Source organism: Nocardia sp. NPDC023733 (assembly GCF_040639775.1).
Taxonomy (GTDB): domain Bacteria; phylum Actinomycetota; class Actinomycetes; order Mycobacteriales; family Mycobacteriaceae; genus Nocardia; species Nocardia rosealba.
Map to the genome: position 1 here is coordinate 1 of NZ_JBFAAN010000007.1, position 113,495 is coordinate 113,495.

General features: G+C 68.8%; 108 protein-coding genes, 1 tRNA gene and 1 pseudogene (1 of these 110 running past the window's edge). 55 read left to right on the forward strand and 55 right to left on the reverse strand.

The window, feature by feature from the left end; translation table 11 throughout:
- Positions 1-175 precede the first annotated feature (175 nt).
- Positions 176-1,783 carry an AMP-binding protein gene (locus AB0F86_RS23885; RefSeq protein WP_356986022.1) on the reverse strand — a complete coding sequence of 536 codons (1,608 nt, stop codon included), beginning with the start codon at positions 1,781-1,783 and terminating at the stop codon, positions 176-178.
- Positions 1,784-1,934: 151 nt separating this feature from the next.
- On the opposite strand from AB0F86_RS23885, the gene AB0F86_RS23890 reads away from it, so the two are divergent.
- From AB0F86_RS23890 to AB0F86_RS23900, 3 genes are all read left to right on the forward strand, one after another.
- Entirely contained in the window at positions 1,935-5,567 is a 3,633-nt protein-coding gene (locus AB0F86_RS23890) for an amino acid adenylation domain-containing protein (RefSeq protein ID WP_356986021.1), read from the forward strand.
- 54 nt (positions 5,568-5,621) lie between these two features.
- Positions 5,622-6,485: an oxidoreductase gene (locus AB0F86_RS23895; protein WP_356986020.1), complete on the forward strand. Its 864-nt coding sequence runs from the start codon at positions 5,622-5,624 to the stop codon at positions 6,483-6,485.
- 79 nt (positions 6,486-6,564) lie between these two features.
- Positions 6,565-7,035 (forward strand): carboxymuconolactone decarboxylase family protein, encoded by a 471-nt coding sequence (locus tag AB0F86_RS23900; RefSeq protein ID WP_181701122.1) that lies wholly within the window; start codon positions 6,565-6,567, stop codon positions 7,033-7,035.
- Between the two features lie 14 nt (positions 7,036-7,049).
- Here AB0F86_RS23900 and AB0F86_RS23905 read toward each other — a convergent pair whose 3' ends face one another.
- Positions 7,050-7,853: an NmrA family NAD(P)-binding protein gene (locus AB0F86_RS23905; protein WP_356986019.1), complete on the reverse strand. Its 804-nt coding sequence runs from the start codon at positions 7,851-7,853 to the stop codon at positions 7,050-7,052.
- 297 nt (positions 7,854-8,150) lie between these two features.
- Between AB0F86_RS23905 and AB0F86_RS23910 the strand changes: the two genes are divergently transcribed.
- Positions 8,151-9,239 carry a 3-deoxy-7-phosphoheptulonate synthase gene (locus tag AB0F86_RS23910; protein ID WP_356986018.1) on the forward strand — a complete coding sequence of 363 codons (1,089 nt, stop codon included), beginning with the start codon at positions 8,151-8,153 and terminating at the stop codon, positions 9,237-9,239.
- A 47-nt stretch (positions 9,240-9,286) separates the two neighbouring features.
- On the opposite strand, the gene AB0F86_RS23915 is transcribed toward AB0F86_RS23910, so the two are convergent.
- Positions 9,287-9,904, reverse strand: coding sequence for a LysE family translocator (locus AB0F86_RS23915; protein WP_356986017.1), 618 nt, complete (start codon positions 9,902-9,904; stop codon positions 9,287-9,289).
- Positions 9,905-9,991: 87 nt separating this feature from the next.
- Here AB0F86_RS23915 and AB0F86_RS23920 point away from each other — a divergent pair, with 87 nt between their 5' ends.
- Positions 9,992-12,847: an ATP-dependent helicase C-terminal domain-containing protein gene (locus AB0F86_RS23920; protein ID WP_356986016.1), complete on the forward strand. Its 2,856-nt coding sequence runs from the start codon at positions 9,992-9,994 to the stop codon at positions 12,845-12,847.
- Between the two features lie 54 nt (positions 12,848-12,901).
- On the opposite strand, the gene AB0F86_RS23925 is transcribed toward AB0F86_RS23920, so the two are convergent.
- Positions 12,902-13,444 carry a class I SAM-dependent methyltransferase gene (locus AB0F86_RS23925; RefSeq protein WP_356986015.1) on the reverse strand — a complete coding sequence of 181 codons (543 nt, stop codon included), beginning with the start codon at positions 13,442-13,444 and terminating at the stop codon, positions 12,902-12,904.
- A gap of 48 nt (positions 13,445-13,492) precedes the next feature.
- Positions 13,493-14,077, reverse strand: a complete 585-nt coding sequence (locus AB0F86_RS23930) for a GNAT family N-acetyltransferase (protein ID WP_225281927.1) — start codon at positions 14,075-14,077, stop codon at positions 13,493-13,495.
- Positions 14,078-14,189: 112 nt separating this feature from the next.
- Between AB0F86_RS23930 and AB0F86_RS23935 the strand changes: the two genes are divergently transcribed.
- Positions 14,190-15,086, forward strand: a complete 897-nt coding sequence (locus tag AB0F86_RS23935; RefSeq protein WP_356986014.1) for a sigma-70 family RNA polymerase sigma factor — start codon at positions 14,190-14,192, stop codon at positions 15,084-15,086.
- Between the two features lie 40 nt (positions 15,087-15,126).
- Here AB0F86_RS23935 and AB0F86_RS23940 read toward each other — a convergent pair whose 3' ends face one another.
- Entirely contained in the window at positions 15,127-15,342 is a 216-nt protein-coding gene (locus AB0F86_RS23940) for a hypothetical protein (protein ID WP_356986013.1), read from the reverse strand.
- Positions 15,343-15,515: 173 nt separating this feature from the next.
- Between AB0F86_RS23940 and AB0F86_RS23945 the strand changes: the two genes are divergently transcribed.
- On the forward strand, positions 15,516-16,694 hold the full coding sequence (locus tag AB0F86_RS23945; RefSeq protein ID WP_356986012.1) for a pyridoxal phosphate-dependent aminotransferase: 1,179 nt from the start codon (positions 15,516-15,518) through the stop codon (positions 16,692-16,694).
- A gap of 16 nt (positions 16,695-16,710) precedes the next feature.
- Here the strand turns inward: AB0F86_RS23945 and AB0F86_RS23950 are convergent, their stop codons facing one another.
- Positions 16,711-17,388 carry a trimeric intracellular cation channel family protein gene (locus tag AB0F86_RS23950; RefSeq protein WP_166655758.1) on the reverse strand — a complete coding sequence of 226 codons (678 nt, stop codon included), beginning with the start codon at positions 17,386-17,388 and terminating at the stop codon, positions 16,711-16,713.
- 111 nt (positions 17,389-17,499) lie between these two features.
- Positions 17,500-18,144 carry a LysE family translocator gene (locus AB0F86_RS23955; protein WP_356986011.1) on the reverse strand — a complete coding sequence of 215 codons (645 nt, stop codon included), beginning with the start codon at positions 18,142-18,144 and terminating at the stop codon, positions 17,500-17,502.
- Positions 18,145-18,557: 413 nt separating this feature from the next.
- On the opposite strand from AB0F86_RS23955, the gene AB0F86_RS23960 reads away from it, so the two are divergent.
- The 3 genes from AB0F86_RS23960 (at position 18,558) to AB0F86_RS23970 (ending at position 22,439) form a co-directional block, all read left to right on the forward strand.
- On the forward strand, positions 18,558-20,228 hold the full coding sequence (locus tag AB0F86_RS23960) for a DNA repair helicase XPB (protein ID WP_356986010.1): 1,671 nt from the start codon (positions 18,558-18,560) through the stop codon (positions 20,226-20,228).
- Positions 20,229-20,323: 95 nt separating this feature from the next.
- Positions 20,324-20,989, forward strand: coding sequence for a DUF3239 domain-containing protein (locus AB0F86_RS23965; protein ID WP_225281744.1), 666 nt, complete (start codon positions 20,324-20,326; stop codon positions 20,987-20,989).
- Positions 20,990-21,047: 58 nt separating this feature from the next.
- Positions 21,048-22,439 carry a M1 family metallopeptidase gene (locus AB0F86_RS23970; RefSeq protein WP_356986009.1) on the forward strand — a complete coding sequence of 464 codons (1,392 nt, stop codon included), beginning with the start codon at positions 21,048-21,050 and terminating at the stop codon, positions 22,437-22,439.
- A 2-nt stretch (positions 22,440-22,441) separates the two neighbouring features.
- Here AB0F86_RS23970 and AB0F86_RS23975 read toward each other — a convergent pair whose 3' ends face one another.
- Positions 22,442-23,293, reverse strand: a complete 852-nt coding sequence (locus AB0F86_RS23975; protein WP_356986008.1) for a hypothetical protein — start codon at positions 23,291-23,293, stop codon at positions 22,442-22,444.
- 99 nt (positions 23,294-23,392) lie between these two features.
- Here AB0F86_RS23975 and AB0F86_RS23980 point away from each other — a divergent pair, with 99 nt between their 5' ends.
- Complete coding sequence (locus AB0F86_RS23980) at positions 23,393-23,899, forward strand: hypothetical protein (protein ID WP_133733952.1); 507 nt, start codon at positions 23,393-23,395, stop codon at positions 23,897-23,899.
- 3 nt (positions 23,900-23,902) lie between these two features.
- Here AB0F86_RS23980 and AB0F86_RS23985 read toward each other — a convergent pair whose 3' ends face one another.
- Positions 23,903-26,203: a helicase-associated domain-containing protein gene (locus AB0F86_RS23985; protein ID WP_356986007.1), complete on the reverse strand. Its 2,301-nt coding sequence runs from the start codon at positions 26,201-26,203 to the stop codon at positions 23,903-23,905.
- A 39-nt stretch (positions 26,204-26,242) separates the two neighbouring features.
- On the opposite strand from AB0F86_RS23985, the gene AB0F86_RS23990 reads away from it, so the two are divergent.
- Positions 26,243-26,434 carry a hypothetical protein gene (locus tag AB0F86_RS23990; protein ID WP_225281749.1) on the forward strand — a complete coding sequence of 64 codons (192 nt, stop codon included), beginning with the start codon at positions 26,243-26,245 and terminating at the stop codon, positions 26,432-26,434.
- Positions 26,435-26,498: 64 nt separating this feature from the next.
- Here the strand turns inward: AB0F86_RS23990 and AB0F86_RS23995 are convergent, their stop codons facing one another.
- Together AB0F86_RS23995 and AB0F86_RS24000 are read right to left on the reverse strand one after the other, a co-directional pair.
- Positions 26,499-27,107 carry a transglycosylase family protein gene (locus AB0F86_RS23995; RefSeq protein WP_225281750.1) on the reverse strand — a complete coding sequence of 203 codons (609 nt, stop codon included), beginning with the start codon at positions 27,105-27,107 and terminating at the stop codon, positions 26,499-26,501.
- 368 nt (positions 27,108-27,475) lie between these two features.
- Positions 27,476-27,703: a hypothetical protein gene (locus AB0F86_RS24000; RefSeq protein WP_225281751.1), complete on the reverse strand. Its 228-nt coding sequence runs from the start codon at positions 27,701-27,703 to the stop codon at positions 27,476-27,478.
- A 162-nt stretch (positions 27,704-27,865) separates the two neighbouring features.
- On the opposite strand from AB0F86_RS24000, the gene AB0F86_RS24005 reads away from it, so the two are divergent.
- Positions 27,866-28,288, forward strand: a complete 423-nt coding sequence (locus tag AB0F86_RS24005; protein WP_174550347.1) for a cold-shock protein — start codon at positions 27,866-27,868, stop codon at positions 28,286-28,288.
- 186 nt (positions 28,289-28,474) lie between these two features.
- Here the strand turns inward: AB0F86_RS24005 and AB0F86_RS24010 are convergent, their stop codons facing one another.
- The 3 genes from AB0F86_RS24010 to AB0F86_RS24020 form a co-directional block, all read right to left on the reverse strand.
- Positions 28,475-28,993 carry a DUF2771 family protein gene (locus AB0F86_RS24010; protein ID WP_225281752.1) on the reverse strand — a complete coding sequence of 173 codons (519 nt, stop codon included), beginning with the start codon at positions 28,991-28,993 and terminating at the stop codon, positions 28,475-28,477.
- Positions 28,990-30,837 (reverse strand): MFS transporter, encoded by a 1,848-nt coding sequence (locus AB0F86_RS24015; RefSeq protein WP_356986006.1) that lies wholly within the window; start codon positions 30,835-30,837, stop codon positions 28,990-28,992. Before AB0F86_RS24015 ends, AB0F86_RS24010 begins: the two co-directional genes overlap by 4 nt.
- 112 nt (positions 30,838-30,949) lie before the next feature.
- Entirely contained in the window at positions 30,950-31,726 is a 777-nt protein-coding gene (locus AB0F86_RS24020; RefSeq protein WP_356986005.1) for a glutaminyl-peptide cyclotransferase, read from the reverse strand.
- Positions 31,727-31,734: 8 nt separating this feature from the next.
- Here AB0F86_RS24020 and AB0F86_RS24025 point away from each other — a divergent pair.
- Both AB0F86_RS24025 and AB0F86_RS24030 read left to right on the forward strand, forming a co-directional pair.
- Positions 31,735-32,499, forward strand: a pseudogene (locus AB0F86_RS24025) (DUF3027 domain-containing protein); the annotation flags it as partial.
- A gap of 620 nt (positions 32,500-33,119) precedes the next feature.
- Positions 33,120-36,272 (forward strand): ATP-binding protein, encoded by a 3,153-nt coding sequence (locus AB0F86_RS24030; RefSeq protein WP_356986030.1) that lies wholly within the window; start codon positions 33,120-33,122, stop codon positions 36,270-36,272.
- On the opposite strand, the gene AB0F86_RS24035 is transcribed toward AB0F86_RS24030, so the two are convergent.
- Positions 36,269-36,895: a TetR family transcriptional regulator gene (locus AB0F86_RS24035; RefSeq protein ID WP_225281756.1), complete on the reverse strand. Its 627-nt coding sequence runs from the start codon at positions 36,893-36,895 to the stop codon at positions 36,269-36,271. The genes AB0F86_RS24030 and AB0F86_RS24035 overlap by 4 nt on opposite strands.
- A 119-nt stretch (positions 36,896-37,014) precedes the next feature.
- Between AB0F86_RS24035 and AB0F86_RS24040 the strand changes: the two genes are divergently transcribed.
- Positions 37,015-39,048, forward strand: a complete 2,034-nt coding sequence (locus AB0F86_RS24040; RefSeq protein WP_356986004.1) for a neutral/alkaline non-lysosomal ceramidase N-terminal domain-containing protein — start codon at positions 37,015-37,017, stop codon at positions 39,046-39,048.
- Here the strand turns inward: AB0F86_RS24040 and AB0F86_RS24045 are convergent.
- Positions 39,045-39,305: a DUF2530 domain-containing protein gene (locus tag AB0F86_RS24045; protein ID WP_225281758.1), complete on the reverse strand. Its 261-nt coding sequence runs from the start codon at positions 39,303-39,305 to the stop codon at positions 39,045-39,047. The genes AB0F86_RS24040 and AB0F86_RS24045 overlap by 4 nt on opposite strands.
- Positions 39,306-39,373: 68 nt before the next feature.
- Between AB0F86_RS24045 and AB0F86_RS24050 the strand changes: the two genes are divergently transcribed.
- Complete coding sequence (locus AB0F86_RS24050) at positions 39,374-39,805, forward strand: MarR family transcriptional regulator (RefSeq protein ID WP_067492414.1); 432 nt, start codon at positions 39,374-39,376, stop codon at positions 39,803-39,805.
- Here the strand turns inward: AB0F86_RS24050 and AB0F86_RS24055 are convergent, their stop codons facing one another.
- Positions 39,806-40,192 (reverse strand): YccF domain-containing protein, encoded by a 387-nt coding sequence (locus tag AB0F86_RS24055; protein WP_225281759.1) that lies wholly within the window; start codon positions 40,190-40,192, stop codon positions 39,806-39,808.
- Positions 40,193-40,217: 25 nt separating this feature from the next.
- Here AB0F86_RS24055 and AB0F86_RS24060 point away from each other — a divergent pair, with 25 nt between their 5' ends.
- Positions 40,218-41,021 carry an RNA methyltransferase gene (locus AB0F86_RS24060; protein WP_356986003.1) on the forward strand — a complete coding sequence of 268 codons (804 nt, stop codon included), beginning with the start codon at positions 40,218-40,220 and terminating at the stop codon, positions 41,019-41,021.
- Entirely contained in the window at positions 41,018-41,314 is a 297-nt protein-coding gene (locus AB0F86_RS24065) for a DUF2537 domain-containing protein (RefSeq protein ID WP_225281761.1), read from the forward strand. The genes AB0F86_RS24060 and AB0F86_RS24065 overlap by 4 nt, the downstream gene beginning before the upstream one ends.
- Here the strand turns inward: AB0F86_RS24065 and AB0F86_RS24070 are convergent.
- The 3 genes from AB0F86_RS24070 to serC all read right to left on the reverse strand — a co-directional run bounded on the left by AB0F86_RS24070 (position 41,288) and on the right by serC (position 44,736).
- The gene (locus AB0F86_RS24070) at positions 41,288-42,004 is read right to left on the reverse strand and encodes a hypothetical protein (RefSeq protein WP_356986002.1); all 717 of its coding nucleotides are present in this window, start codon (positions 42,002-42,004) and stop codon (positions 41,288-41,290) included. The two genes, AB0F86_RS24065 and AB0F86_RS24070, sit on opposite strands and share 27 nt — an antisense overlap.
- 135 nt (positions 42,005-42,139) lie before the next feature.
- Positions 42,140-43,192 carry a septation protein SepH gene (gene sepH / locus AB0F86_RS24075; RefSeq protein ID WP_356986001.1) on the reverse strand — a complete coding sequence of 351 codons (1,053 nt, stop codon included), beginning with the start codon at positions 43,190-43,192 and terminating at the stop codon, positions 42,140-42,142.
- 422 nt (positions 43,193-43,614) lie between these two features.
- On the reverse strand, positions 43,615-44,736 hold the full coding sequence (serC, locus tag AB0F86_RS24080; RefSeq protein ID WP_067492426.1) for a phosphoserine transaminase: 1,122 nt from the start codon (positions 44,734-44,736) through the stop codon (positions 43,615-43,617).
- Positions 44,737-45,028: 292 nt separating this feature from the next.
- Between serC and AB0F86_RS24085 the strand changes: the two genes are divergently transcribed.
- Together AB0F86_RS24085 and AB0F86_RS24090 are read left to right on the forward strand one after the other, a co-directional pair.
- Positions 45,029-45,664, forward strand: coding sequence for a hypothetical protein (locus tag AB0F86_RS24085; protein ID WP_225281764.1), 636 nt, complete (start codon positions 45,029-45,031; stop codon positions 45,662-45,664).
- A 177-nt stretch (positions 45,665-45,841) separates the two neighbouring features.
- Positions 45,842-46,054, forward strand: coding sequence for a hypothetical protein (locus AB0F86_RS24090; protein WP_225281765.1), 213 nt, complete (start codon positions 45,842-45,844; stop codon positions 46,052-46,054).
- A 429-nt stretch (positions 46,055-46,483) separates the two neighbouring features.
- Here AB0F86_RS24090 and AB0F86_RS24095 read toward each other — a convergent pair whose 3' ends face one another.
- Positions 46,484-47,605, reverse strand: coding sequence for a citrate synthase 2 (locus tag AB0F86_RS24095; RefSeq protein WP_225281766.1), 1,122 nt, complete (start codon positions 47,603-47,605; stop codon positions 46,484-46,486).
- 76 nt (positions 47,606-47,681) lie between these two features.
- Here AB0F86_RS24095 and pdxH point away from each other — a divergent pair, with 76 nt between their 5' ends.
- The 4 genes from pdxH to AB0F86_RS24115 all read left to right on the forward strand — a co-directional run bounded on the left by pdxH (position 47,682) and on the right by AB0F86_RS24115 (position 51,799).
- On the forward strand, positions 47,682-48,443 hold the full coding sequence (pdxH, locus tag AB0F86_RS24100) for a pyridoxamine 5'-phosphate oxidase (protein ID WP_225281767.1): 762 nt from the start codon (positions 47,682-47,684) through the stop codon (positions 48,441-48,443).
- A 64-nt stretch (positions 48,444-48,507) separates the two neighbouring features.
- Positions 48,508-49,791, forward strand: coding sequence for an MFS transporter (locus AB0F86_RS24105; protein WP_225281768.1), 1,284 nt, complete (start codon positions 48,508-48,510; stop codon positions 49,789-49,791).
- 294 nt (positions 49,792-50,085) lie between these two features.
- On the forward strand, positions 50,086-51,399 hold the full coding sequence (locus tag AB0F86_RS24110) for a citrate synthase (RefSeq protein ID WP_225281769.1): 1,314 nt from the start codon (positions 50,086-50,088) through the stop codon (positions 51,397-51,399).
- Positions 51,400-51,439: 40 nt separating this feature from the next.
- Positions 51,440-51,799 carry an FKBP-type peptidyl-prolyl cis-trans isomerase gene (locus AB0F86_RS24115; protein ID WP_067492438.1) on the forward strand — a complete coding sequence of 120 codons (360 nt, stop codon included), beginning with the start codon at positions 51,440-51,442 and terminating at the stop codon, positions 51,797-51,799.
- 54 nt (positions 51,800-51,853) lie between these two features.
- Here the strand turns inward: AB0F86_RS24115 and AB0F86_RS24120 are convergent, their stop codons facing one another.
- Positions 51,854-52,414 carry a hypothetical protein gene (locus AB0F86_RS24120; protein WP_225281770.1) on the reverse strand — a complete coding sequence of 187 codons (561 nt, stop codon included), beginning with the start codon at positions 52,412-52,414 and terminating at the stop codon, positions 51,854-51,856.
- A 204-nt stretch (positions 52,415-52,618) separates the two neighbouring features.
- On the opposite strand from AB0F86_RS24120, the gene AB0F86_RS24125 reads away from it, so the two are divergent.
- On the forward strand, positions 52,619-53,242 hold the full coding sequence (locus AB0F86_RS24125) for a hypothetical protein (protein WP_225281771.1): 624 nt from the start codon (positions 52,619-52,621) through the stop codon (positions 53,240-53,242).
- 67 nt (positions 53,243-53,309) lie between these two features.
- Here AB0F86_RS24125 and AB0F86_RS24130 read toward each other — a convergent pair whose 3' ends face one another.
- Complete coding sequence (locus AB0F86_RS24130) at positions 53,310-54,470, reverse strand: hypothetical protein (RefSeq protein WP_225281772.1); 1,161 nt, start codon at positions 54,468-54,470, stop codon at positions 53,310-53,312.
- Positions 54,471-54,709: 239 nt separating this feature from the next.
- Between AB0F86_RS24130 and AB0F86_RS24135 the strand changes: the two genes are divergently transcribed.
- Positions 54,710-55,363 carry a hypothetical protein gene (locus tag AB0F86_RS24135; RefSeq protein ID WP_225281773.1) on the forward strand — a complete coding sequence of 218 codons (654 nt, stop codon included), beginning with the start codon at positions 54,710-54,712 and terminating at the stop codon, positions 55,361-55,363.
- A gap of 84 nt (positions 55,364-55,447) precedes the next feature.
- Here the strand turns inward: AB0F86_RS24135 and AB0F86_RS24140 are convergent, their stop codons facing one another.
- The 12 genes from AB0F86_RS24140 to AB0F86_RS24195 all read right to left on the reverse strand — a co-directional run bounded on the left by AB0F86_RS24140 (position 55,448) and on the right by AB0F86_RS24195 (position 63,855).
- On the reverse strand, positions 55,448-56,023 hold the full coding sequence (locus tag AB0F86_RS24140; RefSeq protein ID WP_356986000.1) for an alkaline shock response membrane anchor protein AmaP: 576 nt from the start codon (positions 56,021-56,023) through the stop codon (positions 55,448-55,450).
- On the reverse strand, positions 56,020-56,556 hold the full coding sequence (locus AB0F86_RS24145; protein ID WP_356985999.1) for a DUF6286 domain-containing protein: 537 nt from the start codon (positions 56,554-56,556) through the stop codon (positions 56,020-56,022). The genes AB0F86_RS24140 and AB0F86_RS24145 overlap by 4 nt, the downstream gene beginning before the upstream one ends.
- On the reverse strand, positions 56,553-56,906 hold the full coding sequence (locus AB0F86_RS24150) for an Asp23/Gls24 family envelope stress response protein (protein ID WP_356985998.1): 354 nt from the start codon (positions 56,904-56,906) through the stop codon (positions 56,553-56,555). The genes AB0F86_RS24145 and AB0F86_RS24150 overlap by 4 nt, the downstream gene beginning before the upstream one ends.
- The gene (locus AB0F86_RS24155; RefSeq protein WP_067492453.1) at positions 56,903-57,091 is read right to left on the reverse strand and encodes a hypothetical protein; all 189 of its coding nucleotides are present in this window, start codon (positions 57,089-57,091) and stop codon (positions 56,903-56,905) included. Before AB0F86_RS24155 ends, AB0F86_RS24150 begins: the two co-directional genes overlap by 4 nt.
- Position 57,092: 1 nt before the next feature.
- On the reverse strand, positions 57,093-57,563 hold the full coding sequence (locus tag AB0F86_RS24160; RefSeq protein ID WP_356985997.1) for an Asp23/Gls24 family envelope stress response protein: 471 nt from the start codon (positions 57,561-57,563) through the stop codon (positions 57,093-57,095).
- A gap of 73 nt (positions 57,564-57,636) precedes the next feature.
- Positions 57,637-57,972: a hypothetical protein gene (locus AB0F86_RS24165; protein ID WP_225281777.1), complete on the reverse strand. Its 336-nt coding sequence runs from the start codon at positions 57,970-57,972 to the stop codon at positions 57,637-57,639.
- Positions 57,969-58,337, reverse strand: a complete 369-nt coding sequence (locus tag AB0F86_RS24170) for an Asp23/Gls24 family envelope stress response protein (protein ID WP_356986029.1) — start codon at positions 58,335-58,337, stop codon at positions 57,969-57,971. The genes AB0F86_RS24165 and AB0F86_RS24170 overlap by 4 nt, the downstream gene beginning before the upstream one ends.
- Positions 58,338-58,342: 5 nt before the next feature.
- Positions 58,343-58,915, reverse strand: a complete 573-nt coding sequence (locus AB0F86_RS24175) for an Asp23/Gls24 family envelope stress response protein (RefSeq protein WP_356985996.1) — start codon at positions 58,913-58,915, stop codon at positions 58,343-58,345.
- Positions 58,906-59,469 carry a sigma-70 family RNA polymerase sigma factor gene (locus AB0F86_RS24180; protein WP_356985995.1) on the reverse strand — a complete coding sequence of 188 codons (564 nt, stop codon included), beginning with the start codon at positions 59,467-59,469 and terminating at the stop codon, positions 58,906-58,908. Before AB0F86_RS24180 ends, AB0F86_RS24175 begins: the two co-directional genes overlap by 10 nt.
- A 119-nt stretch (positions 59,470-59,588) precedes the next feature.
- Positions 59,589-60,911, reverse strand: coding sequence for a HAMP domain-containing sensor histidine kinase (locus tag AB0F86_RS24185; protein WP_308017162.1), 1,323 nt, complete (start codon positions 60,909-60,911; stop codon positions 59,589-59,591).
- Between the two features lie 41 nt (positions 60,912-60,952).
- Positions 60,953-61,663: a response regulator transcription factor gene (locus tag AB0F86_RS24190; RefSeq protein WP_356985994.1), complete on the reverse strand. Its 711-nt coding sequence runs from the start codon at positions 61,661-61,663 to the stop codon at positions 60,953-60,955.
- Between the two features lie 161 nt (positions 61,664-61,824).
- Positions 61,825-63,855: an AMP-binding protein gene (locus tag AB0F86_RS24195; RefSeq protein ID WP_356985993.1), complete on the reverse strand. Its 2,031-nt coding sequence runs from the start codon at positions 63,853-63,855 to the stop codon at positions 61,825-61,827.
- A gap of 316 nt (positions 63,856-64,171) precedes the next feature.
- Between AB0F86_RS24195 and AB0F86_RS24200 the strand changes: the two genes are divergently transcribed.
- Genes AB0F86_RS24200 through AB0F86_RS24215 form a run of 4 tightly spaced genes read left to right on the forward strand, consistent with a single transcriptional unit; the run spans position 64,172 to position 69,227 of the window.
- Positions 64,172-67,852, forward strand: coding sequence for an ATP-binding protein (locus AB0F86_RS24200; protein WP_356985992.1), 3,681 nt, complete (start codon positions 64,172-64,174; stop codon positions 67,850-67,852).
- Complete coding sequence (locus tag AB0F86_RS24205) at positions 67,849-68,262, forward strand: roadblock/LC7 domain-containing protein (RefSeq protein ID WP_011207200.1); 414 nt, start codon at positions 67,849-67,851, stop codon at positions 68,260-68,262. Before AB0F86_RS24200 ends, AB0F86_RS24205 begins: the two co-directional genes overlap by 4 nt.
- Positions 68,263-68,269: 7 nt before the next feature.
- A complete protein-coding gene (locus AB0F86_RS24210; protein ID WP_067492470.1) occupies positions 68,270-68,644 on the forward strand; it encodes a DUF742 domain-containing protein in 375 nt (124 codons plus the stop codon).
- A complete protein-coding gene (locus AB0F86_RS24215) occupies positions 68,625-69,227 on the forward strand; it encodes an ATP/GTP-binding protein (protein ID WP_174550224.1) in 603 nt (200 codons plus the stop codon). The genes AB0F86_RS24210 and AB0F86_RS24215 overlap by 20 nt, the downstream gene beginning before the upstream one ends.
- Positions 69,228-69,276: 49 nt before the next feature.
- Here the strand turns inward: AB0F86_RS24215 and AB0F86_RS24220 are convergent, their stop codons facing one another.
- Both AB0F86_RS24220 and AB0F86_RS24225 read right to left on the reverse strand, forming a co-directional pair.
- Entirely contained in the window at positions 69,277-69,819 is a 543-nt protein-coding gene (locus AB0F86_RS24220) for a hypothetical protein (protein ID WP_356985991.1), read from the reverse strand.
- Positions 69,816-70,091 carry a helix-turn-helix transcriptional regulator gene (locus AB0F86_RS24225; protein WP_067640988.1) on the reverse strand — a complete coding sequence of 92 codons (276 nt, stop codon included), beginning with the start codon at positions 70,089-70,091 and terminating at the stop codon, positions 69,816-69,818. Before AB0F86_RS24225 ends, AB0F86_RS24220 begins: the two co-directional genes overlap by 4 nt.
- 77 nt (positions 70,092-70,168) lie before the next feature.
- Here AB0F86_RS24225 and AB0F86_RS24230 point away from each other — a divergent pair, with 77 nt between their 5' ends.
- Both AB0F86_RS24230 and AB0F86_RS24235 read left to right on the forward strand, forming a co-directional pair.
- Positions 70,169-71,671, forward strand: coding sequence for a carboxyl transferase domain-containing protein (locus tag AB0F86_RS24230; RefSeq protein ID WP_356985990.1), 1,503 nt, complete (start codon positions 70,169-70,171; stop codon positions 71,669-71,671).
- A 93-nt stretch (positions 71,672-71,764) separates the two neighbouring features.
- Positions 71,765-72,619, forward strand: coding sequence for an aldo/keto reductase (locus tag AB0F86_RS24235; protein ID WP_356985989.1), 855 nt, complete (start codon positions 71,765-71,767; stop codon positions 72,617-72,619).
- Here AB0F86_RS24235 and AB0F86_RS24240 read toward each other — a convergent pair.
- The gene (locus tag AB0F86_RS24240) at positions 72,600-73,718 is read right to left on the reverse strand and encodes an NAD(P)-binding domain-containing protein (RefSeq protein ID WP_356985988.1); all 1,119 of its coding nucleotides are present in this window, start codon (positions 73,716-73,718) and stop codon (positions 72,600-72,602) included. The genes AB0F86_RS24235 and AB0F86_RS24240 overlap by 20 nt on opposite strands.
- 91 nt (positions 73,719-73,809) lie before the next feature.
- Between AB0F86_RS24240 and AB0F86_RS24245 the strand changes: the two genes are divergently transcribed.
- From AB0F86_RS24245 to AB0F86_RS24265, 5 genes are all read left to right on the forward strand, one after another.
- A complete protein-coding gene (locus AB0F86_RS24245; RefSeq protein WP_356985987.1) occupies positions 73,810-74,538 on the forward strand; it encodes an enoyl-CoA hydratase in 729 nt (242 codons plus the stop codon).
- Positions 74,538-75,671: an MBL fold metallo-hydrolase gene (locus AB0F86_RS24250; RefSeq protein ID WP_225281790.1), complete on the forward strand. Its 1,134-nt coding sequence runs from the start codon at positions 74,538-74,540 to the stop codon at positions 75,669-75,671. The genes AB0F86_RS24245 and AB0F86_RS24250 overlap by 1 nt, the downstream gene beginning before the upstream one ends.
- Positions 75,672-75,731: 60 nt before the next feature.
- A complete protein-coding gene (locus AB0F86_RS24255; RefSeq protein WP_067492586.1) occupies positions 75,732-75,980 on the forward strand; it encodes an antitoxin in 249 nt (82 codons plus the stop codon).
- 51 nt (positions 75,981-76,031) lie between these two features.
- Positions 76,032-78,299, forward strand: a complete 2,268-nt coding sequence (locus AB0F86_RS24260; protein ID WP_356985986.1) for an ATP-dependent DNA ligase — start codon at positions 76,032-76,034, stop codon at positions 78,297-78,299.
- A 74-nt stretch (positions 78,300-78,373) separates the two neighbouring features.
- Positions 78,374-78,553 (forward strand): antitoxin, encoded by a 180-nt coding sequence (locus tag AB0F86_RS24265; RefSeq protein ID WP_356985985.1) that lies wholly within the window; start codon positions 78,374-78,376, stop codon positions 78,551-78,553.
- Positions 78,554-78,632: 79 nt separating this feature from the next.
- Here AB0F86_RS24265 and AB0F86_RS24270 read toward each other — a convergent pair whose 3' ends face one another.
- From AB0F86_RS24270 to AB0F86_RS24285, 4 genes are all read right to left on the reverse strand, one after another.
- On the reverse strand, positions 78,633-79,268 hold the full coding sequence (locus AB0F86_RS24270; protein WP_356985984.1) for an ammonium transporter: 636 nt from the start codon (positions 79,266-79,268) through the stop codon (positions 78,633-78,635).
- 211 nt (positions 79,269-79,479) lie between these two features.
- The gene (locus tag AB0F86_RS24275) at positions 79,480-80,220 is read right to left on the reverse strand and encodes an energy-coupling factor transporter transmembrane protein EcfT (protein ID WP_356985983.1); all 741 of its coding nucleotides are present in this window, start codon (positions 80,218-80,220) and stop codon (positions 79,480-79,482) included.
- The gene (locus AB0F86_RS24280; protein WP_356985982.1) at positions 80,217-82,310 is read right to left on the reverse strand and encodes an ATP-binding cassette domain-containing protein; all 2,094 of its coding nucleotides are present in this window, start codon (positions 82,308-82,310) and stop codon (positions 80,217-80,219) included. Before AB0F86_RS24280 ends, AB0F86_RS24275 begins: the two co-directional genes overlap by 4 nt.
- Positions 82,311-82,411: 101 nt before the next feature.
- A complete protein-coding gene (locus AB0F86_RS24285; protein WP_225281796.1) occupies positions 82,412-83,191 on the reverse strand; it encodes a metallophosphoesterase in 780 nt (259 codons plus the stop codon).
- Between the two features lie 275 nt (positions 83,192-83,466).
- Here AB0F86_RS24285 and AB0F86_RS24290 point away from each other — a divergent pair, with 275 nt between their 5' ends.
- On the forward strand, positions 83,467-84,009 hold the full coding sequence (locus tag AB0F86_RS24290) for a DUF4333 domain-containing protein (protein WP_356985981.1): 543 nt from the start codon (positions 83,467-83,469) through the stop codon (positions 84,007-84,009).
- A gap of 1 nt (position 84,010) precedes the next feature.
- On the opposite strand, the gene AB0F86_RS24295 is transcribed toward AB0F86_RS24290, so the two are convergent.
- Together AB0F86_RS24295 and AB0F86_RS24300 are read right to left on the reverse strand one after the other, a co-directional pair.
- Positions 84,011-84,772, reverse strand: coding sequence for an RNA pseudouridine synthase (locus AB0F86_RS24295; RefSeq protein ID WP_356986028.1), 762 nt, complete (start codon positions 84,770-84,772; stop codon positions 84,011-84,013).
- 64 nt (positions 84,773-84,836) lie between these two features.
- A complete protein-coding gene (locus AB0F86_RS24300; protein ID WP_356985980.1) occupies positions 84,837-85,823 on the reverse strand; it encodes an adenylate/guanylate cyclase domain-containing protein in 987 nt (328 codons plus the stop codon).
- Positions 85,824-86,016: 193 nt separating this feature from the next.
- On the opposite strand from AB0F86_RS24300, the gene AB0F86_RS24305 reads away from it, so the two are divergent.
- Positions 86,017-86,907 (forward strand): NAD(P)-binding domain-containing protein, encoded by an 891-nt coding sequence (locus AB0F86_RS24305; protein WP_356985979.1) that lies wholly within the window; start codon positions 86,017-86,019, stop codon positions 86,905-86,907.
- On the opposite strand, the gene AB0F86_RS24310 is transcribed toward AB0F86_RS24305, so the two are convergent.
- Complete coding sequence (locus tag AB0F86_RS24310) at positions 86,877-87,605, reverse strand: MerR family transcriptional regulator (RefSeq protein WP_356985978.1); 729 nt, start codon at positions 87,603-87,605, stop codon at positions 86,877-86,879. The two genes, AB0F86_RS24305 and AB0F86_RS24310, sit on opposite strands and share 31 nt — an antisense overlap.
- A gap of 61 nt (positions 87,606-87,666) precedes the next feature.
- Here AB0F86_RS24310 and AB0F86_RS24315 point away from each other — a divergent pair, with 61 nt between their 5' ends.
- Positions 87,667-88,098, forward strand: a complete 432-nt coding sequence (locus tag AB0F86_RS24315) for a DUF6194 family protein (RefSeq protein ID WP_356985977.1) — start codon at positions 87,667-87,669, stop codon at positions 88,096-88,098.
- 24 nt (positions 88,099-88,122) lie between these two features.
- Here AB0F86_RS24315 and AB0F86_RS24320 read toward each other — a convergent pair whose 3' ends face one another.
- The gene (locus tag AB0F86_RS24320) at positions 88,123-88,713 is read right to left on the reverse strand and encodes a TetR/AcrR family transcriptional regulator (protein ID WP_356985976.1); all 591 of its coding nucleotides are present in this window, start codon (positions 88,711-88,713) and stop codon (positions 88,123-88,125) included.
- A gap of 149 nt (positions 88,714-88,862) precedes the next feature.
- Between AB0F86_RS24320 and abc-f the strand changes: the two genes are divergently transcribed.
- The 4 genes from abc-f to AB0F86_RS24340 all read left to right on the forward strand — a co-directional run bounded on the left by abc-f (position 88,863) and on the right by AB0F86_RS24340 (position 91,646).
- Positions 88,863-90,464 (forward strand): ribosomal protection-like ABC-F family protein, encoded by a 1,602-nt coding sequence (abc-f, locus tag AB0F86_RS24325; protein ID WP_356985975.1) that lies wholly within the window; start codon positions 88,863-88,865, stop codon positions 90,462-90,464.
- A gap of 17 nt (positions 90,465-90,481) precedes the next feature.
- Complete coding sequence (locus AB0F86_RS24330) at positions 90,482-91,195, forward strand: CatB-related O-acetyltransferase (protein WP_225281804.1); 714 nt, start codon at positions 90,482-90,484, stop codon at positions 91,193-91,195.
- Positions 91,153-91,320, forward strand: coding sequence for a DUF4236 domain-containing protein (locus AB0F86_RS24335; RefSeq protein WP_225281805.1), 168 nt, complete (start codon positions 91,153-91,155; stop codon positions 91,318-91,320). The genes AB0F86_RS24330 and AB0F86_RS24335 overlap by 43 nt, the downstream gene beginning before the upstream one ends.
- A 134-nt stretch (positions 91,321-91,454) precedes the next feature.
- A complete protein-coding gene (locus AB0F86_RS24340; RefSeq protein ID WP_356985974.1) occupies positions 91,455-91,646 on the forward strand; it encodes a hypothetical protein in 192 nt (63 codons plus the stop codon).
- Here the strand turns inward: AB0F86_RS24340 and AB0F86_RS24345 are convergent.
- Entirely contained in the window at positions 91,643-92,242 is a 600-nt protein-coding gene (locus AB0F86_RS24345; protein ID WP_356985973.1) for a TetR/AcrR family transcriptional regulator, read from the reverse strand. The genes AB0F86_RS24340 and AB0F86_RS24345 overlap by 4 nt on opposite strands.
- Before the next feature lie 71 nt (positions 92,243-92,313).
- Between AB0F86_RS24345 and AB0F86_RS24350 the strand changes: the two genes are divergently transcribed.
- From AB0F86_RS24350 to AB0F86_RS24375, 6 genes are all read left to right on the forward strand, one after another.
- On the forward strand, positions 92,314-92,718 hold the full coding sequence (locus AB0F86_RS24350) for a DUF6463 family protein (RefSeq protein WP_225281807.1): 405 nt from the start codon (positions 92,314-92,316) through the stop codon (positions 92,716-92,718).
- Positions 92,719-92,939: 221 nt separating this feature from the next.
- A complete protein-coding gene (locus tag AB0F86_RS24355; protein ID WP_356985972.1) occupies positions 92,940-93,560 on the forward strand; it encodes a GNAT family N-acetyltransferase in 621 nt (206 codons plus the stop codon).
- Positions 93,561-93,574: 14 nt separating this feature from the next.
- Entirely contained in the window at positions 93,575-99,880 is a 6,306-nt protein-coding gene (locus AB0F86_RS24360; RefSeq protein ID WP_356985971.1) for an SDR family NAD(P)-dependent oxidoreductase, read from the forward strand.
- On the forward strand, positions 99,877-101,235 hold the full coding sequence (locus AB0F86_RS24365; protein WP_356985970.1) for an aminotransferase class I/II-fold pyridoxal phosphate-dependent enzyme: 1,359 nt from the start codon (positions 99,877-99,879) through the stop codon (positions 101,233-101,235). Before AB0F86_RS24360 ends, AB0F86_RS24365 begins: the two co-directional genes overlap by 4 nt.
- Before the next feature lie 65 nt (positions 101,236-101,300).
- The gene (locus tag AB0F86_RS24370) at positions 101,301-102,641 is read left to right on the forward strand and encodes a DUF1254 domain-containing protein (RefSeq protein WP_356985969.1); all 1,341 of its coding nucleotides are present in this window, start codon (positions 101,301-101,303) and stop codon (positions 102,639-102,641) included.
- Positions 102,642-102,736: 95 nt separating this feature from the next.
- Positions 102,737-103,009, forward strand: coding sequence for a hypothetical protein (locus AB0F86_RS24375; protein ID WP_225281812.1), 273 nt, complete (start codon positions 102,737-102,739; stop codon positions 103,007-103,009).
- Positions 103,010-103,186: 177 nt separating this feature from the next.
- Here the strand turns inward: AB0F86_RS24375 and AB0F86_RS24380 are convergent, their stop codons facing one another.
- Positions 103,187-103,813, reverse strand: coding sequence for a TetR/AcrR family transcriptional regulator C-terminal domain-containing protein (locus tag AB0F86_RS24380; RefSeq protein ID WP_356985968.1), 627 nt, complete (start codon positions 103,811-103,813; stop codon positions 103,187-103,189).
- Positions 103,814-103,883: 70 nt separating this feature from the next.
- Between AB0F86_RS24380 and AB0F86_RS24385 the strand changes: the two genes are divergently transcribed.
- The gene (locus tag AB0F86_RS24385) at positions 103,884-104,843 is read left to right on the forward strand and encodes a zinc-binding alcohol dehydrogenase family protein (protein ID WP_356985967.1); all 960 of its coding nucleotides are present in this window, start codon (positions 103,884-103,886) and stop codon (positions 104,841-104,843) included.
- 87 nt (positions 104,844-104,930) lie between these two features.
- Here AB0F86_RS24385 and AB0F86_RS24390 read toward each other — a convergent pair whose 3' ends face one another.
- Positions 104,931-106,130 carry an ATP-binding protein gene (locus AB0F86_RS24390; protein ID WP_357171720.1) on the reverse strand — a complete coding sequence of 400 codons (1,200 nt, stop codon included), beginning with the start codon at positions 106,128-106,130 and terminating at the stop codon, positions 104,931-104,933.
- 67 nt (positions 106,131-106,197) lie between these two features.
- Between AB0F86_RS24390 and AB0F86_RS24395 the strand changes: the two genes are divergently transcribed.
- Positions 106,198-107,085, forward strand: a complete 888-nt coding sequence (locus AB0F86_RS24395) for an exodeoxyribonuclease III (RefSeq protein WP_225281817.1) — start codon at positions 106,198-106,200, stop codon at positions 107,083-107,085.
- Positions 107,086-107,092: 7 nt separating this feature from the next.
- Here AB0F86_RS24395 and AB0F86_RS24400 read toward each other — a convergent pair.
- From AB0F86_RS24400 to AB0F86_RS24410, 3 genes are all read right to left on the reverse strand, one after another.
- A tRNA-Arg gene (locus AB0F86_RS24400) sits at positions 107,093-107,168 on the reverse strand.
- Positions 107,169-107,234: 66 nt separating this feature from the next.
- Entirely contained in the window at positions 107,235-107,945 is a 711-nt protein-coding gene (locus AB0F86_RS24405) for a DUF1542 domain-containing protein (RefSeq protein ID WP_356985966.1), read from the reverse strand.
- A gap of 100 nt (positions 107,946-108,045) precedes the next feature.
- The gene (locus AB0F86_RS24410) at positions 108,046-109,185 is read right to left on the reverse strand and encodes an acyl-CoA dehydrogenase family protein (protein WP_067641039.1); all 1,140 of its coding nucleotides are present in this window, start codon (positions 109,183-109,185) and stop codon (positions 108,046-108,048) included.
- Between the two features lie 149 nt (positions 109,186-109,334).
- Between AB0F86_RS24410 and AB0F86_RS24415 the strand changes: the two genes are divergently transcribed.
- Entirely contained in the window at positions 109,335-110,969 is a 1,635-nt protein-coding gene (locus AB0F86_RS24415; RefSeq protein ID WP_356985965.1) for a long-chain fatty acid--CoA ligase, read from the forward strand.
- Positions 110,970-111,032: 63 nt separating this feature from the next.
- Here the strand turns inward: AB0F86_RS24415 and AB0F86_RS24420 are convergent, their stop codons facing one another.
- Positions 111,033-111,425 (reverse strand): SCO5389 family protein, encoded by a 393-nt coding sequence (locus tag AB0F86_RS24420; RefSeq protein ID WP_356985964.1) that lies wholly within the window; start codon positions 111,423-111,425, stop codon positions 111,033-111,035.
- A gap of 83 nt (positions 111,426-111,508) precedes the next feature.
- Complete coding sequence (locus AB0F86_RS24425) at positions 111,509-112,540, reverse strand: nitronate monooxygenase (RefSeq protein WP_356985963.1); 1,032 nt, start codon at positions 112,538-112,540, stop codon at positions 111,509-111,511.
- A gap of 261 nt (positions 112,541-112,801) precedes the next feature.
- Between AB0F86_RS24425 and AB0F86_RS24430 the strand changes: the two genes are divergently transcribed.
- Positions 112,802-113,495, forward strand: the 5' portion of a protein-coding gene (locus AB0F86_RS24430) for a M23 family metallopeptidase (RefSeq protein ID WP_356985962.1). 167 nt of this gene lie beyond the right edge of the window; 694 of the gene's 861 nt are visible here — the first part of the coding sequence; the start codon lies at positions 112,802-112,804; the stop codon falls past the right edge of the window.

Below are 113,495 nucleotides of genomic sequence, written 5' to 3' on the forward strand. Positions count from 1 at the left end.
GCATGCGCGAAGCGCGAGTCTCGAGCGCTGTTCGCGCGGCCCCTCAGGGGCCGCGCTCGAGCGCGCCAGCGCTCCAAAAACACAGCCCAATACCTCCGTGGTGCACAAAACACCAAGGCAGTGCCGCACGGCACCCGAGTCCGGCAGGTACCCGCACTCGAGTGCCGTAAGCCCCCTACAAACTAGCCCGCAGCGCCTTCTTATCAATCTTGCCAACAGCAGTAACCGGCAACGAATCCGCCTGCCGAATCAAGTCAGGCAGCTTGTAAGTAGCCAAACCCCGCTCGGTAAGAAACATCTTCAACTCAGGAAGCGTCGGCAAACCCCCGGTCACCACCAAAACCACACAAACCTTCTCCCCGAGCGACGGATCGGGCAGCCCCACCGCCGCAGCATGGCGGACGGCCGGATGAGCCAACAGATGTTCCTCCAACTCATCGCAAGAGATGTTCTCACCGCCACGATTGATGACATCCTTGATGCGCCCACTGACAACCAGATGCCCCGTGGGAAGCTGACGGACAAGGTCACCGCTGCGGTAGAACCCGTCGGGCGTGAACGCGCGGGCATTGTGTTCGGGGGCACGGTAGTAGCCACGCAGGGTGTAGGGCCCGCGGGTCAGCAGCTCCCCCTCCTCACCGGGAGCCACGTCCTCACCCTGACCGTCGACCACACGGATCTCATCGCCAGGCGAGAGCGGCTTACCCTGAGTGGTGTAGACCAGCTCGTCGGCATCATCGAGGCGAGTGAAGTTCAACAGCCCCTCGGCCATCCCGAACACCTGCTGCAACCGGCACTGCAGCGCCGGTTCCACTTCACGAGCATTCACCTCGGCCAACCGCGCACCACCCACCTGAAGCAGCCGCAGCGAGCTCAAATCGGCGTCCTCCCAATCCACCGCGGCACTCCACAACTGGGCAAGCGGCGGCACCACGGCGCTCACGGTGACGCGATGCTTCTCGATGGCGGCGAACGCGGCCTCGGGGCTCGGGTCGAGGGTGAAGGCGACGGCCCCGCCGGTGGCGACGGTACCGAAGATCCCAGGACAGGCGAGCGGGAAGTTGTGTGCGGCAGGCAGAGTCGCGAGGTACACGTCGTCGGCGGTGAGCTCACACACCTGCGCGCTCGCGGTGGCGTTGTAGACGTAGTCGTCGTGGGTGCGTGCGATGAGCTTGGGCAGACCGGTGGTCCCGCCGGAAACCAGCATCACCGCGATCTCGGCGGGATCCACCTCGGGCAGCGAATCACCCTGCGCCGGAACGGTATCGAGGGCTCGGAACTGCCCGGGATCGCCCGCCACGAGCACATGCGCCAGGCTCGGCACGGCGGCGCGCACCGTGGCGGCCAGCTCGCGGTAGTCGAAATCGCCGAGCCGATCCGGGATCAGGTAGGCGACGGCCTCCGACAGTGCCGCCAGGTGCTCGATCTCGGCGCGGCGGTGCGCGGGCAGGGTGAGTACAGGGATGATGCCCGCCCGCAGGAGGCCGAACAGGGCCGTCGCGAACTCGGGGATATTCGGCAACTGCACGATCACCCGGTCGCCGGGGCGGATGCCGAGGGCGAGCAGGCCGTGGGCCATGGCGTCGGCGGCGGCGTCGAGTTCGGCGTAGGACTGCACGGCGGCGTCGCTGAGGATCGCGGGGCTCGACGGCTGGGTGCGGGCGGTGTCGCGCAGCAGGTCACCGAGCGTGCGCCCGGACCAGTAGCCCGCCGTGCGGTACTCCTGCGCTGCCGCCTCGGGAAACGGAACGTAGCCGTCGCGATGGCTAGTCGACGTAGTCACAGTCGTACCCTCCGGTCGATCCAGATCAAAGCGGCCGAGAACCTGGGTTGCTCGACCATAGGTTAGGCAACCCTATCTCAGTGGAGTAGGCTGCCGGCGAGCAGTATCGAATCCGTCCGGGGTCGGACGGCGAGCAAGGAGTGATCGGCAGATGGAGACAGCACCCGCGAACGGCGGCGGAATCGACCGTGCCGAGATCCGTGCCGCGATCGCCCGTCACCTCGACATCACCCCCGACGCTGTCGCCGATGCCGACGACCTGATCCAGCTCGGCCTCGACTCTATCCGCACCATGAAACTCGCGGGTGCCTGGCGCAAACGCGGCATCAAGGTGAACTTCGCCCTCCTCGCCGCGCACCCGACCATCGACGCCTGGCACGCCTTACTCAACGGCGCCGACCCGGAAACCCTGAGCGGCGCCACGGCAGATCCGGTCGGCCAGGACCAGGCGCCGAATGTCGAACCGACCTCGGCCACGTCACCGCGACAGGCCGAGGGCGTCGAACCGGGTGCGCGAACGGTCGAGCCGACACAGGCCGAAGGCGGCAGAAATGGTTTTGCCGCAGCGGTTTCCGAGCTCGTGGCCGATGACGGGACACCGTTCCCCCTCGCTCCCATGCAGCACGCGTACTGGATCGGCCGCTCCGACGCGCAGGAGCTGGGTGGTGTCGCCGCGCATCTGTACGTCGAGTTCGACGGGCAGGGTGTGGACCCGCAGCGCCTCGAGCGGGCCGTGGAGCAATTGCTCGTGCGCCATCCGATGCTGCGGACGAGGTTCCTGCCGGACGGCACCCAGCAGACCCTCGACCGCCCCGGTCGGGCCGTGTTCGGGGTCACCGATCTGCGTGCGGTGTCCGAGGACGAGGCGCAGCGCAGGCTGGCGGAACTGCGCGACCAGCGCACCCATCAGCGGATGGCCGTGGAGGACGGCCAGGTGATCGATATCGCCCTCACCCGGCTGGCCGACGGTCGTACCCGCCTGCACCTCGATGTCGACATGCTCGCCGCCGACGCCATGAGCTACCGCATCCTCGTCACCGACCTGGCCAAGCTCTACCACGGCGAACAGCTCGCCCCTCAGGACTACACATTCCGCCAGTACCTGGCCGAACAGCCGTCCACCGATCAGGAACGCGACCGCGACCGCGACTGGTGGCGCGACCGGCTCGCCGAACTGCCCGGCGCACCCGAACTGCCGCAGGCACAGCACGTTTCGGAGCCGAACCGCACCGTCCGCCTGCACCGGTGGCTGGCCCCGGAGGCCAAGGCGCAGGTGTTCGACGCCGCCCACGCGCGCGGCATCACCCCGGCGATGGCGCTGGCCTCGGTGTTCGCCGAGACCATCGGCGGCTGGTCGGCGCAGCGCCGCTTTCTGCTGAATCTGCCGCTGTTCCATCGGGAGCCGGTGCACCCGCAGGTCGACGGCGTGGTCGGCGACTTCACCTCCTCGGTGCTGCTCGAGGTCGATGTCACCGAGCCCGCCACCGTCGCCGATCGTGCGCGCACTTTGCAGCAGCGCCTGCACGAGGCGGGCGCCCATTCGGCCTACTCGGGCCTCGAGGTCCTGCGTGACCTGGGCCGCCAGCGCGGTGAACCGGTGCTGGCCCCCATCGTCTACACCAGCGCCCTCAACCTCGGCGAACTGTTCGCCGACACCGTCACCGATACCTTCGGTGACCCGGTCTGGATCATCTCCCAGGGCCCGCAGGTGCTGCTCGACGCCCAGATCACCGAGGTCCGCGGCGGCCTCCTGCTCAACTGGGACATCCGCGAATCCGCCTTCCCGCCCGGCATGGTCGAGGACATGTTCGCCCGCTACATCGAGGCCATCGAACGCCTGGGCGGCCAGGGTTCGGCGACCGTTGCGGGCTGGCAGGCCGAGGCGGGGGTGCGAATCCCCGTGGAACAGGCGGCGACTCGTGCCCGCGTGAACGCGACAGCCGCGCCGCTGAGCGGCAACCTGCTGCACACAGGATTCTTCGCCAACGCCGCGACGAATCCGTCCGCACCGGCGGTGCTCTGGGCGCCCACCGGGCAGCTGACCTACGGTGAACTGGCCGCGGACGCCCTCGCCGTGGCCGGTGCTCTGCGCGAAGCCGGTGTGACACCCGGTGATTCGGTGGCAGTGCAGTTGCCGAAGGGGCCCGATCAGGTCGTCGCCGTCCTCGGCGTGCTCGCCGCCGGTGCGGTGTACGTGCCGATCGGCTTCGATCAGCCCGCCGCCCGCCGCGCCGAAATCCTCTCCACCGCCGACGCCGTCGCGGTACTCACCGTCGGTGGCGCCCAGATCCCCGAGGCCCGGGTCGTCGACCTGGCCGAGGCCCGCAACCACCCGGAGCCCTTGGCGCGCCCCGTCTTCGGCGATCCGGAGAACATCGCCTACGTGCTGTTCACCTCCGGCTCCACGGGCAAGCCGAAGGGTGTCGAGGTGCCCCACCGCGCGGCCATGAACACCATCGACGACCTCGACGACCGCTTCGGCATCGGCGCGAACGACCGTGCCCTCGCCCTCTCGGCCCTCGAGTTCGACCTCTCGGTCTACGACATCTTCGGCCTGCTCGCGGCGGGCGGCGCCGTGGTCACTGTCGACGACGCGCAACGCGGCGACCCGGCGCGCTGGGTGGAGATCATTCGCCGCCACGAGGTTTCGCTGGTCAACTGCGTTCCCAGCCTGCTCGACATGCTGCTCACCGCGGCAGGCGGACAAGCGCTGCCCTCGCTGCGCACAGTGATCCTGGGTGGCGACTGGGTGGATGTCGCGCTGCCCGCACGCCTGGCGGCCGTGGCACCGGACTGCCGCTTCGCCGGTCTCGGCGGCGCGACCGAAACCGCCATCCACTCCACCATCTGCGAGGTCGTCGGCGCCGAGGTGCCTGCCGAATGGACGGCCGTTCCCTACGGCACCCCGTTGCGCAATGTGCGGTGCCGCGTGGTCGGCCCGGCGGGCAACGACTGCCCCGACTGGGTGAGCGGCGAACTGTGGATCGGTGGGGACGGTGTGGCCGCCGGGTATCGCAAGGACCCCGAACGCACCGCCGACCGCTTCGTCACCCACGAGGGTGTGCGCTGGTACCGCACCGGTGACCTGGCCCGCTACCTGCCCGACGGCGGTCTGGAATTCCTCGGCCGCGCCGATCATCAGGTGAAGATCCGTGGTTACCGGGTGGAACTCGGTGAGGTGGAGAGCGCGCTGCGCGCCGTGCCCGGGGTGCGTCACGCGGTCGCGGCTGTGGTCGGCAAGGCCGCACCGAAACTGGTCGCACTGGTGGTGCCGACGCCGGGCACCGTCCTCGATGTCGACACCGTGCTGGCCGCCACCGCCGAACTGGTCCCCACCTACATGGTGCCCACCCGGCTCGAGATGCTGCCCGAACTCCCGCTCACCCCGAACGCCAAACCCGACCGCAAGGCCATTCGCGCCGTGCTCGAAAAGGGCGAGGCGGCCGACGAATTCGTCGCGCCGCGCACCGATCTCGAGCGCGCGCTCGCGGCCGTGATCGGCGAGGTCCTCGCCACCGAACGCATCGGTGTCACCGACGACTTCTTCGCCCTCGGTGGTGATTCGGTGCTCGCCACCACCGCTGTCGCGCGCATCCGCGAGTGGCTCGACGCACCCGACACCGTGGTCGCCGACCTGTTCACCGCCCGCAGCGTGGAGGGTCTGGCGCAGCGAATGACGCAGCGGGAGAACGAATCCGGTTCGTCGGGCAGGCTGGAAGTCGTGGCGGCGATGTACCTGGAGGTGGCCGCGATGACCGACGAGGAGATCCTCGCACAGTCCTGACCGGAGGGCGGTTCTCGATTCGCGGTTGTCCCAGCTCGCACTACACTTCGGTCGGTGAGCAAGTGGACTACCGCTGACCTATCCGACCAGACCGGCCGCACTTTCATCGTGACCGGCGCCAACAGCGGTCTCGGTGCCGCCACCGCGCGGGCGTTGTCCGCGAAAGGCGCGCGGGTGACCCTGGCCTGCCGCAATACGGCCAAGGCCGAGCAGGTGGCGAGCGAGTTACCGGGGGAGACCCAGGTGCGTGAGCTCGATCTGGCCGACCTGAACTCGGTGCGTGCCTTCGCCGAGTCGATCGAGCGGGTCGACGTGCTGATCAACAACGCGGGCGTGATGGCGCTGCCGCTGCGCCGCACCGCCGACGGTTTCGAAATGCAGTTCGGCACAAACCATCTCGGGCACTTCGCGCTCACCAACCTGCTGCTCGACCGGATCGCCGACCGGGTGGTCACCGTGTCGAGCAACGCGCACCGCATCGGCCGCATCGACCTGACCGACCCCAACTGGGAGCAGCGCCGCTACGACCGTTGGCGCGCCTACGGCCAGTCCAAGCTGGCCAATCTGCTGTTCGCCACCGAACTGCAGCGCCGCCTCGCCGGCGAGGGGTCGTCGGTGCTCTCGGTGGCCGCGCACCCCGGGTACGCCGCGACCGAACTCATGTCGCACACCGAATCGGTGCAGGAAGTTTTCATGTGGCTCGGCAACCGGATGTTCGCCCAGAGCCCCGCCCAGGGCGCGCTGCCCACGCTGTTCGCCGCCACCGCCGACGTGGAGCCCGGCGGGTTCTACGGTCCCGACGGCCTGTTCGGCCTGTGGGGCCACCCGGCGCCGTGCGCGATGGCCGCGCCCGCGCACGATCGCGCCGTCGCCGCCGAGCTCTGGGAGCTGTCGGAGAAGCTGTGCGGTCTGCTCTGAGGTGATCGCGATCACCCATGTCACACTCCGGCGCCGTGCGTCGTCGTAGAGGTGTATTCCACCCGACGAAGGAGTGATCATGGAAGCTCGTTTCGACCTCTACAACAACCCCGTCGCCACCAGCTTCGTGAAGCGGCTGCAGACCGCAGCCAAGGTGATCGACGGCTCGCCGCTGCCGAAGGCCACCCATGAGCTGGTGAAGATCCGCGCGTCGCAGATCAACGGGTGCAGCTTCTGCGTCGACATGCACACCAAGGACGCCGCGCACATGGGCGAATCCTCGGTGCGGATCAATCTGGTCGCGGCGTGGCGCGAGGCCAACGTGTTCACCGAGGCGGAGCGGGCCGCGCTCGCCCTCACCGAGGAGGCGACCCGCGTCGCCGACGGCGGCCAGGTCACCGAAGACACCTGGGCCCAGGTCCGCAAGCACTACGACGACGACCAGATCGCCGCGTTGATCGCCGCCATCGCGACGATCAACGCCTGGAACCGGCTCAACGCCATCGCTCACACCCCGGCGGGCGACTACGTGGCCGGCCAGTTCGGCTGAGGATCCGGGAGCGCTCAGGCGAATCGGTGCGCGTGCTCGGCTGCCCACTGCGCGAAGGTGCGCGCTGGGCGGCCGAGCACGTTTTCGACCGTCGGGTCGACGGTGCGGGACTCCGGGCTCGACTCGGCGTACCAGCCGATCACGTACTCGGCATCCGCGCGCGACACCCCGGTCGCCGTCAAGCGCTCGATCGCCTGCTCATGGCTGATGGTCACGAACGCGATCTCCCTTCCGGCGGCCTCGGCGAGCACGGCCAACCGTTCCTGCGGAGTGAGCGTCTGCGGGCCGGTGAGGTTGTAGGCACGCCCGGTGTGCCCGTCCTCGAGCAGTGCGACCGCGGCCACCGCACCGATATCGGCCTCGTGTACCAGCGCGCTCGGATGCGCGTACGGCTCGCGCACCACGCCCTCGGCCCGGATCGAATCGGCCCAGGTGAGCGTGTTCGACATGAACTCCTGCGGTTCCAGCCGCGTCCATTCCACGCCGGAGCGCTCGATCGCCTGCTCGACGGGACCGACGCCGCCACCCCAGACCACCGTGATGCGCTGCACGCCCGCCGCCACCGCCCGGTCGACCAGTTCCTGGCCCACCTCGGCCAGACCCGCCGTCACGGTCACGTGCAATCGGTCGACACCGCTCCAGTCGAGCGTGCCCGGCTCGGTGTGCGTTCCGCCGACCAGTTCCACCTCGGGACCGAGGAGTGCGCGTGCCCTTTCGGTATCGCGGGTGAGTGCTTTGACCTTCTCGCCGCGCTCGACGAGTTCCCGAACCACCTGACGCCCGGTATTGCCGGTCGCGCCCGTAACCAGTGTTGTCACAGTCGATTTCCTTTCCTCGGCACCCACGCTAGGAACTCAACAGAGGTTGAGGTCAACCGGCGCAGTGGTGTGATCGTGCGCACTTCGGGCAACCAGGCGCGGGTCCGTGACGTTTCACCGGTGGTACAGTCCACGGCATGCAGCGCGCATATTTCTGGTTTAGCGAGCCGGCCCTGGGTGGGCCGGTCTGCGACCCTGCGCGCTGACTTCCTCCACCCCGAGCCGGATACCTGACCGGCTCGACGGGTAGCGAAATTTCCGTGGGTCGGCCTTCAACCGAAAAGGACCCACATTCTCATGACCACCGCAGTTGACGTAGACGCGCGGCACTCCGATCTCGACGATCAGCGCACCCTCAGCGTGAGCCCCTTGCGCTCGCCCGCCGAGGTCCGCCTCGTGCACCCCATCACCGACGAGCTGGCCGACACCGTGCGCTCGGGTCGCAAAGCCACCGTCGACGTGCTCAACGGCGACGACGACCGCCTGATGGTGATCGTCGGCCCGTGCTCGGTGCACGACCCCGTCGCCGCCCTCGACTACGCCCGCAAGCTGGCCGCCAAGGCCGAGGAACTCGGCGACCGGCTGCACATCGTCATGCGCGTGTACTTCGAGAAGCCGCGCACCACGCTGGGCTGGAAGGGTCTGATCAACGACCCGCACCTGGACGGTTCGTTCGACGTGAACACCGGTCTCGGCATCGGCCGCAAGGTGCTCGTCGACATCACCGCCCTCGGCCTGCCGGTGGCGTGTGAGTTCCTCGACCCCATCACCCCGCAGTACATCGCGGACCTGGTGTCCTACGGCGCGATCGGTGCGCGCACCGCCGCCAGCCAGGTGCACCGTCAGCTGTCCTCGGCGCTGTCGATGCCGGTGGGCATCAAGAACGGCACCGACGGTGACGTGCAGGTCGCGGTCGACGGTGTGCGTGCCGCCGCCGCCAGCCACGTCTTCCCCGGCACCGACCTCGACGGCCGTTCGGCGCTGATCCGTACCTCCGGCAACCCGGACTGCCACGTCATCCTGCGCGGTGGCAGCAACGGCACCAACTACGACGCCGCTTCCGTCGCCGAGGCCAAGCTGCGCCTCGAGAAGTCCGCGCTGCCCCAGCGCGTGGTGGTCGACGCCAGCCACGGCAACAGCAACAAGGACCACAACCGTCAGGTCGACGTCGTTACCGACATCGCGACCCGGCTCGCCGCCGGTGAGCAGGGCGTGGTCGGTGTGATGCTCGAGTCGTTCCTCGTCGCGGGCCGCCAGGACCTCACCCTGGGCAAGGCCGCCGACCTCACCTACGGCCAGTCCATCACCGATGCCTGCATCGACTGGGAGACCACCGCCACGCAGCTCGACCGCCTGGCGCAGGCTGTCGAAACCCGGCGCGGCTGAATTCGCTGCACACTCGTGGCCCCGGAAACCCCGGGGCCACAGTGCTTTTACTGGTTCTGCAAGGCGAGTCTGCCCGCGAGGGCTACGAACGACGCGCCGAACACGCGCCGCATCCACGTCACCACCGCCGGGCGCGACACGATATGGGACCGCACCGCCGCCGCGGCAGCGCCGTACAGCGCGAACACCACGAACGTCGCCAGCATGAACACCCCACTCAGTTCGAGCATGCGCGCCAACGCGTTCGGGGTACCCGTCGGCACGAACTGCGGCAGGAACGCGAAGAAGAAGATCGTCAGCTTCGGGTTGAGAATATTGAGCAGGATCGCGGAGGTGATCATCTTGCGCGCCGACGGCGCGGCACCGGACTCCGCCTCCGGGAGGGACAGTGCGCCCTTGTCGCGGAAGGTGTTCCACGCCATGTACAGCAGATACGCCACCCCGAGGTACTTCAAGGTCTGGAACGCCACCGCGCTGGCGTTGAGGACCGCTGCCAGCCCGGTGATGGCGGCGATCATGTGCGGGATGATGCCGAGCGTGCAGCCGAAGGACGCGATCACGCTGGCCCGGACGCCCCGCGCCAGGCCCGCCGCGAGCGTGAACAGCACCCCGGTGCCCGGCGTGGCGACGATGACGAGCGTGGTCAACGCGAACTCGATGCTCATCTCCCGCAGGCTAGCCAGTTCCGGCTGTGTTCGGAATAGGCAGTCTCGGTGGCGCTCGGTGCGGGTGGGTAGGCAGACTGTTCGCCGATGAGACTTCCCGAACTTCCCGATCTTCCGGTGCGGCCCGCGCTGGGGGAGATCACGCGCACCCTGGCCGATCGGGGTGTCGCGGTGCTCGTTGCGCCGCCGGGCACCGGGAAGACGACGCTGGTCCCGCTGGCCTTGGCTGCGGACGAGTACGTGGGGCGGGGGAAGGCGGTGCCGTCGGCTTCGGCTGCGGACGAGTACGTGGGGCCGGGGAGGGCGGTGTCGTCGGCTTCGGCGGCGGGCGGTGGGCGGGTTGTGGTGGCCGAACCGCGGCGGTTGGCGGCGCGGGCGGCGGCCGCGCGCATGGCCGGGTTGCTCGGGGAACCGGTCGGGGAGACCGTCGGGTATGCGGTCCGTGGGGATCGCAAGGTGGGGCCGCGTACGCGGATCGAGGTGGTGACATCCGGTCTGTTGGTCCGGCGGTTGCAGCAGGACCCGGAGCTCGTGGGGGTCGGCACGGTGATCCTCGACGAGTGCCATGAGCGGCACCTCGACGCCGATCTGCTGCTTGCCCTGCTGCTCGACGCTCGGTCGGGTCTGCGTCCCGATCTGCGCGTGCTCGCCACCTCGGCGACCGTCGCCGCCGAACGGCTCGCCGAACTGCTCGGTGGTGACGAGCGGGCGCCGGTGCTCGAGGTGCGGGGACGGACGTACCCGGTCGACATCGGTTATGTGCCGGCCTTGCCCCGGGAACGGCTGGAAGGCCATGTCGCCCGGGCGACGCGTGTCGCGCTGGATCAGACCGAGGGCGATGTCCTGGTTTTCCTGCCGGGTGTCGGTGAGATCAACCGGACGGCCGGGTTGCTGCGTGATCTCGATGTGGATGTCGTGCCGTTGCACGGTCGGCTGGCCGGGGCGGCGCAGGACAGTGCGCTACGGCCGGGCGCGCGTCGCCGAGTCGTGTTGTCCACTGCCGTAGCGGAATCCAGCCTCACCGTGCCCGGCGTGCGTGCCGTTGTCGACTCCGGATTGTCGCGGGTGTCGCGGGTAGATCATCGGCGCGGCCTCTCCGGCCTTGCGACAGTGCGTGTTTCGGCCGCGGTCGCCGAACAGCGTGCCGGACGTGCCGGTCGTGAGGCGCCCGGTCGCGCCTGGCGCTGCTGGCCCGAATACGAACACCACACCCTGCCCGCCTACCCCGACCCGGAGATCCGCACCGCCGAATTGACCCGCCTCGCACTCGAATTGGCATGCTGGGGCACCCCCGACGGTTCCGCCCTCGCCTGGTGGGACGCCCCACCCGAAGGCGCGCTCACCGCTGCCCGCACCGTCTTGCACGCCCTCGGCGCCCTCGACGGCAACGACCACATCACCGCCCGCGGCCGTGCCATGGCCACCCTCGGCCTGCACCCCCGCCTGGCCCGCGCCCTCCTCGACGGCGCCGCTCACCTCGGCCCGAAACTCGCCGCCGAAATGGTCGCCCTGATGGACGACGACACCCTCGCCCCCGGCGCAGACGCCACCGCGGCCTTGCGCACCCTCCGCACCGAACGCCCACCACGCTGGACCCGAGAAGTCACCCGCCTCACCCGCCTCGTCACCCGATCCGGCGCAGGTGGGCTGCCGAGCGAAAGGGTGGGCGCGGAAGCATCGGCCGCCGAGACACAGGGTGTTCCGCGGGGAGTCGATGCGGTCCTGCCGAGCGAGGATGCGCATGGTGCGGTGAGGCCGGACGCCGGGTCGCACGATCGCGGACGACCGCGTGAGGGCACCGTGCCTGTGTCGGACGAAGCGAGGTCGTCGGGCAGGGGGCGCGGTGCGGGCACCGTGCCCAGCGATGACACGCTGCCGAAAGAGGACCGCCGTGGCGCGCAGGCGTCGGGCGAGGGGGTGCGGAGTGCGGGAGCGTCCGGTGCTGGGGCGGGCGGGGTTTCGCTCGAAGAGGGGGTGGCGTTGATGATCGCGTTGGCGCAGCCGGACCGGTTGGCGCGGCGGCGGGGGAGCGGGTCGGGGACGTATCTGATGGCGGGTGGTACGGCGGTTTCCTTGCCTGCGGGGTCCGGGCTCGCGGCGGCGGAGTGGTTGGCTGTTGCCGTGGCTGATCGAGACCCGGGACGGGCCGAGGGCCGAATTCGGTTGGCAGCCATGGCCTCGGAGGATCTGGCGCGGATGGCGGCGCCGGATTTGGTCAGCGCTGGGGAAGAAGTGCGGTGGGACGGTGGAGATGTGATCGCGCGGCGAGTCGAACGGTTGGGCGCGATCGTGTTGTCGGAAAAGCCACTGCGCGAACCGGATTCGGCGTTGGTGAGTGCGGCGTTGCGGGAAGGGTTGCGAGCGGAAGGGCTCGGTTTGCTCCGCTGGTCCGACGACGCGCGCACCCTGCGTGACCGCCTCGCTTTCCTGCACCGTACGCTCGGCACACCATGGCCCGATGTCGACGACGACGCCCTCCTCGCCGACCTCGACCCCTGGCTCGGCCCCGAACTCGCCACCGCCCGCCGCCGCGCCGACCTCGCCCGCATCGATGCGGGCACCGCCCTGCGCCGCCTCCTGCCCTGGCCCGAAGCCGCCCGCCTCGACGACCTCGCCCCCGAACGTCTCGAGGTCCCCTCGGGCAGCCGCGTCCGCGTCGACTACAGCGCCGACCAACCGGTCCTCGCGGTGAAGGTCCAGGAAATCTTCGGCTGGACCACCCCACCCACCCTCGCCGACGGCCGCGCCCCTCTCCTCTTGCACCTGCTCTCTCCAGCCCAGCGCCCCGTAGCCGTCACCGCCGACCTCCCCTCCTTCTGGCAAACCGGCTGGCCCCAGGTCCGTGCCGACCTCCGCGGCCGCTACCCCAAACACGCATGGCCCGAAGATCCCACCCAGGTTCCCGCCCACCGAGGCACCGCCCGCCGCCTCCGCCCCTCCTGACCGGCGCATGTCCCCGATCGATGTGCGAAGTGAGCGTCACCAGAGCGTGGTGATTCAGTGGGTTGGGGTGAGGTGGACGGCGAGGAGGTCGCCTGAGGGGGTGGGTTCGCCGGTGAAGCCGGCGGCGGCGCAGCGGTCGGTGAGGCGAGTTGGGCTGGGTTTCGGGGAGGTGGGGGCGTCGGTGGGGGTGCCGTAGCCGTAGCAGAGCCAGAGGCGGCCGGTGGGGGACAGGCAGGCTCGGATCGTTGCCCAGGCCTGGGGTGCGGGGGAGGTCCAGAAGAGGTTGACGTTGACCGCGTAGATCAGGTCGAACCGTCCGCCGGGATCGAGTTCGCCGAGCAGGCGGCCCGGTGCGATCTTTCCGATCTCGCCCTGCACCAACCGGATTCGGCCTGCCGCGATCTCGTCGGCACACCGCTGCCCGGCTCGCGCGAACGCGGTCGCCGAACGTTCCACGCCGACGATCCGCCCGTCGCCGAGCCGCTCCGCCATCCGCGCCAACGACGCGCCCGGACCAGGCCCCACTTCGAGGACCCGCTCACCTGCCCGCACTCCCATCACATCGGCGAACCACTCGAACCGTGCGTCGTCAGCCACCTGTCGCGCCCCTCTCGCGCTCCGAGAACCACCAGCACTCAGCCACGATCATCCTTCCGGAGGAAAGGTCTCCGCAGGCCATCCATCCACCGGGCCGGGCGGATCGTCGACCAACCGTGCCGCGTACCACTCGTCGACCCGAACCCCGCGCTGCACGCCGCCCAACCGGGCCTTCCCCTCGTAGTGGAATCCGTTGCGGCGGACGGCGGCGGCCGAGGCGTGATTGCCGACCATCGCGCGCCACGTGATGCGCTGCAGACCGAGCCCTTCGGTGGCGAAGCCGAAATCGCAGACCAGGGTGATGGCGCGTGACATCAGGCCGCGACCTCGGTGTTCGGGGCTGAGCCAGAAGCCGATCTCGCAGGCGCCCGGACCCCGGGCGTGCAGGCCGACCATCCCCTCGACGCGGCCGTCGGCTGCGGTGCGGATGGACCAGATCGGCTCGTTGTGGAGCCACCCTCCCGCCACGTTCCGGTCGAGGAACTCCTCGGCGTCGGTGCGGCCGTAGGGCACGGGGATGGTGGTCCAGCGCCCTACGGCGGGGTCTTGGCAACACTCGACGATGCGGTCGATGTCGGCGGCGGTCGGCCGGATGAGCCACACGGTGCCGTCGGTGAGCGTGTGCTGGTACATCACCTCATCCTGACAGGACGGGTGCAGAGTTCTCACGGCATTTTCCGCGCGCGACGGCAAAACCGGTACACCCGTGCAACCAGCGTGAACCCACTCCGTAGGATCAGCGGCGATGGTTTCCCCGCTTCTCGCCGACCTGTTCGAATCGCATCGAGCACATCTCATTTCGGTGGCCTACCGGCTCACCGGAAGCGTCGGCGACGCCGAGGACGCGGTGCAGGAGAGCTGGCTGCGGATGGCGGGCGCCCACCAATCCGAGATCGAGGACCTGCGTGCCTGGCTCACCACCGTGGTGAGCCGGATCTGCCTCGACCATCTGCGCAGCGCGGCGGTGCGCCGGGAAACCTACGTGGGCCAGTGGCTGCCGGAACCGATCGTCACCGGGCCGGCCCGCACCGACGACCCGCTGGAGGTGGTCGTCCGCAATCAGGACAACCGGATGGCGGCGATGGTGGTGCTCGACGCGCTCACCCCGCAGCAGCGGGTGGCGCTGGTCCTGCACGACAGCCTCGCCGTACCGTTCGACGAGATCGCCGACATCCTCGGCGTATCACCCGATGCGGCACGGCAGTTGGCGGTGCGCGCCCGCAAGACCGTGGCCCGCACCCCACCCCCGGTGACCGACGACGCGCACGACGAGGCGGTGCAGCGTTTCCTGGCCGCACTCGCCACCGGCGATATCGCCGCGGTGGCCGCCACCCTGCATCCGGACGTGAATTTCATCGCCGACGCGGGCGGCACGGCACGCACGGCGCTCAATGTCGTGGAGGGTGCGGAGAAGGTGGCGCGGCTGGCGGTCGGCCTGTGGCGCAAGCAGCTCGAGGAGCCGGCGCTGGAGATCGGTTTCGCCGCGGTGAACGGGCAATCGGGTCTGGTACTCACCGATCCGAACTCACCGTTCGGCCGAGCGGTTCGGGTGCTCGCGTTCTCGGTGAAAGACGGGCTGGTCTGTGCCGCTTACGATTTCGCCAATGTGGCGAAGCTGTCGGGCGCTCGGCTGCGCACCTAGCCGGACCGGACCCGCGCGATCCGATCCGGCGCTGCGGTGTCTACGGGTAGGTGGACCCCCACTGGTGATCACCGGTGGACGAGCCGAGGTTGTGGTCCCCGGTGGACGAGCCCATGTTGTTGTCCGGCGTGGCCGACCCGGTGAAGAAGTCGACGATCGGGCTGGCTTCCAGCTGTTCGGAGATGAAGCGAAGTGCCGAACCGGCGACCTCCGACGCGGCCGGTTGCAGGATGAAGTCGAGCAGAGGTGAGGCCATGCGAGCCCCTTTCGATATGCCACCACGCTGTGGTGTGTGAGGTAGAACACGGCGAGGCTAGCTGAGATTGAGTGATCGCACAATACCGCAGGTCAAAGGCTAAAAACGTTTGTGAAACATAGGTGTTCGCTATCGTGCGGCAACGCCGGGGAAAGGTGGGATACGCTGCGGAGATGTCGTCTGTGCCGCCCACCGTCGCCCGCTTGCGCCCCTTCGGCTCGACCATTTTCGCCGAGATGACCGAACTCGCCGTGCGCCACGACGCGGTGAATCTCGGACAGGGATTCCCCGACACCGACGGTCCCGCGAGCATGCTCGAAGTGGCCCGCGCCGCCATCGCCGACGGCCACAACCAGTACCCGCCGGGCCGAGGGGTGCCCGCCCTGCGCCGGGCCGTCGCCGCGGATCGCGCCCGCCGCTACGGCACCCACTACGACCCCGACACCGAGGTGCTGGTCACCGTCGGCGCCACGGAAGCGATCAGCGCGACCCTGCTCGGCCTGGTCGAACCCGGCGCGGAAGTGGTGCTCATCGAGCCCTACTACGACTCCTACGCCGCCGCGGTCGCCCTGGCGGGTGCGCAGCGCCGGACCGCGCGACTGGTTCCCGACGGCGACCGCTTCGTCCTCGACATCGACAGCCTGCGTTCCGCGATCACCCCGAAAACCCGCATGCTGGTGATCAATTCACCCCACAACCCCACCGGCTCGGTGCTCTCGCGCGACGAACTCACCGCGATCGCCGAGATGGCACGCGAACACGACCTGCTCGTGCTGGCCGACGAGGTGTACGAGCACCTCGTGTACGACGGTGTGGAGCACATCAGCATCTCGATGCTGCCGGGGATGCGCGAACGGACCATCGTGGTGTCCAGTGCGGCAAAGGCTTTCAATGTCACGGGTTGGAAGATCGGCTGGGCGTGCGCGCCCGCGCCGCTGCTGAACGCCGTACTCACGGCGAAACAGTTCATGACCTTCGTCGGCGGTGGTCCGTTCCAGCCCGCCGTCGCCCACGCGATCGACACCGAGCTGGACTGGGTGCGCGGCATGCGTGACGGCCTCGCCGACAAACGTCTCCGACTCTCGGACGCGTTGCGCGACACCGGCTTCGCCGTGTCGTCCACCGCGGGCGGCTACTTCGTGTGTGCTGATGTGCGACCGCTCGGGATCGACGACGGGCTGACGCTGTGCCGGGAGATGCCTGCTCGACTCGGCGTGGCCGCCGTACCGGTGAGCGCGTTCGTCGACCATCCCGCCGAGTGGAAACACCTGGTGCGCTTCACCTTCAGCAAACGGGACGAAACCATCGACGAGGGCGCTCGGCGGTTGCGTGCGGGAGTCGCGATCCGCTGATCAGTGCGGCTTCCGGTCAGTCGCGAGCGTGCCGGGCGGTCGGTGCGTGCCAGCCGTAATGCCTTGCGAGCAAACGGAACCCGACGGCGCCTGCGGCGGCGAGCAATCCTGTCCAGGTCTGGTAGATGTCCAGGTGCAGCAGGACGGCGGTGGTCGCCGCGCCGAACAGGGCGGGAATCGCGTAGAGGTCCTGGTCGGGCCGCAGAACCAGGGGGACCTCGCCGCTGAGCACGTCGCGCAGCACGCCGCCGCCGATGGCCGTCGTCATGCCGAGCAGGGCGGCGGTCGGCGCGCCGAGCCCGACCGAGTCGGCGATCACGGTGCCGGTGACACAGAACAGTCCGAGCCCGATCGCGTCGGCCACTTCGAGCGGGCCCTTGGTGAGCCGTGGCGAGGGCGCGATGAAGTACAGGATCAGCGCGGTCACGATCGACGCGGTCAGGAAGGTCAGGTCGGTGAACGCGGCGGGTGGGGTGCGTCCGATGAGCAGGTCGCGCACGATGCCCCCACCGAGCGCCGTAGCGCAGCCGAGCACGACCATCCCGAACAGGTCGAGCCGCTTGCGCACCGCCACCAGCGCACCCGACGCGGCGAACGAGATCACCCCGAGCAGCTCGCCGCTGCGATGCACCACGGTGACCGCCTCGTCGAGCTGCGCCGCCAGCGCGCCCGCCATCACCACACCACTCACCACCCGCTCCTTTCCGCTGCAAGCAGGGTGGCATGGCGACCCCCGGCGACCGCACACCCGCCCATGTGTCGCAGCGCACGCCCTCCAGCGCGCCGGGGCCGGTCGGTGCGCGCCTTACACCGGAGCGGGGCGGGTGCGGTCGGTAGCGAGGAGGACCGCGATGCTGCCCAGGGCGGTGCCCATCAGATAGCGCTGGATGCGCAACCACAGCGGGCGGGCGGTGAGGAAGGCGGCCAGGCCCGCGGCACCGAGGACGATCAGCGCGTTGACCGTGAGGGCCACGGTGATCTGGATCGCGCCGAGCGACAGGCTCTGCAACCACAGCGAACCGAGGGCCGGGTCGATGAACTGCGGGATCAGCGCCATGTACATGATCGCGATCTTGGGATTGAGCAGATTGGTGACCAACCCCATCGTGAACAGGCGGCGAGCCGGATCGGCCGGCAGCGTGGCCGGCGCGAACACCGAGACTCCACCCGGCCGGACCGCCTGCCACGCCAACCACAGCAGATAGGCGGCACCCGCCAGCTTGAGCCCGAGGTACAGCCCGGGAACCACCGCGAACAAAGCCGTGATCCCCGCCGTCGCGGCCAGCAGATACACCCCGAACCCGGCCGCCACACCCGTGAGCGAGATCATGCCCGCCCTTCGCCCCTGCGCTACCGTGCGCGAGACCAGGTACATCATGTTCGGCCCCGGCGTGAGCACCATCCCGAGCGCCGCCGCACCCACACCGAAAACCGCCGCCGTCTGAAGCATGAGTCGAGTCTGACCTGGTCAGCGAGGCATGTCGCGGTCCAGTCGACGATCGCTGGACCGCTGTCACCTCGCCGTCACCGGCCTCGATCCGAGATCTGCACCGCCTCGGTCACGAGCCACAGAGTGGTGGGTTCGCGGCCCTGCGCTCAGCAGCCGGCCGTCGCGACACCGAACCCTGTCACCGCAGGTCCGTACAATTGATCGAGCTGCCGAACCTCCCCGGAACGGCTCACCAAATCCCGACACATCCCGGCCGAACGCAACCCCGCACAGGCGAGTCTTACGAGCCGTTCGGGGCCGCCCCTTCGATTCAGCGCTCGAAGCGCATGCGCGCAGCGCGAGTCTCGAGCGCTGAATCGAAGGGTTACAGGCCCCGAACCCGCGGCCCCGGCCGCAAAAAGATACGGAGCACAGTGACAGACGGTCCGTTGATCGTGCAGAGCGACAAGACCCTGCTGCTCGAGGTCGACCACGAGCTGGCAGGCACCGCGCGTCAGGCCATCGCGCCGTTCGCGGAGCTCGAGCGTGCCCCCGAGCACGTGCACACCTACCGCATCACCCCGCTGGCACTGTGGAATGCCCGTGCGGCCGGTCACGACGCCGAGCAGGTGGTCGATGCGCTGGTGAACTTCTCGCGCTACGCCGTGCCGCAACCGCTGCTGGTCGACATCGTCGACACCATGGGCCGTTACGGCCGGTTGCAGCTGGTCAAGCACCCCGCGCACGGCCTGTGCCTGGTGAGCCTCGACCGCGCGGTGCTCGAGGAGGTGCTGCGGCACAAGAAGATCGCACCCATGCTCGGTGCCCGCATCGACGACGACACGGTGATCGTGCACCCGTCCGAGCGCGGTCACATCAAGCAGATGCTGCTGAAGATCGGCTGGCCCGCCGAGGACCTGGCCGGGTACGTCGACGGCGAGGCGCACGACATCGGCCTCGACTACACCGAGGGCAAATGGCATCTGCGCGACTACCAGGAGATGGCCGCCGACTCGTTCTGGGCGGGCGGTTCGGGTGTGGTCGTGCTGCCGTGTGGCGCGGGTAAGACGATGGTCGGCGCCGCCGCGATGGCCAAGGCCAAGGCGACCACGCTGATCCTGGTCACGAATACCGTCGCGGGTAGGCAGTGGCGGCGCGAGCTGCTGGCGCGCACCACCCTCACCGAGGACGAGATCGGCGAGTACTCCGGTGAGCGCAAGGAGATCCGCCCGGTCACCATCGCGACGTACCAGGTCATCACCCGCAAATCGAAGGGCGAGTACAAGCATCTCGAACTCTTCGACAGCCGCGACTGGGGTCTGGTGATCTACGACGAGGTGCATCTGCTGCCCGCACCCGTCTTCCGGATGACGGCGGATCTGCAGTCGCGCCGCAGGCTCGGGCTCACCGCCACGCTGGTGCGTGAGGACGGCCGCGAGGGCGACGTGTTCTCGCTGATCGGCCCGAAACGCTACGACGCGCCGTGGAAGGACATCGAGGCACAGGGCTGGATCGCCCCCGCCGAGTGCATCGAGGTGCGAGTCACGCTCACCGATGCCGAGCGCATGGCCTACGCCACGGCCGAACCGGAGGAACGCTACAAACTGTGCTCCACCGCGCGTACCAAGATCCCGGTCGTCGAGTCCATCCTGGCCAAGCACGAGGGCGCACCGACCCTGGTGATCGGTGCCTACCTCGACCAGCTCGAGGAGCTCGGTATCGACCTGAACGCTCCCGTCATCACCGGGGCGACGAAGAACCGCGAACGCGAGGCCCTCTTCGATGCCTTCCGCTTCGGTGAGATCCCCGTGCTCGTCGTGAGCAAGGTGGCGAACTTCTCCATCGACTTGCCGGAAGCCTCGGTGGCGGTGCAGGTTTCGGGCACCTTCGGTTCACGGCAGGAGGAGGCCCAGCGTCTCGGTAGACTGTTGCGGCCGAAACAGGATGGGGGACAGGCACATTTCTATTCGGTGGTCGCCCGTGACACCCTCGACGCCGAATATGCCGCGCATCGTCAGCGTTTCCTCGCCGAACAGGGGTATGCCTACCGCATCACCGATGCCGACGACCTGCTCGGGCCGGCCATCGGGGACAGCGGCGTGTAGCGCCGTTTCCCCGCTCAGGTGCCGGTAGCGTGCGGGTCGAAACCCCGGCAGATAAGTGGAGGCAACACCTCCGCAACTTGTGCTAGGAAGGAAACGTGCGCCGCTTCGAATTCGAGGTCGACCGTGAGCATGCTCATGCGGTCAACGAGACCTTCACCGGGTTACGCAGGATGCGGGTGCTCGCCCTGCTCGCCGCCGGGCTGGCCGTCGCGGCCACCGCCGCGTTCCTGTGGAGCGGGCAGGCCTGGGGGTATCTGCTGGCTTTCGTATGCGCCCTCGCCGCGGTCATCGCGTTGTGGGTCGCACTGTGGACACCGCACCGCTCCGATATCGAAAAGCTCTACCGCGACGGTGTTCTCGTGCCCGCCGTGGTCTGTGCGGCCGAACCGAACGGGATCATCCTGCTCGCCCTCGTCGACACCGCCGAAGCCACCGCGTCCGCGCGGGGCTGGGCACTGGTCACCCGCAAGGTGCGCGCGCTGCCCGGCCATGAACCGATGCTGGGTGAGCGAGTGCCGTCGGTCGCGGTGCGCACCGACGGCGCACCCCGTCAGGTCGGCGAACGCTGGCAGCTGGTGACGGCCATGCCGATCGCCTGGGGCACCCGCGACCGCACGGTGATCGAGCGGGCCCGCGACACCATCTCCGACCTCGAATGGCGCCTGCTCACCGACAATCTCGCCCTCGCCGCGCGGGTGCGCCGCACCGCGACCAAGCGGCTGATGCTCGACCCGCAACACCTGCCGCCGGAACTGGCCTGAGCGCCGCTCGCCTGCGACGATACTCGGATCCGAGTCGGCGAGAACGGGGGTCCGCGGCATGCGATGGTCGGCAGGTTCGGTGGTGGTACTGGCGCTCCTGGCACTGGGAATGCCGCCGGTAGCAGCGGATCCGGGCCTGGTGGGGGCACCGGGGCTCGGCGATCCGTACTACCCGCTCGACGGCAACGGCGGCTACGACGTGAGCCATTACGACATCACCGTCGACTACGACCCGCCGACCCATCAGCTGCGCGGCACCGCGCGCATCGATGCGCGGGCGAATCAGCCGCTGGCGCAGTTCAATCTGGACTATCGCGGACCCGATGTGCTCATGGTGACCGTCAACGGGCAGCCTGCCGGGTTCGCGCGCGAGGGCGACCACGAACTCGTCGTCTCCCCGCTGCTGCCCCTGCTGCCGGGACTGCCGATGCGGATCGTCATCGACTACGCGGGCGAGGCGGCCGACACCGAGGGCGAAGGGTGGACGTACGCTCCGAGCGGTGGCGCCTTCGCCATCGGCCAGCCGCACAGCGCGAGCAGCTGGTACCCGCTCAACGACACGCCCTTGGACAAGGCGACTTTCACGTTGCACGCCACGGTGCCCGCCGAATGGGAGGTCATGTCGACCGGTGTGCGCACCCGCCACGAGGCGCGCGAGGGCAAGCTGCACACCAGCTGGGAAACCCGCAGCCCCGTGCTCGGCTACCTCACCACCATTGCCGTCGACCACTTCACTTTCCTCGAACAGCACCGTGCCGACGGCACACCGGTGCTGAGCGCGTTCGCCCCCGAATCCGACGACAATCGCGCCGACGAACAACGCCTCCCCGAAATCCTCGACTTCCTCGAAAACCTCTACGGTCCTTACCCGTTCGAGGTGGCCGGCGGCATCTACGTGGACGCCGAAGTCCCGTTCTCGCTCGAAACCCAGACCCGCCCCACCTACGCGCCGTGGGCCGATCTCAATACCGTGGTGCACGAGCTGGCGCATCAGTGGTGGGGCGACACCATGTCGGTACGGCAGTGGTCCGATATCTGCCTCAACGAGTGCTTCGCCAGCTACACCGCCGACTACCTGTGGATCGAGCGAGTCGACGGCGTCGATGTGGATGCGAAGTACCGCGAGGACATCGCGAAATACCGGTGGGAGCAGGACTTCTGGACGTACCCGCTGGCCGACCCCGGCGCCGGTAGCGAGTTCACCTCGGTCTATTGGCGTGGCCCCCTTTTCCTGCACGCCCTGCGCAAACTGATCGGCGACGACGTGTTCTTCACGGCCGTCAAGGATTTCGTGAACACACACCGCGACGGTCATGCCTCGATGCCGGAATTCCGCGCGTTCGTCCAGAGCCGGACTTCGATGCCGCTCGGCGAGTTCCTGGCCGAATGGCTGGACGGTACGACCCCGCCGCGCGAAGCATTCCTGTTCCCGGGGTCATTGCGCCGATAGGGTCAGTCTTCGTCGAGGCGGGAACGTGCCCGCTCGACCCACCGCTTCATCCGCTCGAATTGCGCTTTGGCCGAGGTCAATTCGCCACGCGCGCGGTGCTCGGCGGTCCGCAGGAAGTGCCGTTGCTGCTCGGCGTGCTCGAGGTCGGCACGCAACTGCTCGATCCGCTGCTCGACCTCGTCGAGTTCGGACTTGGCCCGCTCCGCGGCCTCTTCCGCTTCCTCGCGGGCGGATTCGGCCTCCGCCAGCCCGGACTCCGCGTCGTCGAGCTCCTGCTTCGCCTCGGCGCGCCGGGCCGCCTCGGCGTCCTCGGCCGACTTCTTGGGACGAGCCTTCTTCGCCGGAGCCTTGCCCTTGCCGCCCGTGATCGCGACCAGCCCGGCCGGACCGAAACCGTCATAGGTGACCGTCGCTGGCAGCACCCCGGCTCGCACCTGGTCGGCGACGTCCGGGTCGGCCAGCGCGGCCGTGAGCGTCTGACCGACCTCCCGCAACACCTGCTCGCTCGCGGGTCGGTCGTGCTCGGCGGCCAGCTCACCCGCCCTTTTGGTCATGGCGTTCACCACCTGCTGACGTTGCGCACCGAGCGCGCGCAACTTGTCGCCGGAGAGCTGACGTTGCGCCGACCGCAGCGCGTCACCCAGATCCAGCAGCGCGGCGATCTCCTTCGGCGCGTGCCTGGCCAGCAGATTCACCGTCCACGCCGCGACCGTCGGCTTGCGCAGGGCACCGACGGCCTTGGCCAGCTCGCGATCGCCGTCGTCGCGGGCCTGCGCCGCACGTTCGGTACGTGTCGCGACGAAGTCGGCCGGGTCGAGACCGTACAGCTCGCCGGCGACATCGTCGATGGTCATCCTCCGATCGTATCCACGTGGGGAGCGGCGGAGGTGGGCGTTTGGGTATCGTCACCGGCGGTCATATCGGCTGAACCGTTCGGTGAGTGAGGTTTTGGAGTGTTTTTCCCAGGAAAGCGGCTGCTTGTCCGGCTCGTGTTCGCGCCAGTGGCGGCAGTCGCGCTGGTCGGGGCGGTAGCGGCGTGCTCGGGTGACAGCGAGGCGTCGTCGGCGCCCGCCGTCGGCTCGTGCGTCGAGGTCACCGACAACGCGGTCGACGCGATGAAGGCCACCGTCGGTGACTGCTCGTCGGCGAAGTCGAACTACCGGATCGCGCAGGTCGGCGCCGCGCCGCTGAACTGTACGGCCCAGAACGCCACCTTCAACGGCACGGTCGGCGACACCAAGACCGGCCTGTGCCTGTCGCCCAACTTCGCCGAGGGCGCCTGCTACGCCGACGCGGGCACCCGCCCGGTCGAGGCGGTGGACTGCACGGCACCCGAGGCCACGTTCAAGGTGGTCAAGCGCATCGACGGTGAGACCGACGAGATGCTGTGTGGCATGGACGCCACGCTGTATCGCACGGTCCCGGACCCCAAGACGACGTTCTGCATGGCCAAGCCCTGACGGTCAGTCCAGGAGAGCCACCGACGCGATGCGGTGGAGGGTGAAGTGGCGGGTGGCTCCGGTCACCGGGTCGACGGCGTCCAGTTGCCCGTTGCCGACCCGGACCGGTTCGACCACCCGCTGACTCGCCACGCCCTGAGCGTCGACGTAACCGATGTTCACCGGGCGGCCGACCCGGGCGGCCAGCTGGAGTAGCGCCAGGGTGGCCTGGGTGCCCGTGCGGGTGCCGTCGGCACGGACCGACTGGGACGTGCGGGCACCCGCCGCGCGCTCGCCCGCGCGCAGTTCGGTGACCAGCTGGGCGAGCTGATCGTCCGACGGCGGGTTGGGTCGGTAGGGTTTGCGTGCCAGGGGGCGCACGGCGATGCGGGCGCCACGCGGCCGCAGGTCGACGATGGCGCCGCCGGAATCCTCGCCCGCGGGCGTGAAGCCCGCTGCCCGGAGCCGCTCGAGGAGTTCACCGAGGGGCGCCTGCGCGATCGCGACCGTGGGGGCGATAGCGCGCAAGGCCAGCGTTTCGGCGACGGGCGCCGACAGCACCTGGGCGAGCAGGGCCGGGTCGTCGCTGCGCAGGAACGATTGCGCCATGCCCGCGCGCAGCTGCCCGTGCCGACGGGCCACGTCGTCGATGAGATAGGTCAGCGACTGGGGGACCGGGGTGCGGGAGTGGTTGGCGAACAAGGCGTGCAACTCCGCGGCGGTGAGTCCGGCGTCGAGCGCGCGGCGCACGGAGGCGTCTCCCACGCGATACACCGTCGCCGCACCCGCGGATTCCACATCGGCGACCAGCGCGATGCGGCTGCGCAATTCGGGCACCAGCGGGCCGGGTGCGATCACGGTGAGGTCGGCCTGCACGAGCACATGATCGACGGGTTCCGGTAGGGCGGCGGTCATCTCGGCCTCGGCATCGGCCACGCTGGTCGGGCTGCCGTGCAGCAGGGCACGGGCGGCCGAATCGAGCGCACCGCGTCCGAGTAGCCCGACGGTCGCCGCCTCGGCGAGGGTCGCGGTCACCACGTCGAGCCGGAAGTGCCTGCGCCGCCTCGGCATTCGCCAGGCGAGCAGTTTCCCGAGATCGGCGGGCGACACCTGGGTGCCGCTGGGGTATTCGGCGAGCAGGCCGAGAATCGCGTGCCGGTCGCGCACCGCGTGCGGGATCCGCAACTCGGCCGACAGCGCCGCGATCGGTTTGTCGGCGGCGTCGCGCAACCCGATCATCCACGGCATCCGGTCCAGCTCGAGCCATGCCTGGGCCAGGGTCACCCAGCGCGTCGCGGGTGGCGCGTCGAGCCAGGCATCGGCGGCGGGTGTCGGTGCCCAGAAGTCGTCGGTGGAATCCAGGTCGGGCGGCGGTTCGGGCAGACCCTTCTCGACGAGCTTCGCGGCGGCGAGCAGTTCGAGTAGCAGGCCGGTGCGCTGCTCGTCCACGCCGGTCTGCTTGGCCAGCCTGCGCAGCTCGCGCACCCCGAGTCCACCGGCGCGCAGCGCGGGTGCGGGAAGTTTGCCGAGCGCGTCGAGCAGGTCGGCGCAGTCGCGCAGCAGCTCTCCCACCTCACCCGCGCCGACGGCGTTCACCTCGGCGGGCGCGTGCTTGGTGAGTGCGGGCTTGGGCGGGGCGAGGGCATGCGGATCGGTGACGGGTTCGCCACGCAACACCTGCCCGACGGTGACCGGCAGTTCGACGGTCTCGTCATCGATCCAGCGCAGCAACCGTGCCGCGAGCAGCCGTTGCACCGGGCGGTCGGCGGGCGCGGCGGGCGCGGCGTCCCTCGTGCGCCCACGCGGACCGGTCGTCGCCAGTTTGTCCAGCAGCGCCCGCTCGGCAGGGGCTGCCGCGTTCAGCGCCGTGCGTATTTCCGGCTCGGTGAGCGCGTCGGGCAGCGCCGTCGTCGCCCCGAGCGGCCAGGGCAGGGCCTCGACGGCACTCGCCGCCAGATGCAGGCCGTCACCGGTCTCCCACACGAGCGCGCGGTCGAGCAACCGGGTGAGCGCGGCGGTGAACGCCGTCTTGGTGACCCGGTCCTTCAGCTGCGCGTGCAGGGCGGTCCGGGTGAGCGGGGTATGCGCGGTGCCGATCGTTCGCGCGTCCTCGTTGGCCGCCAGCGCCTCGATGATCGCGAATTCGAGGGTGTCCAGGTCGTCGGCGGCACGCAGCACCGAGGCCCGCTGTTGAGCACGCACCGCGAGCACCGACATCGACGCGGGCAGCGGCACCGCCAGATCGGGCCGCAACTGCAGCAGTTTCACCAGCTGGGCGTCGGTGCGCGCACCTAGCCAATCGGCGAGAGAGTCGGTCGCGATCATCGGATTCAGAGTACGTGCCTGGTATGCCAGAATGACCCCGTGGTCAACAAATCGAAGAAACCCTACGTCGACAACGGCTGGCCCGAGGTGGCCGACGGCGAGCACGCCGTCACCGAACTGTCGGCGACCCGCGCCGGTAATCTCTCGCCCTTCGGTGAGGACACCGAGTTTCCCGTTCCGGCCGCCACGCTGCCGTATGTACACCCGCAGACTGTCATCAATCGGGTGTAATTCGAACGGGAAAGACAAGAGCCCGCATCCTGGATGAGGATGCGGGCTCTTGTTGTAAGGCCGATCAGGAGGGCAGCAGGCCCTTGTTCGCCTCGAAGAAATCGATGACCGCCGGGTCCAGCTGGGTGCCCTTGGCGTTGTTGACGAAGTCGATGGCCGCCTGCGGCACGGCGACGCCCTGCTGCTGGGCGACGGTGAGGGCGCGATCGACGGCCTGGAACACTTCCTGGCTCGGATCCTGCACCTGCGGGACGCTGACCTCGGGGACCCAGCTCGGGGTCGAAGGCACGGCGCGCTCGGTCGGACCGCTGCTCAGGCCGAGCTTGGCCGAGCAGGAGGGCCAAGCGCCCCAACCCTGGGAAGCGAGAACCTTTTCGGCGACCGCGATCTGCTGTTCGCGGGTGGCCTGGTTTGCGGTGGCGGCGTACTCCCCGCCGCCGTGTGCGGCCCAGGTGGAGGGCGAGAACTGCAGCCCACCCTGGTAGCCGTTGCCGGTGTTGATACCCCAGTTGCCGCCGGCTTCACACTGTGCGAGGCGATCCCAGTCGGAGTCGGGGGCCGCGCTGGCGTTTCCTGCGAGGGCAGCGGCTGCGGTGCCGAAGATGGCGCCGGTGACGGCGACCTTGGCAGCAGTGCGCCCGGTGGAAGTCGGCTTGCGGTGGCGTCCACTCATATCGGGTTTCTTCCTCTCGTTCGCACCTGCATGTGGTCCGGACTGAGAGGTCTCCCGGTCCGCCCTCACCCCTTGATTCCAATCGGGGTCCGGTACCCGCGGGGTGAGGTTCGGTGCGGCGGGCCGGTGGTTCCGGGGGCCTGCCCCGGCTGAGAGAAACGGTACGACGGTCAGCGGGGAAAGTCACTATTTGGTAACCCGCGTGTGCGGGTGGGTCTCGGGGTGGTCTCAGGGTTGTCCCGGAGCCGTCCGCGCAGGTAGTCGCGATGCGAGATGTTCGAGACCGTTGCACGCACAGTTCGTAACCATGCCGTTATGTGACGAGGATCACACAAGAGCCTGGGTATCGATCCATGGGGGTAACCGGTTCACCGGGCCCGTCGACCCGACCAGAGGGCGAACCCGATCGCCAGCAGGAAGCCCACCGGCGCGAGCATGGCGAGCAGATACAGCCACAGGCCCGGTTCCGCGTCGGACACGATCGGTGTCACGAAGATGGCGACGACGGCCAGGATCCCGATCCCGAACAGCGCGAGCGCCACCTGCAGCACCCGATCACTGGAACGACGCGCGGGCGGTTGAGGTGAGTTGGTCACCGGTGCACCGTAAAACTGATGTGCTCGCGGTATAGCCACCGGGGTAGACTCTGACCACATCGCGTCCTGCCTTGTTGTGGGGCGCGTTCTTTTCGCGACAAGCAGCAGGTAGTAACCCGGGCCACAAGGGTTCGGGTATCGAATGATGAACGGGTGAGCGCAGTGCCGACCGGCCGGGTGAAGTGGTACGACGTCGAGAAGGGCTTCGGCTTCCTTTCCCAAGACGAGGGCGAGGACGTCTACGTCCGCTCCTCCGCGCTGCCCGAAGGAGTCGAGGGACTCAAGCCGGGTCAGCGGGTCGAGTTCGGGATGGCCGCCGGTCGTCGCGGTCCGCAGGCGCTGAGCCTCAAGCTGCTCGAGGCGCCCCCGACCGTCGCCCGCGGTGAGCGTGGCGCGCAGCCCGCCCGCAAGGACGCGGGCCCGCGCAAGTCGCCCGACGAGCTGCACGGCCTGGTCGAGGACATGATCACCCTGCTCGAGACCAAGGTCCAGCCCGACCTGCGCCGCGGCAAGTACCCGGACCGCAAGATGTCCCAGCGCATCTCCGAAGTGGTCCGCGCGGTCGCCCGCGAACTGGACCACTGAGCTTTTGGAGCGCTGGCGCGCTCGAGTTCGCGGCCCCGCAAGTCCCGACGATCAGGCACCGTTGCTTGCTCCTTCGTCGCCTACGCAACGGCGCCTGATCGTCGGGACGGCCGCGAACCGCCGCTTCGCGGCGGACCCTCCTCGAGGTCGGGTCGTGGTGGTCCGGAAGCGGCGGGAACCGTGCGATCAGGGCTGCGGGGTGCCCACGCGCCAGAGGCCGTGCACGTCGTACATCTCCTGGCCGGTGGCCGGGTCGGTGTAGACGATCGGCAGCCGCAGCTCGAAGCCCGCGAGGCGCAGTTCGGGTTCCGGCTGGGTGTCCAGGCTCAGGAAACGGGTGCCCGACGGGTAGTCGATGAAGCTCAGGATGCGTTCGAACTGCTCGCCGTTCGGGCGTTCGTAGACGGTGACGACGATCCACGGCGCCTCGGCGATGCTGGTCGGCAGCGACACCTGCACCGGCTTACCGGAGGTGGCCGGGATGTAGTACGTCGACTCGTCGTTGACGCACTCCCCGTTCGACAGCTCGCAGTACCCGTACGGCTCGACGACGACGGACTCGCCGTTCGCGAACACGGTGAGTTCGGGATAGTGCTTCGGCGCCTTGGACACGGCGTAGGCCACCACACCTGCGGTCACCGCGGCCAGGGCCAGCAGGCCCACCGCGACCAGCGCGAAGATCGTGCGGACGTTGGGCTTGCTCACCAGTGTGGGTCTCCTGTTTCGCGGGGATGGGTCGGCACTTCCTGCTCGGCGTGCTGGGGGCGGTTGCCGCCGAAGCCCGGCAGCAGGGTGTGCCCGGTATAGCTGACGAAGGTCTGCGCGAGCCCGGCAACCAGGATCACGCTGATCACCGCGAAACCCTTCCAGAACTCGGTCGGCAGCAGCACACCGGCCGCCCCGCCGATCACCCAGCTCAACTGCAGAACGGTCTCCGACCGGCCGAAACCCGAGGCGATCGACTCGGGTGGCAGGTCGTCCTGGATGGCCGCGTCGAGCGATACCTTGGCCAGCGCGCTGGCCGCCGACGCGACGAGCGCGGCCACCGCGGCGCCGAACAGATTGCCGGTGAACACCGCGAACAGGGCGACCGCCACACACGCCGCGGTGCAGCCGAGCACCACCAGCGCGGGCCTGCCGAGCTGTAATCGCGCGCCGGTGGCGTTGCCGCCGAAATTGCCGAAACCGGCGGCCACACCGACGAGGCCGAGCATGGCCGCCTGCTCGGTCGGACTGCCGCCGGAGCCCTTGGCGACGAAGGCGATGTAGAAGGTCAGGAACCCGGTGAGCACCCGGATGGAACTGTTGCCCCACAGTCCGGTGACCACCGCGCGGCCGAGCGGTTGCCTGCGTTTCCTGGCGGGCACGGCCGATTCCTTGCCCGGTTCGAGTACTTCGGTGCGCGCGTCGGAGCCGTGGTAGGTCAGCGTGGTCGGCACCTCACCCTCGGTGACCTCCACCCACGACGGGATCCGCAGGCTCAGGTAGGCGCCCGCGATCGCGATGCCCGTGGCGAATACCAGTGCACCGGTGGAGCCGGCGGCGAGCGCGGCGAGCGCGGCCAGCGCACCCGCCCCGATCGTGCCGCCGACCAGGCCGAACACCGTCAGCCGCGAATTCGTTCGGACCAGGTCGATGTCCGGTGGCAGCACGCGCGGCGTCACCGCGCTCTTGAGTACCGCGAACGATTTCGAGCCGACCATCATGCACAGGGCGAGCGGATACAGCCCCCAGGTGTCGATATTGAAGATCAGCAGCACCGCGAACAGCGCCCGCAACCCGAAGGTCGTGGCCAGCGCCAGCCTGCGTCCGCGTTGCAGCCGGTCCAGCAGCGGCCCGATCAGCGGTGCGATCACCGCGAACGGCGCGATGGTGATGAGCAGATACAGCGCCACCTTGGTTTTCGACTCGGCGGTCGCGCTCGCGAAGAACAAGGTGTTGGCCAGGGCGACGGCGATCGCGGCGTCGAGCGCGAAGTTGGCCATCGTGGCGTAGGTGAGGGCGGTCAGCCCCGATTGGTCGGCGCCGTCGGCCTTGGCCGCGCGCTGGAAGGTGGCGATACCGCGTTCGGTGAGTTCGCGACTGCGCATCGCGGCCACGCGGGTGACCGTCAGTTTGCGCGGCACCCGCTGCTTGGGCGGTTCGTCGGCGGGTTCGTCGGCCCGGGGGAGCGGGCGGGTTCCTGCCGGTCCGTCGAGTGGATCGGGGTGCGGATGGCTGCCGACCGGTCCTTCGTGGTCCGGGCGGGCGCCTCCCGGTACGTCGGGATGGTCCGGGTGCGAGCGGCCGCCTGCCGGTGTGTGCGGTGGACCGGCGCCGTTGCGTTTCGGACTCGCCAGCGGCGTGGTTGCGCCGGGGTCGGGATCGCGCCCGAATCGGCCGCGCGAGCGAACCGGCGCGGTCGGTGGCTCGATGTGTGGGAAGACCTTGCGCGGCGGGGATGGGGGCGGGTACTGCCCGAAGCCGGGGTGCCGACCGGGTGGTGCACCCGAGGCACTGCCGTCCCGGCGACCACGGTCAGGACCGGATGGATCGCGGGGAGTAGTCACAGCCCAATTCTGTCGTACTCGCGCTTTCGGCGTTCACTCGCGGGCGAGCAGTGTCGGACACACTTGGTCGGACGGGTCGACCTGAACGGCCCCGACGACCGCGCCCGTCACTTCAGCGGGGCACGAATCGCACCTCGAACAGTCGCGGCCAGTACTTGCCGGTGAGCAGGAACCGGTCGGTGCCCGGTAGGTGGGCGATGCCGTTGAGGACGTCGGTGCGCTTGCGTTCGGTGGCGGTGAGCAGGCCGCTCGCGTCGATGATCGCGGTGATACGGCCGGTGTCGGGGTCGATGCGCAGGATGTCGTCGGTGGGGAAGTTGTTGGCGTAGACGGTGCCGTCGGGTGCGCAGTCGAGTTCGTTCGGTTTCGGGTCGTCGAGGCCCTGCAGGGTCACCGACCCGGTCTCGGCGAAGGTCAGCGGGTCGCGGAAGGTGAGTTTCGGGGTGCCGTCGCTCATCACGAGGCGGCCCGGCTGGGCACACAGTCCCCAGCCCTCGCCCTCGAAGGTGGCGCGGCCGGTTTCGGCGAGGGTGTGCGGGTCGCGGGCGAAGGCGACGCCGTCGCGCCAGGTCAGTTGCCAGACGATGTCGCCCGCCCGGGTGAGTCCCTCGCCGAACATCCGGCCGGGCAGGTCGACGCGGGCCCGCTCCACACCCGAGACCTGGTCGGTGACGCGGATGTTCGACACGCCCCACATGCCGGTGCCTTCGTAACGCAATCCGTCGACCACCTCGAGCCCCTGGGTGAACGCCGACGGATCGTGCGGTGACGAGCCGATCACCTCCACCCGCCAGCGCGGCGGACCGGACTGATCCTGGCCCCCGCAGGAGCTCACGCCGAGCACGCTGACCAGCACTGCGACGGCCAACGAACTCCGATTGCACTTCATACGGCAAAATGTATGCCGTGAGCGCAGTATCTGTTTCGGAGTCCGGCGTGCGTCCCGTTCTGGCCCAGGCGGCCGAGGTCGCACTTCGTGCGCTCGTCGAGCTGGAACCCGACGGGGTCGGAGCCCATCTGGGGGTGACCGCCGAGGACGACTCGTCGGCCACCCACCGGTTCGAGGCGACCCTGCCCGGCTACCGGGGTTGGCAGTGGGCCGTCGTGGTGGCCGCGCCGCCCGGTGCCGACCACGCGACCGTCAGCGAGTCGGCCCTGCTGCCCGGCCCCGACGCCCTGATCGCCCCCGAGTTCGTCCCGTGGGAGCAGCGCGTGCGCCCCGGCGACCTCGGCCCCGGCGACCTGCTCGCCCCGCCCGCCGACGATCCGCGCCTGGTCCCCGGTTACGTCGCCACCGGCGACCCGGTGATCGACGAGGTGGCCCGCGAGGTCGGCCTCGGCCGCACCCAGGTGCTCAGCCTCGAGGGTCGCCTCGAAGCCGCCCAGCGCTGGTACAGCGAATACGGCCCCGACACCGAGATGGCCAAGGCCGCCCCCTCCACCTGCGGCCTGTGCGGCTTCTTCCTGCCCCTGGCCGGCGCCCTGCGCGAAACCTTCGGCGTGTGCGCCAACGCGATGGGTGCCGACGGCCATGTGGTGCACGTCGAATACGGCTGCGGCGCCCACTCCGATGTCGTCGCACCCTCCGGCAACGGTTCCCCCCGCTACGAAGCCTTCGACGACCACGCCGTCGACTACGTCGACATCGCCCCCCAGGAAACCGCCGAAGCCGAAGCGGTCGACGCGGCAGCAGCCGCCCGCAAGGCCCGCGCCGAAGGTGAGCTCCCGGAATCCCCGGAAGAGGTCATCGCCGCCGAAGCCAACACCGACCTCGCCGCTGTCGCACCGCTCGTCGGCCTCGCGTCGGTATCGGCGACCACCGACCCGGCCGAGGCATCGAGCAACCCTGAATCCGTCGCGGACGCAGCGGTTTCCCCTTCGGCAGCCGAAGCCACCACGGAGTCGGCCGAGTCGACCTCGATCGCGACCGCCGCTGAGGCGACCGGTACCGCCGACGCGGAAGTGCCGACTGCCGCTGACGTCGTCACCGAGGCCGGTGCCGCTGACCGGGCCGGCGATGCTGCTGTGCCAACGGCTCCGGTGGCCGAGGCCGATGTCGCTGATACTCGCAACCAGGATGTCGCCCCGCCTGAGGATGCTCCCGTAACCGATTCCGCTGCGGCCGAAGGTTCGGGTGTGGAGACTGATGACGCCGGGGCTGGTTCGTCGGGAGGTGCCGACGCGGGTGCGGCGGATTCGGCCGCCGATGCTGCTTCCGCCGAGGGTGATTCCGGTGTGACGCACGTCGTGGGCGCCGGGGAGCGCGGATCGTCGGTGGGGCGCTGAACGCTGGGGCGGACCCGTTCGGTACCGCGGGGCTGCGGGCCGGAGTTCTTGCCGCGTGGCGGGATTCGCCGACGCGGCTGCGCGAGGACAGCGCGGGTGAGGCCGATCTGGTCGCCGCGGGCTATCGGGATCGGGTGCTCACCGAGCTGGCGCAGAACGCGGCCGACGCGGCGGTGCAGGGCGGTGTGCCCGGTGAGCTGACGGTGCGGATCGTCGACCGGCAGTTGCATGTCGCCAATACCGGTGCACCGCTGAGTGTTTCAGGTGTACACGCGCTCACGGCGCTGCGTGCCTCGGGCAAGGACGACGGCGCGCAGGTCGGCCGTTTCGGCGTCGGCTTCACCGCGGTGCGTTCCGTCGGCGACGAAGTGGAGATCCGCTCCATCACGGGTTCCATCCGCTTCTCCCTCATGGCCACCTTGAACGCCCTGCACGACAACGGCATCACCCACCCCGAAGACCTCACCCCACCGGCCCTCCGCCTGGCCTGGCCCATCCCGACCACCCCACCCTCGGGCGCCGACACCGAAGTCGTCATCCATCTCCGCGACGACATCGACCCCATCACCCTCCTCACCTCGATGTGCGCCGAGGCCCCCGACCTCCTACTCGAACTCCCCGCCCTCCACCGAATCCGCATAGCGGACAGCGAATTCACCAGCGTCACAACCCTCCTCGACCACCCCGCCCCGCCACACGGCAGCGCGAACGCCACACCTGGCGCCGATTTCGCGGCCGAGGCTGCCCACGTCGATACGGCCCCACGCCCTGACGCGGAGCCGGGCAACGCGATCTCGATTGCCGCGCCGACGTCCGAAGGGGCCGCGGAAATTGCCCATGCTCCTGGACTCGGTACGAAGGCCCATGTGGGCCCGCCGGTGGGCACCCTCACCAAGCTGACCATCACCGGACCCGACGGCACCCAAAACTGGTGGCAGTACCGCAGCGCCCGTGCGCGCTGGCTGCTCCCGCTGACCAACGGTCGCCCGGTCCCCGCCGCGCCGGATGTCCTGCGCGCGCCAACTCGTTCGGACGAGGAACTGTCCCTCCCGGCAATCCTCGTAGCCGACATCGCCATGCAACCCGACCGCCGCAGGCTGCTTCCCGGCGCTCGCCTGCACGAAATCGCCTCGGGATACGCCGATTTCGCCCGCGCCTTGCCGCCGGCGGACCGCCTCGTCCTCGTCCCCACCCCCGCGTTCGCCCGCAGCGAGGCCGACGCTCTCCTCCGCGAAGCGATCATCACCGAACTCCGCACGAACCCGTGGCTTCCGGTCTGCCCGACCCGCGACCGCTCAGACCACGAATTCGATTCGAACCAAGAGGAATTCCACGCCCTCACCGGGACGAGTTTCGAGTCCACTGATCGTCACAACTCATCTGTCGGAGTCGACCAGGACACCTTCGGCAAGGACATGATTACCGCCGAAGTATCCGCCCTCGACAACTCGTCCGTAGGCACCGCGCAGCACCTCGGCACCTTCGAGCCAGCCGAACCCGCCCGCTCGGCAAGCGTCGAAATACCCACTCGCGCCTCCGTATTCCCTGACTTGACGCCGGAACTGGCCGCGATCCTCGCCGACCTCACCGGCCGCCTGGTCATCCCGGAACTCTCGACCCGCTCCGCCCAGGAAAAGCTGACAGTCCTCGACGTCCACCGCCTGTCGTCGGCCGCCCTGGCCGACCTCACCACCGGCCTCGAACGAGACCCGCACTGGTGGCGCACCTTCTACTCCACGCTGGAACCCTTCGTCACCGATTCGAGGACCGCCGAGGAATTCGGCGCCTTGGCCGTGCCCCTGGCCGACGGCCGCCTGGTCACCGGCCCGCGCACCGTCGTCCTCGACGACCAGCTCACCGTCGCCGTCCCGGTCCACTGGGCCCGCCTGGTACATCCGGACGCCACCCACCCGCTGCTGGCCCGCCTCGGTGCCCGCAGCGCCTCGGCCACCGACCTGCTCACCGATCCCGGCCTGCGCGACCTCCTCGAACACGATCCGGCCGACCCGGACACCGTCACCGCGGTATTGCACCTGGCCCAGTTCGTGAGCGCCGACGAACTCCCCGACTGGCTCGGCCTGCTCGAATTGCCCGACGACACAGGCGAACTGCGTCCGGCCGACGAACTCCTCCTCCCCGGCGCACCGCTGGCCGAGGTGCTGGTCGACGACTCACCCTTCGGTACGGTCGCCGAATCGACGGTCGCCGAGTTCGGCGAACAAGCCTTGCGCGCGATCGGTGTCGGCTGGGATTTCGCCGTCGTCACCGACCCCGACCCACTCGGCCCCGACCACGACCTGGACGACGAATCCGCCTGGTGGAACGGCCTTCCCGAAGACCCACGCGAACTCGTCGCCGTCCGCGACCTCGACCTGGTCGACGACACCCGCTGGCCGCAGGCCCTGCGCACCATGCTCGCGGAACCACGCACCCGCGCCCTCCTCGCCGACCGTGACGGTTACACCACCTGGTGGCTACACCGCCACGCCCACATCGATGGCATCCCTCTCGGCCGCTACCGCCACCCGGACGACACCGAATTCGCCGGTCTGCTCCCACCTTTCACGGCAGCCGACCCCGACGCCCTCCGTCAGGTCCTCGTCCGTCCCGACGTGATGACCCCCGAGCTGGCCGAGGAACTCCTCGACGCGCTCGCCGACCCATCGAAAGCCCCGACCCCCGAGACGGTTTCGCGCACTCATGCCCGCCTGGCCGCCGCCGTCGCGTCCGGCGCGCTCGACCCACGCGAACTAGACCTCCCCGAGCAGGTCAGGACACTGGCGGGAACGGTGGTCGACGCCGAGTCGGCCATGGTCATCGACCGGCCCTGCTTCGGCCTCGTCATTCCGGCCGAGCGCCTGGTGGTAGGCGACCCGGAACATGCCGAGGCCCTCGCCGCACTGCTCGACCTACCGCTGGTGTCCGACCAGGTGAGCGCCGAGGTGCTCGGTACCGGCAGGCAGAGCACCTGGGCCACGGAACCGCTCGGCGTGGTGCTGCGGCAGCTGTGGTCACCGCCGCACACCACCGGCACCCTCGTGCTGCACGAAGTTCTCGAGATCTTTCTGCGGGGCGAGTTCTCGGGCACGGTGCGGGTGCCGTGGTGGGACGTCGACGGCACCGTGCACGTGCAGGTGCCGCGCGGTTAGGTCGCGTGCGCGGTGACCATCTCGGCGAGCAGGTCGAGCTGGGCCTGCACCGCGTCGCTGTCGTCGTCGACGAGCCAGCGCAGCACGATGCCGTCGATGACGCTGAGGATGAAGCGGCTCAGCTGGGGGAGCGGGATGTTCCAGTCGCAGCCGGTGGCGTCGCGGCAGTGGTCCATCACGTCGGCGACGGTGCTGTCGTTGAACTTGTACTGCTCGCGGGCGATGGCGAGTTTGGCCGGGGTCGACTCACCCTCGCGCAGCGCGTAGGTGGTGGTCTCGTAGGTGAGCAGCTGACGTTCGGGGGTGGCCTCGATGTTGCGCCACATCAGTTCCAGCCCTTGGCGAACCAATTTCTGAAGCGCTTCTTTTCCTGTTCCGGTATCGGCCCAGACAGTTTCATCCGCATCGACGGAATCGCGTAATTCCATCGAGAGCGCTTTGACCAGCTCGGTCATCAGCGCGTCCTTGTTTTCGAAACAGTAATGCACCACACCGAGCGAGACGCCCGCCGCTTGGGCGACATCGCGTGTGGTCACGCCCGCCACGCCCTTTTTCTCGGCGAGACCGATCGCTGCCTCTATCAGGTGGGCTCGTCGTTCTTCGACGCTCAATCGGGAGGACACCTGTGCGAGTTAAGCGCTCACGTCGCGAACAGTCAATTCGCCGAACCGCCGCGAATTCCTGGACAGGCGACCAGTTGTATGGTTGTCTGCGTCACACCACCCGTGAAGGAGCTGTTCGGATGCCTGTGAACCGTCGTGCCGTGCTGGCTGCCTCGACGCTGGGGATTCCCCTCGTCGCGGCCATGGGAGCTCACGGAGCGTCGAAGGCGCACGCCGAATCCGCGCGCGGTGGATTCGAATTCGGGCTCGGTATCGCCGATCTCACGGGGCCCGCCGCGGAATGCGGCATGATGGGCTACTCACAACTCGAACAGACCACGGCGGGAATTCATCTGCGCCCGCGAGCGCGCGCGTTCGTGATCGAATCGGGCGGAAATCGGGTCGCGTTCGTCGCGGTGGAGAACGGCGCGTTGTTCCAGTCAGTGCACCGGGGTGTACTGCTCGCGCTGGCGCGCCGATTCGGTGATCGGTATACCGAACGAAATGTCGTCCTCACTTCGACTCACACGCATTCCAGTTGTGGCGGTTCCGCGCACGATTACGCCTATACGCTCGCGACGCTCGGATTCCAGCAGCAGGTCTACGACACCGAAGTCGACGGCATCGTCGAGGCGATCGCCGCCGCCGACGCCGACCTCGCGCCGGGCACAGTGGCGCTCGGCCGCGCCGAATTGCGCGACGCGAGCGTGAACCGTTCGCGGGTGGCCTTCGACCGCAATCCGGCCGAAGACCGCGCGGCCTTCCCGGATGCGATCGACCCGGCGGTCACCACCCTCGTCTTCCGCCGTGGCGCGAAGGAGGTCGGCGCGCTCACCTGGTTCGCCACCCACAACACGTCGATGACCAACAAGAACCGGCTCATCAGCTCCGACAACAAGGGCTACGCCAGCTACGCCGCCGAGCACCTGGAACACGGCGTGCGCCACCTCGACGGCGAGCCGTCGTATCTGGCCGCGTTCGTGCAGACCAATGCCGGTGACATGTCCCCGAATCTCGCGCTCGCGCCGGGCATCGGCCCGACCGACGACGAGTTCGACAACACCCGGATCATCGGCGAACGCCAGTACACCGCCTCGAGAGCCGCTGCCGAACAGGCGGCACCGATCACGAGCGCGATCGATTCGCTGCTGTGCTACGTCGATCTCGCGGCCGTGACGGTCGAGGGCCGCTTCACCCCCGACGGCGCACCACACCGCACCGCGCCGGCCGCCGCGGGCCTCTCACTGGCGGCGGGCAGCGTGGAGGACGGCCCGGGCTTGCCCGGCGGACCCATTCCCGAGGGTGTACGTAACCCGCTGGTGGACTTTCTGGGCGGAATCGACCATCCCCACCCGGCCTGGCTGGCCGACGCTCAGGCGCCCAAGGCGATCTTCGCCCCGCTCGGGTTGATGCCGCCGGTGCCGTGGGTGCCGAATGTGGTTCCGCTTCAGCTGATCCGGCTCGGTGACCTCTACGTGGCCGCCGCCGGAGCCGAATTCACCATCGTCGCCGGCTTGCGCGTGCGGCGAGCGGTCGCGCAGGCGCTCGGCGTCGGCGTGGAACAGGTGCTGTTGCAGGGCTATTCGAATGCCTACCACCAGTACGTCACCACGCCGGAGGAATACGACGCGCAACAGTACGAAGGCGCGTCGACGCTGTTCGGCCGCTACACGTTGTGCGCGTATGTGCAGGAATTCACCAGGCTGGCGGAGGCTTTCGTGGCGGGCGCGGTCCCGGGTCGCGGTCCCGCACCGCGCGACGTCTCCGCCTTGCAGCCGAATTTCGCCGCCGCGTCGGGCCCGGACGCGACACCGTCCGGCCGGAATTTCGGTGATGTCGTGCGCCGGCCCGAGCGCACAGCTCGCGGCGGCCGGGTGGAAGCCGAATTCGTCTCGGCTCATCCGAAACACAATCCGCGACGCGGCGGAACCTTCCTCGAGGTGCAGCGCCGAACCGGGAACGGCTGGGTCCGGGTGGCCAACGAGGGGGAGTGGGATGTGCGGTTCTACTGGCGGAAACAGGACGCCGCGGTCTCGATCGCCCATTTCGTCTGGGACATCCCGGTCGGCGCGGAACCGGGAACGCACCGGTTCGTGCACTTCGCCGACGCGCTCGGCGCCGACGGCGTGCTTCGCCCGTTCACCGGGACGAGCGACGAGTTCGAGGTCGTCTAGTCCTCGGTGAGGCCCACCTGGGCGCCCTTGTCGCCCCGCAGGGCCGACCGCCGCTGTGCCAGCCAGATCGCCGAGCCGAGCACGCCGACGAACAGGCCCATCAGGCACACCGACCGGGCATCGGCCCAGGCCGGGACCACGAAAGCCAGCACGGTGGCCACCGCCCAGGCGGCGAAGCCGAGCAGCACAACCGGGCGTGGATCGACCAGGCTTCGCGGCAGGTGCGGCATCTCGCGGCTGACGGGTCCGGCATCCATACCCAAACAGTAGCGCCCTGAAACCCATCAGGGGGCACAGCCGTACCGTAGAGTTCTGCACTGTGACAGTGCCATCCGACGTCCGTGCCCTCGCCGGTGATCTCTCGCTGGCGGTTGTGCGGCTCACGCGACACCTGCGCGGCCGCCGTGCCGAGGCGCAGATCTCGCTCACTCAGCTGTCGGCCCTGGCCACCCTCGCTCGCGACGGCGCGATGACGCCCGGCAATCTCGCGGGCAAGGAACGCGTGCAGCCGCCGTCGATGACCCGCGTGATCGCCTCCCTCGCCGACCTCGAGTTGGTCCAGCGCAGACCGCATCCCACCGACGGACGCCAGATCATCGTGTCGCTGTCACCCGCCGGCCGGGCGCTGGTCGCCGACGAGACGCACGCGCGCGAAGCCTGGATGACCGAGCAGCTGTCCAATCTGAGCCCGGAGCAGCTCGCGGTGCTCGATCAGGCCGTGGCGATCATGAACCAGATCATCGCGGGTTCGGAGTAGTCAGTCCTGCTGCGGTACCACCTCGTGGCCGAGCGGGAACAGCGACAGCGGAACCAGTTTGAGATTGGCCCAGGCGAACGGCAGCCCGATGATCGTCACCGCCAGCGCCACACTGGTGAACACGTGGCCGAGCGCCAGCCACCAACCGGCGAAGACGAACCAGATGATGTTGCCCAGCAGCGACCCCGCCCCGGCGCTCGGCTTGTCGACGACCGTGCGTCCGAAGGGCCACAGCACGTAACCGGCCAGCCGCAACGACGCGATGCCGAACGGGATCGTGACGATCAGGACGAAGCAGATCAGCGCCGCGAACAGGTAGCCGACTGCCATCCAGAACCCGCAGAGCACCACCCACAGAATGTTCAAGATCAACTGAACCAGCTTCATGCTTCCAGCATGCCAGGATGATCCGGTGGCCGAAGTAATTCCCATCGACGATCCCGCCGACCCGCGTGTCGACGACTTTCGCGACCTGTCCTCCGCCGACCGCAGGCCCGACCTGCCCGGCCGCAAGGGACTGGTGATCGCGGAGGGGGTCGTGGTGGTGCAGCGCATGCTCGACTCGCGTTTCACCCCGAGTGCGCTGCTCGGTGTCGCCAAGCGCTACGAGGCCCTCGCCGACGACCTCGCGGGGCTCGATGTGCCCTACTACCAGGCGACAGCCGAGGTGATGGCCCAGGTGGTCGGCTTCCACCTCAATCGTGGTGTGCTCGCGGTCGCGCCGCGCCCGGCCGAGCTGACGGTCGACGAGGTGCTCGACGGTGCGCGCACGGTGGCCGTGCTGGAGGGTGTCAACGACCACGAGAATCTGGGGTCGATGTTCCGCAACGCGGCGGGGCTGGGCGCCGACGCGGTGCTGTTCGGTGACCGCTGCTCCGACCCGCTCTACCGGCGTTCGGTCCGCGTCTCGATGGGGCACGTGCTTCGGGTTCCGTTCGCCCAGATCCCGCAGTGGCCGGATGGGCTGGAGGTGTTGCGGGAGCGCGGTTTTCAGATCATCGCGCTCACCCCGAATCCAGCGGCGGTGAATCTGGCGACCGCGATGACGGGCGAGCGGGTCGCCCTGCTGCTCGGCGCCGAGGGCCCCGGCCTGACCGAGGAGGCTATGCACGCCACCGATATCCGTGCACGTATCCCCATGTCGCCCGGGACCGATTCGCTCAATGTCGCCACGGCTGCCGCGATGGCCTTCTACGAACGAGTCCGCACGTCATGAGTCCGGACGGGCCCTATCGGGCGGGGCCGGGTTCGGTGCCTTGGGCGTTGGGCGGCACGGTGATCGCGCTGGTCGCGGCGCTCGGCGCGGTAGCGGTGTACGCCTTCGGTGTCGCGCTGGCCGATGTGCATCCGCTGCTCGCGATCGCGGTGAACGTGATCGCGGTCGTCGGGGTCGCGCCTACGGTGTGGCGGTGGCGGTGCACGCCCGTCGTGCGCTGGGTGCTCGCGGGGGCGGTGGTCGGCGTGGCGCTCGGCTGGATCGCGCTACTGGTCTATCTGGTCGTCGGCTAGCCGACCGGGCCTGCGCAGCCAGCGGGACAGTCGGCGCCGGGGAGGCGCGGTCGACACGGGTTCAGGCGCTCGGCCTTTCGGATACAGCGTGAATCCGCAGACGGGCAGGTCGCCCAGCCGGGGTGCCTCGAGATAGCGGAAGCCGAGCCAATGGGCATTGGCCGCGTCGGCGAAATCGGGTGGATCGAAGGGCAGTGATTGCGGGCCCGGTCGGTCGTCCCGATCCCACGGCACCGGATGGTCTCCCGCCCAGAACTCGCGCTCCCACACCATGGGCAGCCCCTCGTTCTCCAGGATGTCGACCCGGGTCGAGCTGAACGAGCGACGGAATTCCCCCCGTTCCCAGTGGGCGAACGCACCCCAGTGCACGGTGGTGTCGAACGAGATCAGATAGGTGTGTTCGGAAGCGAGCGGGCGCACGAGCAGATCGGGCAATCTGGTCGGCTCGATCAGCGCGGCCTCGGCGGTGCACACGACCGTCACTCCGGGATAACAGCCGATGTAGACCTCGTCGCGATCCGGACCGGCGCAGCCGTCGAGTGTCCCGACCACGATCGGGCGCACATCGTTGTCGGCATACAGCGCACCAGCCAGTGCCTGCGCGGCAACGGGATCGGACGTGGGCCGCTCGCGCAAGACGGCGGCGGGATCAGCGGTATCGACATACCAGAGGGTGGAAGCCGACTTCACGTGTCACCTCCGACTGCTATCGGAACCCGTGGTGCGGCGGCTGCCGCCGCGCCGGGCGTGCACTCGACCCCGCTGTCGGCTGTCGACCAGCACGGCCCCGAGTTCTCGGGAGAACTCGGGGCCGCCGGTACACAGTCAGTTGCCGGAGCTGCGAACGCCCAGGAGTACGTCTTCCCAGGACGGCATCGGTGCCTTACCGCGCTTGTTGCGTGCGGGCTTCGGCTTTTCCGGCTCGGCGGCTGGCTTGTCCTGCTGCGCGGCGGGCGGCGCCGGTGTGGCGGGCTCGCTCGGTGCGGCAGGGGCCGTCGCCGCCGGAACCGGCGCGGCGGGCTTGGGGGCTGCCGGCATCGGTGCGGTCGGCATCGGTGCGGCGGGCATCGGCGTGGCGGGCATGGCCGTCGGCGCCGGCTTGGCCGGAATCGCCGCCGTCCCACCGCCTGCCGCGACCTGGCGCTGCTCGTAGTACTCGTCCAGCGCGGGCTGCGGACGGCTCTGCGGGCGCGGCGTCGGCGTCATCGGCTCACGCGGACGCGGCTCCACCGGAACCGGCGCCTCGACCACGGGGGCCGACGGTGCGGGCATGGTGGCCAGACCACGCAGGGCGCGGCCGAAATCTGGGTCGATCAGGTCGTTGGCCGGGTCGTCGAGCGGGGAGACCGAACCGCCGTGCGCGTCGGGCTGGTAGCGCCAGTGCGCGGCGATCTCGGAGTGTCCGTGCCGCCACTGCAATTGCGCGACCCAGAAGCCCTTTTCGTCTTTCCAGGCATCCCATTCGGCGTGTTCGATGGTGTGCCCGCGCTCGGCGAAGGCCGCGGTGACGATCTCGTGCAGCGTTTCCAGCGCCGGGCCGTCGGGGCGCACCGGATGGGCTTTCTGCGCCAGCTCGGCGGCGCGAGCACGCTCGAGCAACACCGGATAGGCGAAACGCTCGACTTTGCTCGCCGGCATGCCGGACTCCGCCGTGACCTGCTCGACGGACGCGCCGGCGCGAATACGGGCCTGGATATCTCTAGGACGCATAGACGCTTCCATTTCGATCTCGATCTGGCCGAATCGTGCGAGGTCGCCGCGCGCCGCCGCGCGGAGCTTGTCGTCGGCGGGCAGCCGGAACTTGGTGCCGGACTCGAGGTCGCTGCACACGATGTGCGTGGAGTCGGGCGTCACCCCGATCACTCGAAGTTCACGCACCGTTACCTCCCTATCGCGTCGGCTCCGTCTGTTAGGACACCGCCCACTTTCCTAGACAGTAGTGCACATTACTTGGCCGCGGCAGCAGACACGCACGCCCAAATCGCGCACGCGGGCACCCCGGGCGGCTAATCTGATCGGCTCCCCGCGCGAATCCTGGTCGTGTACAGGCGTTTTGGTGATAGATCAACGGCTCGGTGCCGGATGGAATGTCGCGAAGAATGCGAACTTTGCGAAGCGTGTCAACGGTGGCGAACGGCTTGTGTCAACGCCGGCGAATACTGAATGGGTTTGCGCCGACCGGGAGTTGCGGGTGCGATTTTTGCGACGAAGGAACAAAAATCGTGCCCGCAACTCCCGGTCTTACAGGGCGCAAACCCCGCGGCACCGCAGGCGCCGCCAACAACACAGCGCCGCAAAAATTACAGCTGACCGACTACCCAGTCGATGGAACGGGTCAGCTGGGAAACATCTTCCGGGTCGATCGCCGGGAACATGCCCACACGCAGCTGGTTGCGGCCCAGCTTGCGGTACGGCTCGGTGTCGACGATGCCGTTGGCCCGCAGGATCTTCGCGACCTGGGCGGCGTCGACCGAATCGTCGAAGTCGATGGTGCCGACGACCTGCGAGCGGTGCGCCGGATCGGTGACGTACGGGGTGGCGAAGGAGCTCTGCTCGGCCCAGGTGTAGAGGCGCGAGGACGAGTCGAGGGTGCGCTTCACGGTCCAGTCCAGGCCGCCGTTGGTGTTCATCCACTCGATCTGGTCGGCGAACAGCAGCAGGGTGGCGATGGCCGGGGTGTTGTAGGTCTGGTCCTTGGTGCTGTTGTCGATGGCGACGGGCAGCGAGAGGAACTCCGGCGTCCAGCGACCCGAGGCCTTGATCTCCTCCACGCGGGCCAGTGCGGCCGGGCTCATGATCGCGACCCACAGGCCACCGTCGGCGGCGAAGCACTTCTGCGGTGCGAAGTAGTACACGTCGGAGTCGGCGATGTTCACCGGCAGACCGCCCGCGCCGGAGGTGGCGTCGATGGCGATCAGCGCGTTCTCCGAACCGGCCGGGCGCGATACCGGGATGGACACACCGGTCGAGGTCTCGTTGTGGGCCCAGCCGATGAGGTCGACGCTCGGGTCCGACACGGGCTCGGGCGCGCTGCCCGGCTCCGACGACACGACGATCGGGTCACCGATGAATGGGTTGCCCTTGGCGACGGAGGCGAACTTCGAGGAGAACTCGCCGTTGGTCAGGTGCAGCGAACGCTCACGGATCAGGCCGAAGGCGGCCGCGTCCCAGAACGCGGTGGTGCCACCGTTACCGAGCACCACCTCGTAGCCCTCGGGCAGCGAGAACAGCTCGCGCAGGCCGTTGCGCACCCGCGCCACCACGTCCTTGACCGGCTTCTGGCGATGCGAGGTGCCGAAGACCGAGGCGCCGACAGTCACCAGCGACTGCAGCTGCTCCGGGCGGACCTTGGACGGGCCACAGCCGAACCGTCCGTCGGCGGGCTTGAGGTCGGCGGGAATTGTCGGGAACGCACTGGTCATGCGGGGGAGTTTAGTGGTGGGCGGATGACGGTGGTCGCGGTGGGTGCGGGTCTGTGAGCCGCCCCACGTCGGATCGGCGATCCAGCACCTGCGGCGGTTGCGGCCCGCGCTGCGCCGCCGATCGACCGGGTGCGATCCGCGCCGTGCCTTGCCCGCTGTGTGCGCGGACCGTGGGTCTCGGTGACACCCCGAGCCAGGGTGGTGGCTCTTGTCGTTGCTGCCGGACGCCCGGCCGGTGCCTTGTGCGGGGAATTTGCCCTGGCGCCAACGTAGTTGGCAGTACTCTTCCGCTATGAGTCTGCTGACGGTCGATTCCGGACGGCACCTGCTCGATCGGTGGGCGTGGGTTTTCGGGCGGCGCCCGGGGTTGCTGTCGGAGGGGGCACGACGGGAACTGCTGCTCAGAGGGTTGCCCGCCACCGCGACGGTGCTGTCGGTGTGGTCGCGCCGCGGTGAAGTCGGCAATAGGTTCAGCGTGCGGGTGCACCTTCCCGGCGAACTCGCCTACGACGTGCGGGTCCGGCAACGGATTCGTAGCCAGGATCTGGAATGGATGCGCCCCGGCGACACCATCGGCTGCCGCGTCGACCCCGGCGACCCCGACCGCGTCGTCCTGTACCTCCCCGAACAAACCAAATCCACCCCCGGCTCCACCGCCAAGATCCTCGCCAACGGCCGCCGCGCCGAAGCCACAGTCCTCGCCGTAGCCCCCATAGCCACCGACTACACCGCCCGCGAAGACCCGGTCCTACGCCTCGACCTGGAACTCCGAGCCTGGGACGAACCAACCCCCTGGCGAGTCCGCCTGATCCAACCCGTCCCCTTGACCGCCGTCGGCCAAATAGAACTGGGCACCCGCCTGGAAGCCGCCTTCTTCACCGTCGACCGAGGAAAATCCGTAGCCCTCGACTTCACCTCCTTGGGCTGACCCGACAACCTCTGCGTTTGTATTCGCGCACATGGCAATTGAGCCCTCGGTAAGAAGAACTACTGTGGTGACGTGATAGTGCGACGCGCAGCGAAGACCGGCCTCCGGGAGCTGTCAGCGATGCCGGCATTCTGGGAGGCCGCGACTCTAGGAGTACCTATCTCTGCGGGTGCCGCGATGTTCATTTTCGGAGTTACCGCAAAGCTTGCCGATGCCGCATATCCAGCGGTAGACGTCCCGGCCAGCAGCCTGTTCGGCTTGCTGACGCTGACAGCGGCGTCGGTGATCTGCCTACTCGCGTGGAAAAGAAGTCCACGTTCGCTGGGCGCAGCGCTCGGCCTGTCGGTGATCCTGCTGTTTTCCGCCCTCTTCTGGGCGCTATCCCTGTGAAGAACGAATTTACGTATCGACGCGAAGAATGGTTCGGTCCAGAGAGTTGTCTGGCAGTCGTGGCGGGGACGGTGTGCCTCTCCCTGCCTTATCTGGTGGCCGACTTACGGGATGCGATATGGCTGATTTGCGCACCCCTGATCCTGGGAATCACTCTCACGGCGATCGGATCGCTCCCTACACCGTGGCGCCCACATGCCCGCCGTACAGGCGTGGGTTTCCTGGCCGCCTTCGCGTGCCTCGCCCTCGGCATCCCGTGCTTCCTGGCAGGACTCGCGACAGCATCGCTACTCTCCTGACCTGGACTGAAGACTGTGCACTGCAGGTAATCCTGCAGGTTTCGGGGTAGAAGTGGCCGACCGGACTCCCGGTCCAGCGAACAAAAAACCGGGCACCGATGAGTCGGTGCCCGGTTTGGGAAGTAGGGGATCAGCCCGCGATGGCCGACCAGCCGGCGACTTCTTCCGGCTTGCGCGGGCCCGGGCCGGTGTAGATGGCGGCGGGGCGGACGAGCTTGCCCAGTTGCTTCTGTTCGAGGATGTGGGCGCACCAGCCTGCGGTGCGGCCGCAGGTGAACATGGCGGGCATCATGTGGGCGGGGACCTCGGCGAAGTCGAGGATGACCGCTGCCCAGAATTCGACGTTGGTTTCGATGGCGCGGTCGGGGCGGCGTTCGCGCAGTTCGGCGAGGGCTGCCTGTTCGAGGGCGGCGGCTACTTCGTAGCGGGGGGCGGCCAGGCGCTTGGCGGTGGCGCGCAGCACGCGGGCGCGGGGGTCCTCGGCGCGGTAGACGCGGTGGCCGAAGCCCATCAGCTTCTCTTTGCGGTCGAGGATGCCCTTCACCAGAGCCCGTGCGTCACCGGTCTTTTCGACTTCCTCGATCATCGGGAGCACGCGGGCGGGCGCACCGCCGTGCAGCGGACCCGACATGGCGCCGATCGCACCCGACAGCGACGCCGCCACGTCGGCACCGGTGGAGGCGATCACGCGGGCGGTGAAGGTGGAGGCGTTCATGCCGTGCTCGGCGGCCGACACCCAGTAGGCGTCGATGGCCTCGGTGTGGCGCGGGTCCGGGTCACCCTTCCAGCGGGTCATGAACCGCTCGGTGACGGTGGAGCACTCGTCGATCTTGCGCTGCGGAACGGCGGGCTGGTAGATGCCGCGCGCGGACTGCGCCACATACGACAGCGCCATCACCGAGGCACGCGCGAGGTTCTCGCGGGCGGTCTCGTCGTCGATGTCGAGCAGCGGCTCGTAACCCCAGATCGGGGCGAGCATGGCCAGGCCTGCCTGCACGTCGACGCGCACGTCGCCGGTGTGCACGGGCAGCGGGAACGGTTCGGCGGGCGGGAGGCCGCGACCGAACTGACCGTCGACGAGCAGCGCCCACACATCACCGAAAGTCACCTGGTTGGCGACCAAATCCTGGATGTCGACGCCGCGATACCGTAGGGCGCCACCGTCCTTGTCGGGCTCGGCGATGTCGGTGGTGAAGGCCACCACGCCTTCCAATCCGCTGACGAAATCCTGTGGTACCGAGCTCGCGGTCATGGTGACTCTCCTTGCAGGGGCAGGCCGATCTTTCGCAACGATAGACCCGCTGGTACTGCGGAGTAACGTCGCCCCTATGCGTGAACTCGACCCGTCCTCGGCGGCCGCGACCGAGCCCGCCGCGCAGCCTTCCGTAACCCTGTCCGACGCCGCGATTTCCGGCGCTGTCGACCTGAGCACGATGCGCGTCGACTACGGCGATCCGCAGGCCGTGCGCACCACCGAACCCGATCTCGACGAGTCGTGGGTGGCCGGTGGCTGGGAGCCGCTGCTGCGCCGCTGGATCGAACAGGCGGGCACCCTCGGGGTGGCCGAACCGAACGCGATGGTGCTGGCCACCGTCTCGCTCGCCGGTCCGGCGCCGCGACCGGTGGCGCGCACGGTGCTGTGCAAGGGCCTCTCGCCCGAGGGCGTCGTCTTCTATACGAACTACGACTCGGCCAAGGGCAATCAGCTCGCCGCCGACCCGTACGCGGCGGCCACCTTCGTCTGGCCGTCGCTGGCCAGGCAGGTGCACGTGCGCGGCGTGACCGAACGTGTCGCACCCGAGGTCACCGAGGCGTACTGGCAGACCCGGCCGCGCGAATCCCGGCTCGGTGCCTGGGCCTCGCAGCAGTCGCGACCCGCGGCCACCCGCGCCGACCTCGATCGCGCCCTGGCCGAGACCACCGCACGGTTCGCCGACGTCGACGACATCCCCGTCCCGCCGCACTGGGGTGGTTATCTGCTGCGCCCCGACGAGGTGGAGTTCTGGCAGGGCAGGCACGGACGGCTGCACAACCGGATCGTCGTCCGCATCGACGGCGAACGGACGACGGTTCTGCGCCTGCAACCCTGACGGTGGGATATCTCACCGAGCGCAAACATGGGACGTTTCATCGTGACTGGTTAATCTCCGGCGCGTGAAACTGCTCGCCGACACCCGGCCCCTGCGTAATCGCGACTATCGCAGGCTGTGGACGACCAACATCGTCACCGTCATCGGCGCGCAACTGTCGGTAGTCGCGGTGCCGCAGCAGATCTTTCAGATCACCGGCAGCTCCGGCTACGTGGGTCTGGCCGGCCTGTTCGGCCTGATTCCGCTGGTGGTGTTCGGGCTGTGGGGCGGCGCGCTGGCCGACGTGATGGACCGGCGCACCCTGCTCGTCATCACCACCGCAGGCACCGGGGCGACGGCGGTCGCGTTCTGGGTGCAGGCCGCGCTCGGCCTGAACAATGTGTGGCTCGTGCTCGGCTTGTTCGCCACCCAGCAGGCGTTCTTCGCGGTCAACCAGCCGACCCGCGGCGCGCTGATCGCCCGGCTGCTGCCGCCCGAGCAGATCGCCGCCGCCAGTTCGCTGAGCATGACCGTGCAGAACGTGGGCATGATCGCCGGACCGGTCCTCGCCGGTGTGCTGATCCCCGTGCTCGGTCTGTCGACGCTGTACCTGCTCGACGCGATCGCGCTGCTCGCCACCCTGTGGGCGGTGTGCCGCCTGCCCGCCTTCCCGCCGAGCGGTGAGCAGCGCCGGGCCGGCCTGCGAGCCGTGATCGACGGCTTCCGCTACCTCACCGGCCAGCGGATCCTGCTCGCGTCCTTCGTCGTCGACATCATCGCCATGGTGTTCGGCATGCCGCGCGCACTGTTCCCGCAGATCGCGCACGAGACGTTCCACGATCCGGCCGAGGGCGGGGTGGCGCTCGGTCTGTTGTTCGCGGCGATCTCGGCGGGCGCGGTGCTGGGCGGGGTGTTCTCCGGGTGGGTGCCCCGGGTGCGCAGGCAAGGGCTGGCGGTGATCGTGTGCATCGCGATCTGGGGCGTGGCGATGGTCGGTTTCGGCCTCGCGGTCGGGCTTGCCGGGCACCTGTTCGGGCTGGGGGTGTGGTTGTGGATCGCGCTGGCGTTCCTGGCGCTCGGCGGTGCGGTCGACATGGTGTCGGCGGCGTTCCGGACGGCGATGTTGCTCAACGTGTCGACCGACGAGATGCGCGGTCGGTTGCAGGGGGTGTTCATCGTGGTTGTCGCCGGTGGACCGCGGGTCGGTGATGTTGCCCACGGTTTTGCCGCCGCGAGCCTGGGTACTGCTGTTGCCGCCGCGGGTGGTGGCGTACTCGTGGTGATCGGGGTGCTTCTCGCCGCGTTGGCCTTCCCCGCTTTCGTTCGCTACCGCGTGGCTCGCGCGCACGCCGAGGTTGTCGCCGAATAAGTTGGGAGACAAGGAAATACATGGTCGAGGCGGGTGGTGGGCAAGTTCGGGCCGTGACCACCGGTTCCGGCCCCGCCGCGTGCCGTGTGAACCCGGATCCGCGCAGGTGGAGCACCTCACCACGGATTCGCCCCGGTGTGAGCACAGCCCAGGCCAACCCTGATTGCTCATCCACGGCCGACAAGAGTTAGCGTTACACCAAGCGCGCCGTCTGCCGACCGCAAACGGCGCACGGTTCGGCGCCGGGTTTCAGGGCTCGGCGAGAATCTCAACTAGCCTGAGAGGGATCCTTCCGTGCCCGCTGAGAACATCACCAACGTCGCCGATGACGCCAAGGCGGTACTGCAGTACCCCGGTGGCGAGTTCCCGATCTCGGTCACCAAGGCCGCGGAGGGTAACGACGGGCTCGACTTGGGCAAGCTGCTGGCCAGCACCGGTTACGTCACCTACGACCCCGGTTTCATGAACACCGCGTCGACCAAGTCGGCCATCACCTACATCGACGGCGAAGCGGGCATCCTGCGCTACCGCGGCTACCCGATCGACCAGCTCGCGGGCCGCTCGACCTTCATCGAGGTCAGCTACCTGCTCATCTACGGCGAGCTGCCGACCCAGGCCCAGCTCGACGATTTCACCGACCGCATCCGCCGCCACACCCTGCTGCACGAGGACCTGAAGCGGTTCTTCGACGGCTTCCCGCGTAACGCGCACCCCATGCCGGTGCTGTCGTCCGCGGTGAACGCGCTGTCGGCGTACTACCAGGACTCCCTCGACCCGCGCGATCCCGAGCAGGTCGAGCTGTCGACCATCCGCCTGCTGGCGAAGCTGCCGACCATCGCGGCCTACTCGTACAAGAAGTCGGTCGGTCAGCCGTTCCTCTACCCCGACAACTCGCTGTCGCTGGTCGAGAACTTCCTGCGGATGACCTTCGGCTTCCCGGCCGAGCCCTACGAGGTCGACCCCGAGGTCGCCGCCGCGCTCGACATGCTGCTGATCCTGCACGCCGACCACGAGCAGAACTGCTCCACCTCGACCGTGCGCCTCGTCGGTTCCTCCGACGCCAACCTGTTCACCTCGGTGTCCGGTGGCATCAACGCACTCTGGGGCCCGCTGCACGGCGGCGCCAACCAGGCCGTGCTCGAGATGCTCGACGAGATCAAGGCCAACGGCGGCGACGTCAAGGAATTCATCCGCAAGGTCAAGAACAAGGAAGACGGCGTGAAGCTCATGGGCTTCGGGCACCGCGTCTACCGCAACTACGACCCGCGCGCGACGCTGGTCAAGCAGGCCGCCGACAAGATCCTGTCGAAGATCGGCGGCGACGACCAGCTGCTCGACATCGCCAAGCAGCTCGAAGAGGCCGCCCTCACCGACGACTACTTCGTCTCGCGTCGCCTGTACCCGAACGTCGACTTCTACACCGGCGTCATCTACCGCGCGATGGGCTTCCCGACCCGCATGTTCACCGTGCTGTTCGCGATGGGCCGGCTGCCCGGCTGGATCGCGCACTGGCGTGAAATGCACTCCGAGCCGCTCAAGATCGGCCGCCCGCGCCAGATCTACACCGGCTACGGTGAGCGTGACTACCGCGCTATCGACAACCGCTAGTCATCTGGACAACGCACACTATCGAAGGGGATAGCCCGCAATGACCAAGCCGGAAATCGAATTCCAGGAGGGCCCGCCGCCCTCTCAGCTCGTCATCAAGGACATCATCGAAGGCGAAGGCGCCGAAGCTGTGCCCGGCGGCACCGTGGAGGTCCACTACGTCGGCGTCGAGTTCGAGACCGGCGAGCAGTTCGATTCCTCCTGGGACCGTGGTGAATCCATCACCTTCCCGCTGCGCGGCCTGATCCAGGGCTGGCAGGACGGTATCCCGGGGATGAAGGTCGGCGGCCGTCGCCAGCTGACCATCCCGCCGGAGCTGGCCTACGGTCCGGTCGGTGCGGGTCACCACCTGTCGGGCAAGACCCTGGTCTTCGTGATCGACCTGCTCGACGCCAACTGAGCTGAGCTAGCGGCGGCCCGTGTTTCCCTCAGGGAGACACGGGCCGTCGACGTTTCACATGGGATCGGCTTGGGCGCACAACCACCGGACGCCGACTTTGCGCATGGTCAGGGCGAAGGTGGTCTTCTGCGGCATACCCACCGGGTCGGTGAAGGACGTGCGGTGGGTGGTGAGGAAGACGACGATGACGTACTCGTCTCCGGCGCCGGACCTCACCAGGCACTCCGGTTCGCCGACGACCGCCGAGGTCGATCCGAGCGGTTCCATCATCTGGCGCAACGAGTCCGTGCTCGTGGCGAAGTCGTCATGCATTGTGCCGGTGGTTCCGGCCTTCATACTGTCGAAATAGGGCCCGAGATCGCTGTAATGGTAGGTGGCCATCGCGCGCGCGAAGTCGCAGGCCGCCAGGCGCGCGGCTTCCTGCGGGGCGACCACGGGTTCGCCGGGCAGGGCGGTGGGCGTCACGGGGTCGCGTTGCAGGGCGACCGCACCCGCCGTGCCGCCGATGACCAGTGCCAGGCCGAGCAACACTCCGAGGACGATCCAGCCGGCGCGGTGCGACCGGGTCGCCGGTTGTGGCGCGACATTGTGTGTACCAGAGCCGGTTTCGATCATCGTGCCCCCCTTCCCGCGCGTCAGCTTACGGGCTGCGACGACCCGTGGCACGGTCCGGTCGGGCATCGGGGTAATGTGCGGCGAGTGTGACCGGAGCCATAGCTCCCCGTGTGTCTCGTTTCCAATGCGTTGTCCATGACAGTGACTTGTTCGATTCGCCCGGGGCCCGGCTGCCCGGGTGATTCGGGAGGGAGATTCTCGATCATGTTCCACCACAAGGTTGTCCGTCACGCGCTGGCCGCCGTGCTGCCCGTCGCCGTCGCGGTGAGCGTGGTCGGTGCCGGGACGGCTTCGGCCGAATCCGATCAGGTGCGCTTCGCGCAGGGGCTGGCCAGCACCGGCGAAGGGTTCAGCACGACTGTCGCCCCGGACCTGCGCACCGTGTCGGCCTCGCTCTCCGACGGTCGTTTCGTGCTCGGCCCGCAGGGTGTCGTCGTCGAATCGGCCGCGGGCGAGCAGACCGGGCAGATCCCCACCTCGTTCACCACGGCGGGCGGAAACCTCATCTCCCTCGCCACCGAGATCGCCGCCGACGGCCACAGCCTCACGGTGACCCCGCAGCCCACCCCCGCCGCGACGGCCGAACTGCGCACCATCGCCACCAACCCCGCCGCCCAGTTCCCCGACCCGGTCCAGAACGCCGCAGCCATCGGTGCGGGCATCGGCCTCATCGCCGCTGCCGTCGTCTGCATCCCGATGATCACCACGATGATCCTCTACCTGCCCTGCGTCGGCCTCGTCGGCCTCCCCAACGCCCTGGTAGGCGCCCTGATCGGCGCCATCGTCGGCGTAGCCGCCCCGGACGTCATCCCCCAGATCCTGCCCTGACCCCGAAACCCCTGCGGCCCGGTCTACTTCGACCGGGCCGCAGGCATTTCCAGCGCAGATACCGGGGCTACTCGTGGACGACCTCGACCGGGTCGGTGAGGGCGAGGGCGAGGGCGGATTGTTGGGACTGGCCGCGTGGGGGGAGGGCTTCGAGGGCCTTGTTGGTTTGGGTGTTGAGGTTGCCGACGATGTTCTGGAGGGCGCCTACGCCGCCGGTGAGTTGTTCGATGGCCGAGACCAGTTGGGCGCCGCCCTGTTCGGCGAGGGTGGGGAGGTCTTTGGCGAGGGCGGCGCCCTGGGTGAGCTGGTCGCGGGCGCTGTTGAGGCGGGCTACGACGGTGCGCAGGAGGGTGCCGAGGTCGGTGTCGGGATCTACTGCGGCGCCGGTCAATTCGCTCAGGCCGGCCAGCTGGGTGCCCGCCTGATTCGAGACCGCCTGGAGCGCTTCGAGTTTGGTGATGATGCCGGCCAACTGGGGGTCGGCGGCGAAGGGGAGTGCCTTCAACGGCGGCAGGATCTGGTCGAGACCGGAGCCGAGGGCGGCCGCGCTGTTCTGCACGCCCGCGACGGTCACGCCGGTTGAGCTGAGGGCATCGGCGAGCTGGGTGGCCTGCAGTGCCGCGCCGTCGACGGTCTGGTTCAGCAGCTCGATCGCCGAAGTGAGCTGTCCCGCACCCTGTTTGGCGAAGTCGAGGAAGCCGAGCAACTGCTCCGCGCCGCCGCTGAATTGGTCGGCCCCATCGGCGGCCGCGTTCACGCCCGCGCTCAGGAGCTGGGCGGTGAACTGCACCGAGGTCATCTGATTGCGTGCCTGCGACACCGCCGCAAGTGCCGCATCCACGCCGGACGCGCCGATCCGGTGAGTCACCACGTCGACCGCGCCGTTCACCGTGCCATGGTCGGCGCCCTCGTGTGTGGTGACGGTGACCTTGGCGCGCTGCGGTGTCGGCGTGGCGAGGGTGGCCATGGCCGAGGTGAGATCGGCGGGCAGCGTGATCACCGCGGCGTAGTCGCCGGGGTCGACCTCACCGGGCTTCGCGAGCGTCCACTCGTAGCCGCCCGCGTCCTTCACCGCCTTGGCGACCCGTTCCCCGGTCGGTCCGGTGTCGGCGTTGACAAGCGCGATCCCGGTCGGCGCGGAATCCGTTGTGGCGCAAGCGGCGACGGTGGCACCGGTGAGCAGGACGGCGGTGAACAGGCAGAGCAGGCGGGCGCGTGTGTGGATCACAGCCGCGACGGTATCGGGACAGTTCGGTGCGGGTCGTGGGGGTTGTCTGAGAGTTCGTTGAGGAACACCTGTTCCCACTCATCGGGACTGTTAACCCCCGAATGCTATGTGCTGTGTCACAGTTCCGGTTTCGCAGCTGTTCTGTTCGGTACAAATCTCGAGTCAATCGACATCGAGAATTTTTTCGATTCGTCCGGGGGTTCGGGGGTCACCGGAGGCATCGGGAGGGAGACATTTTCATGTTCCGTCACACCATCACCCGTGCGGGTCGCCGCGCGTTCGTCGCCGCGCTGCCGCTGGCCGTCGCCACCTCGCTGGTCACCGCGGGCACCGCTGCCGCCGACGTGACAGAGCGTCAGGCGCAGATCGCCACCGGCCTGTCCAGCGTCGTCTCCGAGGGCGGTGTCGACTTCCGCAGCTCTGTCTCGCCCGACCTGCGCACCATCTCCGCGACCGTCGAGAACGGCCGCTTCGTGCTCACCCCCGACGCGCTGACCGTGGTGTCCGCCGAGGGCGTCACCGTCGGTGAGGTGCCGCTGAAGCTGAACACCGTCGACGGCAACGCCATCGCGGTCGCCTCCGTGATCTCGGCCGACGGCAAGAGCGTGTCGATGGCCCCCGCGCTGTCGGCCGACACCAGCACCGAGCTGAAGAACATCGCCACCGACCCGGCCGCCGCCAACCACGACCCGGTCCAGAACGGTGCCGCCGCGGGCGCGACGATCGGTGCGATCGCCGCCGCCATCCTGTGCGTCCCGGCCCTGGCCGCGTTCATCATCGGCTACGTCTTCTGCGCCATCCCCGGCGTGATCTCCACCGCCATCACCGGCGCGGTCATCGGCGCCGTCATCGGCCTGGTCATCCCGGAAGCCGTCCCCCAGGTCCTGCCCTGATGATCCGCACCCGCGGACGATAGCTCTCGGCTCGACACACGAAAGCCCCGCACTCGCCGTCCTGGCGGGTCGCGGGGCTTTCGGCTACACGGCGCGCTTGGTTCTTCCGCGATCGGCGATCCGGAACTCGACGCTCACCGGAATCGCGCTGAGCTCCAAGGCTGTTCGCAACCGGGGAACGGCGTGACCGAGTATCCGTTTGCGCAATGCGGTCAGATCGGCGTCGGGGGCGGTATCGACAAGCAGATGCAGATCGGGTGCCAGCTTTGTACCCGAGAGCCGGGCGGTAGCCGAGCGAACCCCGTCGTAGGTCTCGATGTCGGCGGCAACCGGTTCGGCCGCGGCACCGGAACCGAGACGGGTGTACCCCTGGTCGGTGGAGTCCCCGAGCTGCCACACGGTCTGCTTGGGCAGCCGCGTGAATTGGGCGGCCAGCCACCGCAACGCGGCGAGCGCGAGGACGACGGCTCCCGCCACAGCGAGGAAGAAGACCCAGCGCGGTGGTTCCGCCGTCCCGGGTACCAGCGGCGAATCGCGCGAAATCCGGGCGAAGGCACCGAGGTGTGCCGCGATCAGCAGCCCACCCGCCGTGGCGAGCGTGAGACCGAGCAGTCCGAGCAGTCCGCGATTGAGCCGGGCGGGCCGGTTGACGACGGTCATCGCGTACCTCCTGGTCCGATCGTGCGCAGACTTGTGCGCAGGCGGGGGACAACGGCTGGTCTGATGCGGTCCAACCGGGCGGCTACCGCCGTGCCGAGATTCTCGGCCGTCCGCTCGGCGGTGTGGTTGGTGTGCCCCGATATGTGGATCTTCTTGCGACGCAACCGGACCCGCGCCTTGTCGACACCGTCGACGGCTCCGGCGGCATCAGTGAGCGCGTGCCGCAGGCTGCGCCGCGCGATCCCGGCCTCCAGATCGTCGCCGGGTTCCAGCGCGAGTACCACCGGCTTGCCCGGCAGCACCGCGGCCGCGAGCAGCGCCGACCCCACCGCGGCGAGGACCGCACCCGCACCGAGCACCCACACGCTGTCCCACGACGTGTCGTGCAGCCGAGTGGCGAGGCTGTCGTAGGAAACCCATTCCCGTGACCCGGTGAGCCGCTGGATCAGCGACACCGCGACGAGCACGGCGACGCCGAGCAACGCCAGCGCGACGACGACGGCCGGGACGACCCGGCGGGGGCGACGCGTCATCGAACTCTCCTTTCCGGCGGTTCGGGCACCATGGCCGACACCTCGATGTCGACTCGTGGCACGGTCAGACCGGTCAGCGCCTCGGTCCTGGCGATGAGGTGCGCGCGGCACGCGTCGGTGACGCGCGCGACCGGCGACGGATAGCGGACCGGGAGCCGGACGTGCAGGGTGGCGCCGGTCCCGACGACCTCGGCGCGCACCCGCACATCCGGTTCGACCCCGGCCACCTCGGTCGCGGCCCGAGCGGCGATGCGCCGGACGACGCGCTCGTCGATCGTCGTCGCCCCTGGCAGCTCGGTGGCCGAGGGACCGGCGGTGACGTCGGCCGGCTCGGTGGCGGCGCTGGTCACCTTCTGCTCCGATCCTGCGCCGACCGCAGCAGCCCGGACAGATCGACCTCACCGTCGAGCCAGCGCCCGATCAGCAGGCCGAGGCCACCGAAGATCAGCACCACGGCGAACGCGCCGAGCCCACCGAAAGCGGCGGCGAACCCGAGGGACAGGCCCATGACGAGGCAGATCGTGGTGGCGTTCATGTCACTGCACCCGGTCGCGGGTCGGCTGCTGCTGGTCGTCGGACTCGTCTTCGATGTAGACGTCGTTGACGTTGATGTTGACCTCGACGACCTCGAGTCCGGTCATCTGCTCGATGGCCGTGATCACATTGCGGCGCACCGCGCGCGCCAATTCGGCGATGGCGACGCCGTATTCGACGACGAGTTCCAGGTCGACCGCGGCCTGCTTCTCGCCGACCTCGACCGAAACGCCCTGACCGATGCTCGAGGAAGCGCCCGGAATGCGGTCGCGCAGTGCGCCGATCGCGCGGGCGGTGCCACCACCGAGGGCGTACACGCCGCGGACCTCACGCGCCGCGAGTCCGGCGATCTTCTGGACAACGGTATCGGCGATGGTCGTCGTGCCCTGGTCGGTCGCCAGCGCGCCCGTACCCTTGCCCGATGCGCCGGTCTTCTCGACGGCCTTGCTGTTCTCGGTGCTCGTGCTGGTCATAGCTTCCTCCGATGGTGTTGTGCTCCAACATTTCTCGAACTAACACTGGTAGGACACCGTGGCCGGGCTTTCGTCACGGGCGGGGAACGTGATCTGGATCGCTCCCGCCGGCAACGGTTTCGGCGTGCAGGTCGACCACATGGATCCGCAACCCCGCGCCTGCCCACGGGGTTTCGTCGAGCAGCGGGCGAACCGCGGCCTCGAGCTTGTCGATCAGCGGACGCAGTGGCAAACTCGCGGCAACCACGCGCAACTGCACCGTCGTCTCATCGAGATCCACCGCCGAGCTGCCCGCGTTCCACGGCAACCAGCGACTGTTCTCCAATCCCATCGGGACAGCGGGATGTACTCCGTCGACGGCATCGATGGCCGCGACGATCCGGTCGATCAATTCGGTCTCACCGCTCACGATCGCCCCGGTTCGATATCGAGTACCCACACCGTCACCCCGTCGACCTCGGCGCCGGTGTCTTCGGTGACGGCTCGCGCGACCGCCTGCTGCACCGCCCGGCCGACCTCGCCGACATGCGCCGACGCCGTCAGCGCCAGATCGACCTGGAGGCTGAGCAGCCCACCGGTACGCCGCACCCGGACACCGGCCGAGGCGGCGGGTTCCTGCCCGATCCAGAGCTGACGGCCGGTGCGAGCGAGCTGACCGACCAGGCCGAGCACCCCGGGCTCGAGCCGGGCGACCCCGGACACCGAGGCCGCCGCCCGCGCGGCGACCGCGGCGATCACGGCGTCGCCGACGATCACTTCGGTTTCGGGCAGCATGCCGGTCACCGGTCCTCCTCGTAGATGTCGACAACGGTGAGGTCGAGCCTGCCCAGGTGCACGCCGACCCGCGCGGTGGCCGCGGCGCGCACCCGCTCGCGCACCAGCGAGACGACGTCCTCGATGCGCGGCACGCCGTGGCGCACGGCGATGGTCATGTCGACGGCGATCACCTGCTCGCCGTCCGCGCCGGGTTCGCTGCTCTGCACCCGGCAACCGCGGGCACGCACGCCGTCGACGGTGTCGGCCGCGAACCGCAGCACAACAGCCACCGCCTGCTCGCTGACCTGGATGGCGCCGGGATGAGGGGTATCGAGCGTGAGGGTGCGTCCACGGCGCACATCGGCGCGCACGGCCGACATGATGCGCCCGAACAGGTCGGGTGGGGGTGGGTCGGGTTCCTCGATCAGTTCGCGGGTGGCCGTGCGCAAGGTCAGCAGGCTCTCCCTGGCCGCGGCGCACTGCGGGCACGTCGCTTCGTGGCTGTCGATGTCGTTGTCGTCGAGTCGTTCCCACACCTGTTCGAGACCGCGTCCGCACGGGAGCAGGTAGTCGTTGTCGTTGTGGGTCACCGCCATGGCTTCATCACCTCTGCCAGTTGGGCTCGGGCACGCGCGATCCGTCCGCGCACCGCAGTGCTGTTGGTGCCGACGATTTCGGCGATCTCGTCATAGGAACGGCCGTGCACTTCGCGCAGCAGCCAGCAGGCCCGCTGTTCGGGCGTGAGCAGTTGCAGCGCGTCGGTCAGCGCGGCCATCTGGCTGCTCACCTCGGTGGCGTGCTCGGGTCGGGTGTCGGTGCGGGTCGACGCCGTGGTGTCCGGGTCGACCTCGGTGGACGGGCGGCGCGCGCGGATGACATTGAGACACCGGTTGGTCGTCATCCGGTAGAGCCAGCCCGCGAACGCGGCGTCGTCCTGCAGGCGCGCGATCGTTCGCCAGGCCTTGAGGAACACCTCCTGGGTGACGTCCTCGGCCTCGGCGCGGTCGGCCAGCATCTTGGCAGCCAGCCGGAACATCGGTCCTTGATAGCGCAGCACCAGCTGCTCGTATGCGCGGACATCGCCGTCACGCGCCCGACCTGCCAGGGTCGCGTCGTCCAGCTCTGTCTCGGCCGCGGGTGACGTCGTCACACGCCCACCTCCTCCGCTGCTCCTGTGATGGACACCGACGCGCAGGACATCGTCACGGCGAATTATGAGTGATCGTCGTCTCTGTCCCGGTTCCCCGCGGTCGCGGGGGTGTCGCGATCTCAGACAGCGGGGCGGATCGGCAGGTCGAGCACCAGCCGTGCGCCGCCGAGGGTGCTGTTCTCGAAGTAGGCCCGGCCGCCGTGCAGCTGGGCCTGCTGGGCGACCAGAGCGAGGCCGAGGCCGGAGCCGATCTTCGTCGCGTTGGAACCACGGGCGAACCGCTCGAACACCCGGTCGCGTTCCCCGGCGGGAACGCCGATGCCGTTGTCGTCGACCGCGATGACCACGCGGTCGGCGCCGACGCGGTGCGCCGAGACGACGGCCTCGGTCGCGCCGCCGTGTTTCACCGAGTTGGTCAGCGCGTTGTCGACGGCCAGGCGCAGGCCCGCAGGCAGACCGCGGGTGATCAGTTCGGCGTCGGTATCGATGCGCACCGAAAGGCCGGGGTTGTGCCGCATGGCGTCGTGCGCGGCCTGGTCGCACAGATCGGCCACATCGGTGGCCACATGGTCGGCTTCGGCGGTGAGATCGCCACGGGCCAGCCGTTCCAGTGCGGAAAGTGTCGTCTCGACGCGGGTTTCGGTGCGGGCCAGATCGTCGAGGATCTCGCGGCGCTGGGCGTCGGTGAGATCGAGCGTGCGTAGTACCTCGAGGTCGGTGCGCATCGCGGTGAGCGGCGTACGCAGTTCGTGGGCGGACACCGCGGCGAAATCGCGGGCGGTCTCCAGCGCGGCGGCGGTCTCGGCCTGGGCCTGATCGACGCGGGCGAGCATGGTGTTCACCGCCTCGGCGAGTTTCTCCGCCTCGTCCACGCCGGAACCGTCGACCGGTTGGGCAGGGTGGTCGGGATCGGGGAAGGCGCTGCGCGCCGAGACCTGCCGGGTGAGTCGCACGATCGGGTCGACAGCCCGACCAGCGAGGAGCCAGCCGAGGGCGGCCGCCGCGGCGACCGCGATCGCGGCGCCCGCGAGTACCCAGCGCTGCTGGTCGGCCGTCGCCTTCGCCGCCTCGGTGGTCGGAATGGCCAGCGACACAGTGCGACCCGCGGGCTGGTTCTCGGTGGTGGTGAGGACCCGGTAGGGCTGGTCGTTCACCTCGACGGTCTGCGAGCCGGGCGCGAGATCCGGCAGCTGGGTGGAGCTGGACGCGGTCACCTGGCCGTTGTCGCGCACGGTGAGCGCCATCGTGTTCTGCAGCCCGGTCAGATTCACGAAACCGGTGGCGAGCACCGGCTCGATCAGCACGATGCGCGAGGCGATTTCGAGTTGCTGATCTGTCTGGGTCACATTGTTGCGTTCGATCGCTTGAAAACCCACGAACGCGGCAATGCTCACGATGATCACCGCACCCGCCGCCGCGGCCGCCGCGACCCGTGTTCGCAACGAAAACGATTGCCTGCGACGGACTTTCGGCGACCGCACGGTCATTTAGGTTCCCGCAACACGAATCCGACGCCGCGAATGGTGTGCAAAATCCTTGGCGTGTCATCTATTTCGAGTTTGCGGCGAAGGTATCCGACGAACACATCGACCACATTCGTATCGGCTATGAAATCGTAACCCCACACCAATTCCAGCAGCCGCTCGCGCGTGAGCACCACACCCGCATTGCGCGCCAGGGTGGACAGCAATTCGAATTCCCTTTTGGTGAGCTCGATTTCACGCCCGTGCAGCAGTGCGCGATAACCCGCGACATCCACCTGCAGCGGGCCGACGGTGATCGCGCCGGGGGCCACCTGGTCGGGAGTGTCGGTCCGCCTGCGCAGCAGGGCGCGGATGCGGGCGACCAGTTCGGCCAGCTCGAACGGTTTCACCAGGTAGTCGTCGGCACCCGACTCCAGCCCGGCGATCCGGTCGTCCACCGAGGCACGGGCGCTGAGCACGCAGATCGGCACGTCGTTGCCCATGGCCCGCAGCGCCGTCACCACCCCGGCACCGTCGAGGACCGGCATGTTCATATCGAGCACAACCGCGTCGGGCGCGTGCTCGGACACCGCCCGCAACGCGGCGCCACCGTCGCGGGCGACGAGCACCTGGAACCCGGAGAGCCGTAGACCGCGCTCCACCGAGGCGAGCACGTCTTCGTCGTCGTCGACGACCAGCACGGTAGCGGCAGCGGCAGCACGTTCAGTCACGCCGCAATCCTAGGGGGACTCGAGCGTCGAAAACTGCCGCCGATGTCCTGTTCTCGGCGCGCCTCCGCCTCTGGACTGAGCGGAGGGTGCGACGAAGGAGTGCCCGGAGGGAGGGAAGAGGCGGAGTCAAGCGCCGAGAACCGCGGCGCCAGCCGCCAATGTCACCGCGCTACCTGGTCGCCGTCGTGGTCGGGGGTGGTCGGCCTGCCGAGCGGGGGGTTGGCGAGGATGCGGTCGGCCAGGGCGGTGAGGACGGCCGGGTCCTCGATGGTGGCCGGGGGTTCCACGTGCTCACCGGCGGTGAGCTGGCGGATGGTCTTGCGCAGGATCTTGCCCGAGCGGGTCTTGGGCAGGCCGGTGACGACGATCGCGTCGTGCAGGGTGGCGATGGCGCCGATCTGCTCGCGCACCCGTTCCACGAGCTCGTCGCGCAGCTGGTCGGGCTCGATCTCGACGCCCTGCTTGAGCACCACATACGCCAGCGGCAGGCTGCCCTTGAGTTCATCCGGCACGCCGATCACGGCGCACTCGGCGACGGCCTCGTGCCCGGAGATGGCGGCCTCGATACTGCCCGCCGAGAGCCGGTGTCCGGCGATATTGATGACGTCGTCGGAGCGGCCGAGGACGTAGAGGTAGCCGTCTTCGTCGAAGTAGCCGGAGTCGCCGGTGAGGTAATGGCCGGGGAATGCCGAGAGATAGGAGCGCACGAACCGCTCCCGGTCGCGCCACAGACCGCTCAGGCAGCCGGGGGGCAACGGCAGGCCGATGACGATATTGCCCTCGGTGCCGTTGGGTACCGGGTTGCCGCTGGCATCGAGCACCCGCAGGCGGTACCCGGGCACCGGCACCCCGGCCGAACCGGGCTTCACGGGCAGTTCCTGCAGGCCGAGCGGGTCGGCGCAGATGGGCCAGCCGGTCTCGGTCTGCCACCAGTGGTCGACCACCGGGGTGTCGGGATGACCGGCCAGCAGGGTGTCGCTCGCCCACTCGAAGGTGGCCGGGTCGAGCCGCTCGCCCGCGCAGAACAGGGCACGCAGCCGGGACAGGTCGTGGCGACGGGCGGCGGAGGCCTCCGGGTCGGCGCGGCGGATCGCACGCAGCGCCGTGGGGGCGGTGAACAGTACTCGCACGTCGTGTTCGTCGACGATGCGCCAGAACGCGCCCGCGTCGGGGGTGCCGACCGGTTTGCCCTCGTAGAGCACCGTGGTGGCGCCTACGAACAACGGCGCGTAGACGATGTAGGAGTGGCCGACCACCCAGCCCACATCGGAGGATGCGAAGAACACCTGACCCGGGCCCACGTCGTAGATATTGCGCATCGACCAGGCGAGGGCGACCGCGTGGCCGCCGTTGTCGCGCACCACGCCCTTGGGCTTTCCAGTGGTTCCCGAGGTGTAGAGGATGTAGAGCGGGTCGCAGGCGCCCACGGTCACCGGCTCGGCCGGTTCGGCGTCGGCGACGGTGGCGTCCCAGTCCAGCCAGCGCGCGGCGACGGTCTGATCCGAGGCGGGCAGCACGTCGGTGGCGGGCTGGTCCTGGGCGAACTCGATGGTCGGGAACTGCGAACGCTGTTTGACGAGCACCGTGCGTACCGAGGTGCTCTCGGCCAGGTCGAGGGCCTGCAGCACGATCGGCGGGTACTCGATGCGGCGGCCCGGCTCGAGCCCGCCCGACGCGGTGACGACGAGCACCGGCTCCGCGTCGTCGATGCGGGCCGCCAGCTCGGGCGCGGCGAACCCGCCGAAGACCACCGAGTGGACCGCGCCGATGCGGGCGCACGCCAGCATGGCGATCACGGCCTCGGGGATCATCGGCAGATAGATCACCACCCGGTTACCGGCGACCACGCCGAGATCACGCATCGCCCCGGCGAAGCGTTCCACCTCGCTGAGCAATTCCGCATAGGTATAAGTCGTTGTGGTGTCGGTCATGCCCGACACATAGATCAACGCGGCCTGATCCGAACGTCCACCTTCGGCGAGAGTTCCGCCGCGCACATGACGATCGAGGGCGTTCACACAGGTATTGAGCTTGCCGTCGGGATACCAACGGGCCGAACGTTTGTCGGCGGCATCGAGAGTGTGCTCGGGGGCCAGATCCCACTCGATCTCGCGAGCGGCGGCTGACCAGAAGTCGGCTGGATCGACCAGGCTGGTCTGATAGACCGGCCGGTACTCGTGTTCGGTGTCCAAGCCTGTGACTCCTAGCCTCGCTTCGTGCCCGCTCGATAGATCCTGATGATTGTGGCAGACTTCACGCGACACCCGAGGGGGTGCCGCGACCTTTGGTTTTGCCTGTAACGGGCTGGTCATCGCGCGGACCTCTACCGGGAGTCGGCCAAGAAGTTATTGATCCGTTAGAATCTGTTGTCACTTATTCGGGCAGTCGTAGACGCAATTTCTCGGCCAGCCGCAGTTCTCGGCCAGCACCGTCTGGCGAGCCACCATTGCGCCTGTGGAGGTTCGTGATGGCGCACGGTACGAGGCCAGTTTGGAAAGTGAGTGGGAGATGCGTGACGCCGCTAGGTCCGGCAGCAAGCGCTGGGCGCTCGGCAACTGGGACCTGCGTTGGAAGGTTACGGCCGTCTTGGCCGTGCCTCTCGCGGTCGCGGTCGGGCTCGGCGTGTCGAGGATTACCTCCGAGTTCACCGAGGCCAACCGGCTTTCGAGCATCAACGAGCAGGTAGACGCGATTCCGTCGGTCACCTCGCTCAGTGCTGTGACCGCGCGGGTGACCGGTAGCCAGACGGTGCCCGCCGGTCCCGGGGTCACCCTGGTGACCGATCAGGACCTCGTCGACCTCGACGCCGCCATCACCGAGGGTGAGGGCGCGCTCGGTCGTCTCGTCGACCTGCCGAAGGCGCATTCCGCGCTCGAGCGGATGGTCGCCCAGGCCAAGAATGTGCGTGCACAGGGCAAGGGGCTCACGGCCTCGCCCGAAACCGCGCTCGCCTCGGTCGAGCAGATGCGCAAGGACAGCGTCGCGATCGTCGAGTCGACGATCGCCCAGGTGAGCAACCCGGTCATGGACACCGCGAAGCTGCGCCTCGTCGACTCGCTCAACACCCGCTCGGTGCTCGTCGACCAGCTCGCCGCGATCTCGGAGATGCTGCGTGGATCGCCCGCCGGTCCGCAGAACTACCTCACCGGCGTGAGTACCGAACGTCACTTGCTCGACGTGCTCGCCAACCGCTTCCCCGACGGCGACCAGGTGCTCGCCGACCTGAAGACCCAGGCCGACATCCGCCAGAACCTGGTGAGCGGGCCCGACGTGCAGGCGGGCAAGTTGCCCATCGGCGAGATGCGTACCTCGCTGGTCACCAGCCTCGTGGCCTACGAGAGCGTCGTCGACGGATCGACCAAGGCCATCGAGACTTCGATGGACGAGCTCACCACCTCGGCCGCCACCGGCGCCTGGACCTATACCGCGGTCGTCATCGCGACCATCCTCGCCGCGCTGCTGCTCGCCGTGTTCGTCGCGCGCTCGATGATCGTGCCGCTGCACCGCCTGCGCCTGGCCGCGCTGCGCGTCGCCGAGTCCGACCTGCCGCACGAGGTCGCCCAGCTCCGCAACGGCGCCGCCCCCGAGGACGTACCGCTCGAGCCGATGCCGGTGCGCTCCGACGAGGAGATCGGTCAGCTGGCCCGCGCCGTCGACGACATCCACGGTCAGGCGCTGCGCCTGGCCAGCGACCAGGCGCAGATGCGTTCGCAGGTCAACGACATGTTCGAGACGCTGGCGCGGCGGTCCAAGTCGCTCGTCGACCATCAGCTCACCCTCATCGAGGCAATGGAGTACGACGAGAAGGACCCGCGCCTGCTCGAGAACCTCTTCCGCCTCGACCACCTCGCCGCGCGCATGCGCCGTAACGGCGACAACCTGCTGATCCTCGCCGGTACCAAGCAGCGGCGTTCCAAGTCGGCCCCGGTCGAGATCGCCGACGTGCTGCGCGCCGCGATCTCCGAGGTCGAGGACTACGAACGCGTCAAGCTCGGTGCCACCCCGCGCGGTTCGCTCGTCGAACCGGCCGCCTCCGACCTGGCGCACCTGTTCGCCGAGTTGCTCGACAACGCGCTGCGCGCCTCTCCGCCGGAGACCGACGTCAAGTTCACCTTCGCGCAGGCGCACGACCAGGGTCTGCTGATCGAGGTCGCCGACCGGGGCATCGGTATGCCGCCCGCGGAGATGACCGACATCAACCGCAGGCTCGAGCAGGCCGCCGAGCCCGGCCCCGACACCGCGCGTCACATGGGCCTGTTCGTGGTCGGCCGCCTGGCCGAGCGGCACGGTCTCACCGTCCGCCTGCGCCCGACGTTCGACACCGCGCGCGATCCGGGCGTCACCGTCACCGTGCACGTGCCGGTCGGCCTGATCGTCTCGGGTGCCGGTGGCGCGGTCGTGCCGCCGAACCAGCTGCAGAAGCAGCAGCAACCGCCGCAGCAGCAGAAGCCGCAGCCCCAGCAGCCACAGCAGCCGAGCACCATGCAGACCCGGGCGATCACCCGTACCCCGGGTGGCAACATGATGGTCACCGTCGACCCGGGCGTGAGCCCGCCGCCGACCGGTCCCGGTGGATTGCCGCAGCGTCAGCCGGGCAATGCCATGGCGCAGACGCAGGACGGCAACGAGCAGTCCACGTCGTTGCGCCCGGCCGCCCCCGGTCAGGGCAATGTGCCGCAGCGCGGCAAGCTGGCCGCGGCCAACCTGCCCAAGCGCAATCTGGCAGCGGGTGGTCCCGGCGCGCCGCAGCGTCCGCAGCCACCCCAGCCCCCGCAGGGCAAGCCGGGCGAGGCCAAGCCCGCGCCGACGGCCGGTGGCCTGCCGCAGCGTCAGCCGGGAGCCAACGGTGCTCCCGCCCGCGAGCAGGGTCAGCCGCCGCGTGACGCGGCACCCACCCGTGAGGGCGGCCTGCCGCAGCGTTCGCCCGGCGCCAACGGCGCGCCGCCGCGTGACCCGTCGACCGGGCTGCCGCAGCGCGACCCGTCGAACCGCGCGCCTCAGCGCGACCAGACCGGTGGTCTCCCGCAGCGTGACCCGGCGAGCGGCCCGCCGTCCGGTGGCCTGCCGCAGCGCGCGCCCTCGGGTGGCCTCCCGCAGCGCGACCCGTCCAACGGTCTGCCGCAGCGTGAGCAGACCGGTGGTCTGCCGCAACGTGATCCGTCCACCGGCCTGCCACAGCGTGCGCAGAACAACCCGCCGACCGGTCTTCCGCAGCGTGGCGGCCCCGTGCCGCAGCGTGATTCCGAGCCGCTGCAGCGCGACCCGGCGACGGGCCTGCCGCAGCGTGGTGGCCCTGCGCCGCAGCGTGATTCCGAACCACTGCAGCGCGATCCGTCGACCGGTCTGCCGCAGCGTGGTGGCCTGCCCCAGCGCGAGCCGACCCCGCGTCTGCCGCACCGCGAGCAGTCCGGCGGCCTGCCGCGCCTGGACAACCCCTCCGGCGGTCTGCCGCAACGCGATCCGGCCAACGGACTGCCGCAACGCAACCCCGCCGGTGGCCTACCGCAGCGCACCCCGTCGGAAACGCCCGCCGCCCACCGGGATACGGCCGACGGTGGCCTCCCGCAGCGCGCGCCCGGTCTCCCGCAGCGCGGTGAAGCCGCGCCGGAGCGCCCACTCGGACCGAATGGGCTGCCCCAGCGTGCTCCCGGCGCTACTGTGGTACCGCAGGCGAACGCCGGGCCGGGAGTGGCTCTGCCGCAACGGGATCGGGATCCTGCGGAGCCGGGGAACGCTGCGTCGGCAGGGCGTGATCCGGGACGGCACAGCTATCGGTCGAATCCGGCCAAGGCAGCGTCGTTCTTCCAGACCAGGTTGCAGCCGGCACCGGAGGGCGATTCCGTGATGGGCGGAACGCCGATCTTCGCGGAGATGATGTCGGCGTGGCTCACGGACGAGAATTCCGACCGGTCCCAGCTGGCCGCCGCCTTCGAATCACCCGGTGACGAAGGTTGGCAGGCCGCGCGACGGGCCGCCGAGGCGCAAGCCGAGGCCCGAACGGCCGCCGGCTTGCCACAACGCAATCCGGGCGGAAGGCTCGTGCCCGGTGGCGTGACCGGTAACGCCGACCGCACACCGAAGCGCGACCCTGAAACCATCAGGTCCAGCTTGAGTCGTCACCAGCAGGGCGTCCGGGATGGCCGCGCAATGAAGGCAATGAACCTAACCGGAGATAAAGGAGACCGATGAACCCCGATCTAGGTGGTACGAACCGTCAGCTGGATTGGCTGGTTTCGAACTTCGCCAACGAGGTTCCTGGCGTAGCCCATGCTGTCCTTGTCTCGGCCGACGGCCTGCTGATGGCCGCCAGTGCCCAGCTACCGGTCGACCGCGCGGAGCAGCTGTCTGCTGTCACCGCCGGTCTGGCCAGCCTGTCCGTCGGTGTGTCGAATCTGTTCGAAGGCGGTACGGTACTGCAGTCCGTCGTCGAGATGGAGCACGGTTACCTGCTGCTGATGGCAGTGGGCGACGGCTCCTATCTCGCGGTCCTGACCAACACCTCGTGTGACATCGGTCAGGTCGGCTACGAGATGGCTCTGTTGGTCGAGCGTGTGGGCCAGACCGTCCAGGCCACGCCACGCGTCACGATGGGTTCCTGATGGTGGGATGGACATAGACGATCACCGCATGGGAAGCGCCGAGCCAAGCCTCGTTCGCCCTTACTCGTTGACTTCCGGCCGTACCAGGCCGGCAGTCGAGTTGGCGTTGGAGGCTCTCGTTGCCTCGCATCCGGTCGCCATGGAGCGGCAGTTCGAACTGAACAACCTCGAAACGTCCATCGTGGAGTTGTGCAGACAATCGCCGTCCGTCGCCGAGATAGCCGCCCAGCTGCGCATCCCCATCGGGGTTGCGCGGGTACTGGTGGCCGACCTCATCGAGGCCGGTCATGTTCGGGTCTCGGCGACTTTGAAAGACGATTCCAGCGACGATGAACGTCGCGAGCTGATCGAAAGGGTTCTCAGTGGACTCCGGCGTATTTGATTCGACGGCGCAGGTCGACACCCGCACGAGCAAGCCGACTTCGGCGAAGATCGTTGTTGCCGGTGGCTTCGGTGTCGGTAAGACCACGTTGGTCGGTGCGGTGTCGGAGATCGTTCCGCTGCGCACCGAGGCGTTGGTGACCAATGCCAGTGCCGGAATCGACAACCTCACCGGCATTCCGCAGAAGTCGACCACCACGGTGGCCATGGACTTCGGCCGGATCAGCCTCGCCGACGACCTGGTCCTGTACCTGTTCGGTACGCCCGGCCAGTACCGGTTCTGGTTCATGTGGGACGACCTCATCCGCGGCGCCATCGGCGCCGTGGTGCTGGTCGACACCCGCAGGCTGGAGGACAGCTTCGCGGCCGTCGACTACTTCGAGGCTCGTGGCCTGCCGTTCCTGGTGGCGCTCAACGAGTTCGACGACGCACCGAAGTACCCGCTCGAGGACATCCGCCAGGCCCTCGCGGTCCCCGCGGATGTCCCGATCATGTCGATCGACGCCCGCCGCCGCGAGCCGGCCAAGCAGGCACTGGTCTCGCTCACCGAGTACGCGCTGCGCAAGGTGATGCAGGGCTACTGATCGGCGGGTGGGGCTGCGTCGATGAAGGCCGCAGCCCCGATGTCACCCGTCAGGGTTCCGGTTCGGGATCGGGACGGGTCCAGCCGATGATCATCGCGGGCGCGCAACCGCCCGCCATGATCGCTGCCAGCAGCATGAGTCCGCCCGCGTAGGCGGTGCGATACGCATCGGCTTCGGGGTCGATCGCGCTTGTCCCGATCAGGAAGAACAGACCGGGCAGGGTCAACGACTGGGTGAGCGCGAGGCCGACCGAGCGGGCTTTGTTGCGCTCGGCGATCTCGAATTCGTCGAGCATCTGTTCCGGGGCGTAGTCCTGTCCGCCGCTGGCGATCCGGAGCATGGTCCAGGTGGGCAGGAACAGCAGCAGCGAGATCGTCGCGATCACTACGGGCACGACCTGTAGGTCGAACGCGCACAGCACGCCCGCGATCGCCACGCCGATCAGCGCGGTCGCGGTACCGATCACCAGTAGCCGCCGACGTTGTCGCGGCCGCCAGCTTTTCAGCATGCCCGCCGTGCGCTGTTCCTGCACGAGCCAGCGCCGCACCCGATAGTCCTGATAGCGGTCGATCAATCCGGTCGCGCTGGTCATGACGTGCCTTTCGTTCGTGGATACACCTCGGCCGAGAGCGGGCCGAATTCCGTGCGGGAGAAGACCGCCTCCACCGGCAGGGCGAACACATCGCAGATGCGCAGTGCCAGGTCGAGGCTGGGGTAGTGGTCGCCGCGCTCGAGCGCGCCGATCGTCTGGACATTGACATTCACCGCGTCGGCGAGCGCCGCCCGGCTCATCCGCTGTTCGGCGCGCAGCACCGCGATGCGGTTGTAGATCGGGAGGGTTTCCCCTCGTCTCACTGGGCTCACGCAACATAGTGTTGTAAAAACCCAACAGACTGTCAAGACTATCCGCGATATCGTGATCGCCCGGCTACGCTCTGCTCGTGCAGATTTCGGCGAATGAGGTGATCGCGCGGCTGCTCGACGTGGATTCGTTCGTGAGCTGGGATCGCCCACCGATCGAGCGCGCCGCCTCACCGCGCTACCGTCAGGAGCTCGTCGACGCGAGTCGCCGGGCGGGCACCGACGAATCGGTGCTCACCGGCGAGGGTCTGCTGCGCGGGCGGCGGGTGGCCGTGATCGCCTGTGAATTCGGGTTTCTCGCCGGGTCGATCGGCGTGGCCGCGGCCGAGCGGATCGTGACGGCGGTGGAGCGGGCGACCGAACTAGGGCTGCCGCTGATCGCCTCGCCGACCTCGGGTGGCACCCGGATGCAGGAGGGCACAGTCGCTTTCGTGCAGATGGTGAAGATCGCCGGTGCCGTCGCCGTGCACAAGGCGGCGGGGCTTCCGTACCTGGTGTACCTGCGCAGTCCGACGATGGGCGGGGTGTTCGCATCGTGGGGATCGCTGGGGCACATCACCTTCGCCCAGCCGGGCGCCCTCATCGGCTTCCTCGGCCCGCGCGTGTACGAAGCTCTGTACGGCAAGCCTTTTCCACCCGATGTGCAGACCGCCGAGAACCTCTACCGCAACGGTGTGATCGACGGGGTGGTGCCGATCGAGGTCTTCCGCCGGATCGCCCATCGCGCGTTGAGTGTGTGCGCGGGCCTGCCGCTGCCGTTGTCCGCCGAGCCGGGTTGGGCTGCGCCCGTGCGTAATCCGGGCACTTCGACGAATCCCTCCGCTACAGCATGGGATTCGGTGCTCAGTACCCGACGCCCCGGCCGCCCGGGCATTCGTGACCTGCTTCGCCATACCAGCCAACGGGTTCCGCTGTCGGGCACCGGCCAGGGCGAAACCGACCGCACCGTCCTGCTCGCCCTCGCCCGGTTCGGCGGGCAGCCGTGCGTGGTGTTCGGGCACGACCGGTCCGGGCGCCTCGAGGAGCAGACGATGAGCCCCGCCGCGCTGCGCGAGGCCCGCCGGGCCATGGCGCTGGCGGGGGAGTTGCGGCTGCCGTTGGTCCTGGTGATCGACACCGTGGGCGCCGCGCTGTCCAAGGAGGCGGAGGAACGTGGTCTGGCGGGCGAAATAGCCCGCTGCCTGGCCGATCTCGTCACCCTCGACGCCCCGACGGTGTCCGTGCTGCTCGGTCAGGGCACCGGCGGTGGCGCCCTTGCCCTGCTCCCCGCAGATCGGGTGCTCGCCGCCCGGCACGGCTGGCTGGCGCCGCTGCCGCCGGAAGGGGCCAGTGCCATCGTCTTCCGCGATACCGAGCATGCTCCGGAACTGGCTGCGGCCCAACGCATTCGCTCCGCGGATCTCCTCGAAGACGGCGTGGTGGACCGGATCGTGGAGGAGTATCCCGATGCCGCCGACGAGCCGGTCGCATTCGCCCGCCGCGTCGTCCTGGCGATCGCCGAGGAACTCGCGGCCCTGCGCAGCCACCCACCCGAGGAACTGCGCGCGCTGCGGCTGGCCCGCTATCGCCGCATCGGCCGGTGAGGAAACCGACCTCTGCCCCGGTTCGCACACCTGGGGAAACACGCGAGGTCGCGTCGTTGACGCCACCGGCAACCACTTCTACCCTTCGGTAGGGTGACCTTCCGCAGCGAAAGCAGTCCTGTTCCCACCATCGTGCTCAACGACGGGAACGTCATACCGCAGCTCGGCTTCGGTGTGTTCCAGGTGCCGGAGGAAGACGTCACCACTGTGGTCGCCGAGGCGTTGAAGGTCGGTTACCGCAGTATCGACACGGCCGCGATCTACGGAAACGAGGAAGGCGTAGGTCGCGCGATCCGTGCCTCGGGGATTCCCCGCGACGAGATCTATGTGACAACCAAGCTGTGGAACTCCGAGCAGGGCTACGACAGCACGCTTCGTGCGTTCGACACCAGCATGCAGCGTCTCGGCCTGGACTATCTCGACCTGTACCTGATCCATTGGCCGGTGCCGAAGGCCGGTCGTTTCGTCGATACGTTCCGGGCTTTCCAGGCGTTGAAGTCGCAGGGCCGGGTGAAATCCATCGGCGTCTCGAACTTCCGGATCCCCGATCTGGAGCAGGTGATCGCCGAGACCGGCGAGATCCCCACCGTGAACCAGATCGAGCTGCACCCCACCCTCGCCCAGCCCGACCTCCGCGCCTTCCAGGCGAACAACGCCATCGCCACCGAGGCGTGGAGCCCGCTCGGGCAGGGCACCCTGCTGGACGATCCAACCATCGTGAGCCTGGCCAAGGAGCTCGATCGCACGCCCGCGCAGGTCATCATCCGGTGGCACCTGCAGCTGGGCAATATCGTCATCCCGAAGTCGGTGACGCCCTCGCGCATCGCCGAGAACTTCGACGTGTTCACCTTCGAACTCGACGCCGACGCGATGGCCGCGATCAACCGTCTCGATCGGGGCACCCGGGTCGGCCCCGATCCGGCCACCTTCAGCGCCGGTCTGGACTGATCCCCAGGTAGTCGCTCAACTCCCGGGCGGCGGCCCGGCCTGCCCGGTTGGCGCCGATCGTGCTGGCCGACGGCCCGTATCCGATCAAGTGCACGCGGGGGTCGACCGCGACCTGGGTGGCCAGCCGTCCGGTCATCGTGATGCCGCCGCCGGGTCCGCGCAGCCGCAGCGGGGCCAGATGGTCGAGGGAACTGCGGAAACCGGTCGCCCACAGAATCACGTCGGCGGGCTGGAAAGTGCCGTCGGACCAGCGCACGCCGGTCGGCTCGATCCGTTCGAACATGGGCAGCCGGTCGAGTACGCCTCGGTCGCGGGCGGCGCGCAGCCGGTCGTCGAGCGGCAGGCCGGTCAGTGACACCACCGAGCCCGGCGGCAGACCGCGGCGCACCCGGTCCTCCACCGCGGCCACCGCCGCGCGTCCGTCCGCTTCGGTGAACGGTGTCTCGCGCCAGCGCGGCTCGGTCCTGGTCACCCAGGTCGTCGAAGTGACCTGGGAGATCTCGTCGAGCAACTGCACCGCCGAGATACCGCCGCCGACGACGATCACGTGTTTGCCCGCGAATTCATCGGCGCTGCGGTAGTCGCGCGTGTGCAGCTGACGTCCGGCGAAGCCGTCGGCGCCCGGATAGCGCGGGATGAACGGGTGTTCCCACGTGCCGGTGCCGTTGATCAGCCCGCGCGTGCGCAGTGTTCCGGCACTGTCGGTCTCGACCTGCAGCACTTCACCGCGTCCGGCGCAGCTCTGTCCGTCGGCGGTCCGGTCGCAGACCACCCGCACCGAAACCTGACGGCGAACCCGCAGGTCGAACCGCTTCTCGTAGAGCTCGTAGTAGTGCGGGACGGCGGTCGCGGCCGGAGCCGACGAAGACCCGGGCGGCAGGGTCTCGGCGAACGACATGCCGGGCAGGTCGTGCACGCGGTTCACCGTGGTCAGGGTGAGCGAGGGCCAGCGGAACTGCCAGGCACCGCCCGGTCCCGGCGCGTGGTCGACGATGACGAAGTCGCTTTCGGGCACCAACCCCAGCCGGCGCAGGTGATAGCCCGCCGACAGCCCGGCCTGGCCCGCGCCGATCACCACGATGTCGAAGTCGGTTCCCACAGCCGCCGATGGTATGCCTTACCGGGCGCCGACCGCTGACTGTGGCAGAGTGAAGACAACCACGTGATCCGGTACTTCTGTGGAGGAATTCATGCTCGGCGTGACCCGCGATGGCGACGTGATCACCATCGAACTGCAGCGCGAACAGCGGCGCAACGCGCTCAACGAGGAGCTGGTCGCCCAGCTGCGCACCGCCATGCTCGCGGCCGTCGACCAGGGGGCGCGCGTCATCGTGCTCACCGGCCGTGGCCCGATCTTCAGCGCGGGCGCCGACCTGTCCGGCGTGTATTCCGAGACCTTCCTGACCGGTCTGCTCGACATGCTGCACACCATCGAAAGCCTTCCGGTGCCGGTCATCTCGGCGATCAACGGTGGCGCGATCGGCGCCGGTGTGCAGCTGGCGCTCGCCTCGGACCTGCGGGTGATCGAGCCCGACGCCTACATCGCGGTGCCCGCCGCCAAGCTCGGCATCTCGGTGGACCGCTGGACCGTCGCCCGGCTGGCCGCCCTGATCGGCGGCGGCCCGGCCCGCACCATCCTGCTCGGCGCCGAAACCGTCAGTGCCACAGACGCTTACGCGTTCGGCTTCGCCAACAAGATCGGCACCGTCGCCGATGCCAAGGCCTGGGCCAAGTCGATCGCCCAACTCGCGCCGCTGTCACTGCGGGCCATGAAGCTCATGCTCAACGACGACGGCACCCGCGTTCCGGCCAGCGAGCAGCTGGAGACGGCGCTGTCGGCGGCTTGGACCAGCGACGACGCGCAGGAAGGCCGGCTGGCCCGGCAGGAGAAGCGCCCCGCGAAATTCCAGGGGCGCTGATGAATCCGGCACGGGTCGCGGGTTCGGTGGCGAGTGCGCTCGGGCTGGCCTGGGTGGCGCGTGCCGTGTGGGGCCTGCCGAGGGCGCTAGGCGCCGGGCCGTCGGAGATCGCCCCGACGGCGCTGGGCAAGTCGTCGTATCGGGACGGCCGTTTCCACAACACCGAGGCCAGCGCGATGATCGCGGCCGGTTCGGCGGCGTCGCTGGTGTGGTCGGGGCTCACCCAGGGGCGGGTGGGGCGGCCGCGGCGGCCGGTCCCGCTGGTGACGCCCGCCGTACCCGAGCAGGCCGACGAACTGGCTGTCACCTGGTACGGGCACGCGAGCGCGCTGATCGACCTCGACGGGTACCGCGTGCTGACCGACCCGGTGTGGAGCGAGCGGGTCTCGCCGTCGCCGGTGATCGGTCCGGCCCGGTTGCATCCGGTACCGGGCGCGCTGTCCACGCTGCCGCGGGTCGACGCCGTCGTCATCTCCCACGACCACTACGACCACCTCGACAAGGCCACCGTCGACGAGTTGGTCCGCGCCCAGCGCGCGCCGTTCGTGGTCCCGATGGGCATCGGCGCGCACCTGCGGCTGTGGGGCGTTCCGGACGACCGCATCATCGAATTGGATTGGGGTGGTTCGGTTTCCCTCGGCCACAAGTCGGGCGACCGTGGTCTGACCATCACCTGCGCCGAGGCCCGCCACTTCTCCGGTCGCGGCCTCACTCGCAACACCACCCTGTGGGCGTCGTGGGCACTGGCCGGGCCGACCAAGCGGGTGTATTTCGGCGGCGACACCGGGTACACCAAAGCGTTCGCGCAGGCCGGTGCGGTGCTCGGACCGTTCGATCTCACGCTGCTCCCGATCGGCGCCTACGACGAGCGCTGGACCGATGTGCACATGACACCCGAGGAAGCGGTGCGCGCGCACGCGGCCCTGTGCCTCGGCGACCCCGGCTACGGGCTGCTCGTCCCGATTCACTGGGCCACCTTCAACCTGGCCTTCCACGGCTGGGCCGAACCGGTGCGCAGGCTGGTATCGGCGGCGGCTGCGGCCGGAACCGCGATCGCGGTGCCCAAGCCGGGTGAGCGGGTGGTTCCGAATGACCTCCCACCACGGGTTTCGTGGTGGGAAGATGTGGAGTGAACCTTTCGGCTTAGTGCAGCGATGGGCGATCGCGCGAAACTGGGAAAGGAACATCGGCAGATGAGTCTCGTGGACACCTTGAAGGGCTTGCTCGGTAAGGGCAAGGAGGCCGCCGCGCAGAACGCGGACAAGATCAACGATGCCGTCGACAAGGCAGGCACCTTCATCGACGACAAGACCAAGGGCAAGTACAGCGACAAGATCGAGAAGGGCAAGGAAGCCGCCAAGAAGGCCGTGCCCCCGCAGCAGCCGGGCTCGGGACCTGCCACCGGCGGCACCACCCCGACCGATCCGGGGCCGAAGGCCTGATCCGGTGCGCGGGGGCCGCGACGACGCGGCCCCCGCCGCCGGGCCACGTCGATGGTCCGCCGCGAGTTCCGTGGTGCGCCGGGTGAACCGGATGTCGAGGTCGAGCTCAGCAACCTCGACAAGGTGTTGTACCCCGCCACCGGAACGACCAAAGGTGAAGTGATCGCCTACTATTCGGCGATCACCGAGGCCATCGCGCCGCATATCGCCGGTCGTGCGGTAACCAGGAAGCGGTGGCCCAACGGGGTGGATCACCCCGATTTCTTCGAGAAGAACCTGCCCGAGCACGCGCCCGCGTGGTTGCACCGCGCCGCGCTCGAGCATTCCAGCCGCCGGGTGGTGTACCCGCTCATCGATTCCGAGGCGGCGATGGCCTGGCTCGGGCAGCAGGCGGCGCTGGAAATCCATGTGCCGCAATGGCGTTTCGAGGCGGGCGAGCGCGGCCCGGCCACCCGCATCGTGTTCGACCTCGATCCCGGGCCCGGTGCGGGTCTGGTCGAATGCGCCACGGTGGCGCTGGCCGTGCGGGACATGGTCGGCGAGATCAGCATGCGCGCCTTCCCGGTGACCAGCGGCAGCAAAGGAATTCACCTCTACGTGCCGCTGGACCGGCCGGTGAGTTCGCGTGGCGCGTCGACTGTCGCCAAGCAGGTGGCGACGAATCTGGAGAAGCTACACCCCGACCTCGTCACCGCGACGATGGCGAAGTCGGCGCGGGGTGGCAAGGTGTTCCTCGACTGGAGCCAGAACAACGCCGCCAAGACCACCATCGCGCCCTATTCACTGCGCGGGCGCACCGAGCCCAATGCCGCCGCCCCGCGCGACTGGGCCGAGATCGAGGACGCGAAGTCGTTGCGACAGTTGCGTTTCGACGAAGTGCTCGCCCGCTGGAAAGCCGACGGCGACCTGCTGGCCGACCTCGACCCACCACTGCCCGCCCGTCCCGACTCGCTCACCAAGTACCGCAGCATGCGCGACCCGGGGCGCACGCCGGAACCGGTCCCAGCCACCGCCCCCGAGCGTGGTTCCGACGACCGGTTCGTGATCCAGGAACACCACGCCCGCCGCCTGCACTGGGATGTGCGCCTCGAACGCGACGGCGTCCTCGCCTCCTGGGCCGTCCCGAAGGGTCCACCGACCGAGCCGAAACACAATCGCCTGGCCGTGCGCACCGAGGACCATCCGCTCGAATACCTCGACTTCCACGGCACCATCCCCAAGGGCGAGTACGGCGCCGGGGAGATGACGATCTGGGATTCGGGCACCTACCGCACCGAGAAGTGGCGCGACGACGAGGTGATCGTCGAGTTCGACGGCAAGAAGGTGCGCGGTCGCTACGCCTTCATCCAGACCAAGGGCGACCAGTGGCTGATGCACTACATGCGCGACCAGGGAACACGAGAAGCGCTGCCCGACAGCGGTTCCCGCTCGTTCCCGCACGGTTTGTCGCCGATGCTCGCGACCGCCGGTGACGTGGCGTCGTTGCAGCCTCCGGAGTGGGAGTTCGAGACCAAGTGGGACGGGTTCCGGGTGATCGTCGAGATCGACGACGGAACTGTCACCGTGCGCAGCCGCCGGGGCAACACCGTCACGGCCCGGTATCCGCGCCTGGCCGCGCTGGCCGCCGAACTGGCCGGGCACCGCGTGGTGCTCGACGGGGAGGCGGTCGTATTCGACGACAACGGGATCTCGGATATCTCTGCGCTACAGGCGGATTCGGCGCGCGCGATCTTTGTCGCCTTCGATGTCCTCTATCTCGACGGCACCTCGCTGCTACGCAAGAAATACGGCGACCGCCGAGTGGTACTCGAAGCATTGGGACAACTGGCGCCCTCGATGCGGGTGTCCGAACGACTCGGCGGTTCCGGGGCCGAGGCGATGGAGCAGAGCCGTGAACAGGGGCAGGAGGGCGTGGTCGCCAAGCGCGTCGACTCGGTGTATCAACCGGGCAAACGCAGCCAGACCTGGATCAAACAGCGGAACTGGCGATCCAGGGAGGTGGTGATCGGTGGGTGGCGGTCGAGCGCGGCCCGCCCGTTCAAGTCCCTGCTCGTCGGCATTCCGCACGACGACGACTTCGTCTACGTCGGCCGCGTCGGCACCGGGTTCGACTCCGAACAGCAGCGCCGCATCGCCGAGCAGCTCCAACGCCTGCGCCGCAAGACCTCACCGTTCACCAACGAGATGACAGCGGAGGAGATCAAGGACGCCGAGTGGGTCACGCCGAGCGTCACCGGAATCGTGCGGTTCCAGGCGTGGACCGATACCGGACGCCTGTGGCATCCGATCTGGGACGGTGTGACAAGTTCGCCACGATGATGCTCGCGCGCGAAAGCTGGGCTGTTGCTAGGGTGATCGCGTTGTACCCGGTTCGAATCAGCGAGGAGTACGCGGTGGATTTCAAGAACCTGGCGGACAAGGCGATGGGCCTTGCCTCCCAGCACGCCGACAAGGTCGACAACGTCATCGAGAAGGCCGGTGACGTGGTGGACAACAAGACCGGCGGCAAGTTCGCCGGTCAGGTGGATTCGGCTCAGGAAGCGGCGAAGAACGCGCTGCGCGACAAGGCCTGAGGCCGACGGCGGGCCGGCCGCCACCGGCCCGCCGGACCAACGCGCTGAGAGTTTGCTACCAGCGCGTTGTCTTCGGGGACTACCCCGTCTGCGCCCAGCGGGTGGTGCCCGGGGGAGCGGTCAAGGTGTTGATCAGGTCGATGCCCGCGACGATCAGGGTCGGCCCACCGGCGACGATGGTGCCGATGATCGCACCGACGGACGCACCGGTGATGAGGCCGGGCAGTGCGCCGACGCCGCCTGCGGCCGCGCCGACGACGAGTCCGATCACCGCGCCGATGGCCATGCCGACGAAGCTGCCGATGGCGGTGGCCAGGCCGAAGGTGGAGGCGAAATTAGCCTGTGCCGCATAGTTTTCCGAGGGCGAGGCGACCGGGGTGAGGTTGGGGCGCGCGGTGGCCACGTCCTTCACAGCGGTCAGTTCGAGCTTGCGGCCCTCGTCGCTGACCGCGTGCGGCAGCGGGTACTCGAGGGCCCCGTCGCGCACCGAAAGCGGCAGCGACAGCAGGGTGGCGCCCGCTTCGTCGCGGACCTGGACGGCGCCGTCGGTGAGGGCGAAGGTGCCGTGCGTGAGGGTGGTGACAACAGTGTTGCCGATGAGTTCGGTGCGGTACTCGACGCTCGGCGGCACCGGTTCGGCGTTCGCCACGCCGGTGCCGACGAGTGCTGCCGCGAGCACCGGAATGGCGACCGCGGCGATCTTACGGATGATCATGTGAACATTCCCATCTGGTTTTCATCAGGAGACGTGCCCAAACGAAGGCGCCGCGTTCGTTGCTTCCCCCGAGAAGCGAGCGTCGGCACGTGAAAGCGGTCCAGCTCGGTTGTCGGTTGAACGCTAGTCGTCTCGCTGGTGTCTCACAGGGGAATTCAGATTTTAAACATGAAATTCCTCATAGATATACGCTATGGCGAGCCATGCTCTTTCACAGTGCGGCGTTGAGCCCGAGCGCACCCGCGCAGACCGCGAAGACGATCACAAGGGCAACGGCATCGCGCCTGGTCGGGGCGCTGGGATGGGCCGTGAGCATGCCCGTGCCGCCGCGGGCGGTGATGGCCTCGGCCAGCTCGCCCGCCCGCCGTGACGACACCGCCATGCACGCGGTGAGAATGTCGATGAGCGGGTTCGCGTCGGAGGCGCGGTGCAGCAGGCTCTCCTTCGGGCGCAGCTTGCGGGCCGCGCGCAGCACCCGGATCTCGTCGAGCAGCAGCGGCAGCCCGCGCAGGGTGAGCGCGACGACCACCGCCCACTCGTCGACCGGCAGCCGCAGCTTGCGCAGCGGCGCACCGAGCTTGGCCAGCGCCGGGGCCACCTCGCCCATCGGGGTGGTGAACGCGATCAGCAGCGAGGCCGCGACCAGCACCAGGCCGAACACGACTACCTGTGCGTAGACCAGCACGCCGCGCGTTCCGTTGGGGATGTTGACCAGCGCGCCGAAAACGATCAGTCCCCAGAACCACAGCGGCAGGCGCGGCAGCGCGCCGAGCGGAATCCTGGCCAGCACGGCGATCGCGATCAGGAACGCGATGATCACGCCGAGCACCGGCCACGCGGGCCAGAACATGAGCAGCAGGCTGATGGTGAACGCCGCGATCATCTTGGTGCCCGCCCACAGGCGGTGCACCACGCTGTCCACGGGTACCTCGCGCAACAAAACGGTGCTCATCGGGCCACTCCGTTCCCCGGTTCGTTGCGTGAATTGTCCAGTCGCCACAGCGGTTCGGTGTGCGCGGCGACGGCGCCGACGGTCTGTCGCGCGGTTTCGACGATCACCCCGGAATCCAGGTGGACGGTGCGATCGCAGACCACCGACACATCGGCCACATCGTGTGAGATGACGATCAAGGTGAGCCCCGAATCGCGCAGGCGGGCAAGCAGTTCCACCACTTCGGCGCGGCCTTGTGGATCGAGTCCGGCCAGCGGTTCGTCCAGGACGACGACCTGGGGATGGCTGGCGACCATCGCCGCGAGCACCACCCGTTTGGCCTGACCGCCGCTGAGTTCGTCGACCGAGCGGGCCGCGAAGGCCCGGTCGAGGCCGACCGCGTCGAGCGCGCGGCCCACCGCGCCGGAACCGGTGGCCTTGCCGCCCCAGTCGGCGATCTCCTCGCCGACCGTCTGCTTCTGCAGTTGCAGGCGGGAATGCTGGAACGCCAGGGTGACGCGTCCGATCTGCTTGTCGACCGGGGTGCCGCGCAGTTCGCAGCTGCCCTCGCTCGGGGCGATCAGGCCGGCGATGATCCAGGCCAGCGTCGACTTGCCCGACCCGTTGCCGCCGACCACGAGCAGTGCCTCGCCGCGGCGCACCGACAGGTCGACACCGTGCAGGGCCGGCGCCTCCCACGGTGTGCCCCGGTTGTAGGTGTGGCGCACGCCGGTGAGTTCGAGGATGGGTTCACCCATCGGTGCCCGGCGCCGGTCGCGGGCCGGTTGCGGCCAGGTCGCCAGCCGGTCGACCATGCGCCCCTGCGCCAGGTGGATCACCCGGCCCGCAGCGCTCGCGTCGGCTTCGTGGTGGGTCACCAGCACCACGGCGGTGCCGTGCCGCTCGGGCAGCCGGGCCAGCAGGGCCACCAGGTCGCGGCGGCCGTCCGGATCGATCATCGAGGTGGCTTCGTCGGCGATGAGCAGGGCCGGGCGCCGGGCCAGGGCCGCGGCGACGGCGAGGCGCTGCTGCTGGCCACCGGAGAGGGTGGCGGTTTCGCGGCGGCCCATGCCGTCGAGGCCGACCTCGGCGAGCAGCGCGTCCACGTCGACCTGGGCGGCGAGTTCGGGCGGCAGGCCCCACACCACGTCGTCGGCGACGGAGACGCCGAGGGTCTGGCTCTCGGGACGTTGCAGCACCAGCGCGGTGCCGCCGAGTTTGCCGAGGCCCGCCGAGCCCGGCCGGTCGACGGCGCCGGAGGTCGGTGGTCTGCCCGCGAGCACCCGGGTGAGCGTGGATTTGCCCGACCCGTTGTGCCCGACCACGGCGACGAACTCGCCGGGCCGGATGGTGAGGTCGATATCTGCGAGCGCGTCGGTGGTGGCTCCCGGATACCGGAAACCGACGCCGTGCAGGGAGACGGGCAACGGCGCGATCTGCCGGTCGTCCTCGGGTGCGTCGAGGCGGTCGCTGCCCGGCAGCCACCGCAGCCGGTCGAGCACCGAGCCGAGGACGAACCAGGAGACGACGGTGCTCACGAACACGCCGAGCGCGACCGAGCCGCCGATGTAGAGCCACCACCAGCGCAGCACGGCATCGGTGGCCTCGGTCGCCATCCGGCCGAGCGGTTCGAGCTGCGCCTGTCGTTCGGCGAGGTTGTTGATGCCCTCGGCGGTGCTGCGGATGGCATCGAAGAACAACTGCCTGGTGCGGGCGAACAGCAGCAGGCTCGCCACCGAGAACAACCCCCAGCCGAGGCCGGCGACCAGCCCGAGCGCCAGCACCGCGGCGAATCCGCCACCTCGCCGTTTGACGATGCCGACGATCCCGGCGATGGTCGCGGCACCGAGCACCCCGAGCGCGGGCATGATCCCCGCCGCCACGAACGTCACCAGCCCGGCGGCGACGGTCGCGGTGACCAGCGCCCGCAGCCGGTAGCGGTGGGCAAGCAGCCCGAGCGGAACGGCCGCGACCAGCTGCAACGCGGCCGCCATCGGCACCAACGACCCCACGGTGATGAGGCCGACGGTGAGCCCCGCCATCACCGCCCCGGTGGCCAGCTCGATGGGACGCAGTGGTCCGCGAGGAAGATCCGCGGGCTTGTGATTCACGTGTCCAGTCTGCCAGGGGGTTGCCCCACCCGGATATGCGCGCCGTGTGGATTATGTGAGGATTCCGTGGCCCCACCTGGTGGTGGGCACGGCGCGCAGGCTCAGATCCGGGGTTCGGCCAGCCAGCCGCCCATCGCCACCGTGCGGAAATGCGTTGTCAGAGCATGGTTTTCGTCGATGACGTGCAACGCGATGGCCGGGTCGGGTGCGTAGTCCATCACGCGATGCGGCGGGGTGATCTCCCATTCGCCGCCGAGGACCGAGGCGGTGCTCGGGCAGGTGATCATCGGCTTGCCCGCGAAGGTGGTGGCGATGGGGGAGTGGGCGTGGCCGGTGAGCACACCGATGATGCGCTGGTCGCCCGCGACGATCGCGGCCAGACGACCGGGATCGGCCAGCGCGATCACATCGACGATCGGGCTGAACAGGTGGTTCGGCGGGTGGTGCAGGGCGATGAGGATCGGGCCGTCGGCAGGCGCCTCGGCCAGGGCGGCCCGCAGCCACGTGTACGTGTCCTCGGACAGCTCACCGCTCGGCTCGCCGGGGATGCTGGAATCGAGCATGAGGATCGTCAGCGGGCCGACGCGGTTGGCGCTGTTGATGGGTGCCGTGGAGGCGGGCTCGCCGAGCAGACCGGTGCGGAAGTTCGCGCGGTCGTCGTGGTTGCCGGGGAGCAGGTAGACCGGGATGTCGGCGGTCAGGGCCAGGCGGGCCTCGGCGTACTGCTCGGGTCTGCCGGAATCGGTGATGTCGCCGGTGACGAGGATGACGTCGGGCCTGCGCGGCAGGTCCGCCAGATAACCCATCACCGCCTCGACCCGTTCGGTATTGCGTGCGCTGAGGTCGAAATGGGTGTCGCTGAGCTGAGCCGCCAGGATCATCGGCAGTCGCTTTCTTCTCTGGGATCGCTCCGTTGCGTCAGAGTGCGCCGGGATGACTCATCGGCACCCTTCAAGGCTAGATGACCTGCGCTTATTCGTCTGCATGAGCCGCACCACGGACCGAAACCCATCGCCTGGTCTGTGTGCGTTTTCACCGTGCGGAAGCGCACGTTCTCCTGCGCGAATCAGCCTGTTGTAGTAAGTGTATTCCGCTGAGTGGGATCGGATGTTTACTCGTCCGGCCGACCGGTTCGCCGCTGTGTAGCGTCACCGGCGTGTCGATCTCTCGTACAGCGCGTCGCCCCGTGTTCCGGGTCGTGTTGAGCGCCTTGGTTTCCCCGCTCGCGCTGGCCGGATGTAGTGGTTTCATCTCGATCGGCGGTCCCGATTACGAGGCGCTGGAGAAGGAGATCGCCACCGAGCTCGACAAGGCGTATGCGCCGATCTCACGGAAGGTCGAATCCGTGAAGTGCCCGCGCCTGGCCGACGAGCCGGCCACAGGCGACACCTTCATCTGTGTGGCCAAGGTCGAGGACAAGGACGTGCGCGTGGATGTGCGGGTCGAGGACGACGAAGGCGCGGTGAAGTTCACCACCCGCGACATCGCGTTCGACCTCGCGACCACGGCCGCGGGCATCAGCACCGACGCGTCGAACCAGCTCGGTTTCGCGGTGACCGTCGACTGTGGTCAGGGGCTGAAGATCGCCGAGGTCGGCAGCACCTTCACCTGCACGGCGGTCGAGGCCGAGGGTGATTCGGCGACCATCGTCGTCACCGCGCGCAACGACGGCAGCAGCAGTTGGGAAATCGTCGGGTAGGTCAGCAGGCCGAGCGGCGGTCGGCTTCGGCGAGTAGGTGAGCTGCCTCGTCGGGGTCGGCGGTGAACGGTGCCCAGAAGTCGGGGCCCGGGGTGGCGCGCAGGTCGAGGACCGGTGGGGTGAGCCAGTCGGCGTCCAGGCGCAGCCGCCAGGAGTGCAGGTGGGTGCGGGGGAGGGCGGCGGTGCGGTCGAACAGGGGGTCGCCGAGGATCGGGTGGCCGGTCCAGGCGAGCTGTACGCGGATCTGATGTCGTCGCCCGGTCACCGGTTGCAGGGCGAGCAGGGCGCGATCGTCTTTGCGCGCGATGGTGGTGAACCTGGTGAGCGAGGGGTAGTTCTTAGCGGGCAGCAGGTCGGCGTCGTCGACGAACCAGCGCTCGCCCTCGCGGCGGATCGCCTCGCGCGGCGCCGCGATCCGCACCCGGTTCTTGCGTCCCACGCTCAACGGCAGGTCGAGTTCGCCCTGGTCGGGCAGGTCGTCCCCGGACACGACCGCCAGATAGGCCTTGCGCGCGGACTGCTTGTTGAACTGGCGGGTGAGCTGTCCGTGCGCCGCCAGATCGGTCGCCAGCAGAACCAGCCCGGAGGTCACCTTGTCGATCCGGTGCACCGGGTACACCTGCGTCCCCGCCGCCTGCGCGATCTCGACCAGATCGGTGTCGTGCCGCTCCCCGGTCACCGAAATGCCCGACGGCTTGTTCAGTGCCACCACCGCGTCATCGGCGAACACCGTGTACGCCTCGCGCACACTCAGCCAATCCATCTCCACCACAACACCCTAGAGAACGGTGTCCCGTACCCCTTCGACACGGTGCTCCGAGCCGAACTCACGCGCGGCGGAGGCGGTGGGGGCGCAGGCGGTTGAAGCCGCGGACGCGGACGCTGCGCAGGTGGCGGATGGCGAATTCGGGGTGGTCGGCGAGGGCTTCGGCAGCCGCGTCGTCGATGAGGATGTTGGCGGGGCGGGCGACGCCGGTGAGGCGGGCGGCGATATTGACCACCGAGCCGTACAGGTCGCCGAAGCGTTGCAGCACCTCACCGTAGGCGAAGGCGACGCGCAGTTCAGGGGTGCCGCCGACGAGCATGGTCGACTCCTGGACGGCCAGGGCGATCCGGGCCGCGTCGACCGCGTTCTCGGCGGCGAACATCACCTCGTCGCCCACGTTCTTGATCACCCAGCCGCCGTTGTCGGTGATCGCGGCGGTGGTGGTCGACTCGAAAGCCTCCAGCAGCGTGGACAATTCGTCGGGATGCAGGTGCCGGGTGAGCCGGGTGAACCCGACCATGTCGGCGAATCCGACGGCCAGGGTGCGGGTGGATCCGTCCCCGGCGTCGTCGATGGAACGGGCGATGGCGGCCACCAGATGCCTGCGCCACACATACGCCTGCAACTGCTCGACCTCGGCGAGGGTGTCCTCGGCGGCCGCCTTGATCCGCTCGGTCATGGGCAGTGCGGGATCGGCCGCCTCCGCGCGGACCTTGACCTCGGCGAGCACCAGGTCGGCCTGCCATTCGGCCAGCCGCGCCAGGCCCTGACCGATGGTGCGCGCCGCCGCCGCCTGCTGCCGGAGATTCGACGCCGCAACCACTTTCATGCCGCGGAAGGTGCTGACCGAGTCGATGTCGATCTGGGCGTAGTCGACTGCTTCCTCGGAATTTGCGGGGAAACCGAGCGCTGTCCACAGCCGCCGGGATTCGCTCTCCGGTACGCCGGAGAGCTCGGCCACCTGGGTCCGGTTGAACCGTCGTGGACCGCCCAGTAGCGCCTCCTCGACGATGCGCTGTACCAATTCGGTCATCTCGGGCTCCGACATACCTGAAACTTTACGGCCACCGGCTGTACACCCGGGGATCCTCGCCTGCCGCCTTGGCAGGGTTCACAACAATGACGCCCCGCACAATTGTTCACCCGCCGGTGTCCTGACCTGGACGATTACCTGCGGGTGAGCTAGGGACGGGAAAAGTGCGTACTTCTGCGCCGCCGGGATCGCGCCCACACTCGGACCCATGAACAACGTGACCGTGCTCGGCACCGGCGCGATGGGCACCGCGATCGCCCAGGCCTTTCTCGCCGCCGGCTACCGCACCCATGTCTGGAACCGCAGCCCCGAGCGCACCACGGCCCTGGTGGCGGCGGGTGCGATCGCACATCCCGCCGTCGCCGATGCCGTCGCTGCGAGCCGGGTGATCGTGACGACCATGACGACCTTCGCCGCCACCCGCGACAGCCTGGACGGCACCGCTGAACTCGCCGGCCGCGATCTCATCACGCTGAACAGCGGAACACCGGCACAGGCAAGGCAATTCGCGCGCTTCGCACATTGCGTGGGCGCGCGTTACCTCGGTGGTGCGATCAAGAACGTGCCGTCGGCCGTCGGAAACTTCGACACCCTGCTGTATTTCGGTGGCGACCGCGCCGTCTTCGATGCCCATGTCGAGACCTTGCGCGTGCTCGGCGGTGACATCGAATTCCTCGGCCCCGATCCCGACCTGGCCGCCCTCTACGAATCCGCCGTCGGTGCAACCCTTCTGCCCGCGTTGCTCGGCTTCTTCGAGGGCGCCGCCATCCTGGCCGCCCGAGGTATCCGCGCTGAGACGATGGTGCCGTACTCGGCGAAATGGTTGCGGATGATCGAGTCCCTGCTGCCGATCCTGGCCACCGAGATCGACACCCAGGACTACACGCGCCTCGGCGCGACCATCGACCTGTTCCACACGGCGGTCACCGACGACACCCAACTGGCGGCCGAAACCGGCATCGACATGAGCTGGCACGAACCCATCCACCACCTGCTGCGCTGCGCGGTCGCCGAGGGACGCGGCGACCAGAGCGTCACCGCCCTGTTCGAACTGATCGCGGCAGGCACTCAGCAGAGCGCGCGAGCCCGCGGGGCGTGATCGCGCAGGACCTCCGCCAAGGCCGCCGCTGCCTCGAGCAGCGCCCGGGATCGACGGGCGAGTGCCGCCTCTCGGGTGGCGAGTGCGTCGCGTAGTTCGCCCGGCCCGCTGCGCCGGAACTGGGTGAGCACCGTGCGCAGGGTGGTTATGCCGTAACCCGCGCGCCGCAACTGGTGCACGATTCTGGCGTCGCGCACCTGTTCGGGCGTGTACCGGCGCGCCCTCCTCGCTCGCGAGGGGACGACCAATCCCATTGCGTCCCAATGCCGCAACGTGGAAGTGCGGACGCCGAGCGCGTCGGCGAGTTCGGCGATCCCGAGTGCGTCGGAGTCGCGCACGTCCGCGATGGGCTCGGCTCCGATACCGGCCGCCGCCCGCACCGCGAGCGCCAGCTCACCGCGTTCGGTGTGCAGGGCGGCGTGAACCGCGTCGAGCCCGGCCAGTGCCCGCTCGGTTTCCCCGGCGACGGCATCGCGCATGATCGCCTTCGCCGCCACCGGGCCGGTCCCTTCCGCCAGCGCGCGATACGCCCGCGCGGCGGCGACATGCACATCTCGATAGTTCCGGTGGCCACCCGGCGACCGTTGCGCGGCGGGCAGCACACCGTCGTTTTCGAGGTCGCGCACCTGCTGCACCGAGTAACCGGCCGCCCGCGCCACATCGACCGTGCGCATCCGGCCCGAATGGAGCTTTGTCAACGGTTCTCCTGGCGATATCGCGTGCAAGTCCACACAAGCACTTCAATGTGACGCTTGAAGCATGCAGATTACCGAGATCGACGACTTCGTGAGCGGACTCGACGGTGTGCTCGCCCTGCGGCCCACCGAGGGCAGCGACTTCCCCGAGATCAGCTGGGGCGACATCTTCTACTACTACGCCCCGGACGGCGTGGTGCCCCGTGGCCAGCCCTTCGCCACGATCGTCACCAAGAACTATCCCGACGACACCGCTTCCGACCTGGACAGACCCGGTGCCTTCCGCGTCAATATCGCGGTCGCCGAGGACACCTTCGCCGAATACGCCGACAACCCGCTCGCCGACAACACCTTCGCCCCGCACCCGCAGTACGGCCGGGCGCACTGGCTTTCGATCACCAACCCCGGCCCGGATGCCGCCGAGGTGCTGCGGGAACTGTTGCGAGAAGCCCACGCGCGCAATAAGTCACGCACAGAACGCCGTTCGCGACATTGACCGTCGAGCGGTGTGCGGCGGTTGTCACCCGCGGAACGCGCCGGCGCGGGCGGCGAGTGCGGTGCTGGTCGCCGCCCGCTCCGGCAGCCCCGGATCGGGTGGGGTGCGCAGCAGCATCAGGCAGTGGTACACCGGGGCCGTCGCCGCGATGAGCAGGGCGCGGGCGTCGGTATCGGCGGGGATCTCACCGCGCTCCACGGCACGCTCCACGACGATCTCGCACTGCGTGTAGCGGTCCTCCCACATCCGTGCGAGCCCCTCGGCCGCCTCGCTCGACCGGAACGACACCGCGATCAACGCCGACGCGATCGATGGTTCCGCGAGCAACGACTCCTGGATCTCCTCGTTCAGCGCCGTCAGATCCCCGGCGAGTGAACCGGTATCGCGCGGCTGCCAGTCCAGATCACCCGCCGCCGCGATGACATCGGCGAGCAGCCCGCCCACATTGCGCCACCGCCGGTACACCGTTGTCCGATGCACACCGGCGCGCTCGGCGACCGAGTCGATGGTCAGCGCGTCGTACCCGTGCTCGGCCAGCTCGGCACTGACAGCGGCCAGGACCTGCTCCCGGTTGCGGGCGGTGCGGCCACCTGGGCGCGGTGTGGGTTCGCTCATGAATCTTCTTCTTGCTCGGTGGGAAATCCTGTGGCACCATACTAATGCAATTGTTGTCGCACTAGTGAGGTTGCCGATGCTCCTTCGAAGCGTTCATCACGTCCTGCGGTCCGCTCGGTCCGCGTCCTCGAATGCTTCGGAGTGCTTGTATGCCAACTCAACTCACCGCACGCGCGGTCAGCAAATCGTTCCTGGGTCGCCGGGTTCTCGATGAGGTGACGTGTGCGTTCGCCACCGGCGAGCGCACCGGGATCATCGGCGAGAACGGTTCGGGCAAGTCCACCCTGCTCCGCCTGCTCGCCGGCCGTGACCTGCCCGATTCCGGTGAGGTGGTGGTCCAGGCCGACGGTGGCGTCGGCTACCTCGCCCAGGACGAGGAACTTCCACCGCACCTCACCGTGCAGCAGATCATCGACCGCGCCCTGGCCGACCTGCGCGCCATCGAGGACCGCCTGCGGACGCTGGAAGCCGCGATGGCCGATGGTGCCGGGCTCGCCGAATATGCCGAGCTGACAACCCTTTTCGAGCTGCGTGGCGGTTACGATGCCGAAGCCGCAGTGGAACGGGCCCTGCACGGTCTCGGACTCGGGCTCGTCACCCGCGATCGACGCGTCGGTGACCTGTCCGGTGGCGAACAGGTCCGATTGCGGTTGGCGTCGGTGCTGGCGGCGGGCACCGAGGTGCTGCTGCTCGACGAGCCGACCAACCACCTCGACGACGACGCCATGACCTGGCTCGAAGACCACCTGCGCACCCGGCGCGGCACCATCGTCACGGTGTCGCACGACCGGCGGTTCCTCGAACGCGTCGCCACCGACCTGCTCGAGGTCGATGCCGACCGCAGACAAGTGGTCCGCTACGGCAACGGTTACGCGGGCTACCTCACCGAGAAGGCGGCGGCCAGGCAACGCTGGGAGCAGGCACACGAACAGTGGCAGGCCGATATCGCCCGCCTGCGCGAGACCGCCGCGACCACCGCACGCGCCGTGGCACCGGGTCGGGCGATGAAGGACAACAACAAGATGGCCTACGACCGAGCCGGTGGGCGGGTTCAGCAGTCATTGGCCAGTCGTGTCCGAAATGCGGAGGAACGTTTGCGGCGGCTGCTGGCCGACCCGGTTCCCGCGCCGCCGCAGCCGCTGCGGTTCACCCCGGTGCTGCGGGCACGGCGGGTGCAGGGGCCGGTGCTCGAAGCGGTCGACGTGGCGGTCGAGGGTCGGCTGCCACGTACGAGTCTGTCGATCGCGGCGGGGGAGCGGGTGCTGGTCACCGGGCCCAACGGCACCGGAAAGTCCACGCTGATCGGGGTTCTCACCGGCGAGATCACACCGGACGGTGGCACCGTCGCTCGGCGCGGCCGCATCGGCCACCTGGCCCAGGAACCTTCGTTCCCCGACCCGTCGCAAACCCTGGCCGCCGCCTTCGCGCACGGTCGCGCGGGTGACCCCGATGAGCACACCGAGCAACTACTCGCCCTCGGACTGTTCGATCGCGCGCAACTGGACACCCGCGTGGCCGACCTGTCCACCGGCCAACGCCAACGCCTGGCCCTCGCCCGCCTCGTCACCGAGCCCGTCGACGCCCTGCTCCTCGACGAACCGACCAACCACCTCTCGCCTGCCCTGATCGAAGACCTGGAAACCGCCCTGAGCACCTATCGCGGGGCACTGCTGGTCGTCAGCCACGACCGCCGCCTGCGCTCACGCTGGCGCGGCGCCCACCTCGCCCTCGGCGCCACCGCCACCGTCTGAATCCCGAAGGAGCCCCCGTGCCCGCACCCGACCCGACCACACCCCATCCCATTCCCGACCGCACCAGGGTGATGCTGCTGAAACCGCACGTGACCTCGCCCTGGATCGAGGTCGGCGACTTCACCTACTACGACGATCCCGACGACCCCACCACCTTCGAAACCCGCAACGTCCTCTACAGCTACGGCCCCGAGAAGCTGGTCATCGGCAAGTTCTGCGCCATCGCCACGGGCGCCCGGTTCATCATGAACGGCGCCAACCACCGTATGGACGGCCCGTCGACCTACCCGTTCCCGGTCCTCGGCGGTTCGTGGGCCGACCATATCGACCTGGTCATGGACCTGCCGAGCCGCGGCGACACGGTGATCGGCAACGATGTGTGGATCGGCAACGGCGCGACCTTGATGCCCGGCGTCCGCGTCGGCAACGGTGCGATCATCGGCACCGGCGCCGTGGTCACCGCCGACGTGCCCGACTACGGGATCGTCGGTGGCAACCCCGCCCGGCTGATCCGAACCCGTTATCCCGCAGGCGAAGTCGAACGTCTGCTGGATATCGGCTGGTGGGACTGGCCGCTCGACCACATCACCCGCCATATTCGAACTATCATGGCGGGTAGCGTCGATGCACTGGAATCGGCTGCCGCCGAGCTCCATTCGGATCGACGCGCCGAACCGAAAGGCCAGCAATGCCCATCCGATTCCGCCAGCGCAAATCCTTCGGCCCCCTGAAGTTCAATTTCACCCAGTCGGGTCTGTCGTCCTGGGGCATCAAAATCGGTCCCTGGTCCTGGAACTCGCGCACCAAGAAGAACGCCGTCGACCTCCCCGGCCCCCTGAGCTGGCGCCAGCGCTGAGGGACTCAGCCGAATTCGCGGGCGACGGGCCGAACGGGTCGGCGAAATGCGCCTCCCTGACCATCAGATCCACCTGCGGATACGCGTCGGTGAACGCGCGAAGGACGGGCGCGATCGCATGGGCGAGCGCGCCCATGATGCCGATCCGGAGCACGTCGCCGATGCCGTGCGCGTCGGCGCGGGCGCGCGCGATGGCCGATTCGATGAGCCGGCTGCCGTGGCGCAGTTCGTCGCACAAGCCCTCGCCGATACCGGTGAGCACCAGTCGACTAGCCGGGCTGGCTGCCCTGATCGCCGGGTGTGCGCTGGTGGTCCAGCTGGCCTAGGGCAGTAGATCTTTAGTGAGGGCGTCGGCGATCATCGTGGCGATCAGCTCGATGAGGGGCGGGACCCGCGCGGAGTCCTCGTCGAGCACGATCAGCCACGCGTAGAGCGGGCCGAGAATGAGGGCCTGCAGGACGGCGGGGTCCGGCCGGTGCGTCACCTCGCCGCGTTCGATCGCACGGTCGACCACGGTGGTGATGATCGCGCGCTCCACCGCGAGGAAGGTCGAGGCGAAACGGGTGCGCAGGTCGGGGTCGGCGCGTACGTCGGCCAGCAGGCCCGACAGCGTATCGGCGCCCGACCCGACCACCTGTGCGGCGATCTGCTCGGACAGCGCGACCAGGTCGCCCCGCAGGGACCCGGTGTCGGCGGGGGACTCCTCGCCCAGGTCGTGCAGCAGGACGGCGAAGGTCATCTCCTGCTTGGAGGAGAAGCGCCGGTAGATGGCCGCCTTGCTCACTCCGGCCCGGGCCGCCACCGCGTCGACGGTCAACCCGCCGTACCCGGACTCGCCGATCACCTCCCGCACCGCCGAGGCGATCGAGGTATCCACTCGCTGCTCGCGGGGGCGTCCCCCGGCTTGTTTTGTCTTCGCCACGATGGCAGCATACGGAACCGTCAGTTTCGATAGCAAGGGTCTCGTATCTTGCCCATGAACGGAGTACGCCCATGATCACTTGGGCCGGGAGGGTGCTGGCCACCCTCGGTGCGGCGCACGCACTCGCCGCCACAATGCTCGGCCACCGCTATTTCGGGCAGTGGTTCTCCTTCGAGCTCTGGGCGCCCGACGCCGATATCGCCGCGCTGCCACCCGAGATCGGCGCCTTCTGGATGGGCCCCGGTAGTTTCGGAATCCCCCTGATGCTGCTCGGCTTCCTCATCACCTGGATGGACCGCCGCGGCATCACGCCACCCGTCCTGCTGGCCGTCGGCCTCATTGCTTGGACTCTGCTGTGCGCCGCCATCTTCGAACCGGCCCCGTGGATCCTCGCCACGGCCGCATCGATCCAGCTGCTGATCGCCATCCGCCGCCCGGCCGCACCCCGCCCGGCCGAAGCCCGCGCCGGCCGATGATCCGAGACCGTCCGCGCGAGCGAGGGGTTCGCGCGGACGGCGACACGGACGCTTTCGGAGCCACTCTGTCAGTGCCCCTTGACGCCTGACGACCTGACGAAAACCGACAAGTCGTTCTGAATTTTATGCCTGGTCGATCTGCTGAGATAGCCTAACGAAAGACAATCTGCCCGAGCGATTTCCGTGATCCGGCACAGCAGATCTACTGAGGTGCAACAGCTTTGAGTTCAGCGCAGAGTCCGCTCGTCCGTGCGGCGACGCGGGCCGATATCGACTCCATGGTGGACGTGCTCGCCGCCGCCTTCGCCCAGGACGATCCGATCGATGAGTACGTCTTTCCAGACGAGACCGTCCGGTATCGGCGGGCCCCGCGCATGTTGCGCGCCATGATCCGGCACCGTTTCCTGCCCGCGGGTGGGGCTGAGGTGGCGGTGCTCGACGGGCGGGTTGTCGGGGTGCTGCTGTGGTACCCGCAGGGCTATCGGCCGGGTGGGCTGCGCGAAATAATCGCGGGCCCAGAGCTTCTCGTCGCGATGGGGTCTGCGGTGCGGCGCGGTATCGAGGTCGATGCCGCCATGGATCGGGCCGCTCCGGCCGAACCGCACTTCTTCCACGTCTACCTCGGCGCCGATCCGAGCCTGCAGCGCAGCGGTGTGGGCCGGGCGCTGTACGCCTCGTTCACCGACAAGGCCGACCGGCAAGGTGCGTCGATCTGCGGCATCTGCAAAGACGCCAATGTCGGCTACTACGAGGCGCTGGGCAACGAGCGCACCGGATCCGTCCGGCTCGGTGCGACCGGCCCGGAACTCAACATCATGATTCGCCGCCCGCGGCCGCTCTGACCCGAGGAATGCACATGACTGACATCGCCATCGTCGGCATCGGCTGCCGTTATGCGGGCGGCATCGAGTCGCCGGAATCGTTCTGGGACTTCGTGATCCACAAGCGCGACGGCGTTCGCGAGATTCCCGAGGAGCGCTGGGACTGGCGCCGCTACTACGACGAGGACCGGCGCGCGCCCGGCCGCATGTACACCAAACGCGGCGCCTTCATGACCGGCGACCCGTGGGCCTTCGACCCGGAATTCTTCGGCATCTCGCCGCGCGAGGCCACCAGCATGGACCCGCAGCAGCGGTTGATCCTCGAGGTGGCCTGGGAGGCGCTCGACGACGCGGGCGTGGCCGGACGGGCCGCAGGGTCCTCGCTCGGGGTGTATGTGGGTGCCTTCACCCTCGATCAGATGGTGGTTTCGGCGGGTGCCGCGCTGCCGCATGTCGACCTGCACACCGCCGTCGGTGTGTCGTACACCATGCTGTCGAACCGACTGGCGTACGCGCTCGACCTGAAAGGCCCCGCCGTCACGGTGGATACGGCCTGTTCGTCGTCGCTGGTCGCCCTGCATCTGGCCTGCCGGGCTATCGCCGACGGTGACTGCGACGTCGCGATCGCCGGTGGCGTGAACGTGATGGTGCAGCCGGAAACGTTCGTCACGATGTGCAAGGGCGGCTTCCTCGCCGCCGACGGGCGGAGCAAGCCGTTCGACGCCGCGGCCGACGGCTACGGCCGGGGCGAGGGCGCCGGTGTGGTCGTCCTGAAGAAGCTGGCCGACGCCGAACGCGACGGTGACCGGATCTACGCGGTGGTCAAGGCCACCGGCGCCAACCAGGACGGGCGGACCACCGCCATCACCGTCCCCAATGCGGAATCGCAGGAAAGCCTTGCGCGCGACGTGATCCGGCGCTCAGGCCTCGATGTTCGGGATGTCACCTACGTCGAGGCACACGGTACCGGCACCCCGGTGGGCGATCCGATCGAACTGCGGGCCATCGGTCGCGCCTATGGCGCACCTGCCGGACGGCCGGGGCAGCTCGGCGTCGGGTCGTTGAAGGCCACGCTCGGGCACACCGAGGCCGCCTCCGGTGTCGCGAGCGTCATCAAGTCGGCGTTGGCGATTCGGCATCGCACGATCCCGCCGCAGGGCTGGCTGGACACGCCGAACCCCGATATTCCCTTCGACGAGTGGGGGATTCGGGTACTCACCGAGGCCGAGCCGGTCGGCTCCGACGTCGAGCGCATGGCCGTGGCGGTCAACGGGTTCGGTTACGGCGGGACGAACGCGCACGCGATTCTGCAGGAGTACCGGTCGAGCGCCGAAACCGTCCGGCCACCAGTGCATTTCGGTGTGCTGCCGCTGTCCGGGCGTTCGGAAGGTGCGGTACGTGAGCTGGCGCGCGGGTTCGCCGAACGCATCGCCGACGGTGCCGATCCGCAGCGGCTGGCTGAGGCGGCGTGGCGGCGGCGTCAGCATCATCCGGTGCGCACGGGCGTCGCTTTCGGCGACGACACCGAGCTGGTGCAGGGGCTGATCGACCTGGCGACCGGATCGGGCCGGGTCACCAAGACCGTTGCCAAACGCGCCGGTGAACCGGTGTTCGTCTGCACCGGTATGGGCCCGCAGTGGTGGGGCATGGCGCGTGAGCTGCTCACGGCGGAAGGCACTTTCGCTGTCGAGGCCAAGCGGGTGGACGCGGAGTTCCAGGCGGTGGCGGGCTGGTCGATCATCGAAGAACTGCTGCGGCCGGAGGAAGAATCGAGGGTGACCTCGACCGCCATCGCGCAACCGGCCAACTTCCTCGTGCAGGTCGCGCTGTTCGCGACGTTGCGGGAGCGGGGGATCGAGCCCGCGGCTGTCGTCGGGCACAGTGTCGGCGAGGTGGCCGCCGCGTATCTGACCGGCATGTTGTCGCTGGGCGACGCTGTTCTCGTCAGCTACCACCGTTCGCGGCTGCAGGCGAGCACGGCGGGCACCGGCGGCATGCTCGCGGTGGGGCTCGGGCCGGCCGAGGCCGGTGCGCTCGTGGCAGGTGAGGACGCCGTCGATATCGCGGCGATCAACAGCCCGTCGGCGGTCACCCTCGCGGGTACGGTCGACCGGCTCGACGCCATTGCCGAAACACTCACGGAGCGGGGTGTGTTCGCGCGGCGTTTGCAGGTCGAGGTGCCGTATCACAGTGCCCTGATGGACCCGATTCTCGACGAATTGCGTGCCGCACTCGCCGACATCACCGTCGCCGAACCACGCCTGCCGCTGTACTCCACCGTCACCGGCGAACTGGTCACCGGCGCCGACTGGGACGCCGACTACTGGTGCGCCAATGTGCGCAAGCCGGTGCGCTTCGCGGCGGCGGCAACGGCGCTCGTGAAGGCGGGACACCGGGTGTTCCTCGAAGTCGGTCCCCACCCGGTGCTCGGCGCCAATATTCGCGAGATCCTCATCGGTGCGGGCGAGACGGGCACGACCATCGCCACCCTGCATCGCAAACAGGACGACGCGCACAGCATGCGTCAGGTGCTGGTCGACCTCTACGCCGCAGGCGCTCTCGACATCGACGCGCTGTTCACCGAAACGGTCTGCCCGACACCGCATATCGACCTGCCGCGCTACCCGTGGCAGCGCACCGTACTGCGCTCGGAACTACCCGAGCTGCGGACGCAACGGCACGGCACCCCGGACGCGCACCCCCTGCTCGGCGACCGGCGCCCCGACGACGCGAGCACCTGGCGGCTCAATTTGTCGACCGCCGCACTGCCGTGGCTCACCGACCATGTCGTCGGCGGCACCGCGATCATGCCGGGCTCGGGCTACCTCGACGCCGCGCTGAGCGCCGCGGCCGTGCGAGCCGAGTCCGAACAGGTGGGACTCGAGGACGTGCGGTTCGTCGCGCCGCTCGTCGTCGACGGTGGTGACGCACCGATCGTCGAACTCCACCTGGAGGTTTCGACACGACGCTTCACCATCCGTTCGCGCGGCGCCGCCGGCTCGGTGTGGACCGTGCACGCGACCGGACGGCTCGTCGAGGGCTCCTACGCCCCGGTCACCGCCGACGTGCCCGACCTTTCCGCGACGACACCGGTCGAACCCGCCGACTTCTATACCGGTCTCACAGCGGCCGGGCTCCAGTACGGTCCGGCGTTCCAGCGGGTGACCGCGATCCGGCTCGACACGGATTCGGTCGTCGCCCGGGTTGACGGTGAAATCGACCGGGACGCTCGGCATCTCGCACACCCCGCCGTGGTCGATGCCGCCTTGCAAACGGTGGCGGCTCTGCTCGCCGGGCGTGCCGCCGAAGGGGCGATGGTCCCCGTCGGTGTCCGCTCGGTGCGCCGGCTGGCCGCCCTGCCCGCCGAGATCACAGTGGTGACCCGGATGTCCGGTGACGCCGCCGACATCGACCTGCTCGGCGCCGACAACGCCGTCTGCCTGCAGCTGCGCGGCGTGCGCTTCGCCTCGCTCACGCCGGGTGCGGGACCACTGCAGCGGATGAGCGACTTCTTCTACGAAGAACGCTGGGAGCTACGCGAACCGGTCGACACGACCGCGCTGCCCGGCGACGACGGATTGTTCACGCTGGTCCTCGGCTACGGCGAAGGCGCCGAAGAGCGCGTCGAACGGGTGCACCAGGCCGTGCGCACCGGGGCCGCCGGTTCGGCCGCCGTCCTGCTCGACGACACCGAGCTGGAAGCGAACCTCACCGCCCGCCTCCGCGACCTCTTCGCTCTCGAAGGGGTTGAGCGCGTGCATGTTTGCGTAGTGCCCGGCGCCTCGGCCGACGGCGATATACCCACCCTGTGGACTCTTCGCCGTGTCGCGGCCACCCTCGAAAGCTTCCTCGACGTCCGCGCGAAGGAACTCGCCGTCGACCTGCCGATGACCGGCGACGGGTCGCTGCACGCGACCGTCGTCACCGCCAACGCCTACGCGCACCCGGCCGACCCGACGCCACCCTCGCTCACCCTGGCCGCGATCGCGGGTGCCCGTCGTGTGCTGCTCAACGAACAGTCCCGGCTGCGGTGGCGGCTGGTCGATATCGACGCCCGGGTGACCGAAACCGAACTGGCCGCCGAACTGGCCGTACCGGGTGCCTTCACCTACGACCGCAGCGACGAGGTGATCCTGCGTGACGGACTGCGCTGGGTCACCGTCGTCGACCGGACCATGCCGCAGCGCCTCGAAGCGCTCGACACGGCGGAGCCGCTCACCGATCCGGAGGCGAACTTCGAACTCGAGCTGCCCCGCTCGCGCAGCTTCGCCCGGCTCGGCTGGCGGCGGTGCGAACGTCGCGCACCGGGACCCGGTGAGGTCGAGCTGCGCATGCGTGCGGTCGGCCTGAACTACAAGGACGCGCTGAAGGTGATCGGCGTGCTGGGTGAGCGGGAGCTGGCGCCCACGTATTTCGGCACGGTGCCCGGCATGGAAGGAGCCGCGACCGTCGTGCGGGTCGGTGCCGGAGTCACCGAGGTTGCCGTCGGTGACGAGGTGACCGTGACCTCGAAGGGCATGATCGCCCGGTTCCACACCACCGAAGCCGCCCTGCTCGCCCGTGTGCGCCCCGGCACCGAGCCCGGTCGCTGCACGAGCGGAACCGCCTTCGCCACCGCCGAACACTCCCTGCTCGAACTGGCCAGGATCCAGCCGGGGGAAACCGTGCTGATCCACGGCGCCGCCGGTGGTGTCGGCACCGCCGCGGTGCAGATCGCCAAGCAGCACGGTGCCGTGGTGATCGGCACCGCGAGCACCGAGCAGCGCCGTGCGCTCGTGGCGGCCGAAGGGGCCGATCACGTCCTCGGTTCGCGCTCGCTCACGCTCGTGGACGAGGTGCTCGCGCTCACCGGCGGCCGCGGTGTGGACGTGATCCTCAGTACCGCGCCGGGCGAGCTGCAGCGCCAGAACTTCACGATGGTCGCCGAATTCGGCCGCATCGTCGAAATCGGCAAGGCCGACATCTACGCCGGTGGCGTGCTGGAACTGGCCGCCTTCGACAAGAACATCGCCTACTACTCCTTCGACCTGGACCGGATGGCCCGCGTCCGGCGCGACCGCGTGCTCGACCTGGTGCGTGGAATCAACGCCCGGCTCGACGACGGCACTTACCGGGCGCTGCCGTTCACCAGCTACGGCACCGCCGAGGTCGGGGAGGCCTTCGAGGCGGTGGCGCGGTCCACCGGGACCGGGCGCGTGGCGCTCGACCTCACCGAAGCCGAGCCCCTGGTCCGGCCAGCCCTGCCGCAGGTGCGTATCGAGGCCGATGCGAACTACCTGATCACCGGTGGTTTCGGTGCCTTCGGTCTGGCTACCGGTCGGTGGTTGGTCGGCAACGGCGCCCGGCACCTGACGCTGCTCGGCCGTAGCGGCCCCACCACGGGGGCGGCGGTCGCGCAGCTCGCGGCGTGGGCTCAGCAGGGCATCACGGTGGTGAGCGAACTGGTCGACATCACCGATGCCGAGGCCGTCGCCGCGGTGATCGACCGAGCGCACACGGCCGACCATCCGCTGCGCGGTGTGTTCCACACGGCGGGCGTGATCGACGACAAACGGGCCACGGTGATGGACATCGACAGCCTGTCGGCGGTGTATCGGCCGAAGGTGGACGGTGTGCGCGCCCTCGCCGCGGGTCTCGAGGCGGCAGGCGTGCGGCTCGACCACTTCGTGCTGTACTCCTCCGGCTCGACGATGTTCGGTGCGGTCGGTCAATTCGCCTACACCGCCGCCAATTCCGCGCTGCAGGCGATGGCCGAATCGGTCGTGCGCACCGGTGGCACAGCGCTCGCGGTCGGCTGGGGTCACATGTCCGGCGGCGGAATGGCCGCCGCCGACGAGCACATCACCCGCTATCTGCGCACCACCGGGTTCGATCCGCTCGACATGGACGAGGGCGCGCAGTATCTGGAACAGGCGCTGCGCCTGGGTATTACGCAGGCGGCGATCATTCCGATCGATTGGGCCAAGGTCGATGCCACCGCGCCGTTCTTCGCCAAGACCGGACGGCTCGAGACGATGATCGCCGCTGCGGCGCAGGATGATTCGGCGGCGAGCCAATTGCGTATCCAGCTCGCCGAGCTCGACGAGGACAAACGCGGGGAGGTGGTGGCGTACATGCTGGCCGAACAGCTGGCGCAGGTGATGGGTGTCGCGGCGGACTCGATCGACCTGAGCGTTCCGGTCCCCGAACTCGGCCTGGACTCGCTGATGGCGGTGGAATTCGGTGCGCTGGTATCGAAGTCGCTCGGTGTCGAGCTGCTGACCTTGCAGATGGGCCGTTCGTTCAGCCTCGAACAGGCGGGAGCGCGGGTGGCGGAGGCGATCGTCGGGGTGCGGGCATGAGCGAGTCGGCGCGGGAACTGGCCAGGAAGCTGCTCAACGATACGGTCGGCGAGGGGGTGTCGCGGGCACCGTCCACACCCCCGCCCGTCCCGCGGCGCCCCCGGCGTGGTCCGGGCCGCCAGTTCGCCGACCACCCCGAAGTGGCGGCGATGGCGAAGAAACGCGCCACGATCGCCGAACTGTACGACCGATTCGACATGCCGAACCCGGTCTTCCTGCTGCGTGAGAGCGCCAACGACACCGTGATCCGTTGGCAGGGACGCGAACTGGTGAACTTCGGCGCCTACAACTACCTCGGGTTGAGCAATCACCCGAAGGTGGTGCAGGCGGCCAAGGACGCGCTCGACACCTACGGCGCCTCCGCCTCGGCCTCGCGCATCGTCGCCGGGGAGATCCCGCTCTACGCCGAACTCGAGCAGCGCCTGGCCGGGATGTACGACGTCGCCGACGCCCTGGTGACCACCAGTGGATATCTCACCAATGCCGGGGTGATCGGCTTCCTGTTGCGCGACGGCGACGTCGCCATCTGTGATTCGCTGATCCACCGCAGCGTGGTGTCGGGCGTGCAGTGGTCGGGTGCGCGTCAGCTCACCTTCCGGCACAACGATCCCGAGTCGCTGCGGTCGGTGCTGCGGATGGCGCGCGCCAATTTCGACCGTGCGCTCGTGGTGCTCGAAGGTCACTACAGCATGGACGGAACCATCGGTAAGCTTCCCGAAATCGCCGCTGTGGCGAGGGAATTCGACTGTGCGGTGATGGTCGACGAAGCCCACTCGCTCGGTGTGTTCGGCGCGAACGGCCGGGGCGTTCGCGAACATTTCGGCCTGCCCGGCGATGCGGTCGACATCTGGATGGGCACCCTGTCCAAGGCGCTCGGCAGCTGCGGTGGCTTCGTCGCCGGTGACGCCGACCTGATCGGCGCCATGAAGGTCGCCGCACCCGGCGTCGCGATGCTGAGTGGTGGGCCCGCGCCGTCCACCATCGGTGCCGCCCTGGCCGCACTCGACATCCTCGACATGGAACCGCAACGCCTGACCCGGCTGTGGTCCAATACCGAGTTCTTCCGGAGCTTGCTCGTCGAACGTGACCTCGACCTGGGTGTTTCCGAGGGAACTCCGATCTTCCCGGTCATGGTGCCGCAGGAATTCCGCGCCGGTTTCGTCTCGGCCCGGCTGCTTCAACAGGGCATCTACACCGGTGCGATCACCGCCCCCGCCGTCCCGGTCGGCAGCGAGCGGCTGCGCTTCTTCCTGACCTCCGAACACACCACCGACCAGCTCCGGCGCACCGCCGACGAGCTGGCCGAGGCGGTGCGGGTCGCCGAAGCGCTGCCCGCCGTCGGCGGCATCGGCTGACCGGTTCGGCGATCTCACCCGGAACGGATGATGCCTCGCGTCCGGCCAGGCGTGACGATTGCCCGATGACTACCGCACCGGCGTCGAAACCCGATCTGGCAGCACTGGCCGCGGAGGCCTTCGTCTACGGGTATCCGATCCTGGCCGATCTGGACAAGGTCGCCGACGCGGTGCGGAACGGTTTGGGGGCGACCTCTGCCGCCCCGTTCAACCAGTTCGCCAACGCAGCGTCTCTGGCCGGGCCCGATACGAAATTCGTGTCCGTCAACAACGACACCGTCTATTCGAACGCGATGGTCGACACCAGTGGCGGCCCGGTGCGCTTCGACGTGCCCGAAGCCGACGGCCGCTACTACGTCATGCAATTCGTGGACGCCTGGACGAACAACTTCGCCTATGTCGGTCACCGTGCGACCGGAACCGGGGCCGGATCGTTCCTGCTCGTGCCGCCCGGATGGAACGGTGACGCACCCGGGGACGTCATCGTGATCCACTGCCCGACCGCGGTCGTCTCGATCGTCGGCCGCTGGGCGGTCGACGGCGAATCCGACCTGCCTCAGGTGAAGGCGCTGCAATCCGGGCTGCGGCTCACCCCGACCGGTACCGGAAAGGGACTGCCGACGCCGGCCACCGGCGTGCCCGACGACCTGCTGTTCTTCGAACAGCTACGCGTCGCGATGGCTGCTTTCCCACCCGCCGAACGCGACAAGCGATACCAGCAGCGGTTCGCCCCACTCGGGTTGTTGTCGGATGAATCCCCTTACCGCGCTGCCGATCCCGACCTCGCCGCGGCGCTGGTCGAGGGTCTGGCGGCGGGCAGGAAGAACCTCGAATCGGAGCTCGAGCACGTCAGCGGCCCCGTGCAGAACGGCTGGAACCTGGCCTACCACATCTTCGACTACAACCTGGACTTCTTCGAAGTCGGCGCCCTCGACGATCCGGAATGGAAGGTGCCCGATACTGCTGCCCGCTACACGCAACGCACCGCGGCGGCGCGCGGGGGACTGTGGGGCAATCACGGCTACGAGGCCGCCTACGCGATGGTCTACGTCGACAGCGTCAGCGCCGCACTGGACGGATCACAGCGGTACCAGCTGACCTTCGCCACTCCACCGCCATGCGGTGCTTTCTGGTCGATCACGATGTACGACGCCGAGAACTTCTACCTCGTCGACAACCCCATCGACCGCTACTCCATCGGTGACCGCACCACCGGATTGGTCACCGGCGCCGACGGCTCCCTCACCATCACCCTCCAGCACGACCAGCCGACCGACCCGACGGAACGTGCCAACTGGCTCCCCACCCCCGTCGGCCCCTTCCGCCCGCTGTTGCGCGTGTACGAACCCGACCCCAGTGTCCTCGACGGTTCCTACGCACTCCCACCGATCATCCGACGTTCCTGATCGGTGACCGGCACTCCCGACACCGGAGACTCGGTGCGGGTCGCCGGAGCACTTCCCGACGTAGGGTGAGATCGCCTCCGATCGGAAGGAACGCCGTGACCGAAGCAGCATCCGTAGTCGTCGCCTACACCCACCTGTTCCCCGGCCTGGAACTCGACCTCCCCGGCGACCGCTTCGACCTCGTCTTCGCCGACGGCAGCGAAGCGGCGGCCACCCTCACCGAAACAGGCGGCGACCCGGCCATCCTGGTCGACGCCTATCGCACCCAGGCGGGGACGGAAATCGCCGAAACCCTCTGGCCTGTCCGGCGTTCGACGGACGACGAGCACCGGGTGAAACTCGGGAAGGCCCTGCGCTCGACCAGCTAGGGCCGCAGTGCTCCGAGCACCTGCTGTGCGGTGTCGGCGTGGCTCGCCGCGTTCGGGTGCAGTGGTGCGATCGCGTCGTTGGTGGCGGGTGTCTCGCGTCCTGGGCCTGCACCGGTTGGCAGATCCCCAGCGGGTAGCCGACCAGCACGATGTGGACGAGGGGTGAACGCCCGGCCGTCAGCGCAGCCGGGTCGCGAGCCCGTCGAGGACAACGCCGAGTTGGCGTTCGAACCTCGGGTCGCCGTCGTCGCGGAGATGTCCGGCGGCCTTGACCAGTTCGGCCCCTTCGCCGAGCCACGCATCACGTTCGGCAAGCGAGTATCGAGCGCTCGTGGAGGGGCTGCGCTCCTGCTCTTCGATGACGAAGCCGACCACGAAGGCCGTGAGTAGGTCGAGGGTGTCGTCGGCCTCGGGCAGTGAGAACCCGGCCGCGGTCAGGCGCTCGAGCCACGATTCTTTCGCCTTCACCACGTCGGGGTCGGCGAAACGCGTGCCGCTGAAGATGCGCGCCCCGTCGCGGTGCCGCAGGTATTCCGACCTCAGGACGCGGGCGTAGGCGGATACGTCGTCACGCCAGTCGGCGCCGCGCGGGATCGCCGCGAGGGCATCGGTGACGCGTCGCATGACGAAGGTGGCCATCTCGTCGAGGAGTTCCTGTTTGTTGCGGACGTGCCAGTACAGGGCGGGGGCCTTCACGTCGAGCCGGGTGGCGAGCACGCGGACGGTGAGGGCGTCCATGCCCTGCTCGTCGAGCAATTCGAGTGCGGTCGTCACGATCTGCTCGCGGGTGATTCCTTTTGCCACGGTTGACACCTTAACAAAGTTAAGGCATCGTCGGTGGCAGCGTAAATTAACTTAGTTAAGGAGCCATCTCATGCGTGCTGCTGTCGTCGAAACCCCCGACTCGACACCTGTCCTCGCGGACTTCCCGGATCCCCAAGCGCGGCCGGGCCAAGCACCGTTGAGGCTGGTGGGCGCTGGTTTGCACCACGTCGTCCGTGGGCAGGCCGCCGGGCGCCACTACTCCGGCGGCCCGGCACACCCCCTCGTTCCGGGCGTCGATGCCGTGGCCCGTACCGAGGACGGGCGGCTGGTCTACACAGGTTTCGCCCGGGCGCCGTGGGGGACCATGGCGGAATGGATGGTCACCCCGTTCGCGGCGGAGCTTCCCGCCGGGGCCGATCCGCTCGCCGTCGCCGCCGGAATGAATCCAGCCCTCTCCGGCTGGATGCCCCTGATTGCCCGGCGCGAGGAGGCGGGCGAACTCGGGACAGTACTCGTGCTCGGCGCGACCGGCGCCTCGGGCGGTCTGGCGGTGCGGGCCGCGCTGGCCCTCGGCGCGAAACAGGTCGTCGCGGCCGGGCGTGACCGCGCAGCGCTGGAACGACTGCGTGCCCCGGGTGTAGTGACCGTCGCACTCGCACCGGACGCACCCGACACCTGGTCGACCACCCTCGGTGCGGCCGTCGCCGACACCCAACCCACCCTCGTTCTCGACTACGTGTGGGGCACCGTCGCCGAAGCTGCCTTCGCGGCAGTGGGAAGCTCCGGCCCGTCCGCCAACAGTGTGCCGCTCGATTACGTGCAGATCGGCACACTCGCCGGAACCGATGCCTCACTCCCCGCAGCGCTACTGCGCAGCCGCCGGATCCGGATCAGCGGCAGTGGCCTCGGCTCGGTCTCGAAGGAACAGATGATCGCCGAGGTCCCCGCCATCCTCGCCCGCTTCGCCGACGGCACGTTCGACCCGCCGTACACCACATACCCCCTCAGCCGCGTCGGCGAAGCCTGGGCACATCAGGGCCGTTCCCGCCCCGTCATCGTCCCGGATTGAGCGCGGACTTCCCTGCCGGAGCGGCCGGCATTTGTCACGGGGAAGACCGTGACATGGCATGACCGGCGCGCATCAGCTGAACTTATTTCAGGCTTGCAGCTCGGGCGGCGGGGTCGTCCACAGGGCGCTGATCGGAACACCGGTCAGAGCGTCGCCGAAAGGGAGTTGCTGGTCACCGCAATAGAGGACCAAGCCGGCATGGAAGCGATCGCCGAGGCGACGTTGCAGGGCTCGCAGGCCTCGGAAATCGTCGGGGCGAATGGTCTCCGCCGCTTTGACCTCTATCGCGACGATCCTGCCCGCGTTGTCCTCGAGGACGGCGTCGACCTCGTAGCCGTCCCGGTCGCGGTAGTGGTGCAGCCTGGCCATGGTCGTGCTCCAAGTGAGTTGACGGGTCAGTTCGCCCAGTACGAAAGTCTCCATGATGGCGCCGGTGGTCGCGTCATTGGTGACGCCGGTCAGTAGATAGGCGGCGAGGCCGGAGTCGGTGAAGGTCAGTTTCGGTGTCGAAATGGCACGTGCGGTGGCATTGGCCGACCAGGCCGGGACCAAGCGGACGAGGTAGATGAGCTCCAGGATGTCGACGTAGTCCCGCAGGGTCGTGACTGGTATCCCCAGATCAGCGGACAGGCGGCTGTAATTGAGTAGGCCGCTGGTCTGTGCGGCCAGGGCTGCGACGAGGCGACGCATGTCGGATCCGCGGCGGATGTCGGCCACCTGGTGCACGTCGCGACTCATGATGTCGTCGAGGTAGGAGCTGTAGAACTGGGCGCGTCGACGCGGCGCGGTACGACGGATGGCTTCGGGATATCCGCCTCTGGCCGCCGCGGCCAGGTAGTCCTTGCGTCTCAGCTCCGATGATCCGGTGCGGAAGTCGGCACCGGCAGCGAACACCGCATCGATGAAACCATCTCGGGTGCCGTTGATTTCACCTTGCGACAAGGGAAAGAGCTCGATGGTTTCCGACCGGCCGGGCAGTGAATCGCCCAGCGAACTCAGTCCGAGGAGTCTTGCTGAGCCGGTCAGCAGAAAATGCCCCGGCCGTGGGTCGCGGTCGACAGCGTGCTTGATCGACAACCAGAGATCCGGAACGCGCTGCACTTCGTCGATCAGCATGGTGCCGGGTGCGTCGAGGAAGGCGTCGATCTGCCGAAGGTGATTCCGTCGATCTGCCGGATGGTGTGTCGTCGATCTGCCGGGAACTGCGCCGTCGATCTGCCGTATCGGGCGATCGGGTTCATACGCGGCTGTGTGGCTACTCGTCGGTGTTCCGCTCGAGCAGTTGATCGGGGGTCAGCGTCGTGATCCAGGGCTCGCCCGGGCGGGTGACAGGGGTCTCCGGCACAGTGTTGCCATGGGTTCGTCGGTCGCTGACTCTTTCACTGTCGCCACATTCAACGTCAACGGAATTCGTGCGTCACGTCGTCGTGGATTCGACCAGTGGTTGCGGGGCCGGGCGGCGGATGTGGTCGCGCTGCAGGAGTTGCGTTGTTCCGCAGCCGATGTGGGAACCTTCCCGGGCTATTCGGCGGCAGTGGACGTCGGTTCCGTGGCCGGTCGCAACGGTGTGGCCGTATTGACCAAGGTTCCCGCCGCTGCCGTGCGGACGTGGGTGACCCACCCACCCAGGGCCCGCGGACTCGGTGAGTTCACCGCACAGGGACGTTATATCGAGGTCGACCTGGCCGACCGCCCGGTGACGGTGGCCTCTCTGTATCTCCCCAAGGGTGGTCTGCCCGCGCATCTCCAGCGCCCGGGATCGATGCGCGAACAGCCCGACGGTGGGGTCAAGTACGAACGCAAGCAGAGGTTCCTCGCTGCGTTCGCCCGCGAAGTGCACCGGAACCGGCTCGCTGCGCTGAGTGCGGGACGCGAGTTCGTCCTCACCGGGGACCTGAACATCGCGCATACCCGACACGATGTGACCAACTGGCGTGCCGCCCGCACGATGGACGGCTTCTTGCCTACCGACCGCGAATGGTTCAGTGCGGTTCTGGGCACGCGCCGGCTCGTCGACGTGGTGCGACAGGTGCACGGCGATCGCCCGGGTCCACTCACCTGGTGGAGTTGGGCGGGGCAATCGTTCGCCAAGGATGTGGGTTGGCGAGTGGACCACCAACTCGCGACTCCCGGCCTCGCCCGCCACGCGAGGTCTGTCGTCGTCGACAAGGAACCGTCACCCGCCGAGCGCCTCTCCGACCACGCGCCCCTCGTAGTGACCTACGCGGCGATGCCCGACTGAGAATTTCTGGTGCCCTCGGCAGGATTCGAACCTGCGACACCCGCTTTAGGAGAGCGGTGCTCTATCCCCTGAGCTACGAAGGCGGGGGGCTCGCTCGGCGGGCCGAGGTGAGTATAACGCGAGGGGGTGGGTGGGGGTGTCGGGCTCGGTCAGAAGGCGGGGTAGGTACCGGTGTCGTAGCCGGGGTCGGTGAGGTCTGTGGGGGTGGGGGTGGCGGCTTGGCCGGTGCCGTTTTCGAAGGCTTCGGCGTCGTAGCCGATGCCGTGCATGCCGGCGAACAAGGCGGAGAACAACAGGACCGAGCCTGCTCCCCAGGCGCCGGCCAGGAGGGCGGGCTTCCACCAGGGTTCGGAGTACCAGCCCGCGGGGACGGGGCGGCCTGCGACTCGGCCGCCGGGATAGTAGTGGCCGGTGGTGGGGGAGGGGTGGGGTGAGGCGGTGATGCGGCGGCCGTTGTAGTCGATGGTTCGGGACTGTTCGACGCGGCCCGCGATGTCCTGGCCGTCGAGGGCGGGGATGGGATCGCCGGGGTCCATGTTCATCACCTGCCGGGCGGCGCGGATGTAATAGAGGCCTTCGAGGGCGGTGCGGCGAGCGAGGTCGGCCTGGTGGGGTGAACGCGCGCGGTCGAGCTGGGCGGTGGCGGCGGTGTGGCGTTCGGAGGCGTCGGCGAGGGCTTGGCGGGCGGCTTCGTTGCGCGGGGTGAGGGCGTAGACCTGGCCGCCGAGGCGTTCGATGCCCACCCTGGCCTCGGCTCGTGCCTCGTCGAATTCGCGGGCGGTGCGCTTGTTCTGTTCGGCGCGCAGGTACAGCAGTGCGCCCACCGATAACACCAAAATCAAGACCAGCCACCACAGCATCGCACGCCTCATTTCGTCGAGGTGTCGAGATGCCGTCCAGTTTACTGACCGGTTGCGGCGAACGCGCTGACCACGGATGATCAGCGCGTTGCCGAATTGCTCACCCGGCGAGATGGCGGGCGATCACCAGGCGCTGGATCTGATTGGTTCCCTCGAAGATCTGCATCACCTTCGCCTCGCGCATGTAGCGCTCCACGGGGAAGTCCTGGGTGTAGCCGTAGCCGCCGAACACCTGGACGGCGTCGGTGGTCACCTTCATCGCGGCATCGGTGGCGGCGAGTTTGGCGACGCTGGCCTGACGCGAATAGGGCAGACCGGCGTCGCGGCGGCGGGCGGCATCGAGGTAGGTGGCGCGGGCGGTGTCGACGGCGGCGGCCATGTCGGCGAGCACGAAGCCGAGGCCCTGGTGATCGATGATCTTGCGGCCGAACGCTTCTCGCTCCTTGGCGTAGGCGACGGCCTCGTCGAGCGCGCGCTGGGCCACACCCGTGGCGACGGCAGCGATGCCGAGGCGGCCCGCGTCGAGGGCGCTGAAGGCGATCGAAAGTCCTTGTCCCTCTTCGCCGATGCGGCGTTCGGCGGGCAGGAAGACGTCGTCGTAGGCGGCGGTGGTTGTCGGGATGCCGCGCAGACCCATCTTCTCCTCGGGCTTGCCGAAGCTCAGACCCTCGGTGCCTGCGGGCACGAGGAAGCACGAAATGCCGCGCGAGCCTTCACCTGTGCGTGCGAACAGGGTGTAGAAGTCGGCACGGCCACCGTTGGTGATCCAGGCCTTGGTTCCGGTGATCCGGTAACCACCGTCGACGGGGGTCGCGCGGCAGCGCAGCGCGGCCGCGTCGGAACCGGCGTGCGACTCGGAAAGGCTGTAGGCGCCGATGGTTTCGCCCGACAGCATCCCGGCCAGCCACTGCTGCTTCTGCTCGTCGGTGCCGTAGGTGAACAGCGGGTGGCACGACAACCCGTGCACACTCACCGCCACCGCGACCGCCGCCCACCGGCTCGCCAGTTCCTCCAGCACCTGCAGGTACACCTCGTACGGCTGCGCGCCGCCACCGAACTCCTCGGGGTAGGGCAGGCTGAGCAGTCCGGCCGCGCCGAGGGCGGGGAAAACGCCCTCGGGAAAGACCCCGGTCTTCTCGCTTTCGGCAACGCGCGGCTCGAGCACTTTGTCGGCGATCTCACGGGTCAGCTCGATCAGGTCGCGCGCTTCTTCGGTGGGCAACATGCGGTCAACAGCCATGCCGGTCACAGTACGGCCGGGCTACCCGTCCGCGCCGACAAGGTCGAGACCGGAATCTTGGTTGAGGAACCCGTTGCCCGGGCCAAACCTTTCGGTAACATCCCGTGTGACGTGGATCATTCCGCGGCGAGGGATTCGAAGGAGCACCGATGCTGAGCACAATGCAGGACGACCAGCTCTCGCTGGCAAAACTGCTCAACTATGCCGCCACTTTCCAAGGCGATTCCACCGTGTCCACCTGGACCGGCGACGGTGTTCGCACCATGACCTACCGCGAGCTCGGCGCGGATTCCGCTCGGCTGGCCAACGCGCTGCGCGGGCTCGGCATCGACGAGGGCGACCGGGTCGCCACCTTCATGTGGAACAACAACGAGCACATGACCGCCTACATCGCGGTCCCCGCGATGGGCGCCGTCCTGCACGCGCTCAACATCCGGCTGTTCCCGGAGCAGTTGGTGTTCGTCGCCAATCACGCCGAGGACCAGGTGGTGATCGTCGACGGCACGCTGGTTCCGCTGTTCGCCCAGTACCTGCCGAACCTGAAGACGGTCAAGCACGTGATCGTCGCCAACGGTGACCCGGCCGCGCTCACCGCGCCCGAGGGCGTGCAGGTGCATTCCTACCGTGAGCTGCTCGACAGCCAGTCCGCCGAGTTCGACTTCCCCGTGGTCGACGAGCGTTCGGCCGCCGCGATGTGTTACACCTCGGGCACCACCGGCGACCCGAAGGGTGTCGTCTACTCGCACCGCTCCAACTGGCTGCACGCCATGCAGGTGAACTCGCCCAACGGCATGGGTTTCCACGGCGGCGACTACGTGCTCGCGATCGTTCCGCTGTTCCACGCCAACGCGTGGGGCCTGCCGTACGCGGCGCTGATGTCGGGCGCCAACATCCTGATGCCGGACCGTTTCCTGCAGCCCGCGCCGCTGCTGGAGATGATGGCCGCCGAGAAGCCGAGCTTCGCCGCCGCGGTGCCGACCATCTGGGGTGGTGTGCTCGCCGCGCTGGCGGCCGCGCCGCAGGACATCTCGCATCTGCGCACGGCTGTCGTGGGTGGTTCGGCGGTGCCGCCGTCGATGATGCGCGCCTTCGAGGAGAAGCACGGCGTGCGCATCCTGCACGCCTGGGGCATGACCGAGACCTCGCCGCTGGGCAGTGTCGCGCACCCGCCCGCCGGTGTGGAGGGCGACGACGCCTGGGAGTACCGCTACACCCAGGGCCGTTTCCCGGCCAATGTGGAGGCCCGTCTCGTCGGTGACGACGGCAAGGTCGTTCCCAACGACGGCGAGTCCCTCGGTGAGCTCGAGGTGCGCGGCGCCTGGATCACCGGCTCCTACTACTCGCCCACCGGCGCCGAGATCGACCCGGACAAGTTCGACGACGGCTGGCTGCGCACCGGTGATGTCGGCAAGATCAGCCCCAACGGCTACCTGACCCTGGTCGACCGCTCCAAGGACGTCATCAAGTCCGGCGGCGAGTGGATCTCCTCGGTCGACCTGGAGAACGCGGTGATGGGCCACCCGGCAGTCGCCGAGGCGGCTGTGATCGGCGTGCCGGACGAGAAGTGGGACGAGCGCCCGCTGGTCGCCATCGTGCTGGCCGAGGGTGCCGCCGCCGAGGCCACCGAGCTGCGTGACTTCCTGGCCGACAAGTTCGCCAAGTGGCAGCTGCCGGAGCGCTGGACCTTCATCGCGGAGGTGCCCAAGACCAGCGTCGGCAAGTTCGACAAGAAGCGCCTGCGCGCCCAGTACGCCGAAGGCGAGCTCGAGGTCGTCACGGTCTAGAACGACGAAAAGGGCGGGCGTGGAATCACTTCCACGCCCGCCCTTTCGCCGCCCGCCGAAGATTCAGCAGTTGCGGAGCTCGGGACTCTGGTTCAAGAGCTGCGCGCGCGGGCTGATGTAGCGGGTGTAGGTTTCCCCGCCGACCGCCGAAAGCGGGAAGGCCGCGACCCGGTGGCAGTTCTGGAAGGCCAACTTGACCCCGAAGTGGCGTTCCAGGCCACTGCGGATGGCGTCGGAGGCGAGGGCACGCAACAGCTGGCCGCGAGCCGCCTCGTCCGGCGGCGGGATGCGGTTGTCGGCGTATTCGTCGGTGCCCGCACGCAGATCACCGGCGACCCGGCTCACCACTTCCCAGGCGTAGGGCAGCGACCGGCGGACACAGTCGACGAATTCCGCGTCGTCGATATCGCCCTGTTCGGCGCGTTCTAGTAAGGCTGCCGGGACATCGAGGGACATGGCGCTCTCCTCCTGCTCGAAGTGTTCGGTGGAATGCGATGCCCGGCCGAGTGTAAACGAAATCCGTTGTCGATAAGCGGGGTTCAGTCCGAAAGGGCACGGCGCAGCGAGGATTTCGCGTCCGACCACAGGGTGGTGACCAGTTCGCCCGCTGGTTGCTCGGTGCTGAGCGAATGTGCTTGCCCGGCCCACAGATTCACCTGATCCGGGTTGCCCGAAACCCGGCCGTCGGCGCGCAAAGGGGAAGTGGCGTAATGGATTTCGGGATACGCCGCGGGCGCGCCCGCAGTGTGGTCGATGAGGAACCGGTTGCGGATGCCGCGCGCACGCCGACCGGTGAAGGCGCGGGTGAGCATGGTCGGTTCGGGGGAGCCGATCGCGCCACGGTGCACCGCGTTGGTTCCGGCTTCCGGGCAGCGCAGCAGGGCCGTGCCGACCTGCGCCGCCCGTGCGCCCGTGGCGAGGACCGCCGCGACCGCCGCGCCGGTCGCGATGCCACCCGCGGCGACGATCGGGCGATCGGTGGCGGCGGTGAGCAGTTGCAGCAGGGCGAGCAGGCCGAGGGGATCGATCGGGTCGTCGGCCGGGTCGTCGAGGAAGCACGCGCGGTGCCCGCCCGCTTCGGCGCCCTGGGCGATCAGTGCGTCGGCGCCCGCGTCGAGCGCGATGGCGGCCTCGGCGGGCGAGGTCACCGTCACCCAGACCTCGGAGCCGACGGCGTGCAACCGGTCCACCTCCACCGCGGTGGGGCAACCGAAGGTGGTCGACACCACCGCGACCGGCTCCTCGATCAGGAGGTCGAGCTTGTCGGCCCAGCTGTCGGTGTCGTGCTTTGGCGTGCCGAGCGGGAACTCGATCCCGAGTTCGGCCAGGTAACCCGCGTAGGAGGCCGGATCGGCGACGGGGCCCGGCGCGAAGAGGTTCACGCCGAACGGTCCGGGGGTGAGCGCCCTGGTCGCGGCGATCTGCGCGGCCACCGCCTCGGTGCCGAGGTATCCGGCGGCCAGCTGTCCGAACCCGCCCGCGGCCGACACCGCGGCCACCAACTCGGGAGTGGACGGGCCGCCCGCCATGGGCGCAGCGACGACGGGGACGCGCAAGCTCTCGATCACCATGCCAAGAGTGTGGCCCGGCCAACCGGTGTCCAGCCCCCGCGACGCTCTCGGTTACCCGTCTCGATCTTGGGCTCGTTACTAGTCAACACGCGATCCACCTGGGAATTTGCCACCGAAGGTTGCGGAATGATCACGGCGCGGTACAGTTCACGTCACGACGGATGCCGAACCGTTACACATAGTCCGGCATCGGGAGAGATCCCAGGTCGATCGCGAGATCGGCTTCGTACCGTCATTGTCGCCGGACGCTAGGACGAAACCTTGTCGCAGCACCGTATGGGCCCCGATTCGATCTCCGTCAAGGCCCTGTTGGCCGACGGCGGCGCCGGACGCCCCAGCCGGCACCGCGCCGCGCCCTCGCGCACCGAGCGGGTGCGGGCCGCCGCCGGTGCCGCGGTCGCCGCGGGCGCCCTGGTCGGGACCGCCGCGCAGGTCGTCCCCGCCATCGCCTACGCCGCTCCGCTGCTGCCGACCACCCAGGACGACGTCGAGGAATCCGTCGTTCCCGAGTCGGCCCGCGAGGACGTGAACCTGGTCGCCGCGCAGGAAGTCGCCTCCCACGTCGAGGCGCCCGCGCCGGTGCAGGCCGTCGCAGCCCCCATCGCCGCTCCGGTGGCCGCCCCGTTCGGCATCGGCAACCTGCCCCCGGAGATCTCCGGTCCGCTGGCGCAGGTCGAAGACATTCTCCAGGGCATCCAGCATCAGGTCGCGCCGCCGCAGGCCGCCCGCCCGGTCGCCGGTCCCATCAGCTCCGGCTTCGGCGCCCGCTGGGGTGCCATGCACAGCGGCATCGATTTCGCCGACTCCATCGGCGCCCCGATCCACTCGGTCATGAGCGGCACCGTCGTCGAGGCGGGCCCGGCCTCGGGCTTCGGCCTGTGGGTGCGGGTGCTGCAGGACGACGGCACCACCGCTGTCTACGGCCACGTCAACGACATGCTCGTCAGCGAGGGCC

Excerpts from the sequence above, each read along its gene's own strand:
- AB0F86_RS24175 (WP_356985996.1), bottom strand. The coding sequence starts at position 58,915 with ATGGCGGTGACCCACAACGACAACGACTACCTGCTCCCGTGCGGACGC.
- AB0F86_RS24040 (WP_356986004.1), top strand. The coding sequence starts at position 37,015 with ATGCCTGTGAACCGTCGTGCCGTGCTGGCTGCCTCGACGCTGGGGATT.
- AB0F86_RS24220 (WP_356985991.1), bottom strand. The coding sequence starts at position 69,819 with ATGACCAGCGCGACCGGATTGATCGACCGCTATCAGGACTATCGGGTG.
- AB0F86_RS24205 (WP_011207200.1), top strand. The coding sequence starts at position 67,849 with ATGAACCCCGATCTAGGTGGTACGAACCGTCAGCTGGATTGGCTGGTT.
- AB0F86_RS24160 (WP_356985997.1), bottom strand. The coding sequence starts at position 57,563 with ATGACCAGCACGAGCACCGAGAACAGCAAGGCCGTCGAGAAGACCGGC.
- AB0F86_RS24155 (WP_067492453.1), bottom strand. The coding sequence starts at position 57,091 with ATGAACGCCACCACGATCTGCCTCGTCATGGGCCTGTCCCTCGGGTTC.
- AB0F86_RS24135 (WP_225281773.1), top strand. The coding sequence starts at position 54,710 with ATGTTCCGTCACACCATCACCCGTGCGGGTCGCCGCGCGTTCGTCGCC.
- AB0F86_RS24250 (WP_225281790.1), top strand. The coding sequence starts at position 74,538 with ATGAATCCGGCACGGGTCGCGGGTTCGGTGGCGAGTGCGCTCGGGCTG.
- AB0F86_RS24045 (WP_225281758.1), bottom strand. The coding sequence starts at position 39,305 with ATGGATGCCGGACCCGTCAGCCGCGAGATGCCGCACCTGCCGCGAAGC.
- AB0F86_RS24300 (WP_356985980.1), bottom strand. The coding sequence starts at position 85,823 with ATGTCGGAGCCCGAGATGACCGAATTGGTACAGCGCATCGTCGAGGAG.
- AB0F86_RS24395 (WP_225281817.1), top strand. The coding sequence starts at position 106,198 with ATGGGTTCGTCGGTCGCTGACTCTTTCACTGTCGCCACATTCAACGTC.
- AB0F86_RS24020 (WP_356986005.1), bottom strand. The coding sequence starts at position 31,726 with ATGAAGTGCAATCGGAGTTCGTTGGCCGTCGCAGTGCTGGTCAGCGTG.
- AB0F86_RS24410 (WP_067641039.1), bottom strand. The coding sequence starts at position 109,185 with ATGGCTGTTGACCGCATGTTGCCCACCGAAGAAGCGCGCGACCTGATC.
- AB0F86_RS23935 (WP_356986014.1), top strand. The coding sequence starts at position 14,190 with ATGGTTTCCCCGCTTCTCGCCGACCTGTTCGAATCGCATCGAGCACAT.
- AB0F86_RS24125 (WP_225281771.1), top strand. The coding sequence starts at position 52,619 with ATGTTCCACCACAAGGTTGTCCGTCACGCGCTGGCCGCCGTGCTGCCC.
- AB0F86_RS24065 (WP_225281761.1), top strand. The coding sequence starts at position 41,018 with ATGAGTCCGGACGGGCCCTATCGGGCGGGGCCGGGTTCGGTGCCTTGG.
- AB0F86_RS24415 (WP_356985965.1), top strand. The coding sequence starts at position 109,335 with ATGCTGAGCACAATGCAGGACGACCAGCTCTCGCTGGCAAAACTGCTC.
- AB0F86_RS23985 (WP_356986007.1), bottom strand. The coding sequence starts at position 26,203 with ATGATCGCGACCGACTCTCTCGCCGATTGGCTAGGTGCGCGCACCGAC.
- AB0F86_RS24115 (WP_067492438.1), top strand. The coding sequence starts at position 51,440 with ATGACCAAGCCGGAAATCGAATTCCAGGAGGGCCCGCCGCCCTCTCAG.
- AB0F86_RS23890 (WP_356986021.1), top strand. The coding sequence starts at position 1,935 with ATGGAGACAGCACCCGCGAACGGCGGCGGAATCGACCGTGCCGAGATC.
- AB0F86_RS24425 (WP_356985963.1), bottom strand. The coding sequence starts at position 112,540 with ATGGTGATCGAGAGCTTGCGCGTCCCCGTCGTCGCTGCGCCCATGGCG.
- AB0F86_RS23945 (WP_356986012.1), top strand. The coding sequence starts at position 15,516 with ATGTCGTCTGTGCCGCCCACCGTCGCCCGCTTGCGCCCCTTCGGCTCG.
- AB0F86_RS24320 (WP_356985976.1), bottom strand. The coding sequence starts at position 88,713 with ATGAGCGAACCCACACCGCGCCCAGGTGGCCGCACCGCCCGCAACCGG.
- AB0F86_RS24260 (WP_356985986.1), top strand. The coding sequence starts at position 76,032 with ATGGTCCGCCGCGAGTTCCGTGGTGCGCCGGGTGAACCGGATGTCGAG.
- AB0F86_RS24405 (WP_356985966.1), bottom strand. The coding sequence starts at position 107,945 with ATGCTGTGGTGGCTGGTCTTGATTTTGGTGTTATCGGTGGGCGCACTG.
- AB0F86_RS24270 (WP_356985984.1), bottom strand. The coding sequence starts at position 79,268 with ATGATCATCCGTAAGATCGCCGCGGTCGCCATTCCGGTGCTCGCGGCA.
- AB0F86_RS24145 (WP_356985999.1), bottom strand. The coding sequence starts at position 56,556 with ATGACGCGTCGCCCCCGCCGGGTCGTCCCGGCCGTCGTCGTCGCGCTG.
- AB0F86_RS24095 (WP_225281766.1), bottom strand. The coding sequence starts at position 47,605 with ATGACCGCGAGCTCGGTACCACAGGATTTCGTCAGCGGATTGGAAGGC.
- AB0F86_RS24360 (WP_356985971.1), top strand. The coding sequence starts at position 93,575 with ATGACTGACATCGCCATCGTCGGCATCGGCTGCCGTTATGCGGGCGGC.
- AB0F86_RS24140 (WP_356986000.1), bottom strand. The coding sequence starts at position 56,023 with ATGACCGTCGTCAACCGGCCCGCCCGGCTCAATCGCGGACTGCTCGGA.
- AB0F86_RS24350 (WP_225281807.1), top strand. The coding sequence starts at position 92,314 with ATGATCACTTGGGCCGGGAGGGTGCTGGCCACCCTCGGTGCGGCGCAC.
- abc-f (WP_356985975.1), top strand. The coding sequence starts at position 88,863 with ATGCCAACTCAACTCACCGCACGCGCGGTCAGCAAATCGTTCCTGGGT.
- AB0F86_RS23920 (WP_356986016.1), top strand. The coding sequence starts at position 9,992 with ATGAGACTTCCCGAACTTCCCGATCTTCCGGTGCGGCCCGCGCTGGGG.
- AB0F86_RS23975 (WP_356986008.1), bottom strand. The coding sequence starts at position 23,293 with ATGACCATCGACGATGTCGCCGGCGAGCTGTACGGTCTCGACCCGGCC.
- AB0F86_RS23910 (WP_356986018.1), top strand. The coding sequence starts at position 8,151 with ATGACCACCGCAGTTGACGTAGACGCGCGGCACTCCGATCTCGACGAT.
- AB0F86_RS24170 (WP_356986029.1), bottom strand. The coding sequence starts at position 58,337 with ATGCTGCCCGAAACCGAAGTGATCGTCGGCGACGCCGTGATCGCCGCG.
- AB0F86_RS24275 (WP_356985983.1), bottom strand. The coding sequence starts at position 80,220 with ATGAGCACCGTTTTGTTGCGCGAGGTACCCGTGGACAGCGTGGTGCAC.
- AB0F86_RS24420 (WP_356985964.1), bottom strand. The coding sequence starts at position 111,425 with ATGTCCCTCGATGTCCCGGCAGCCTTACTAGAACGCGCCGAACAGGGC.
- AB0F86_RS23940 (WP_356986013.1), bottom strand. The coding sequence starts at position 15,342 with ATGGCCTCACCTCTGCTCGACTTCATCCTGCAACCGGCCGCGTCGGAG.
- AB0F86_RS24335 (WP_225281805.1), top strand. The coding sequence starts at position 91,153 with ATGCCCATCCGATTCCGCCAGCGCAAATCCTTCGGCCCCCTGAAGTTC.
- AB0F86_RS23995 (WP_225281750.1), bottom strand. The coding sequence starts at position 27,107 with ATGAGTGGACGCCACCGCAAGCCGACTTCCACCGGGCGCACTGCTGCC.
- AB0F86_RS24370 (WP_356985969.1), top strand. The coding sequence starts at position 101,301 with ATGACTACCGCACCGGCGTCGAAACCCGATCTGGCAGCACTGGCCGCG.
- AB0F86_RS24210 (WP_067492470.1), top strand. The coding sequence starts at position 68,270 with ATGGACATAGACGATCACCGCATGGGAAGCGCCGAGCCAAGCCTCGTT.
- AB0F86_RS24340 (WP_356985974.1), top strand. The coding sequence starts at position 91,455 with ATGATGCCGATCCGGAGCACGTCGCCGATGCCGTGCGCGTCGGCGCGG.
- AB0F86_RS24085 (WP_225281764.1), top strand. The coding sequence starts at position 45,029 with ATGAGTCTGCTGACGGTCGATTCCGGACGGCACCTGCTCGATCGGTGG.
- AB0F86_RS23970 (WP_356986009.1), top strand. The coding sequence starts at position 21,048 with ATGCGATGGTCGGCAGGTTCGGTGGTGGTACTGGCGCTCCTGGCACTG.
- AB0F86_RS23915 (WP_356986017.1), bottom strand. The coding sequence starts at position 9,904 with ATGAGCATCGAGTTCGCGTTGACCACGCTCGTCATCGTCGCCACGCCG.
- AB0F86_RS24055 (WP_225281759.1), bottom strand. The coding sequence starts at position 40,192 with ATGAAGCTGGTTCAGTTGATCTTGAACATTCTGTGGGTGGTGCTCTGC.
- AB0F86_RS24090 (WP_225281765.1), top strand. The coding sequence starts at position 45,842 with ATGTTCATTTTCGGAGTTACCGCAAAGCTTGCCGATGCCGCATATCCA.
- AB0F86_RS24120 (WP_225281770.1), bottom strand. The coding sequence starts at position 52,414 with ATGATCGAAACCGGCTCTGGTACACACAATGTCGCGCCACAACCGGCG.
- AB0F86_RS23930 (WP_225281927.1), bottom strand. The coding sequence starts at position 14,077 with ATGTACCAGCACACGCTCACCGACGGCACCGTGTGGCTCATCCGGCCG.
- AB0F86_RS24285 (WP_225281796.1), bottom strand. The coding sequence starts at position 83,191 with ATGATCCTGGCGGCTCAGCTCAGCGACACCCATTTCGACCTCAGCGCA.
- AB0F86_RS24305 (WP_356985979.1), top strand. The coding sequence starts at position 86,017 with ATGAACAACGTGACCGTGCTCGGCACCGGCGCGATGGGCACCGCGATC.
- AB0F86_RS24245 (WP_356985987.1), top strand. The coding sequence starts at position 73,810 with ATGCTCGGCGTGACCCGCGATGGCGACGTGATCACCATCGAACTGCAG.
- pdxH (WP_225281767.1), top strand. The coding sequence starts at position 47,682 with ATGCGTGAACTCGACCCGTCCTCGGCGGCCGCGACCGAGCCCGCCGCG.
- serC (WP_067492426.1), bottom strand. The coding sequence starts at position 44,736 with ATGACCAGTGCGTTCCCGACAATTCCCGCCGACCTCAAGCCCGCCGAC.
- AB0F86_RS24315 (WP_356985977.1), top strand. The coding sequence starts at position 87,667 with ATGCAGATTACCGAGATCGACGACTTCGTGAGCGGACTCGACGGTGTG.
- AB0F86_RS24385 (WP_356985967.1), top strand. The coding sequence starts at position 103,884 with ATGCGTGCTGCTGTCGTCGAAACCCCCGACTCGACACCTGTCCTCGCG.
- AB0F86_RS24255 (WP_067492586.1), top strand. The coding sequence starts at position 75,732 with ATGAGTCTCGTGGACACCTTGAAGGGCTTGCTCGGTAAGGGCAAGGAG.
- AB0F86_RS23955 (WP_356986011.1), bottom strand. The coding sequence starts at position 18,144 with ATGCTTCAGACGGCGGCGGTTTTCGGTGTGGGTGCGGCGGCGCTCGGG.
- AB0F86_RS24365 (WP_356985970.1), top strand. The coding sequence starts at position 99,877 with ATGAGCGAGTCGGCGCGGGAACTGGCCAGGAAGCTGCTCAACGATACG.
- AB0F86_RS23900 (WP_181701122.1), top strand. The coding sequence starts at position 6,565 with ATGGAAGCTCGTTTCGACCTCTACAACAACCCCGTCGCCACCAGCTTC.
- AB0F86_RS24200 (WP_356985992.1), top strand. The coding sequence starts at position 64,172 with ATGCGTGACGCCGCTAGGTCCGGCAGCAAGCGCTGGGCGCTCGGCAAC.
- AB0F86_RS24295 (WP_356986028.1), bottom strand. The coding sequence starts at position 84,772 with ATGGATTGGCTGAGTGTGCGCGAGGCGTACACGGTGTTCGCCGATGAC.